The following is a 115343-nucleotide window of genomic DNA, read 5'->3' as shown; positions in this document are numbered from 1 at the left end:
AACCCGTATCGCCAAGTATATGCTTTTTCATGTATTCACATTTACAGCACGATTGGAACCATTTTTTGCGCCCGGGGCAAGGGCGCTGATCAGCCGCGAAGATCGCCCGTGTCGTCCAAGGCGGCGAGCAGCGATTTCAGCGCGGGCTTCAACTGGGCGCCCTCATTGCCCTTCAGCATTTCCATCAAGGCCGCCTCATGGCGGCGCGCTTGCGGCACCAGTTCGGCGGCCAGCGCGCGGCCCGCGTCGGTCAGATACACCCGCACGCGGCGGCCATCGGCAGGGTCGCTGCGGCGAAGCAGCAGGCCGCGTTCCTCCATCTGGGCGATGATCCGCGTAAGGCGGGATTGTTCGGCCAGCGCCCGGCGCGCGAGCTGCGTGATCATCGCGCCATCAGTGTCCGACAGGCAGGCCAACACCCGCCATTCCGGCACCCGCAGCCCCGCCTTGCGCACCTGCGCGTGGAACTGCGCGCTCGCCACATCGCTGGCCGCCGCCAAGAGATACAGCAGGTAATCCGAGACGAATCCCCCCTCCTGACCCGTCTCCTTTTGGGCGGTTGCATCGGTCTTTTGCTGCGTCACACCAGTTAACCCTTTGATGGAAAGAGGGCTCCTTGCGCCTCGGCCTCCCTAAATGGCGGGCAAATTCGCGCTTGGCAAGAAAACCCTTGACCGAAACTATATGAAAAATCATATTGTTTGGCAGGGGAGGACATCACATGTCGAAGATCAACGCCATCGTGCGCAGGGTCACAGCGCTAACCGATCGCATCAGCGAGTTCGAGATTGCAGCCGCCGACAGCAGCCCGTTGCCGCATTGGGACGCCGGGGCGCATGTGCTTTTCGATCTGCCCGATGGCGACAGCCGCGCCTATTCCCTGATCACCTTCGATCCGATTGCCGAAGCCCCAGAAAGCTACCGCATCGCGGTCCAGCGTGAGCCCGATGGCAGGGGCGGCTCGACCCATATGCACGGGCTGAAATCGGGGGCAGAGATCACCTGCGCCGCGCCGAAGAACGATTTCCCCTTGTCCCCGGACGCGCCCGCCGTGCTGCTGGCGGGGGGGATTGGCATCACGCCGATGATCTCGATGGCGGCGACGCTCAAGGCCGCGGGGCAGGACTTCACCTTTCACTATACGGGCCGCAGCGCGCCCGTCATGGCCTACCGCGATGCCCTGCGCGACAGTTTCGGCGATGCGCTGCATCTGCATTGCGATGATGACGCCACGGCGCTGGACCTCGGCGCGGTGATCGACAGCCTCGGAGCCCAAGCGCATCTCTATGTCTGTGGCCCCAAAGGGTTGATCGACGCGGCCAAGGCAAAAGCCGAAGCCGCGGGCATCGCCGCCGAGCGCATCCATTTCGAACTCTTCGACGCGCCGCAGGAGCAAGAGGGCGACAGTGCCTTCGAGGTAGAAGTCGCTTCAAGCGGAGAGGTTTTCACCATCCCCCCCGGCCAGTCGATCATCGACGTGCTGGAGGCGGGCGGTGTCGATGTCATGTACGACTGCCAGCGCGGCGACTGCGGCATCTGCCAATGCGATGTGCTCAGCGGCACGCCCGATCACCGCGACGTGGTCCTGTCCGAGGCCGAGCGCGCGGCAGGCAATGTCATGCAAATCTGCGTCAGCCGCGCGAAATCTCCGCGCCTTGTGCTCGACATCTGAGGGAGGAACTCATGGGACGTTACGACAGCCCGGCGGCCTTGGCCGCCCTCGTGCAGCCACATCAGGTGCACCGCGATATCTACACCGACCCAGAGGTGTTCCAGCAGGAGATGAAGCATCTCTTCGCCAATGCTTGGGTCTTTGTCGGCCATGAAAGCCAGACCCCGAATAAGGGCGATTATTTCAGCACCCATATCGGCACCCAACCCGTCATTCAGGTGCGCCATTCGACGGGGGACATCCATGTCCTGTTGAACCGCTGCCCTCACAAAGGCACCAAGATCGTGATCGACCGACAGGGCAATACCGGCAAATTCTTCCGCTGTCCCTATCACGCATGGAGCTTCAAGACCGATGGCTGCCTTTTGGCGATCCCACTCAAGAAGGGCTACCAGAACACCGGGCTGGAAGAGACCGACAGCGGCAAGGGGATGTGCAGCGTCGGCGATGTGAAAAACTACCGCGGCTTCATCTTTGCGCGGCTGGCCGAAGAGGGCATGAGCTTTGAAGAGTTCTTTGGCGAAAGCCTGTCCTCGCTCGACAATATGGTTGACCGCTCCCCCGCCGGACGGCTCGAAGTGGTCGGCCCGCCGCTGCGCTACATGCATCATTGCAACTGGAAGATGCTGGTCGAAAACCAGACCGACACCTGCCACCCGATGGTGGCGCATGAAAGCTCTGCCGGGACGGCGGTGAAGCTCTACGAAGAGCTGGGCCTGCCTGAGGACGCGCCCAAACCCCCCGCGATGGAGATCATCGCCCCCTTCATGTCGCCTTACGATTTCTTCGAAGGCATGGGCATCCGCACATGGCCCAACGGGCATGGGCACACGGGCGTAAACCATTCGATCCACTCGGACTATTCCGCGATCCCCGGCTATTTCGAAGCGCTCTGTGAGAGCTACGGAGAAGAGAAGGCCAAGGCGATCTTGGACGAAAACCGCCACAACACGGTCTATTTCCCCAACATCATGATCAAGGGGCCGATCCAGCAATTGCGGGTCTTCATCCCCATCGCCGCCGACCGGACCGTGGTGGAAAGCTACATCTACCGCCTTGTCGACGCGCCCAATGAGCTGACCGCCCGCACCGCGATGTACAACCGCATGATCAACGCGCCCACCTCCATCGTCGGCCATGACGATCTGGAAATGTACGAGCGCGCGCAGGAAGGGCTGATGGTCGACGGGCTGGAATGGGTGAACATCCAACGCCTGATCGAAGAGGACGAGGATTTCGAGGTCGAAGCGGTCGAAAACGGCACCACCGAACGCCAGATGCGCAACCAATTCCACGCATGGGTCAAGTTCATGACCATGGGCCAAAAGACGGAGGCGGCGGAATGAGTGTGACGCGCGAAAGCCTGATCGACTTCATCTATGACGAAGTGCGCATGCTGGACGAGGGGCGCTATACCGAATGGCTCGACCTCTGGCTGCCGGACGGGCACTATTGGATGCCGTTGGACTATCAGCAAAAAGACCCGATCAACGAGACCTCGTTGATGTATGAGGATATGTTCATGCTCAAGCTGCGCGTCGAACGTCTGAACGGCGCGCGCACCTTCAGCCAGAAACCCAAAAGCCGCTGCCACCATGTGATCCAGCGCCCTTTCGTGGATGAAATGGATACGGACGCCGGCCGCTTTATCACGACCACCTTCATGCACTACGTCGAGACGCGGCTGGATGAGCAGCAATTGCTCGCCGTCACCGCGCGGCATGAGTTGGCGCTGGTCGAGGGGCGGCTCCGCATTGCCAACAAACGGGTCGATATCGTGAATTGCGACGCGGCCTTCCGCAATATCCAGTTGCTGCCATGATCGGGGCAGAGACTGAGACGGTCTTCGCGGCGTTTGACGACACCGCCGCGCGGCACCCCGAACGGGGTTTCCTGAATGTCCTGCCGGAAACGGCGGACATCTACGGCATCGCGGCGGGGGAGGTGAGTTATGCCGAAGCCGCGCGCGAGGTTGCCGCCCTGCGCAAGCGCATTTCGGCGGCGGGCTATCTGCCCGGGCAGCGCGTGATGCTGCTGATGGAGAACCGCCCGGCCTTCTTCCTCTGGTGGCTGGCGCTGAACGGTCTGGGCCTGTCGGTCGTGCCGGTGAACCCCGATCTGCGTGCGGCGGAGCTGAGCTATATGATCGACCATGCCGAGCCGGTCTTGGCCGTGGCGATACCCGCGCGGGGTGAGGACCTGCGCGCGGCGGCGCGGCGAGCGGGCCGCGACATGCCGGTGATCGCGCCGGAGGAACCCCTGCCCGCACCCGCAACGCTTGAGACCATCGCGGCACGGCATGGCGGGGCGGAGGAGGCCGAGGCCGCATTGCTCTACACCTCTGGCACCACGGGCCAGCCCAAGGGCTGCATCCTGACCAATACCTACTTTCTGGACGCCGGGCGGTGGTACGCCGACACCGGCGGGCTTTGCGCCCTCTCGCAAGACGGCGAGCGCATGATCACGCCCCTGCCGATCTTCCACATGAACGCGATGGCCTATTCCTTCATGGCGATGATCGCAGTGGGCGGCTGCCTGACCGCGCTTGACCGCTTCCACCCCCGCAGTTGGTGGTCCTCGGTCCGGGCCTCGGAGGCGACCTGTCTGCACTACCTCGGCGTGATGCCGTCGATGCTGATGGGGGCCGAGAAAAGCGCCGCCGACCGCGACCATTCCGTGCGCTTTGGCTTCGGCGCGGGGGTGGACCCGAAACTGCACGCCGCCTTCGAGGCGCGTTTCGGTTTTCCATTGGTCGAGGCTTGGGCCATGACCGAAACCGGCGCGGGGGCGGTGATCTGCGCCAACCGCGAACCGCGCCGCGTGGGCGAAAGCTGCCTCGGTACGCCCGAAGGGGGGCTGGAGGTCCGGCTGCTCGACGATGCCGGGCAAGAGGCCGATCAAGGCGAACTGCTGGTGCGCCGCGCCGGTGCCGACCCGCGGCGTGGGTTCTTTGCGGGCTATTGCAAGAACGCCGAAGCCACGGATGAGGCTTGGGCGGGCGGTTGGTTTCACACCGGCGACATCGTGCGCCGCGCGCCGGATGGTGCGATGTATTTCGTTGACCGCAAGAAAAACGTGATCCGCCGCTCGGGCGAGAACATCGCGGCGGTCGAGGTGGAATCGACCCTGATGCGCCACCCCGCCGTGGCCAGCGCCGCCGTCGCCGCCGTGCCGGACGCGGTGCGGGGGGATGAGGTTTTCGCCTGTATCGTGCCGAAGGACGCCGGTGCTGACCCCGCCGTCTTAGCCCGTGAAATCACCGAATGGTGCCTGACCCAGCTTGCTTATTACAAAGCCCCCGGCTTCATCGCCTTTGTCGAGGCGCTGCCGCTGACGGCGACGCAGAAACTCCAACGCGGGGTGCTGAAAACGCTGGCCGCCGACCTGCTGGACGATCCCGCCACGCAAGACCTGCGCGGGCTAAAGAAACGGACGGCAGCATGAGGCGCAGGGGCTATGACGGCGTCGTGCTCGCGGCGCCCACCTCGGTGCCCTATGCCCGCTATAGCAATGAGACCGCCCATTGGTGGATCGCCCGCGCGCTGCGCGCGATGCTGGGCAAGGCTGGGATCGCGCCGGGCGAACTGGACGGGTTCTCGGTCTCCAGCTTCTCGCTTGCGCCGGACACGCCGGTCGGGCTGACCCAGCATTTGGGGCTCAGCCCGCGATGGCTCGATACCGTGCCCACAGGCGGGGCCAGTGGGGTCATCGCGCTGCGCCGCGCGGCGCGGGCGGTGCAGGCGGGCGATGTCGACGTGGGGGCCTGCGTGGCGGGGGACGCGAACCGGATCGACAGCTTTCGCAGCCTGCTCAGCGGCTTCTCGCGCTTTTCGATGGATGCGACCTTTCCCTATGGTTTCGGCGGCCCGAACGCGAGTTTTGCCCTGCTGATGGACCGCTACATGCAGGAACACGGCGCCACGCGAGAGGACTTTGGCCGCATCGCCGTGGCCCAACGCGCTAATGCGCTGCACTATCCCGATGCGCTGATGAAGACCCCACTCACTCTCGACCAATACCTCGATGCGCGGATGATCTCGGACCCCATCGCGCTTTTCGACTGCGTCATGCCCTGCGCCGGGGCCGAGGCGTTTTTGGTGATGCGTGAGGACGAAGCCGCGCGCCGCAATCTACCCTTCGCCCGGATCAGCGGTACAATCGAACGGCACAACGCCTACCCCGAAGACCCGATGCAACTGCGCGGCGGCTGGGGCGTGGACATTGGCGAGCTTTATGACATGGCGGGCTATGGGCCAGAGGGGGTCGATCTGCTGCAAACCTATGACGACTACCCGGTGATCTCGATGATGCAGTTCGAAGACCTCGGGTTCTGCGCCAAAGGGGAGGGGCCTGCCTTTGTCCGGCGGCGAGATCTGACGATCCACGGCGATTTCCCCCACAACACCTCGGGCGGGCAATTGTCGGTCGGCCAAGCCGGGGCCGCGGGCGGCTATCTGGGGCTGGTCGAGGCGATCCGGCAGGTGACCGGGCAGGCCGAGGGCACGCAGGTTGCCAACGCCCGGCGGGCCTTGGTCTCGGGCTTTGGTATGATCAACTATGACCGGGGCGTCTGCTCTGCCGCGGCGATCATCGAAGGGGGCGCGCCATGACCGACCCATTGACCCCGCCCCGAAAGAAGAACCCGCAAAAGCGCAGCAGGGTGCCGACGCTGCCGCCCGCGCAGCGGTCGCGCGCGGCCCTCGGCCTCGCCATCGCCGCCGGGCGCGGCACCTTCGCCTTGCAACACTGCGCCGATTGCGGGGCGGTGCAATACCCCCCGCGCGATGCATGCTGCAAATGCCTGTCCGTCGCGCTGGACTGGCGCGAGACGGACCGCGCGGGCGAGGTCTTGGCCGAAACCACGATCCGCGTCTCGCCCGACCCGTATTTTCGGGAGCGACTGCCTTGGCGCATCGGCACGGTGCAACTGGCCGCAGGGCCGGTGGCCGTGTGCCATCTGCATGGCGAGGTCGAGCGCGGTGATGCCGTGCGGCTGGCGTTGAAACTGGACCGGGCCGGGCAGGGGGTCATGGTGGCCCTGCCGCGAGAGGGAAGCGAATTGATGCAAGACGATCCGATGCTCCGCGAAATGTCGAGCGATCCGAAACATCGGCGGGTGTTGATCACCGATGCCCGCTCGCCCTTGGCCCTGCCGCTGGCCCAAGCGCTCCTGAGCGCAGGTGCGGCGGAGATATTCCTGGGGGAGCCGGAACATTGGCGCCGGTGGGAAGGCCGCGCGGCCTGCGAGGGGATGGAGAAGGTCAGCCTCATGCCGCTTGATGTCACCGATGGGGCCTCCGTCTCGCGCCTCGCGGCAGAGATCGGTGGCAAGGTCGACATCTTGATCAACACCGCCCAATTCATCCGCCCCGGCGGGGTGCTGGGCAGTGACACGGTCTTTGCCCGCGAGGGGATGGAAACCAATGTGCTGGGCCTGATGCGACTGGCGCAGGGCTTCGGCCCCGCGATGGCGTCGCGGACGGCGGATGGGGTTAATGCCGCGGTGGCTTGGGTCAATCTCCTCTCGGTCGGGGCCTTGGCACCCGAGGCGGGGTTCGGCGGCTTCGATGCCTCGCAAGCGGCGGCGCGGTCGCTCAGCCAGACGATGCGGGCGGAATTTGCCGGATCGGGCCTGCGGGTGATGAATGTCTACACCGGCCCGGTTGATGACGAATGGCGCCAACCTCTGCCGCCGCCCAAAGTCGCCCCCCGCGCGCTGGCGCGGACGGTGGTGCGCGGGCTGGTCGACGGGTTGGAAGAGGTCGCCTGCGGTGACGTGGCCAAAGATGCGCGGGCCCGCTGGCTGGACGATCCGGCCTTGATGGAACGCGAAACGCGGGGGGGCGGCGCATGAGCGATGCAATCACGAGACTGGCCGAAGCACTGGCAAGCGGTGCCGCAAAGGTCGTCGATCTGACCCATAGGCTCGACCCGGACTTCCCGGTCATCGTCCTGCCGCCAGAGTTCGGCCAATGTGCGCGGTTTCGGATGGAGGAGGTCTCGGCCTATGATCAACGCGGCCCGGCGTGGAAGTGGCATAACCTCACGCTGAACGAACACACCGGCACCCATTTCGACGCGCCCATTCACTGGGTCTCGGGCAAGGACGTGGCCCATGGCGCGGTGGATGAAATCCCGCCCGAAGCCTTCATCGGCCCGGTCGTGGTGATCGACTGCTCGGTTGGGGCGGCGCAGAACGACGACTTTGAGCTGACGCCCGAGATCATCCGCGATTGGGAGGCCCAGCACGGGCCGATCCCCGCCGACGTTTGGGTGTTGATGCGCACCGATTGGTCGAAACGCAGCGGCGCGGATTACCTCAACATGCGCGAGGATGGCGCCCATTCGCCCGGCCCCACCCCCGCCGCCATCGAACTGCTGCTAGAGCGCGGCATTCGCGGCTTTGGCACGGAAACGGTCGGCACCGACGCGGGGCAGGGGATGCATTACGACCCGCCCTTCCCGGCGCATTACCTGCTACATGGGGCGGGGAAATACGGGCTGCAGTGCCTGTGCAACCTCGACCAACTGCCGCCCACCGGGGCCATGCTGATCGCACCGCCGCTCAAGATCAAAGGCGGCACCGGCAGCCCCTTGCGGGTGCTGGCACTGATACCGGGAGAGAGACAATGACCGAATACACCGCCGTCATCACCGGGGGTAGCAAGGGCATCGGCGCCGATCTGGCGCAGCGGTTGCTGGAGCGCGGCTATCGCGTGATCTCGATCGCGCGGGGCAAGCCGGAATGGGAGGCGGAGGGCTGCGAGCATATCGAAGCCGACCTGCTCGACCCTGCCTCCGTCGCCGCCGTTGCTACGGATATCGCCGCACGCCATGAGGTGACCCATCTGGTGCATAACGCCGGGCTGATCTGGCCCAATCTGGTTGAAGAGGCCAAGCCCGAAGACATCACCGGCCTTGCGCAACTGCATCTCGGCTCGGCCCTGACGCTGCTACAAGCCTTCCTGCCCGCCATGAAGGAACGCGGTTTTGGCCGGGTGATGTTCAACGCCTCTCGCGCCGCCTTGGGCGCGCCGACGCGCACGGCCTATTCGGCCTCGAAAGCGGGGATGATCGGCATGGCGCGCACTTGGGCGCTCGAGCTTGCGCCGCATGGCATCACCGTCAATGTCGTGGCCCCCGGCCCGGTGCAGACGGATAACTTCTGGGGCATCATCCCGAAAGAAAGCGAACGCGAAGCCGCGCTGGCCAAACGCATCCCCGTGGGGCGGTTGGGGCAGGTGGAGGACGTGACCAACGCCTTCCTCTTCTTTTGCGATCCGGCCAGTAGTTTCGTCACCGGCCAGACGCTTTTCGTCTGCGGCGGGTCGAGCATCGGGACGCTGACGCTCTGACCCCTCGGGCTTAGCCCTTGCGGAAATGCTGTACCAATTCAGGGACATAGGCATCGCCCGCGCCCTTTTCGACGACTTTGGAAAGGGCGCGATAGACCCCGTCGGCAATCTCGACCTGCGCGCCCGCTTGGGCGGACATCTGGCGGTAATAGTCGAAATCCTTCAGCGCGTTGCTGATCGCGAAGGGCAGCGCCTCGCGGTCGCCGCTGGTGATGAAGGGCGACAGCCGATCGAGCGCGACACTGGCACCGCCGCCGCCTGCCAAGACATCTACGAAACTCTGCGGATCGATCCCCGCATCCGCCGATTGCGCAGCCGCCTCGGCCAGCAGAGACATGAAGCCGACCGAGACATAGTTGTGTAGCAGCTTCAGCCGATGGCCCGCGCTGACCGTGCCCACATGTTTGACCTCTTCGGTGAAGGCGGCGAGCACCGGAGAGACCTTTTCGACCGTGGCCGCGTCACCGCCGACGAGTAGGTTCAGCTTGCCCTCATGGGCAAACTGCGCCGTGCGGGTCATCGGCGCATCGACGAAATCGCCCCCCGCCGCCTTGACCGCCTCGGCCATCTTCAACGTCGAAGCGGGCAGGGAGGTTGAGCAATCGACGACCACAGCACCGGGCTTCAACCCCGCGATGACGCCGCCCTCTCCGGTCAGGATCCCTTCGACCTGCGGCGAGCCGGTGACGCAGAGGATGATCACATCGGAGGCGGCGGCTAGATCGCTCAGACTGTCGAAGGCCGTGGCCCCCAGCCCGTCCAACTCATCGGTCGGCTGGTTGCCGGGGTGGTCGAAATAGCCAAGCGCAAATCCCCCGCGCCGCATCACGTTGCGGGCAATTCCGTGGCCCATCAGGCCGACACCGATCATACCGATTTTCATGGATTTTCCTTCGCTTGCCACCGCCACCCCTGCGCGCGGTTCCCTTGGGGAAAGTTCTAGCGGTCCACCCAGCACGGTGCAACGCGGCAGGGCCGGATTTTCTTGCCCAAACAGGGCTTTGTATATTTGAAACCGACAATTCGATTGATAGGAATGGCGCGTTAATGGAATGAGGCTGAAATGACTTTGACCCGCGACCCCCACCAGATTGCCGAAACGCTTTACCACGGGCAGTTCTGCCCGATGTTCATCGATGGTCAGGACGTACCCGCCTACTCCGGCGCGGTGATCGAGGTGACCGATCCCGCCTCTGGCCGCAAGCTGGCGGAAGTGCCGCGCGGCGGGGCGCGGGATGTCGATCAGGCCGTGGATGCCGCACGCCGCGCCTTCGAAGGAGTCTGGTCCACCTTCACGCCCTACGACCGGCAGGAGGTGCTGTTGCGCATCGCCGATGTGATGGAGCGGGATTGGGAGAAGCTCTGTGTCTCCGACACCGCCGACATGGGGCTGCCGCTGGCGCGGACGCTCGGGAACAAGCGGCGGGTGATCGGGATGCTGCGCTTCTACGCAGGTCAGGCGGTGGCGCTGCATGGTGACGTGATCGAGAATTCGATCTCGCAGTCGATGCTGTCTTTCACCACCCGCGAACCGGTCGGCGTGGTGGGCGCGATTATCCCGTGGAACGCCCCGACCGCTGCCTCGATCTGGAAGATCGCCCCGGCGCTGGCCACCGGCTGCACCGTGGTTCTGAAACCCTCCGAAGATGCGCCGCTGACGCCCTTGATGATCGCGCGACTGATGCAGGAGGCGGGCGTGCCCGACGGCGTGGTCAACGTGGTCACCGGCACGGGGCGCGAAGCGGGCGCGCGTCTGGCAGAGCATCCTGACGTCAACAAAGTGGTCTTCACCGGTTCGACTGCCACGGGCAAGACCATCGCCCGCGCTGGCGTTGAAAACCTCAAGCGGATCACGTTGGAGTTGGGCGGGAAAAGCCCTTTGATCATCTGCAAGGATGCCGACCTCGACAAGGCGGTGCCGGTGGCGGCGATGGCGGTCTATGCCCACTCGGGGCAGATCTGCATCGCGGGCTCGCGGCTTTTCGTGGCGCGGGAGATTCAGGATGAGTTTATCGAGAAGCTCGCCGCTTTCGCGCGGGGGCTGAAGATCGGGCATGGCCTTGACGAAGGCACCGATCTCGGCCCGCTGATCAATGCCGTGCAGACCGAGAAGGTCGAGGGCTATATCGCCAAGGGCAAGGCCGAGGGCGCGCGGCTGGTCACCGGCGGCGGCCGGCCCGAGGGGGCGGGCTTTGCTGGTGGCAACTTCCTCGAACCGGTGATCTTTGCCGATGTGAAGGACGAGATGACCATCGCGCGGGAGGAGATTTTCGGCCCCGTGATCTCGGTCTTGCCCTTCGACACGATGGAGGAAGTCGTGACCCGCGCCAATGCCACGCCCTATGGGCTGGCGGCGGGGATCTTCACCCGCGATCTCGGGGTGGCGCATCGGACGGTGAAGAAGCTGAAGGCCGGATCGGTCTGGGTGAACATGTACCACGCGATCGACCCGGCGGTGCCCTTTGGCGGGCTGAAGATGTCGGGCTACGGCAAGGAGGGTGGCGTGGAGCACCTGCAGGCGTATCTGGATACCAAGGCGGTTTGGATCCAGACCGAGTAAGGACAAGCTCAGCGCGGCGCCGCCCGGTCTGATGCCGGGCGGTAAATTGCTAAAAACCGCTGACCTTTGGCAGCCATGTCGAAATTGCTGGCACAAACGTCAGCAACATCAACACGACGAAATTCGCCAAAAAGAACGGCGGCATCTCGCGGATCAGCGCGGCGGGCTTCAGGTTCACCGCCGAGGAGACCACGAAGATCAGGCTCCCCACCGGCGGCGTCGTCAGCCCCAGCGTCAGATTCACGATCACCACGATGGCGAAATGATCCGGCGCGATGCCGAGCGCGTGGCTGATGGGTGCCAGGATCGGGACGAGGATCATCACCCCCGGCAGCGGATCCATGAACAGACCAAAGAGCAGCAGCAGCACGTTCACCGCCAAAAGAAACAGGATAGGCGAAAGCTCCCACGCGATGATCGTCTCGGCTAGAAACTGGGGCACGCCTTCGATCACCAAGACCCATGCGAAAGCCCGCGCGGCCCCAAGGATCAGCAACACCGCGGATGAGATCAGCGCCGCGCGTAGGATCAGCCCCGGCAGATCGCGCAGGCGCAGGGCGCGGTAAACGAAGAACCCGCAAAACAGCGCATAGAACACCGCGATGACGGATGCTTCGGTCGGGGTGAAAATGCCACCCCGGATACCGCCGACGATGAGCACGATTAGCCCAAGGGCGGGCAGCGCCATCAGGCTGTTGCGCCACATCTGCGCCCGCTCGGGCCGGGCCTCATCGCTGCGGTAATCGCGTTTCCAACTGACCCAACCGTTGGCCGCAAGGCTCCCTCCGGCGAGCAGCAGCCCCGGAATGACACCCGCCATGAACAGCGACCCGACCGAGACTTCCTGATCCTGCAAGGCATAGATAATCATCACGATCGAAGGCGGGATGATCGGCCCCACCACCGCGGAAGAGATCGTCAGCGCGCCGGCGTAAGAACGGTCATAGCCGCCCTTCTCCATCATGCGGATCATCATTGCGCCGGGGCCCGCGGCATCGGCCAGCGCCGAGCCGGAGATGCCTGCGAACATGGTCGAAGAGATCACATTGGCATAGCCCAGCCCCCCGCGCAGATGGCCCACGAATTGCGCCGCGAAACGCAAAAGCGTGTGGGTGATCGCCCCGCCGGTCATGATCTCGGCGGCGAGGATGAAGAAGGGCACGGCCAGCAGCGGGAAACTGTCGAGGCCCGAGAACATCTCTTTCACCACCACGATCTGCGGGTAGGAACTTCCCAAGCCAATCGCCGCGAAGACAGAAATGGCCATGGCAAAGGCGACGGGCAGCCCCAGCACCATAAGCACGAAAAGCGAGATGAAGAGGATCTCAGCCATTGGCGGCTCCCGGCATGTTCTCGGTCTGACCTTCGGGTTGGTGATAGCGGCCCGCCATGATGAAGGGCCGCGCGATCAGCAACAGATGTACGATCAGCAACGTGAAACCGACCGGCATGGCGGCATAGACATAGCGGAACGACAGGCGCATCGCGGGGGTCATCTGATACTGTGCGCGCTGCATATAGTCCCAGCCGACTTTGACCATGAAGGCAAAGAAGAACAGCAAAATCAAAACGATGACCCCGCGCAGGATGCGCTGCATCCGGGTGCTCATCACATCATGCAGATTGGTGATGGCCACATGGCCGCCCTGCCGCAGGGCAAGGCCAGCCCCCAGAAAGGCCATCCAAATCATCAGGTAACGGGCGGATTCATCGGACCACGACAGCGAATGGTTGGTGCTGAAACGCAGGGCGACATTGGCCCCCACGACCAAGACCATCCCCGTCAAACAGGCGATCACCACGGCGGCGTTCACCTTGACGAATAGCTGTTCCAATCTGCGCATGGTTTCCCTCCCGTGCAAAACGGCCGGAAGCACTGCTCCCGGCCGTCCGTCTTTCCGTCGCGGCGCTTACTCGGTCGCGGCGATCTGGTCGATCAGTTCTTTGCCGTAGGTCTCGTAGTAACCCTCATAAGCGCTTTCAATGGAGGCGCGGAAAGCGGCCTTCTGCTCTTCGCTCAGTTCGTTCACTTCCATGCCGCGCTCTTTCAGCGTCTCGACGCCGCTTTGCTCCACGTCATCGACGAAGGCGCGCATGGCGGAGACGGCCTCGGTCGCGCCCTTCTCAAAGGCGGCTTTGTCCTCATCCGACAGTCCTTCCCAGAAGGGTTTGGAGACCAGCAGCATGGCGGGCGAATAGACGTGGCCCGACAGCGTCAGGTATTTCTGCACCTCGTCGAGCTTCACGGAGACGATCACCGAGAGCGGGTTTTCCTGCCCGTCGATGGTGCCCTGTTGCAGCGAGCTGATCACCTCGGGCCAGGCCATCGGGGTGGGGGCGGCGCCAGCGGCGTTGAACGCTTCGAGGTGCACCGGGTTTTCCATGGTGCGCAGCTTCATGCCCGCGATGTCTTCGGGTGTCTCGATGGTGTTGCGGTTGTTGGTGATGTGGCGGAAACCCTGTTCGCCCCAAGCCAAGGCCACCATGCCCGCGCCGTCGAACTCGGCCAAGATATCCTGACCGATCGGCCCGTCAAGCACGCGGCGCGCGTGGTCGAGGCTGCGGAACAGGAAGGGGATGTCGGTCACACCGGTGGCGGGGACGAAGTTGCTTAGCGTGCCGGTGGAGACGATGGTCGCCTCGACGGTGCCCAGTTGCAGGCCCTCGACGACCTCGCGCTCACCACCCAGACCGGAGGAGGGGAAATGGCGGAAGCTGAACTTGCCGTCAGTCTCGGCCTCGACGACCTCTTGCCACTTCTGCGCCGCGACGCCGTAGTGGCTGTCGGGGGCGAGGGCGTAGCCGATCTTGACTTCGGTCTCGGCGCTCAGAGCTCCCCCGGTGAGCGCGGCCAAAGTGGCGAAAATTGCCGTGGGCTTGGTGATTTTGAACATTTTGTATCCTCCAGCGATCTTATTAACAAGGTCACGAAAACTGCTAGCGGCGGATGTTCAGAATGGCAATGGGGGTGGGGCGCTTTGTGGACAATGAATCCACAGCAAAGCGCCGTTAAATTTCCGTGACGATATGATCGGGCGCGATGCCCGAGCCTTGGATCGCCGCAGCAACCTCTAACCCCAAGAGGGAGCCGTGGCCGGTGACCAGTGCCGTGGCGAAACCCGCCTGCGCGCCGCCGAGGATGTCGGTGTGCAGCGTGTCGCCGACCATCAGCACGCGCGCCGGATCCACGGGCTTTGCCCGGGCAAGGGCCAGATCAAAGATATCGGGGAAGGGCTTGCCACAGAAATGCACCGCCACGCCGGTCGCGTCGATCAGACGATGCGCGAACCAGCCGGGTTCGAGCGAGAGACCATCCTCACGCGGGGCGACAAGATCGGGGTTGCCGACAAAGACAGGCCGGGGCTGGCGTTTCAGACTGGCCTCCAACAGGGCCTGCCGCGCCTCTGTCCACCCATCCGCCCCGACGAGGAGGAAACCTTCGGCCCGGTCATAGACTGCCGGATCATCCGCCAGAACGGTCGCGCCGAGGTCGGCGATCTCTCCCATGTCCTTATCGGGGTTCAGCATCACGCCCCAGCGGCGCGCGGGTTCTGTCGCGACGCGGTGCAGCAGCGCCTCGCGGCTGGTGACCACCTCGTCGGCTGCGAAATCAAAGCCAAGCCGCGCGTAGCGGTCCATCATATGCGCCTTGGGATAGGCGGCGGAATTGCTGACGACCATGACCGATTTGCGCATCTCGCGCAGGGCGGCGATGGTCTGCGCGGCCCCTTTGATCGCGGTTTCGCCGACGTTCAGCACGCCGTAGGCGTCGAACAGGATCAACTCATAGGGCGCGATGATATCAAGAAAACGAGCGGCCTCCACCCCATGGCCGAGCTTGTCGCAGGCGGGCAAGCGGGGACGCAGGCGCTGGTATTCGGCCAGCGCCTGCGCGGGGTCAATGGCGAGACTCACAGGATGCGGCGGCGCAGGAAGGCCGAGATCACCTCACCGATGATCACCAACACGATGATCGCGATGAGGATCGTGGCGACCTCGGGCCAGTTAAAGGTGTCGATGGCCCCTTGCAGGATGATCCCGATGCCGCCCGCGCCGACGAGGCCCAGAACGGTCGACTCGCGCAGGTTGATGTCCCACCGCAGGATCGACACGGCCCAGAAGGTCGGCATGACCTGCGGCACGATGGCATAGGCGATGACCTTGAAGCGCGATGCGCCAGTGGCCTCCAGCGCCTCGACGGGGCGTTTGTCGATCTCCTCGATCGCCTCGCCCAGAAGTTTGCCGATGAAGCCGATGGAGCGGAACATGATGGCGAGGATGCCCGCCACCACGCCGGGGCCGAAGATCGCCACGAAGAGAAGCGCCCAGATGATCGTGTTGACCGACCGCGAAGTCACGAGGATCAACCGCCCAAGCCAGAGCGTGGCCCGGTTGGGCGTGGTGTTCTGCGCGGCAATATAGGCCACCGGCAGGGACAGGAAGACCGCGAAAGTGGTGGCGAATGTCGCGATATTCACCGTATCCCAAAGCACCTTGAGAATGGTCTCAAGGTTGCTGGGGTCAGGCGGATACATGCGGCCAAAAAGGTCGCCGATCTGCTCGGGCGCGCCCCAGACCCAGGCCCAGATGACCTCGATCGAAGTCAGGGCCCAAGCGATGGCGAGGGCGCAGCCCAGAAGCACGCCGTAGCGCGTGAGGCGTTGGCGCAGGGTGAAACGGGTCCAGTCGTCGCGGCCGAATTTCTCTGCAAGGGTCGTCATTGGATGCGCTTTCTGATCACGCCGCTGACGGCTTCGGAGACAAGGATGACACCGACGATGACCATGGTGATCGCCAGCGCGAAGTCATAGTCGTAGCGGCCAAAGGCATTGGCGAGCGTCGCCCCGATGCCGCCCGCGCCCACGATGCCGACCACCGCCGAGGCGCGCAGGTTGCTGTCGAGCTGGTAGATCGTGAGGCCGATCTGGCGCGGCATGATCTGGGGAAAGATCGCGTAGATCAGGGTCGAGAAATAGGGCGCACCGGCGGCGCGCATGGCTTCGACCTGACCGAAGTCGATCTCCTCGATCCGTTCGGCCAGCATCTTGGCGACGAAGCCGATGGAATAGACGATCAGCGTCAGCACGCCCGCGAAGGGGCCGAAGCCCACGGCCTTGACGAAGAGGATCGCCACGATGACCGGGTGAAAGCTGCGCGCCACGATGATGATGGCGCGGCCAAGGTAGAAGATCGGCTTCGGCGCCACGTTGCGCGCGGACATAAAGGCGATGGGGATCGACAAAAGCACCCCGCCCGCGGTGGCGAGGATGGCGATCTTGAGGCTCTCGAGGAAGCCGTCGATCAACAGGCCCGAGCGTTCGAAACTGGGCGGGATGGCCCCGCCAAAAATGCGCCCGGCACGGCCCAGCCCTTCGGCCACGCGGTTCCAGTCAATCGGCATGGTCAGCCCGACCCAGCCGAAATAGGCCACCGCGCCCAAGATCACCGCCCACCGCAGCACCGGGTTGGCGATGAAGGGTGGTTTTTTCCAGGTATCTCGCGGCGCGCTCATGCCGCGGCCCCATCTTTGGCGCGGTCCGCATGGGGGCTGCCGGCGTAGATCTGATCCATCGCCGCTTGGTCGAGCTTTGCGGGCTCGTCGTCGAAAATGATCCGGCCATAGCGCATGCCGACGATACGGTCGGTGTATTCCTTGGCCTCGGTCACGTTGTGGATGTTGATCAGCACCGGAAGTTTTAGCTCACCGGCGAGGTCGCGCAGCAGGCCCATGATCTGCTCTGAGGTCTTGGGGTCGAGCGAGGCGGTGGGCTCATCCGCCAGCAGAATGTCGGGGTCCTGCATCAAGGCGCGGACCACACCGACACGCTGGCGTTCGCCGCCCGACAGCTGGTCGGCGCGGGTGTTGGCATATTGCGCGATGCCGACGCGCTCCATCAGCTCATAGGCGCGGCGGATGTCGGCCTTGGCATAGCGGCGGGTCACGGCGGACCATGTCGAGATGTAGCCCAAGCGACCGGACTGGACGTTCTCCATCACCGTGAGGCGGTCGACAAGGTTAAAGCCCTGAAACACCATGCCGATCTTGCGCCGCGCGGCGCGCAGGTTTTTGCCGCGCAGGTTGGTCAGTTCGGTGCCGTTGAGCATGATCGACCCCGAGGTCGGCTCCACCAGTCGGTTGATGCAGCGCAGCAGCGTCGATTTGCCCGCGCCGGAGGAACCGATGATCGAAACGACGCTTTCGCCCTCGATCGTCAAATCGAGGTTCTTCAGCACCGGATCACCGCTGCCATAGCGTTTCACGAGGTCGGAAATTTTCAGCATTTAATGTACCTTAAACGTGGGGCCGACCGCAAAGCCGGCCCCCGGTGTTGAACGATTATTCAGCCGCGAGGCCCTGCGGCGTGTACTCGACGCCGTTCGCCTTCTGGATCTGACGGATCACCGCCCACTGGTCCTTGTAGGTGATCGGGACGAACTTGCTCACCCCCGCGAATTCCTCACCCAGTGCGGTGCCTTCGAAGTCGAAGGAGAAGAAGGCTTCCTTGATCTTTTCCTTCAGCTCGGGCGCGAGGTCATGCGCGACGCCGTAGGAGGTTGTCGGGAAAGGATCGCTTTCCCAGACGATGCGCACGTCCTCGGGGTCGTAAAGACCGCGCTCGGCCATGCGGTCGACCACTTCGGAGGCCACCGGGGCCGCGTCATAGTCGCCCGCGACAACGCCCAGCATGGATTGGTCGTGGCTGCCCGAATAGGTCACTTCGTAGTCCTCATCCGGCACGACGCCCAGATCGGGGAAAAGCGCGCGCGGCGCTTGGTTGCCGGAGTTGGAGGTCGGCGAGGTATGCGCGATGCGCTTGCCGGCCAGATCCTTCATCTCTTTGATGTCGCTGTCGGCCTGTGTGTAGACCTGCAGCTTGTAGCCGAACTGGCCGTCCTCGGCGCCCATGATGGCAAAGGGCTCGACGCCCGCGAGGTTCACCGCAAACGGCGTCGGACCGGTGGAGAAACCGGCGATATGCAGGCGGCCCGAGCGCATCGCCTCAACCTCGGCGGAGTTCGACTGCACGGCGAAGAACTGCACGTCCTTGCCGGTCACATCCTCAAGGTGGTCAATGAAGGGGGTCCAGATGTCTTCGTAGATCGCGGGGTCTTCGACGGGCGTGTAGGCGAAAACCAGCGTCGACGGGTCTTTCAGCATATCAGGATCGGTCGGTGCATCGGCGACGAGATCGCCATCGGCGTCGCAGAACATCTTGTCCAAGGCGCCGCGCTCGCAGTCTTCTTGTGCGAAGGCAAGGCTGCCCGTCAGTGTGAAGGCCGCGGTGAGACCAGCGGCGAATAGGTATCTATGAGACATTGTGTTCTCCTCCCTGAGAATCCGCGCATCTGGCGCGAAATACAATAATGCGCAGATACGAACATCGAACAGTTTCGTTTGCAAGCAGTTCCGGTGCGTCGGCAGACAATTTTGTCACAAAGCTGTAACACACCCCGCAAGAAAGAGCGGGGCGTCAAAACGTGATTTAATCTATCGAAACGGGGACTTCAGAGATCGAGTTCGATCTTGCGCACCCGGTCGCGCAGCAGGGTTTTGGATACGGTCAGCAAATGCTGCTCCATCGCGGCGGCAGCGCCGAGCGTATCGCGCCGGGCGATGGCGTCGTTCAGGGTCATGTGCTGCTCGCCCAGAACCTGTAGCGTTTCGGGGGCGTGATAGGTGCGGCGGCGCGAGGTCCATGCCACTTCGCGGCGCACCGCGCGAATGGATTCGTAGACCGTGAGGAACAGCGGATTCCGCGCCATCTCGGCGATCTTGTAGTGGAACATGTCATCCGCCGCCTCATAGGCGTCCGGGTCGCTGAGGTTGAGCGTGGCGCGCATCAACTGATCCAACCGCTCGATCTCTTGCGGGCGGGCGCGGTCGGCGGCGAGGGCGGCAAGGGCGGGCTCAACCTCTAGCCGCACTTCCATCACGTCGCTTGGCGTGACTTGTCGTGCAAGGTGGCGCAGACTGTCGGCATTGGTCGCGGGGGGCGGTGTGGCGAATGTGCCTTGGCCGTGGCGGCGGTAGATCGTGCCGTCCTCTTGCAACAGGCCAAGCGCCAGCCGCAGCCGCGCCCGGCTCACGCCGAAATGCTCGGCCAGCGCCCGTTCGGGGGGCATCCGCCCGTCGTTCAGGATGTCCCCTTGGCGGATCGCTCCGCGCAGCCGCTCGGCCAATTCATCTTCACTTGGGGCGGACTGGGGGGGCTGTGTCATGAGTTGGAAAACGCTTCAAATAAATCAATGAACATACGCAGAGAGGTTACCATTAGGAAAATTCCAAAGGCAAACCGAAGCGCCCGGCGCGGAATGCTATGGGCCAGTTTCACACCCACATGGGCAAAGCTGGAAGTGAGCGGAATGATGATGGCCGCCGCGGCAAGGTTCACATAGCCGAGCGAGAAGGGCGGCAGCCCCTCCGCCCCGAGGCCGGTGAGCGCATAGACCACCGCACCCGGCAGCCCGATGATGAAACCAATCGCGGCAGAGGTGCCCACGGCGCGGCGGATGTCATAGCCCAGAAAGTTCAATAGCGGCACGCCGATGGTGCCGCCCCCGATGCCCATCATCGCAGACAGCCCGCCGGTGACGACGCCGAGGATCGCCCAGATCGGTTTGGCAAAGCCGCGCGGCGTGGGGTCGTCCTTGGTTTTGCGAAAGATCATGTCGAGCGCGACGAGTGCGGCCACGGTGGCAAAGACGCCGACAAGGATCAGCCCCGAGACATAGCCCCCCAGAAGCGCGCCGATCACGACGCCGATCAGCAGCGACGGCGCCCAGAGTTTCAAAAGGTCCATATCAATCGCGCCGCGTTTGAAGTGACCATAGCCCGAGGACAGCGAGGTAAAGACGATTGTCGCAAGCGAGGTGCCCACCGCCACCTGCATGGTGATCGCCGGGTCCATCCCCGCCGTCGACAGCGCAAGATAAAGCGCGGGCACGATCACAATGCCACCGCCAACACCAAGCAGCCCCGCAAGGATGCCGCCGAAAACACCGGCGGATACCGCAATGGCAAGAAGGGGCAGAAGCTGGCCGAAATCGAGCGCGTTCATATGGTTAATCTTTCTTTGTCTCTAAATCTGTCGCCAGCGACCGGCTGGGTTTGCCCGCCGCCTTGCGGGCCTCTTCGGCGCGGGTGATCGCCGCATCAATCGGCGCGCGGTCCGAGGTGCCCGAAAAATTGTCGAGGCTCGGCATCGCTTCGGCCACATGGAGATAGCGCTCTCCGGCGACGTCGAGCAGCCGGTCAAGCTCGCTCAGCGGGTCGCCATGGTCATCGACGCGCAGGTCGAGATAGGCATGGTCTTGTCCGCGGTGGATCACCAGCCCCGCTGCTTGGCGCCCGCGCATGTCGCCGCCCGCCTCTTCGCCCGCGCGCATGGCGGCGAGTAGACGTTCGGCCATCGGCAGGTCATGGCGCGCGGCATAGGTCTCGAACGTGGCTTCCACCACCTCCGGCCCGGTCAGCATATTGCCCGCGACGGAATGAATGGTGCCCACACGGTGCCCAGCCCAATCGACACAGGCCGCGCCGGTATGTGCGGCGAAGTTTCCTGTGGCGTCCAGCATATGACACTGGCGGATGTCGCGCCCCGCATCGCGGGCGGCGAATTCCTTCAGCAGTGCTTCGGCGGGGTCGCCGCTTTCCAACATGCGCCGGCCTTCGGTCCCCCAAAGCGGATTGACGAAAGCCTGCGTCGCCACGGCGACCCGCCGCCCGATGTAGGGCACGGCTGCACCGCAGGCGAAAAAGCGGCTGGCCACGGCGATGCCAATCTCTTGGCTGTCGGGATCACGGGCGATGATGGAATAGGTCATGGGTCAGCGTCCTACGGCATAGGCCTGCATCAGGCGGGGGGTCGCGGCGGCGTGAAGGCTGCCATCGGGATTGCGCAGCGCGGCGGTCATTCGGCCCACCGACCACGGCTCGGCCACGGTAACGATATGCCCCCGGGCGCGCAGCGCGTCGATCACTGCGGGGCCGACATTGGGCTCGATCATCATCTCGCCGGGCAGGGCTTGGCGGGGGAAGAAACTGCTTTGGAAGTGCAGCGTGTGGAACAGCGGCGCGTCCATCCCCTCTTGCAGGTCGAGGCCGTGGTGCACGAAACGCAGGAACCAGATCAGCTGCCATTGGTCCTGCTGGTCGCCGCCCGGCGTGCCAAAGACCAACTGCCGCCCATCGGCATGTTGGGCAAAAGAGGGGGTCAGCGTGGTGCGCGGACGCCGTCCGGGGGCGAGGGAGGTGGGCAAACCCCGCTCAAGCCAGAACATCTGCGCGCGGGAGTTCAACGGAAAACCAAGCCCCGGCACCACCGGATTGCTCTGCAACCACCCGCCCGAGGGCGTGGCCGAGACCATATTGCCCCAGCGGTCGATCACATCGAGATGCACGGTATCGCCGCGTTTCTCGGTCAGATGCGCCATCGTCGGCTCTTGCGGGGCGGCGTTCTGAACGCCGAAATCCCGGGCCGCGCGTTCGATATAGCGCTCGGCCAGATGCTCCAACCCCGCGATCACGCCGGGGCGCTGCTCAAGCGATGCCTTGCCGTTCACCAGCTTCGCGCGTTCCGCGTTATAGGCGTCGGAAAGCAGTTCTTCCATCGGGATGATGCTCTGCTCGGGGTCACCGTAATAGGCCTCGCGGTCGGCATAGGCGAGTTTCATCGCCTCGATCACCGTATGGGTAAAGGAGGCGCCCATCGGGTCCATCGCGGCAAGATCGAAATGTTTGAGGATCGCGAGGGTCTGCAAGAACACCGGCCCTTGCGACCATGCGTGGGTCTTATGCACCGTCCAGCCGTGGTATTCGTAGGTCAGCGTGTCCTCATAGCTGGCCTGCCACTTGGCCATGTCCTCGCGCGCCAGAAGGGCGCTGTTCTTTTGCTCGGACACGTCATGCACGCAGGCGTCTTCGAGGTAGTCGAAAATCGCATCTGCCACGAAACCTTCGGACCAGATTTTGCGCGCCGCTTCGATCTGTGCGCTGCGGTTTTCGCCTGTGGCTTCGGCCTCGCTGACCAAGCGCTCATAGGTCGCGGCCAGATCGGGGTTCTTGAAGTTGGCGTTTGGCTCAGGCGCTGCGCCGCCGGGCGTCCAGACCGCGGCGGAGCTGGGCCATTCGGCGGAGAAATATTCGGCCAGCCCCTTGATGGTGTTCGACACGCGCGGCAGCACCGGATGCCCGTCGCGGGCATAGTCGATCGCCGGTTGCATCACCTCGCGCAGACCCATGGTGCCATGGTCGCGCAGCATCAGCATCCAGCCGTCAAAGGCACCGGGCACCACGGTGGAGAGAAGACCCGAACCGGGGATCAGCTTAAGGCCCAATGCCTCGAAATGCTCCAGCTTGGCGGCGGCGGGGCTGACCCCTTGAGCGCAGACAACCTTGGTCGCCTGTTTCTCCGCGTCGTGAAAGATGATCGGCAGGTCGCCCGCCGGGCCGTTCAAATGCGGCTCGACCACTTGCAGGACAAAGCCCGCGGCGACAGCGGCGTCAAAGGCGTTGCCACCTTTTTCAAGGATGCCGAACCCCACGGTCGAGGCGATCCAATGGGTCGAAGTGGTGACACCAAAGGAGCCGCGGATCTCGGGGCGGGTGGTGAAGGGGGTCATGTCGTCTCCGGTCAGTGTTCGCGTGGGTCGAGCGCGTCGCGCAGCCCGTCGCCCAGAAGGTTGAAGCCAAGCACGACCATGAAGATCGCGATGCCGGGCCAAAGCGCCATCCAAGGCGCCTGATTGAGGAAGTTCTTCGCCGTGTTCAGCATCGACCCCCAAGAGGGCGCGGGCGGCTGCTGGCCAAGGCCAAGGAAGGAGAGCGACGCCTCGGCGATGATGGCGGTGGCGACGGTCAGTGTGGCCTGCACCAACACGGGCGGCAGCACGTTGGGGAAGATATAGCGGCGCAGGATGCGTGGCGTGCTCAGGCCAATGGCGCGGGCGCTTTCAACGTAATCCTCGGCGGCAACGCTCAGCACCTGACCGCGGGTCAGGCGGATGAAGATCGGCGTGGCCGAGATGCCGATGGCGATCATCGCATTTGTCAGGCTCGGCCCGAGGAAGGCCGCAAGCGCGATGGCGAGGATCAGGAAGGGCGCGGCCAGAAGCGCCTCGGTGCAACGCGAGATTACCGCGTCGGTCCAGCCCCCGAAATAGCCTGCAACGATGCCCAAAGGCACGCCAAGGCCAAGGGCGATGGCGACCGAGACAACCCCGGCCAGCAGGGAGGCCTGCGCGCCCCAGACCAGACGGCTCAACACATCGCGGCCCAACTCATCGGTGCCCATCCAATGGGCTGCCGAAGGGCCCTTGCGCACCGCGCCCCAATCGGTGGCGGCGGGGTCGGGGATCGGCAGCAGCGGGGCCAAAAGCGCGATGGCGCAGAAGAAGACCACCAGCACGCCGCCCAGCATGGCGCTGCGATGGGTGCGGAACTTCTTCCAAACCCGGTTTTCCGGACGGGCGGAGAGGACCGGATCGGCGGCGCTTTCGGCGTCGATGGTGATGGGGGTGGCAGGTTGAGCCATTATTGCTTCCTCAGGCGGGGGTTCAGCAGCACATAGGCGACATCGGCAAGCAGGTTCATGAAGATGAAGCCAACGGCGGTGACGAGGACGATGCCTTGGACCACGGCGTAATCGCGGTTGAACACGGCATCGACCACCAGCTTGCCAAAGCCGGGGATGGTGAAAATCTGTTCGGTCAGCACCGCGCCCGCGATCAGCTCACCAAAAAGCAGGGCGGTTAGGGTGACGATCGGCGTCAGCGCGTTGCGAAAGGCGTGTTTCAGGATCACCCGCCGCTCGACCAGACCCTTGGCGCGGGCGGTGCGGACGTAGTCGCTGCTGAGCACGCTCAGCATGGCCGACCGGGTATGGCGCATCAACGTCGCGGCCAGCGCCGTACCCAGCACGAAGGCGGGCATGATCATCACGGTGATGGAGCGGATGGGGTCTTCGCTCAGCGGCACATAGCCCGAGGCGGGCAGCAGTTTCCATTTCACCGAGACCAGCAGGATCAGCATGATGCCCAGCCAGAAGTTCGGGATCGACAGGCCCGAGAGCGCCACGACATTGGCCACATAATCGGTCACGGTGCCCTTCTTGACGGCAGAGAAGATGCCCGCAGGCACGCCGATCAACAGGGCAAAAATCATCGCCATCGTGGCCAGTTGGATGGTCACGGGCAGTTTCTCTCCGATGAGTTCCAGCACCGGCTGGTTGGTGCGCAGCGAAATGCCCAAGTCACCGGTCAGCGCATTGCCGATCCAAGTGAAATATTGCACCGGAATAGGATCGTTCAGGCGGTATTTCTCGCGCAGGAACTCCAGCACCTGCGGGTCGCGTTCTTCGCCGGCCATGGCCAGCACCGGGTCGCCCGGCAGCAGCTTTTGCAAGGTGAAGACAAAGACCGAGATCAGGATGATCGTCGGGATCGCGATCACCAGACGGCGCAGGATGAAGGACAGCATTTTGAAACGTCTCGCTCAGGGGAGGGGCACCGCCGGGACCGGCCCGGCGGTGCGGATGCAGAAGGGTTAGCCTTCTTCTTTTTTCATGCCCGCAAGGCGGATCATGCCGTCAGGATATGGGGTGAAACCGGTGATGTCGGAATCCAGCGCCCAGATCCATGTCTGGTGGTAGAGGTACACGATCGGCATCTCTTCGTTCAGGATCGCGCGGGCAGCGGTATAGCTCTCGCGGCGCACGTCTTGGTCGTTGGACTTGCGCGCCTTGTCGAGCAGTTCATCCACTTCCGGGTTCGAATATTTGGAATCGTTGATCCCGCCTTCGGTGGTCATGAACTGGTGGATGTTGCCATCGGGGTCCACACGGCCCGACCAGCCGATCTGGCTCGCCTGATAGTCACCCGCCGACTGGTCGGCCAGCAGCGTCGCGAATTCCTTGGAGGTGATCGAGATGTTGATCCCCGCCTCGGCAGCCATGGACTGCACGACCTGCATCAGTTGCAGCGGGATCGTGGTGTTGGGCACCTGCACCTCAAGGTCGATGCCATCGGCAAAGCCCGCTTCGGCCAGCAGTTCCTTGGCCTTTTCCACGTCACGCTCAGGCACGGGATAGTCGGTGCTGTACCAAGGCGAGTTTGGCGGGAAAGGCTGGTTGCCCGCGGCGAAGGCACCGTTGAAGACGACCTGATTGATCGCTTCGCGGTCGATCGCATAGCTCAGCGCCTGACGCAGACGTTTGTCGTTGCCCCAAGGGTTGTCGCCCTTTTCGCCATTGGCCACGTTGATCGTGATGCCCTGATAGCCAAGCGACACGGCGCTTTCGACATTGATGCTGTCGTCACCTTCGGCCTGCGCAAGGTCGGTCGCAGCCAGACGCTCCAGCATGTCGATGTCACCCGATTGCAGGTTCGCCAGACGCACGGTGGTGTCGGGGATCGGCAGATAGGTGACGGTGTCGAAGTGGTATTCCTCGGCATCGTAATAGTCGGCAAATTTCTCAAGCACGATACGGTCTTGGGCCACACGCTCTTTGAACTGGTAGGGGCCGGAGCAGACCGGGTTCAGGCCAAAGTCATCGCCTGCAGCCTCGGCAGCGGTGGGGGAGACCATCATGCCTGCGCGGTCGGCGAATTGCGCCATCAGCGTGGCATCGGCATCGGCCAGATCAAAGCGGATCTCATGGCTGCCCAGCACTTCGACGCCGGTGATGGAGGAAAGCTCGGACTTGCGGCGCGAAGTCTCCATGTTCTGGCTGCGGTCGATGTTGGCGGCCACGGCCTCGGCATCAAAGGGCGTTCCATCGTGGAAGACCGCATCGTCGCGCAGTTTCATGGTCAGCTGTTTGCCGTCTTCGGAAAAGGACCATTCGGTCGCCAGCTGCGGGATGATTTCGAGGTCTGGCGTAATGTCCACCAGCTTGTCGCAGAGCGACGCGTAGACGATGCGGCCCACGAAGGTGCGCGACTGGTCGGGGTCCAGCACATCGGCATCGGATTGCAGCGCGATGCGCAGGTCAGCCGCCTGCGCGCCGAGGGTTGTGGCCCCCAGCAATGCAGCGGCGAGTGTCATTTTGGTCAGTGTCATGTCGAACTCTCCTGTCGTTTCAATGGGTCTGGTTCAGCCTGTTATTCTTGGTTTTGGCGGGGGCGGAGCGTGGTCCGGTCCCGCATGGCGTCTTGGTAAAGCGCAAAGCGCGCGGCGGCCCCGGGGGCACGTTCGGGCGCATCGGCAAGGCCGAGGTCCGGCGTGGCGGCGGCGATCTCTTCGAAGTAATGGCAGGCGGCGACATGGCCCTCGCCCGCGCGGGTCTCCCGCAATGAGGGCGGCTCGCTCGCGCAGCGTTCTTTGGCAAAGGGGCAGCGGGTGTGGAAGCGACAGCCTGCGGGCGGGTTCGCCGGGCTGGGCATCTCGCCCTCAAGCGCTGTCTGTGGCGTGCGCGCGCCATGGGCGGCCACCGGAATGGCCGATAAGAGCGCGCGGGTATAAGGGTGGCGCGGGTGGTTATAGACCGTGTCGACATCGCCCTGTTCGACAATTTGCCCCAGATACATCACCGCCACGCGGTCGCTCATATGGCGGATCACGGCGAGGTCATGGGCGATGATGACCAAGGTGAGCCCCAACTCATCGCGTAGATCGCCAAGCAGGTTGATCACCTGCGCCTGCACCGAGACGTCGAGGGCCGAGACCGGCTCATCCCCGATCACCAGTCTCGGGGCCGAGGCCAGTGCCCGCGCGATCCCGATCCGCTGACGTTGACCGCCTGAGAATTCATGCGGGTAGCGTTCGGCATGTTCGGGGCGCAAACCGACCTTGGCCAGCAGTTCGGCCACTTTGCCGCGCCGCTCGGCAGCGGACATCTGGGGGAAATGGGTCTCCAGCGGCTCACCGACCAGCTTGCCGACGCTCATACGCGGATTGAGCGATGAGAAAGGGTCTTGAAAGATGAACTGCATGTCCCGGCGCAGGGCGGTCAGATCGCGCCCCGAAAGGCTGCGCACATCCGCGCCGTCGAACTGCACATCGCCCTCGGTCGGGGTCAGCAAGCGCATCAGGAGCCGCGCGAGGGTCGATTTGCCGCAGCCGGATTCGCCGACGATGGCAAAAGTCTCGCCCCGGCGCACGTCAAAGGAAACGTCATCGACCGCCTTGACCGTGGCCCCTTTGGCCAATCCGCCGCCCGAGGTTTTGAAATGTTTCTTCAGCCCGCGCGCTGTTAGGATCGTGTCACTCATGCGCTCTGCTCCAGATGTGTTTCCAGGGGGGCGAAATGACAGGCCACGGCATGGCCCCCCTCCAGCGGTGCAAGCGGTGGCTCCTGCGCGCAGATGGGCTGGGCGAAGGGGCAGCGCGTGGCAAAACGGCAGCCTTGGGGCATGTTCTGCGTTGTCGGCACCATGCCCGGCACGGTCGCCAAGCGTCCGCGCGGACCGCTGAGCTGCGGGATCGAGGACATGAGGCCGATCGTGTAGGGATGCTGTGGGTCGCTAAAGATGCGTTCCGCAGGGCCGGTTTCGACGATCGTGCCCGCGTACATGACGGCGACGGTATCCGCGATTTCGGCCACCACACCAAGGTCATGGGTGATCATGATCGTGCCCATATCGGTCTCGGCCTGAAGGTCGCGGATCAGCTCAAGGATCTGCGCCTGAATGGTCACGTCGAGGGCGGTCGTCGGCTCATCCGCGATCAAGAGTGCCGGGTCGTTGACCAAGGCCATGGCGATCATCACCCGCTGGCGCATGCCGCCGGAAAGTTGATGCGGGTAGTCGCGCATCCGCTTCTCCGCCGCCGGAATGCCGACCCGCTTGAGGATCGCCAGCGCTTTGTCCTCAGCCTCGGATTTGCTGGCGTCGCTATGGGCGAGCACGGCTTCGGTGATCTGGTCGCCGATGCGGAAGGCGGGGTTGAGCGAGGTCATCGGCTCTTGGAAAATCATCGTCATCCGACTGCCGCGCAGCTTGCGCATGGCGGTGTGGTCGGCAAGGTCGAGCTTCTGGCCTTCGAAAACCATCTCGCCCGAGCGGATCGTCGCCGCACCGGCCGGCAGCAGCCCCATCATCGCCAGCGAGGTCACGCTTTTCCCGCAACCGCTTTCCCCGACGACGCAGAGCGTCTTGCCTGGGTGGACGGTGAAATTCACATGGTTGATCTGGTCGCTCGGCGCGCCGCGAAAGCGCAGGCTGAAGTCACGCACTTCGAGCAAAACCTTGTCGGGACCGGTGTCGGGGCTGGGCAATGGACCGCTTTCTTGAACCAATATCAGATTGGTCGAGTATGCGGTTGCAGCTTTCGCGCTGTCAATCCGGGGATTACAGTTTTTGAAAAAGCCTTTCTAGGTCAGTCTTTTGGCGCGAATTGTGCCTGATATATCGGCGGTAATGCCCGTTTTTTAGGCGATCTGTTGGGGCGGTTGGGTGGGCGGTTGGCGCGGGGTGGCGTTTGGGGAGAGTGCGGAAGGTATTTGAGAAAGGATGAAATGAAGGGGGTGGCGCGCTCTAGGGGCGATAGCGCTATTGTAGGGCGGGGGATTTGTTGCTTTATCGAGGGGGAGCCATGAACATCGAAAGGGCGGCATCCCCGCATGACCAGCAAACCTAAAACGGCGGAACGCAAGCGCGGGTCCGGGGCGCAATTTGTCTATTCCATCCTGCGCGATGAGATACTCGATCTGACCCTCTTGCCGGGTAGTCCGATCGACGAGATTCGACTTTCCGAGCGGCTGTCGATGTCGCGTACGCCGATCCGCGAGGCTTTGGTGCGGTTGGCGAGCGAGGGGTTGGTGACCACGTTGCCCAACCGGTCGACCGTGGTGTCGAATATCGATTTCATGAACCTGCACACCTTCTTTGACGCGATGACCTTGATGTACCGTGTCACCACGCGTCTTGCGGCGCAGTTTCATACGCCGGCAGATATGGCCAATATTCGCGCGCGGCAGGTGGAGTTCGCCAAGGCCGTGTCGGCGCAGGACGCGCTGTCGATGATCGCGACGAACCGGGAGTTCCATGCCGAGATCGCCCGGGCGGGGCGCAACCCTTATTACGAATCGCTTTGCCTGCGGCTGTTGGATGAGGGGCGCCGGTTGCTGCGGATGTATTACCAGTCCTTCGACGATCAGCTTCCCAGCGAGTATGTGCAAGAGCATGAGGATCTAATCGCGGCCATTGAGGCGCGCGACATTGCCTTGGCAGATTCTTTGGCCGCGACCCATGCGGATCAGATCGTGCGGCAGATTCAGGCGCTGATTTCACGAGACCGGCGGCAGCATATCGACCTTTAACCATAGGTAAATGCGCCTTTATCGGGCCGTCATAGAGGCTGTGCAGATTTTATGTCGACAAATAAAATACAATAGCTAAGATACAGTCAAGCCCGGCGGTATCGCGGCCGGTTTCTATGATGGAGAGATATATGACCCCTTCGATTTTTTCCGGCTGCATCCCGGCCCTGATGACCCCCTGCACCGAAGACCGGAAACCTGACTTCGACGCTTTGGTGCGTATGGGCAAAAAGCTGATCGCCGATGGGATGAGCGCGGTGGTTTACTGTGGGTCCATGGGTGATTGGCCGCTGCTGACCGATGCAGAGCGGATGGAAGGTGTCGAACGTCTGGTCGAAGCGGGCGTGCCGGTAGTTGTGGGCACGGGGGCCGTGAATACGAAGCTGGCCGCCGAACATGCGGCGCATGCGCAAAAGGTCGGCGCCAAGGGACTGATGTTGATCCCCCGCATCCTGTCGCGCGGCACGTCGGTTGCCGCGCAGAAAGACCACTTCAAAAAGGTTCTCTCGGCGGCGCCTGAGCTTCCCGCCGTGATCTACAACAGCCCCTATTACGGTTTTGCCACCCGGGCCGATCTCTTCTTTGCGCTGCGGGCCGAACATTCCAACCTTGTCGGCTTCAAGGAGTTCGGCGGCGCGGATGATCTGCGCTATGCGGCGGAGAACATCACCAGCCGGGATGATGAGGTCACGCTGATGATCGGCGTGGATACCACCGTCTTCCACGGTTTTGTCAATTGCGGCGCCACCGGCGCGATCACCGGGATCGGCAATGTGCTGCCGCGCGAAGTGTTGCATCTGGTCGCCCTCAGCCAAGCTGCAGCGGCGGGCGATGCCGAGGCGCGTCAGCGCGCGCAGGAGCTTGATGCGGCCCTTGGTGTTTTGTCCTCCTTCGATGAAGGGCCGGACCTCGTGCTTTATTATAAGCATCTGATGGTGCTCGAAGGCCATGCGGAATATGCGTTGCATTTTAATGAGACCGACGCGCTGACCGACAGCCAGCGCGGCTATGCCGAGGCGCAGTATAAGCTTTTCCGCACATGGTATGCCGATTGGAGCCAGCAGGGCGGGGCGGTCGCGAAATACGCCGCTTAATCTCCTTAGCCACCTCTCCCCGGCTGGGCAGGCCCGTCGCATTTGCGGCGGGCCTTTTGCGTTCCGGGCAAGCCTTTCGAAGAAGATAATTGCAAACGCATATAAATGTGACTAGCATCTTTGCAGGGACAACGCATCGGGAGTGGGTGCGCCATTTGAGGGAGATTAATTGAAATGAGTGCTACGGATTTAATGCGGGATTTCGGCGCGATGCTGGCTTCGGGCGGGGTTGAGGTCGTCGATTGCTCGGGCGGCTTGGGGCCGGATACGCCGATCCTGCAGCTGCCTGCTGATTTCGCCAAGCCGACGCCGAAGGTCGAGATTCACAAGATCAGCGAATACGACGAGGACGGCCCCTTCTTTGCTTGGAACTGGATGGTGCTGGGTGAGCATTCGGGCACGCATTTCGACGCGCCGCACCATTGGATCACTGGCAAGGATTACGACGACGGGTTCACTGATACGCTCGACGTGCAGCGTCTGGTGGCCCCGGTCAATGTGATCGATTGTTCGCAGCAGGCGCAGGAAGACCCGGATTTCCTGCTCGATGCCAAGGGCATCAAGGAATGGGAAGCCGAGTATGGCGAGATCGGCGAAGGCGAATGGGTCGTCATGCGCACCGATTGGGACGCGCGCGTCGATGACGAGGCGCGGTTTCTTAACGCCGATGAGACCGGGCCGCACAGCCCCGGGCCGACCCCGGATGCGATCCAGTACCTGATGGAGAAGAAGATCGTCGGCTGGGGCACGCAGTGCATCGGCACCGATGCGGGGCAAGCGGGCGGAATGGAGCCGCCCTATCCGGCGCATAACCTGCTGCATAAGAACAACTGTTTTGGTCTGGCGTCACTGGCCAACCTCGACAAACTGCCGCCGAAGGGGGCGATCCTGATCGCCGCGCCGTTGAAGATCAAGAACGGCACCGGTAGCCCCATTCGGGCGCTGGCACTGGTGCCGAAGGGCTGATCGGTGACAGATACACCACCTTCCGAGGCCGAGAACGCGCCGCTGGATCGGATGGGGCTCGATAATTTCGCGCCCTATCTGATGAACCGGATCATGGGGCGGTACAATGCCGCCCTGTCGGCGGAGATGGCGGCACTTGGCCTGACCACGCCGCAGATGCGCTCGCTCGCGGTGCTGTCGGTGACCGACGGCATCCTGATCCGCGAGTTGGCGGTTTACGCGGTGGTGCAGCAATCGACGCTGAGCCGCGCGCTCGACGCATTGGTGCGCGACGGGCTGGTCCGGCGCGAGACCGATGCCAACGACAGCCGCGCCACGCGGGTCTACTTGACCGATCAGGGGCGCGAGGCCTATGCGCGTCTCTGGCCGCATATGGCGCAGGCCTATGAGACGATGTTCAAGGGCATCGGCCCCGAGGAGAAGGCGGCCTTCGTGGCCACCTTGCAGACCATGCTGCGCAACATCCGAAAACACGATTTTTAAGAGGGTCCAATGGCCGAACGTTCGTTCAAGGCAGAGGTGGAATATCTGCGCAAGGGAGACGGCGACGTCTTCACCGGCGAGGGCATCCTTGCGATCACCAAGGCGCTCTTGGAGAACGGCGTGGGCTATGTCGGCGGCTATCAAGGCGCGCCGATCAGCCACCTGATGGACGTGCTGGCCGACGCCGAGGAACTGATGGGCGAACTGGGCGTGCGCTTTGAGGCCAACGCCTCCGAGGCCGCGGCGGCGGCGATGCTGGCCGCGTCAGTTCACTACCCGATCCGGGGGGCGGTGACCTTCAAGGGTCCGGTGGGGGTGAACGTGGCCTCGGACGCGCTCGCGAACCTCAGCTCCTCGGGCGTGACCGGCGGGGCGCTGGTGATCGTGGGCGAGGACTACGGCGAAGGCTCCTCGATCATGCAGGAGCGCAGCCACGGGTTCGCGATGAAATCGCAGTTCTGGATGCTGGACCCGCGCCCGAACCTGCCGTCGATCACGAAGGCGGTGAAGGACGGGTTCGAACTTTCCGAGGCCAGCAATACGCCGGTGATGCTGATGGTGCGCATCCGGTCCTGCCACGTCACGGGCAGCTTCGAGACCCGCGATAACCAGCGTCCGCCGCTTACCGTGGCCGAGGCGGCGGCGAACCCGCAGTCGGATTTCAACCGCGTGGTGCTGCCGCCGATGTCCTACCTGCACGAGAAGGACAAGATCGAGAACCGCTGGCCGGCCGCGGAGACATTCATCCGCGACAACAAGCTCAACGAATTCTTCGGCCCCGAGAAGGCGCCCTTGGGCATCTTGGTGCAGGGTGGCATGTACAACTCGGTGATCCGCGCGCTGCAGCGGCTCGGGCTCGCGGACATACACGGCCAGACCGAGGTGCCGCTTTACGTATTGAACGTCACCTACCCGCTCTTGCGCGATGAGTTCGACGAATTCTGCGCGGGCAAGGAGCATGTGCTGGTGGTCGAGGAAGGGCAGCCCGACCACATCGAGCAACAACTCGGCGCCTACCTCTACAAGCTCGACCGCCGGGTGAAGCTGCACGGCAAGGATGTGCTGCCGATGGCCGGGGAATATACCGGGCAGGTGCTGCTGGATGGCCTCACGGCCTTCCTCAAGATCGCCGCGCCCGAGATGCTGCCCGGCGCGGTGCGCTCGCCCAACGCCGAGGCGCCCGCGATCCCGAATCTCACGCAGACCGTGCCGATCCGCCCGCCGGGCTTCTGCACCGGCTGCCCCGAACGCCCGATCTTCGCGGCGATGAAACTGACCGAGCAGGAGTTGGGCAAGCACCAGATCACCGGCGACATCGGCTGCCATCTCTTCGGCTGCCTGCCGCCCTTCGAGATCGGCGGCTCGACCATGGGCTATGGCCTCGGCCCCGCCTCCAACGCGGCCTTTGACGGCGGCGGCGACAAGCGGGTGATCTCGATCCTGGGCGACGGGGGCTTTTGGCATAATGGTCTGTCGACCTCGATCGGCAACATGGTGTTCAACAAGTCCGACAGCGTCGCGGTGATCGTAGACAATTACTATTCCGCCGCCACCGGCGGGCAGGACGTGATGTCCTCGCGCGCGCATAACGACACGAAAAGCACGAACAACCCGATTTCCAAGGCGCTCAAGGGCGTCGGCGTGGAATGGGTGCGCCAGATCGACCGGACCTATGACGTGGGCAAGCTGCGCGAGGTTCTGCGCGAGGCGCTGACCACCGATTACAAGGGGCCGAAGGTCATCGTGGCCTCCTCGGAATGCATGCTCAACAAGCAGCGCCGCGAGAAGCCGAAACGCAATCAGGCGATTAGGGACGGCCGCCGCATGGAGGTGCCGCGCTTTGGCGTCGATGCGGATGTCTGCACCGGCGATCACGCCTGTATCCGCCTCTCAGGCTGCCCGTCGCTGTCGCTGAAACGGCTCGACGATCCGCTGCGCGATGACCCGGTGGCGCATATCGACCAGACCTGCGTAGGCTGCGGCAACTGCGGCGAAGTGGCGGATACCGCCGTCCTCTGCCCGTCCTTCTATCAGGCCGACGTGGTGCACAACCCGACGAAGTTCGAGCGTTGGCGGGCCGAGAAGACCGGCCAAATCATTCGCTGGTTGCAAGACCGACGCGATGCGAAACGGCTGCGCAACGAAGGAGTGGCGACATGAACATGGTGCTGCCGCAAAAGACGCCCGATGCGCGCGTCGAGAAGATCATCAAGCTTGCCGTCATGGCCGTGGGCGGGCAGGGGGGCGGCGTGCTCACCGGCTGGATCGAGGCGATGGCCCGGGCCGAGGGCTACGTCTGTCAGGCGACCTCGGTCGCCGGCGTGGCGCAGCGCACCGGGGCCACGATCTACTACGTCGAAATGGCCCCCAAGGGCGCGCTCGACCCCGTCTTCGCGCTGGCCCCGGCGGCGGGCGACGTGGACGTGCTGATCGCCGCCGAGATGATGGAAGTGGGCCGCGCCGTGATGCGCGGTTTCGTGACGCCGGACCGGACGACGCTGATCGGCTCGACCCACCGCGCGCTGGCGGTGAGCGAGAAGATGGCGCCGGGCGACGGCATTGCCGATGCCGATGAGGTCCGCGCGGCGGCCGAGATCGCGGCGCAGAAACTGGTGCTCGAAGATATGGAAGGGCTGGCCGTCGGCGCGGGCTCGGTCATCTCGGCCTCGCTCTTCGGCGCGCTTGCAGGCTCAGGCGCGCTGCCGTTCCCGCGTGAGGCCTATGAGAATGCGATCCGTGCCGGCGGCAAGGGGGTCGAACCCTCGCTGCGCGCCTTCGCTGTGGGCTTTGACGCGGCACAGGGCAAGCTGCCCGAATCACCGCAGGCGCCCGAGGAAGAGATCAAACCGTTCAGCCTTGTCGGGCCGGAGAAGTTGCAGGCCGAATGGGCCGCGCTGGTGGACCGGGCCGACCGTCTGCCTGAGCCGGTGCGTGACCTCGCGCTCGCCGGGCTCGCCAAGGTGGTGAACTTTCAAGACTGCGCCTATGGCGCGCTCTATCTCGACCGGCTCGATACCGTGTTGGCCCGCGATGACGCCGCGCAGGGCTGGGCGCTCTCGGCGGCGGCGGCGAAATACATCGCCAATGCCATGGCCTATGACGACATCATTCGCGTGGCGGACCTCAAGACCCGCGCCCCGCGTCTGTCGCACATCCGTCAAGAGATGCGCGCGGGCGACGAGAACCTGCTGCAACTGACCGAGTACTTCCACCCCCGCGCGGAAGAGATCGCAGGGCTCATGCCCGCGCGGCTCGGCGCCAAGGTGGAGGCGAGCGAGACGTGGATGGCCCGGCTGAACCGCTGGTTCGACAAGGGCCGCCGGTTGCGTACCGACCGGCTGCCCGCCTTCCTGATGTTGCATTTCCTCGGCGGCCTGAAGGGCTACCGGCTGCGCACCCATCGCCATGCCCTTGAGGTCGCGCATCTGGAGGACTGGCTCAGCCGCTGCCTTGCGGAGGTGGAGAGTGACTACGCCCTCGCCGTGGAACTGGTGAAATGCCGCCGCCTGATCAAGGGCTACTCCGACACCCATGCGCGGGGTCTGGGCAAGTTCGACCGCGTGATGGATGCCGCCGACCTGCTGCGCGGGCGCGACGACGCGGCGGAGTGGATCGCGCGGCTGCGCGAGGCGGCGTTGCAGGATGCGGAAGGCAAGGCGCTCGACGGGGCCATCGCCACGGTGCGCTCCTTCGTCTGAGGTGCCCGCTTTTTAAGCGGTCGCAGGGCCGAACACGCACCGAGCGGCCCCGGTCGCCTGCATCCCAGTTGACCATGGGCCAGCACCGCGCCTAGCTGGGCGCAGTCACAGGGGACCGCCGCCATGGAACTATCGCATCTCATTGCCTTCAACATCGCGCTCATCGCGTCAATCCTCAGCCCCGGCCCGGCCTTTCTGATCGCGCTGAAAACAACGCTGAGTTCGGGGCGGCAGGTGGGCGTTGCCGTGGGGGCTGCCTCGGCCTTGTGGCGTCGTTCTGGACCCTCGCCGCGCTCTTGGGGTTGGAGGCTGTCTTCCTCGCCTTCCCATGGGCCTATGCCATCGTGAAAACCGTGGGCGCGGCCTATCTTCTCTATGTGGCCTACGGCATGTGGCGCGGGGCGCGGGCACCGGTGACCAGCACGGTGACACCCGCCCGCCATGCCTTCCGGCAGGGGCTGATGATCAACATCCTGAACCCGAAATCGGTGCTTTTCGCCGCCGCGGTGCTGGTCGTCATCTTCCCCGAGGGGATGCGGCTGAGCGAGAACCTCTTGATCGTCGCCAATCACCTGATCATCGAACTGGCCTTCTACACCGCATTGGCCTTCGGCATGAGCCGCCCCGCCGTCAGCCAAGGCTACCTGCGCGCGAAGGTCTATTTCGACCGCATTGCCTCGGCTGTGCTGGGGCTTTTGGGGCTGCGGCTGCTGCTTGCGCGTTAAAGCTCGGCCTCCCACCGGCGCGACAGGCGCATGGCGCCGTTGATGATGCCCACCATGGAGTAGGTCTGCGGGAAGTTGCCCCAGCCCTCACCAGTGGCAAAGGCAGTGTCTTCGGACATCAGGCCAAGGTGGTTGCGGGCCTCCAGCAACTCTTCGAACAGTTTGCGTGCTTCCTCTTCGCGGCCAATCCGTGCCAGCGCGTCGATGCGCCAGAAGGCGCAGACGTTAAAGCCCACCTCCGGCACGCCGAAATCGTCGGCCTCTTCGTAACGCAGCATGAAGGGGCCGCGGCCCAGCACTTCGGATAGACGTTCGACCGTGGCGATGAATCGCGGGTCTTTCGGCGGCAGAAAGCCGACCTCGCCCATCAGCAAAACGCTCGCGTCGAGGGTGCTGCCGCCAAAGCTTTCGACAAAGGCGCCGCGTTCCTCGGACCATGCGTTGTCGAGGATCTTGTCGCGGATCACCTCGGCCCGCTCGGCCCAAAGAGCGGCGCGCTCGTCCAAGTCCAGATGCCGCGCAATTTTGGCCAGACGGTCGCAGGCGGCCCAGCACATCAGGGACGACGAGGTGTGAATCCGCGCGCGGCTGCGCAATTCCCAAATGCCCGCATCGGGCTGGTCGTGCAGCTCCCACGCCTGTTCGCCGAGGGGCTCCAACTGCTCATAGGCGGTGCGCCCTGTGTTCATCGGCAGCCGGTGATCGAAAAACGCCGGAGCGGCGCCGAGGATGATATTGCCATAGGTGTCATGCTGGAAATGCTCATGCGCCTGATTGCCGATCCGCACCGGCCCCATGCCACGGAACCCCTGTAGACTGGGCGAGATACGTTCGGTCAGCGCCGTCTCTAGCCCCAGCCCCAGCACCGGCTGGATATGCCCGCCCTCGGCATCGGCCACAGCGTTCATCAGCCATTGGAAATAATGCTCCAACGTGCGGGTCGCGGCGAGGCTGTTGAGCGCGCGCACGGTGAAAAACGCATCGCGCACCCAGCAATAGCGGTAATCCCAGTTGCGCCCTGAATCCGGCGCCTCGGGCAGGGAGGTGGTGATCGCGGCGATCACCCCGCCCGTGGCCTCATAGCTGCACAGTTTCAACGTGATCGCGGCGCGGATGACGGCCTCCTGCCACTCGAAAGGGATCGCCAAACGCTGGGTCCAGCGCTGCCAATAGCGGGTCGTCTTGGTGCGAAAGGTGGTGCCGATCTGCTCAGGGCTGTCTGACAGGGTCTCATCGGGGCCAAGGATGAAGGTCATCTCACCTTCGAGGTTGATCATCCGCCCGTCGAGCACATGATCAATCGGCGCGTCGGTGGTCAGGCGCATGTTCTGCTCTGGCCCGACGAAACGCACATGGTTGGAGCCGCGGGTGAGGGTCGGGGCCACTTCCCCCCATTGAAAGCGCGGCTTCAGGCGCATCCGCACACGGGGAGAGCCTTCGATACGCCGCACCTGCCGTACCAGCATCTGCGGGCGAAAGCTGCGGCCATAGGCGGTGAAACGGGGGCAGAAGTCGACAATCTCGACCGCGCCTTTTGGGCTGCGCAACACGGTGCGCAGGATCGCGGTATTGGGCAGATAGCTCTGCGCGCTCTCGGTCATATCTTCGAGTTCGACGGCAAATTCCCCGTCGCCCTCTTCGCCCGCGCCATGGCCCATCAGGCTGTGAAAGACCGGATCGCCGTCGAAACGCGGCAGGCAGAACCAGTTGATCGCCCCTTCGCGGCTGACCAGCGCCGCAACCGCGCAATTCCCGATGACACCCAGATCCATAAGTCCCTCTTTTCTATTCATGATGCGACTGCCGGGCGGGCCCGATCAGCGCAAAATCTCTTCCAACCAATCGGCAAAACCGGCCACGTCTTCGATGCGATGTTGGGCTTCGGTCGGCCCTTGGCCGATCTTGATGCCAAAGCCACCCATGGCCTGCGCCGCGCGAAAGCCGTCTTCGTCCGTTACGTCATCGCCGACCATCACGGGCAGGCGGTCTGCGAAGGCGGGAGAGGCCATGAACCGCGCCACCGCGCCGCCCTTGTCGACACCTTTCAAGGCGACCTCGCTGACCATCTTGCCATGCAAACCGCGCAGGCTGGAGTCTTCGCCGACCAGCGTATCGACGAAGCCGCGACAGGCGTCTTCTTGCTCCGGGGCCTTGCGGTAATGCAGCGCGATCGCGCCGGGCTTGCGCTCGGACGTCACCCCATGCAGTACGGCGAATTCCTCGACCCGGTCGATGACCGGGGTGGGGATGCCCGCGCTCTGCTCCGGCGCGTGATCCTCCGCGGTGCTGAGCCGCAGCTCCAGCCCATGCGACCCCGAGACCGGCAGGCGCAGCGCGTCCAAGATACGGTCCACATCCGCCATGGCCCGGCCAGAGATCACCGCCACCGCCCCATCGGTCTTTGCGACGAGACGGGTCAGCAGATGGCGGGTCGCCTCCGGCAGACAGGCGTCTTCGGGGTTGTCGACGATGGGGGCGAGCGTGCCATCGAGATCGAGGAAGAACGCATGGCGCTCGACCGGGATCACGGGCGGCAGATTGCGGGGCGACAGGGTGGTGCTATCCATAGGGGCCGGTCTATCCGTTTCGTTGCACGGGCGTTCCCCCAGAAACCTATGCGCCAGCGCAGCGAAATCAACGGATTTATGCTGCAACTGCGCAGAGATGCGCGATGTGCGCCGCGGGAACCCAGCCGATGCGCCTGCGTTGATCAAAACGGGGGCAGGCCCCAGACGCCACCCCACCTATCGCAATCGGAAGCCCAGATGACCGCACCGTCGACGCTCAGGTACTACCCCGACAGCAAACCCGGCATCGCTCGGCGGCGCTGCGGGCGGGGGTTTTCCTATCACGCGCCCGATGGCCGCTGCATCAAGGACAAGGCCGAGCGGGCGCGGCTGGTGAAACTGGCGGTGCCCCCGGCCTATGAGCGGGTCTGGATCAGCCCCTATGACAATGGGCACCTTCAGGCGACCGGCTTCGATGCGCGAGGCCGCAAGCAATACCGTTACCATCCGCTCTGGTCCGAGGCGCAGGCGCAGGAGAAATACGCAAGTCTGCCCGAGTTTGCCGAGACCCTGCCGCGCATCCGCCGCCGCGTGCGCCGTGATCTTAAGGAGGAGTTGGGCGAACGTGATTTCGCGCTGGCCGCCGCCGTGGCGATGATCGACCGGCTGTCGTTGCGCGTCGGCAATCAGGTCTATGCCGAAACCAACCGCACCTATGGCACGCTGACCCTGAAACGGCGGCATCTGGTCCTGCGCGACGGCAAGTTGCAGGCGTCCTTCATGGCGAAGGGCGGCAAACGGGTCCGCCGCCAGATCGCCAACCGCACCCTAATGCGCGCGCTTGAGAAAATTCGCGACCTGCCCGGCGCGGACCTGCTGACATGGCTCGACGAAGAGGGGCAGCCGCGCAGTCTGACCTCCACCGCGCTGAACGACTACATCGCCGAGGCCGCTGGCACCGAAGGCTTCTCGGCCAAGACCTTTCGCACTTGGGCCGGGTCCGTCGCCGCCTTCGACGTGGCGCTGAAAGAGGACAAGCCCAGCATCAAAGCCATGGCCGAAGCCGCCGCCGAACGGTTGCACAACACGCCCACCATCGCGCGCAACAGCTATATCCATCCGCAGGTGATCGAACTTTGCCAGACCCCGCAAGACTTGCCGGACCCGCCCGATATAGATGATATGACCCAAGCCGAACGGGGGCTGCTGGCCTTTCTGCGCGCGAAGACGTGAACTTGAACTGACAATTCGGGCGAACTTTCACCGCGCTTACGCATTGTTAACATGAGTAGCGCTATCGCCCGACGTTAGAAGGACTAGAATTTCATGAGCGATACAGGTCGGCCAACCCTCAGCGGCGTCCTAGATGAGATGGAGCATCTTTCCGGCGGCGCGGATCGGCAAATCACCGTGGAAGAGATCATCGATTGTCTGGGCAAACATTCCTTTGCCTCAACCATCCTTGCCTTCAGCCTGATCTCAACCTCACCCGCCAGCGGGATTCCGGGGATCACGGCTTTCATCGGATTGGTGGTGCTGTTTCTGGTGGTGCAGATGATCTTTGGCCGCGACAGCCTCTGGCTGCCCGGTTTCGTCATGCGCCGTGACATCGCCGCGAAGAAACTCCGCGAGGGGGTGCGATGGCTGCGGCGTCCGGTGGGTTTCGTGGACCGCTATCTGCACGAGCGCTCGACCTTCATCCTGCACCGCCCGTGGATTTACCTGCCCCTGTTCATGGTGATGGCCCTGTCGATGTTCATGCCCTTCATGGAGGTCGTACCCACCTCCGGCTCCATCGCGTCGGCGATGATCGCCATCTTCGCGGCGGGCTATCTGATGCGCGACGGGCGGGTGGTCATCCTGTCGATGATCCTCATGTCGCTGCTGCCTGTGGGGGTCGCGTGGTTCTTTCTTGGGCGCTGAGAAAATAATTCCGGCCCTTGGCCATGCTGCACCTGCAAAAGATTTGACCAAAGGCGCTCAAGCTGGGAACCTTTACCGACCTAAACCATTAAACCGTTAGTGGTGGTCGGCGTTCCGCCTAATCAGGCTCGGCGACCGAAAATGATTGTTCCCGAGGCATAAAATGGCTGGCAGATTAATTGTAATCTCAAATCGCATCCCATCGGAGGCCGCCCCTTCCGGTGGGCTGGTCTATGCGCTGCATGAAACCCTGCGCAAGATCGGCGGCATCTGGATCGGGTCGCACCCCGAAACCACGGATGCCCCCGCCAACAGTCTCAGCGAATATGGCGATCAGGGCAATTACACCCGGCTGAGTTTTAGCCTAACCCCAGAAGATTACAAGAATTTCTACCTCGGCTTCTCGAACTCCGTGCTTTGGCCCGTGTGCCACCGCCGCGGCGATCTGGTCAAGCTCGACCGCGGGTTCGAGCGGGGCTATTGCGCCGTCAACGCGCGCCTTGCCCGGCAGGTGATGGAGGTGGCCGAGCCCGACGATATGATCTGGGTTCACGACTATCATTTCTTCCCCCTCGCCACAGAGCTGCGCAAGCTGGGCTTCACCGGCAAGATCGGGTTTTTCCTGCATATTCCTTTCCCCGCCTTAGGCGATATGGGCGCCCTCCCGCGGGAGGCCAATCTGGCGCATTGGCTGGCGGATTATGACCTCGTTGGTCTGCAAACCCGCGCCGATGTGGCCCGCTGTCTTGAGATGTTCCGGGCCGAGACCGATTCCGAATTCCTGATGGATGGCACGATCAAATGCGGCTCCCGCGCGGTGGCGCTGCGGTCTTTCCCTATCGGCATCGACGTGGAGACCTTTGTGAAAGCCGCGCAGGGCGGCAGCGCGCAGGACCGTCTGGCCGACGATATGGCAGGCGACATCGTGATCGGCGTCGACCGGCTGGATTACTCCAAAGGTCTGCCCAACCGCTTTCGCGCCTTTGGCCGCTATCTTGAAACCCGGGATGAGCGAGAGCGCCGGGTGAGCATGGTGCAGATCGCCCCGCCCAGCCGAGAGGAAGTCGCCGCCTATCGCGAGTTGCGCTACGAGTTGGAAGAGCTTGTCGGCCGCGTGAACGGGGAGCATGGAGAGATCGACTGGACCCCGCTGCGCTATATCCACCGCAACCTTGATCGCAACCTTTTGGCCCGCCTCTATCGCCGGGCGCGGGTCGGGATCGTGACGCCCTTCGCCGATGGGATGAACCTTGTGGCCAAGGAATATGTCGCGGCGCAAGACCCCGAAGACCCCGGCGTGCTGATCCTGTCGCATATGGCTGGCGCCGCCGAAGACCTGACGGATGCGATTCAGGTCAACCCCTATGATATCGAAGACATGAGCGAGGCGCTCAAGACCGCGCTCGCCCTGCCGCTGGAAGAGCGCAAGCGCCGCCATGCCAGCTGCATGGCGCAGGTGCGGGCCACGGATGTGAACCTTTGGAGCCAGCATTTTGTCGACGCTTTAAAAGCCTGCAAGCCGACGCTCGTGGTCAAGCCCCGCGCGCGGGAATGGACAGACGCCTAGCGGCGGGGGTCATTCTTCCGGCGCATAGACCACCGCGGTCTCCCAACCGCTGCATTTCTCGGCAAGGCCCGCAGGCAGCGCCAGATCGGTAAAGAACATATTCACTTCCCGCGCCGAGGCGATGCGCGCGGGGGCAGAGCGTTTGAATTTGGAATGATCGGTCACCAAAAAGGTCTTGCGCGACTGCGCGATGATACATTGGCTGACGCCCACTTCTTCGATGTCGAAGTCGAGCAGATCACCATCCGCGTCCATTGCCGAACAGCCGATCACCGCGATGTCGAATTTGAACTGGCGGATCGTCTCGATCGTTAGATTGCCGACCAGACCGCCGTCCATCCGGCGCAGTGCGCCGCCGGTCAGCACGATGCGGCATTCGGGGTTGTCGACCAGAATATTCGCCACGTTCATGTTGTTCGTTACCACCATCAGATCGCGGTGGTGAAGCAGGGCGCGGGCCACCGCCTCGGTACTGGTCCCGATATTTAGAAAGACCGAACAGCCGTCGGGGATATGTTCGGCGCAGGCGCGGGCGATGCGATTCTTGGCCTCTTCATGCAGATTGCGCCGCTCGGCATAGCCGATGTTGCTGGCCCCCGAGGGCAGCACCGCGCCGCCATGGACCCGCTCAAGCTTACCGCTGTCGGCCAGTTCCGTAAGGTCACGGCGAATGGTCTGATGGGTCACGCCGAAATGTTCGGCCAGCCCATCGACGGTGACTTTGCCTTCGCGCCGGGCGATTTCAAGGATGTCGGGATGGCGGAATGTCTGTGAAATGGGCGTCGCTCCTGCCTGCTGTTGGCGCATTATCTCCAGTGTTTTGGCTAACGCAAGCAATCGCGCAGCAGGACACGTTTAACATGTTCGCTATGCTGGTGAAACGAACATAAACGAAAATAATTCTTGTGCAGATGAGAGTCGTTTCGTAACACTGCCCCAAATTGGACAGTCTGAGCTGGGGGGAGGGCCGGATCGTGAACCAACAGCCCGATAGCCATATGGCCGCTGCCCCGGTCGATCTATTCGTCATCGGTGGTGGCATTAACGGCGCCGGGATCGCGCGCGACGCGGCAGGCCGGGGGCTGAGCGTGACCTTGGCTGAGATGAACGATCTGGCCTCGGCGACCTCTTCGGCCTCGACCAAGCTTTTCCACGGCGGGCTGCGCTACCTTGAGTATTTCGAGATCGGCCTCGTGCGCCACGCGCTGACCGAGCGCGAGGTGCTGCTGAAGGCGATGCCGCATATCTCTTGGCCGATGCGTTTCGTGCTGCCCTATCACCGCGACATGCGGTTCGAGGGCGACACGCCGACCTCTAAACTGCTGCGGTTGTTCATGCCGTGGATGCGGGGCCGCCGTCCGGCATGGCTGATCCGTCTGGGCCTGTTCCTCTATGACAACCTCGGCGGGCGAAAAATCCTGCCTGCCACACGCAGCCTGTCCTTGCGCGGCACGCCCGAAGGGGCACCGCTGGAGGATCGGTTCGAGAAGGCTTTTGAATACTCCGATTGCTGGATCGAAGACTCCCGCCTCGTGGTGCTGAACGCCCGCGACGCCGAACTGCGCGGCGCGCGTATCATGACCCGGACCAAAGTCGTCTCTGCCGACCGCAGCGCCGATGGCTGGGCGGTCACCGTGGAGCATGGTGCGGATGGCCAGCGCGAGGTGATCCATGCCAAGATGCTGGTCAACGCGGGCGGCCCGTGGGTCGGCGACATCATCCATAACACCGCGCGGCTGAACTCCTCCGAAGGGGTGCGGCTGGTGCGCGGCAGCCATATCGTGACCAAGCGGCTCTACGATCACGACAAATGCTATTTCTTCCAAGGCACCGATGGGCGGATCATCTTCACGATCCCCTATGAGCAGGATTTCACCCTGATCGGCACCACCGACGCCGATCATCCTGATCCGTCCGTCACCCCGGAATGCACGCCCGAAGAGCAGGACTACCTGATCGACTTCGTGAACGGCTATCTCAAGCAGGACATCACCCGCGCCGATATCGTCTGGACCTATTCCGGCGTGCGTCCGCTTTATGACGACGGGGCCAGCAGCGCCACGGCGGCGACGCGGGACTATACGCTCAAGGTCGACAAGACCGGCGGCGCGCCGATCCTCAATGTCTTTGGCGGCAAGATCACGACCTACCGCAAGCTGGCCGAAGACGCGCTGGAGCTGATCGCACCGCATTTCGACGGGCTGTCAGGCCATTGGACCGCAGGCGTCGCCCTGCCCGGCGGTGATTTCCCGGTGGACGGCGTGGCGCAGTTGATCGCGCGGCTGAAAGCGGATTATGACTTTCTGGATGAAAGCTGGGCAGCACGGCTGATCCGGGCCTATGGTACGGATGCTTGGGCGATGGCGGGCGAGGCCAAGACTCTGGCGGATATGGGCGAGCATTTCGGGGCCACCCTCACCGCGCGCGAGGTCGCTTGGCTGATGAACAAGGAATATGCCCTCAGCGCAGAGGACGTCGTCTGGCGCCGCAGCAAGCTGGGCCTGCGAATGGACGAGACGCAGATCGCGCGTCTTGATGAATGGATGCAGATGCGCGCGGCGAAACAAGCCGCCTCTGCGGCGGAATGAGGGGAGGTCGAACGTGAGTTTGATCCTGAAGAACGTGTCGAAGACGGTAGGCGGCCAAACGCATATCTACCCGACCGACCTGACCTTGGAAAAAGGCACGATGAACGTGCTTTTGGGGCCTACATCCTCGGGCAAGACGTCGCTTATGCGGCTGATGGCGGGGCTCGATGTGCCGGGCACGGGGCAGGTGATCTGGAACGGCGAAGACGTGACCGGCATGCGGGTGCAGGACCGCAAGGTCGCCATGGTCTATCAGCAGTTCATCAACTACCCCTCGATGACGGTTTACGACAACATCGCCTCTCCGATGAAGCTGGTGGGCAAGTCGAAGGATGAGATCGACCGCGCCGTGCGCGAAACCGCCGAGCTGATGCAGCTCACCCCAATGCTTGACCGCAAACCGCTGGAGCTTTCGGGCGGCCAGCAGCAGCGCTGCGCCTTGGCGCGGGCGCTGGTCAAGAATGCCGGGCTGGTGCTCTTGGATGAGCCGCTGGCCAACCTCGACTACAAGCTGCGCGAAGAACTTCGTGCCGAAATCCCGCGTATCTTTGAACGGGCCGGGTCGATCTTCGTCTATGCCACGACCGAGCCGGAAGAGGCGCTGCTTCTGGGCGGCAATACCGCGACGCTCTGGGAAGGCCGCGTTACGCAATTTGGCCCGACCCCGAGTGTCTACCGCCGGCCCGAGAATGCGACCACGGCGCGGGTGTTTTCTGACCCGCCGATGAACTTCCTCAGCATGACCAAATCGGGCGATACGCTGCGGTTCGACGGCGGTAAGATGGCGGCACCCGCCACGATGGCCAGCTTGCGTGACGGCGAATATACCGCCGGTTTCCGCCCCAACCACCTCACGCTGAGCGCGCAGGCGCCGGAGGCCATCGGCTTTGACGCGGTACTGAACGTGACCGAGATCACGGGGTCGGAGACCTTTATCCACCTCGATTACCACGGCGCGAAATGGGTCGGTCTGGTGCATGGCATCCAGCATTTGCAGCCCGGCCAGCCGCTGCCGGTCTATCTAGACCCGGCGCATATCTACCTGTTTGACGCGAACGGGGCGCTCGTCTCGGCCGCGCCCTATGCGGAGGCGGCATAATGGCCAAGATCACGCTTGATAACCTCGCCCATTCCTATCTGCCCAATCCCAGCGGTGAGGATGATTTCGCCCTCAAGGAATTGAACCACGATTGGATCGACGGCGAAGCCTATGCGCTTTTGGGCGCCTCGGGCTGTGGCAAATCCACGTTGCTCAACATCATCTCGGGGCTTTTGCAGCCTTCGCAGGGGCGCATCCTGTTTAACGATGTGGACGTCACCCATGCGCCGACAGCCGAGCGCAACATCGCGCAGGTCTTCCAGTTCCCGGTCGTCTACGACACGATGACCGTACATGACAATCTGGCCTTCCCGCTGCGCAACCGTGGCGCGGATGCCTCCTATGTCGCGTCCCGGGTCCAGCAGATCGCCAAGATGATCGGCATGGAGGATGAGCTGAACCGCAAGGCGCGGGGCCTCACGGCGGATGCCAAACAGAAGATTTCGCTGGGCCGCGGCATGGTGCGCGAGGACGTGAACGCGCTCTTGTTCGACGAGCCGCTCACGGTGATCGACCCCCATATGAAATGGGAACTGCGCACGCAGCTCAAATCGCTGCACCACGAATTCGGCCACACGATGATCTACGTCACCCATGACCAGACCGAGGCGCTGACCTTCGCCGACAAGGTGGTGGTGATGTATGATGGCCGCGTGGTGCAGATCGGCACGCCGCAAGAGCTTTTCGAGCGGCCTGCCCATACTTTCGTGGGCTATTTCATCGGCTCGCCGGGGATGAACCTCTTTGACGCGCAGATCGCGGGCAATGCGGCGCAGGTTGCGGGCACGAGTGTCAATTTGAACAAGACCTACGCCCCCAAGGGCCAGAAAACGCAACTGGGCGTCCGGCCCGAATTCGTTAGGATCAATGGCGAAGGTCTGGGCCTTCCGGCCAAGGTGACCCGTGTCGAGGATGTGGGCCGTCACAAGATCATCCGTCTCGACGTGGCAGGCCAGCAGGTCAGCGCCATCGCCGAGGAGGGCGCGACAGTGCCGAGCGAAAACACCGCGATCAGTTTCGATCCGGCGGGCATCAACGTCTATGACGACGATTGGCGCATCAGCGCAGAGGGAGAGGCCGCATGAACAAGACCGTCAACCAAAAGGCATGGTTCCTTGTCCTGCCGGTGCTGATCCTCGTGGCCTTCTCGGCCGTGATCCCGCTGATGACCGTGGTGAACTACTCGGTACAGGACACCTTCGGGCGCAACGAGTTCTTCTGGGCCGGGCTCGAGTGGTTTTCCGACATGCTCGACAGCGACCGGATGTGGGACGCGCTTGGCCGTCAGTTGATCTTCTCGGGGGTCATTCTGGCGATCGAGATCCCGCTTGGCATTTTCGTCGCGCTGAACATGCCCAAGAACGGGTTCTGGGCCAGCTTCTGCCTTGTCCTCATGTCCCTGCCGCTGCTGATCCCGTGGAACGTGGTCGGCACCATCTGGCAGATCTTTGGTCGCGTCGACATTGGGCTTCTGGGCTATACGCTCGACAAGCTGGGCATCACCTATAACTACACTCAAGACATCACCTCGGCGTGGATCACGGTTGTGGTCATGGATGTCTGGCACTGGACCTCTCTCGTGGCGCTCTTGGCCTATGCCGGTCTGCAATCCATTCCGGACGCCTACTATCAGGCGGCCAAGATCGACCAAGCCAGCCGTTGGGCCGTGTTCCGCTACATCGAACTGCCCAAGATGGCGGGCGTGCTGATGATCGCCATTCTGCTGCGCTTCATGGACAGCTTCATGATCTATACCGAGCCATTCGTCGTGACGGGTGGCGGGCCGGGCAATGCCACGACCTTCCTCTCCATCGACTTGGTGAAAATGGCCATCGGCCAGTTTGACCTCGGCCCCGCAGCGGCGTTCAGCCTGATGTATTTCCTCGTGATCCTGTTGATTTCGTGGGTGTTCTACACCGTGATGGTCAACCTCGACAAAAGGGATGGTGTGTGATGACCGACACAACCGTGCAAGCCCCCGGCGCCGCGCCCATTCCGGGCGACGTGACCACCGCCAAACGCGCCCGACGCGGCCGCTTCCGGCCCAAAGGGTCTGTGGTGGTGATGACGCTCTACCTGCTGTTCCTGATGCTGCCGATCTATTGGCTCATTAATATGAGCCTGAAAACCAACGCCGAAATCCTCGGGTCCTTCTCGCTCTATCCGCGGGACCTGACGCTGGCGAACTATGCCAAGATCCTCACCGATCCGAGCTGGTACATGGGCTATGTGAACAGCCTGATCTATGTGGTGATGAACACGGTGATCTCGCTCGCCGTGGCGCTGCCGGCGGCCTATGCTTTCTCGCGCTACACGTTTCTGGGCGACAAACACCTGTTCTTCTGGCTGCTGACGAACCGCATGTCGCCGCCCGCCGTTTTCGCGCTGCCGTTCTTTCAGCTCTATTCTTCGGTCAACCTCTTTGACACGCATATCGCCGTGGCGCTGGCACACTGCCTGTTCAACGTGCCGCTCGCGGTTTGGATCCTCGAAGGTTTCATGCGCGGCGTGCCGAAAGAAATCGACGAGACGGCCTACCTCGACGGCTATTCCTTCCCGCGTTTCTTCATCCGCATCTTCACCCCGCTGATTGCCAGCGGCATCGGGGTCGCGGCCTTCTTCTGCTTCATGTTCTCATGGGTGGAACTGCTGCTGTCGCGCACGCTGACCTCGGTCGATGCCAAACCCATCGCCGCTACCATGACCCGTACCGTCTCCGCTTCTGGCCTCGACTGGGGGGTCTTGGCCGCGGCGGGTGTGCTGACCATCGTGCCGGGTGCGCTGGTAATCTATTTCGTCCGCAACTACATCGCCAAGGGCTTTGCCCTCGGGCGGGTATAAGAGAGGAGACCGCCCATGTCTTGGATGGCTTGGACCATGCCCACCGCGATCTTCTTCGGTGTCATCGCGCTGTTACTCGTGACCTTCACGATCCTCGCGATCAAATTCCCTGAGACGCCCCGTGTAGGCATTCTCAGGATTGAGACAACCCGTGGTGACCGTCTGTTCATCACGCTTCTCGGCTCGGCCTTTATCAATTTGATCTGGCTGGGTTTCGAGGCGGGTCCGCAGCCCTATGCGCTGCTGGTCTGCCTTGCCTATGCCGCAGCCGTATTTCGCTGGGTCTAGGCGCTATCACGGCGGACCCCGGGCAACCGGGGCCGCCATACGACACGACCAAATGTCTAGGGAGGACATAATGAAACGATCTGTCATGAAATCGAGTACCGCTTTGGCGGTCACGCTCGGTCTGCTCGCCGGGCCAGCATTCGCGGATATGGAAGCCGCGAAGAAGTTCCTCGACGAGGAAATCGAACGCTCCGCGCTGAGCCGCGAAGAGCAGGAAGCGGAGATGCAATTCTTCATCGACGCGGCCGAGCCGTTCAAAGGCATGGATATCAAAGTCGTGTCCGAGACCATCACCACCCATGAATACGAAGCCAACGTGCTGGCCCCGGCCTTCAGCGCGATCACCGGCATCAACATTACCCACGACCTGATCGGCGAAGGTGACGTGGTTGAAAAGCTGCAAACGCAGATGCAGTCGGGCGAGAACATCTATGACGCCTATATCAACGACTCTGACCTGATCGGCACCCACTGGCGCTACAAGCAGGCGCGCAGCCTGACCGACTGGATGGCGAACGAAGGCAAGGACGTGACCAACCCCGGTATCGATCTGGACGATTACATCGGCCTTGATTTCACCACCTCTCCCGATGGCGAGCTGTATCAGCTGCCCGATCAGCAGTTCGCGAACCTTTACTGGTTCCGTCAGGACTGGTTCACCGATCCTGAGTTGATGGCCGAGTTCAAAGAGAAGTACGGCTATGAACTGGGCGTCCCGGTCAACTGGTCCGCTTACGAAGACATCGCCGAATTCTTCACCGGCCGCACCATCGACGGCGTCGAAGTCTATGGCAACATGGACTACGGCAAGAAAGACCCGAGCCTTGGCTGGCGCTACACCGATGCGTGGCTGTCCATGGCCGGCGGCGGCGACGTGGGTGAGCCCAACGGCCTGCCGGTCGACGAATGGGGCATCCGCGTCAACGAGAACTCGCAGCCCGTCGGTTCATGTGTGACCCGTGGTGGTGCCACCAACGATGCGGCGGCGGTCTATGCGATCACCAAATCCATCGAATGGCTTGAGAAGTACACGCCCCCCGCAGCCGCTGGCATGACCTTTGGCGAAGCCGGTCCGGTGCCTGCACAGGGCGCCATCGCCCAGCAGATGTTCTGGTACACCGCCTTCACCGCGGACATGGTCAACGACAACGCCAAAGCCGTGTTGAACGAAGACGGCACGCCCAAGTGGCGCATGGCCCCCAGCCCACATGGCGCCTACTGGAAAGAAGGCCAGAAGGTTGGTTATCAAGACGTGGGCAGTTGGACGCTGATGGAAAGCACGCCCGTCGACCGCGCCAAGGCCGCATGGCTCTATGCGCAGTTCGTGACCTCGAAAACCGTGGACGTGGAAAAGGCCCATGCTGGTCTGACCTTCATCCGCGAGTCGACCATCCAGCACGACAGCTTCACCGAACGTGCGCCGAAACTCGGCGGTCTGGTGGAATTCTACCGTTCGCCCGCGCGCACCGCATGGTCGCCCACTGGGACGAACGTGCCGGATTACCCCAAGCTGGCACAGCTGTGGTGGCAGAACATTGGCGATGCAATGTCCGGTGCGAAGACACCGCAGGAAGCGCTCGACAGCCTCTGCGCCGAGCAGGAAAAGGTCATGGAACGTCTTGAGCGCGCAGGCGTCCAAGGTGATCTGGGTCCGAAAATGAACGAAGAGCGGGAAGCCTCCTACTGGCTTGAGCAGGAAGGTTCGCCCGTTGCCAAGCTCGACAACGAAGACCCCGAGCCCGAGACCATCAGCTACGAAGAGTTGATCAAGTCCTGGCAGTAAGCCAAACTTTCGGGGGCCGGGACGCAGCAGCGTTCCGGCCCCTTTTTCGTTTCATCCAACATCCGGGGGCCGCGCCATGACCCATATCCTCGCCATTGATCAGGGAACCACCTCCTCGCGGGCGATCATCTTTGACGGCAACATGTCGGTGACGGCCACGGCCCAAGAAGAATTTCCGCAGCATTTCCCCCGCTCCGGCTGGGTCGAACATGATCCGGGCGACCTGTGGTCGACCACCGCTGGCACCTGCCGCGCGGTGATCGAAAAGGCCGGTCTGCGCCCCGATGACATCGCCGCCATCGGCATCACCAACCAACGCGAGACGACGCTGGTCTGGGACGCAAAGACCGGCAAACCCGTCCACAACGCCATCGTCTGGCAAGACCGCCGCACCGCTGATTTCTGCCGCGCGCTGCGCGAAAGCGGCGACGACAAGATTATCACCGAACGCACCGGGCTGTTGGCCGATCCCTATTTCTCAGGCACCAAGCTGAAGTGGATCCTCGACAATGTGGAAGGCGCGCGCGAACGGGCGCGGGCGGGCGAGCTGCTTTTCGGCACGGTCGACAGCTATCTAATCTGGAAGCTCACCGGCGGCGCGCGCCATGTGACCGATGCCACTAATGCCGCCCGCACCATGCTCTATGACATCCACAAAGGCCGTTGGAGCACGACGATCTGCAAGATGTTCAACGTGCCGCTCGAAATGCTGCCCGAGGTGCAGGACTGCGCCGCCGATTTCGGCACCACGCGCCCCGACCTCTTTGGCCGCGAAATCCCGATCCTTGGCGTCGCGGGCGACCAGCAGGCGGCGACCATCGGGCAGGCTTGTTTCCAACCCGGCATGATGAAGTCGACCTATGGCACCGGCTGTTTCGCCCTCCTAAATACGGGCGAGACGGCGGTGACCTCGACCAACCGGCTGCTCACCACCATCGCCTACCAGCTTGATGGCAAACCGACCTATGCGCTCGAAGGCTCGATCTTCGTCGCGGGGGCCGTGGTGCAATGGCTGCGCGACGGGCTGAAGATGATCCGCGAGGCGGGCGAGACCCAAGCGCTGGCCGAGCAGGCCGATCCGCATCAGAACGTGGTGCTGGTGCCTGCTTTCGTGGGCCTCGGTGCGCCTTACTGGAACGCCGAATGCCGTGGTGCGATCTATGGGCTGACGCGCAACTCCGGGCCTGCGGAACTGGCGCGGGCGGCGCTCGAAAGCGTGGGCTACCAGACCCGCGACCTCTTGGAAGCCATGCAGGCCGATTGGGCCGCCCAAGGCCAGCCGGGCGAGATTGCGACCCTGCGCGTCGACGGCGGGATGAGCGCCAGTGACTGGGCGATGCAGTTCCTCTCAGACGTGATCGGCGCCTCGGTGGACCGCCCCGACGTGCTGGAAACCACAGCACTTGGCGCTGCGTGGCTCGCCGGGCAGCGGGCGGGTATCTACCCCGATATGGAAGGCTTCGCCCGCGAATGGGCGCTTGATCGGCGGTTTGAAACTGAGATGGACGAGGCCGCGCGCGAAGAGAAATACGGCGCTTGGCAGCGGGCTGTTCAGGCGACGTTGCAGTTCTGATGCAGAGGATTTCCCCTTTCGGTTTCGCCACCGCCGGGCGCATCCGCTTTGGTCGCGGTGTGGCGGGTGAAGCGGCCTTAGCCGCGCGCGCCTATGGGCAGCAGGTGCTTTTGCTCCGCGGCGGCTCGGTCGCTTGGGTCGATGAACTGGCGCGCGATTTGGCGGCGGCGGGCTGCGAGGTGACCCAGTTGCGCGGCAGCGGCGAGCCATCGGTCGACGACGTGCGCGCCGCCGTGGCGGCAGGGCGCGGCGCGGATGTGGTGCTGGGCGTGGGCGGCGGCGCGGTGATCGACCTTGCCAAGGCGGCAGCGGCGCTGATCCCGTCGGAGTGCGACGTGATGGAGCATCTCGAAGTCGTGGGCGCGGGCAAACCCTTGCAGGCCGACCCCCTGCCGATGATTGCGATCCCCACCACCGCAGGCACCGGAGCCGAGGTCACAAAAAACGCCGTCATCGCCGTGCCGGAGGCCGCGCGAAAAGTCAGCCTGCGCGACGACCGTATGCTGCCGCGTCTGGCCTTGGTCGACCCGGCGCTGACCGATGGCGCGCCACGCGGGGTGACCTTGGGCTCCGGTCTCGACGCTTTGGTGCAGGTGATCGAGCCCTATCTGTCCAGCAAGGCCAACCCGCTGACCGATGCGCTCTGCCGTGCCGCGATCCCACAGGGCATCGCTGCGCTTAAACGTCTGGCTGCGGGAGAGGATCAGGACGCGCGGGATGCGCTGGCCTATGTCAGCCTTTCGGGCGGTTTGGCACTGGCCAATGCGGGCCTCGGGGCCGTGCATGGGCTGGCAGGTGTGATCGGTGGACGTTTCGGCGCGCCGCATGGGCTGATCTGCGGGCGGCTGTTGGGGCCGGTTCTGGCCGCGAACGCGGATGTGCTCGGGGGCTCGGCCCGCTTCACGGAAGTGCAGAGGTGGCTCTCCGACGGGTTCGGCCTGCCTGAGGAAGGCACGCTCGACGCGCTAACCGCCATGCTCGATGATTGGGGGCTGGAGCGGTTGAACCAATGGATCCCCGAAGATGCGGATCTGACTGAGACGGCCCGCGAGGCGGCGGCCTCTTCCTCCATGCGTGCGAACCCTTGCGTGCTTGAGGCGGAAACCCTCGAAGCCTGCATCCGCGCGGCAATGTAGCGGGCAGGGGCCACGGCCCCCGCCCGGCAGTTTTACGCGGCGCGCGGCGGCGTGTTGCCTTCGCCCAAATCCCAGAACACGCCCGCCATCACCCGCAGCGCATCGCGGCAGACGGGTTTCAGCACATGTTCGTCCGGCGCGTGCTGCGAACAGCTGCGGTAGGAATGCGGCACCCAGACGGTGGGCAGACCCAAGATATCGCTGAAACTGTCATTGGGCAGTGAGCCTGCGAGGTTGGGCAGGATATGCGGCTCTTTCCCGGCGCTTTTCGTCAGAGAGTCAGCCACGAATTTGACCCAAGGGTGATCCGCATCCAGCCGCGTCGCGCGGAAGAAGCCGCGGTCATGCGGTTCGATCCGGACATTCTCGAACCCCTGTTTATCAAGGTGCCGGCGCAGGGCGGGCAGGATGTCTTCGGGGTCGGTGCCGACGACATAGCGCAATTGGCAGGTGGCCGTCGCATGGGCCGAGATCGCGTTGACCGGCGCTTCGGGCACGCCGCTTTTCATCGCGAGGATGGCAAAGCTGTTCCAGCCATAGGCGCGCTCGACCGGGGTCAGGTCTTCTTCGCCCCAGTCGGTGTCGATGGCGGGGCCATCGTCGCTTTCGATCGGCAGGTCTTTCAACGCGGCGCGGACCGAGGGGGTCAGGCTGTCGGGCCGCCACTCGGGGATCTGGATTTGCCCGCGTTTGTCGGTGATGGTCGACAGGGCCTGCGCCAAGATCATCGCAGGATCGGCCAGCAAGCCACCCCAGTTGCCTGAGTGATGCGCGCCTTCGCGTTTGTCGACGATCAAATCAAACGACACGCCCCCGCGCGAGCCCATGAACATGGTCGGCACTTCAGGTTGCAGCCGCGGCCCGTCGGAGGCGATGAGCACGTCGGCGGTCAGTTCCTCGCGGTGTTCGGCAAAGAACTCGGGCAGGCCCGCGCTGCCGGTCTCCTCGCTCATCTCGATCACGATGCGGCAGTTGAAACCCAGCTTGCCGCGGATTTTCAGCACCGCTTCGATGGCGGCGATGTTGATCAGGTGCTGGCCCTTGTTGTCGGCGGTGCCGCGGCCATAAAGCTTGTCGCCTTCTTCGACCAGTTTGAAAGGATGCAGCCCCTCGCGCCACTGGTCGGTCTGGGCGCGGATCACGTCGCCGTGACCATAGGTCAGCACGGTCGGCAGGTCATCCCCCTCACGGCGCTCGCCCACCAGAAAGGGGCCGCCGCGCGGGTCGGGATTGTCGTGAAAGCTGCAGGCAAAGCCCATCGCCGTCAGCCGCGGCTCCATCGTCTCGACCAGATAGCGTTTCAGTTCGGTGGCTTGGTCGGGGTTCTGGCTTTCGGTCTCGTAGGAGACGAGGTTGGCCAGTTCGGCTTGGAACGTCCCCTCATCGAAATAGGTCGAGATCGCTTCGATCGCTTGATCGCGGGTCATGCTTCAATGTCCTTTGTCATATCTTCGGAAATGGCGTCGCCCCAAGGCGACATGATCTCTGTGCAGCCGGAATTCTGCCCGCCCGCGCGCATTACGCCTGCGGGACAGGCGAAAGCGTAGGGAAAGATCGTGCGTTTGGTCTCGGCGACCTCATTGTTCTCGCGCAGCCGGTCGAGCACATCGCGCGGCAGGCTTTCATCGGCGATGAGCTGGTTGGCGTCCGAGGCGTCAATGCGGGGCGCGTGGAAGCTGTCTTCGAGCGACATGTCGAAATCGGTGACGAAGGAGGACAGTTGCGCCACCGCGCCCAAAATCTTGCGCCCACCGGAGGCGCCGAAGGCGAAGCGTTTGTCGCCCTGTTCGCCGATCACCGGGCAGACATTCATCAGGCAGCGCTTGTTCGGGCCGAGCGAGTTCGGGCGGCCCTGAACCGGGTCGAACCACATGATCCCGTTGTTCATCAAAAAGCCGGTGGAGGGCGAGACGACGCGGGAGCCGAAGATCGACAAGAGCGTCTGGGTCTGCGCCACCATATTCCCGTGACGGTCGACTACCGAGAAATGGGTGGTGCAGCCCGGTGCCTCGGGGCTTTCGCCGGTATCGCCCATGGAGCCCAGACGGCGGGCATAGGCGCCTTTGAGCGCCTCGGCCATGGCGGCATAGCTGTCGGGGCCGGGGGCGTTCCCGAGGTCTTCGGTCGCGAGAGAGGTAAAGGTGTCGCGGAAGGTCGGCCCGGCGGTCAGCCCTGGCACGACATGGAAGCGCGCGTCGCGGTAGGCAAAGTCGAGCGGCGCGCTGAATTCGGCGCGGTAGGCTTGCAGGTCGTCGTGGCTGAGGCAGCCGCCTTTCTCCTGCACATCCCGCGCCATCGCAGCCCCAAGGTCTCCATCATAGAGCGCGCGCGCCCCGTGCCGCGCGATCTGGTCAAGGCTGTCGGCCATGCGCGACTGGTCCAGCCGTTTTTCGGCCAGCGCGGTCCAGCCGCTGATCGTGGGCCATTGCCCGTCTTCCAGAAAGAGGTCCGCCGCATCCACATCCTGCGCAAGGGCGCGCGTGCAAGAGGCGATGACCAGCGCGGCGTACCAGTCCACCAACAGACCCTTGCGGGCATGTTCAACCGCCGGGGAAAGCAGCTCGCCCCAAGGCATCTTGCCGAAACGTTCATGGGCTTGGCCCAGCCCGTCGACCACTCCGGGCACGGCGATAGCAGTGGCGCCTTGAACGTTGCGGTCCCCCTCGACATGCTCCCACGGGAAGAGATCGCCCGCCTTGCCCCGCCCGCTCAGCGGATAATTCGCCGGGTCGAGCGCGCCGGGGCTGCGCATGCCGTGGTTGAGCGCATGGGCTTGGCCTTCTTCGGCGCGCCAGAGCATCATCGCCCCGCCGCCCGCAGGGCCGCTCATCCAAGGTTCCAACACGCCGATGACGAAAGAGGTGGCCACAGCTGCATCCACCGCATCGCCCCCTGCCGCAAGCACCTCGGCCCCCGCGATTGCTGCCAACCGATGCTGCGCGGCGACAACGCCATGTTCGGTTTCGATGACGGTTTTGCGGGTTTGACTGCTGTGCGACAGGTTCGATGACATGGGATTACTCTTGTTCGTACATGGGGGTTTCCGGATCGTGCAGATGGCAGGCGACATGCCCCTGCGGGATCGGGGTGTGACGCGGTGCCTTTTGCTTGCAAAGATCCGTCGCGCGCGGGCAGCGCGGATGGAAATGGCAACCCGGCGGCGGTGCGATGGGGTTGGGGTAGGCCATGCCAAGCTGCGTGTCCGGCACGCCCAAACCGGGCTCGGGCGTCAACACGGATTTCAACAGCGCCTTGGTGTAGGGATGACGCGGCGCGTCAAAGAGCCCGGCGACCGAGTTCTGCTCGACGATCTCGCCCAGATACATCACCGCCACGCGGGTCGCGAGGTGTTCGACCACCGCCAAATCATGGCTGATGAAGAGATAGGTAAGGCCGAACTCCTCGCGCAGCTCGCCCAGCAGGTTGAGGATCTGGCTCTGCACCGACACATCCAGCGCCGAGGTCGGCTCATCGCAGATCACCACCTCGGGCTTCATGATGAGCGCGCGGGCGATGGCGACGCGCTGGCGCTGGCCGCCCGACATCTGGCTGGGGTAGGTGTTGATCACCCGTTGCGGCAGGCCCACCACGTCGAGGATCTCTTTGACCTTTTTCTTGCGGCTTTCCTCGTCACCGATGTTGTGCACCCGCAGCGGCAGAGAGATCACGTCATAAATGCTCTTGCGCGGGTTGAGCGAGGAATAGGGGTCTTGAAAGATCGGCTGGATCCGCCGCGCCAGCGCCAGACGGCCCTGTTCGGTGATCTCTTCGCCGTCGATCTTGACGTGACCGGCGGTCGGCTGCTCCAGCCCCAAGAGGATTTTGGCGAGGGTGGATTTGCCGCAGCCGGATTCACCGACGAGGCCCAGCACCTCCCCCTTGCCCAATTGCAGCGACACGTCATTCACCGCGGTGAGCGGTTTGACCTTGCCGAACATGCCCTGTTTCACCCGGTAGGTCTTGCTGACGCCGGAAAGCTCCAGCACCGGGGGTGTGTTCACGCTGTCCTTCATACGGTCAGCTCCTTCTCGGACTGGCGTTTGCCATCGGGGAAAATGCAGCGGAAGGCATGGTTGCCGTCCTCGCGTTTGGGGATGTCGCCACGGCATTCGGCGACGGCATGGGGGCAGCGGGTACGGAAGACGCAGCCCTCAACCTCGCCCACGAGCGAGGGCACGATGCCCGGAATCGTGCCCAGTTTCGCGCCGCGGTCGGTCTTGCCCGGGAGCGGGATGCAGCGCAGCAGCCCGCGGGTATAGGGGTGCGAGGGCGCGTTAAAGATATCGCCCACCGGGCCCGTCTCGACCAATTCACCCGCATACATCACCGCGACCTTGTCGGCCACGCGGGCCACGACGCCGAGGTCATGGGTGATCAGGATCACGGCCATGTTCATCTCGCGCCCCAGATCGTGGAGCAGTCGCAGGATCTGCGCCTGAATGGTCACGTCGAGCGCGGTGGTCGGCTCGTCCGCGATGATCAGTTCCGGCTCGCACATCAGCGCCATGGCGATCATCACGCGCTGGCGCAGACCGCCTGACAGCTGGTGCGGGTATTGCGACAAGCGGCTCTCGGCGGCGGTGATGCCGACCTTCTCCAAGAGTTCAATCGCCCGGTCCCGCGCCTGCTGGCGGCTGACCTTGCGGTGCAAAAGCAGCGCCTCGGCCAGTTGATCGCCGATCGTGTAGGCCGGGTTGAGCGAGGTCATCGGCTCTTGGAAGATCATCGACATCCGCGCCCCGCGCAGCTTGCGCATCTGGCCTTGGCTCGCGGTGGTCAACTCGGTCCCGTCAAAGGTCATCCGATCCGCGCGGCGTTTGATGGATTTGCCCAAGAGCCCCATCAGGGCCAGCGAGGTGAGCGATTTGCCCGAGCCGCTTTCGCCGACGATGCACAGGGTCTCGCCACGGTTGAGGTCGAAGTCGATCCCGCGCACCGCATGCAGGGTGCCGCCGCCCGTGGGAATATCGAGCCGCAGGTTGCGGACGCTCAGAAGTGGTTCTGTCATGGGTCAGCTCCGGTTTTCGGGGGCGGTGACGTCGCGCAGACCGTCACCCATCAGGTTGATCGCCAGCACCAGCACGAAGAGGACAGCGCCCGGGATCAGCACGAGCCACGGCTCGAACAGCATCATGTTCTTACCTTCGGAGACCATCAGCCCCCAGCTCGGCGTCGGTGGTTGCACCCCAAGGCCGAGGAACGAGAGTGCCGCTTCCAGAAGGATCGCATGGGCCATCTCCAGCGTCACGACGACGATCAGGTTGTTGGCGATGTTGGGCATGATCTCGGACAAGAGGATGCGCGGGGTGGAGGCGCCGATGACCTGTGCCGCGGCCACATATTCGCGCCGCCGCACCTGCATGGTCGAGGCGCGCATGACCACCGCGAAACGGTCCCACAAGAGCAGGCCCAGCACCATGATGACCACTTGCAGCGATCCGCCAAGGATCGCCACCACGGCCAGCGCCACCAGTACCACCGGCATCGCGAGACGCACGTTGATGAGGAAGGTGACGACTGCATCGACCTTGCCACCGAAATAGCCAGCAGCCACGCCCATGGCGGTGCCGATGAGGCCCGAGATCAGCGCCGCCACGGCCCCGATCAGCAGCGAAATCCGCGCGCCGTAGATGAGGCGCGACAGGTAATCGCGGCCCAGATGGTCGGTGCCCAAGGGATGCTCCCATGTGCCGCCCATGAACACGGGGGGCTCCATCCGGGTCATCAGACTTTGGGCATAGGGATCATGCGGGGCAATCCAGGGCGCGAGGATCGCGATGATCGTGAGGATGATCAGAACGACCGCCCCGATCAGCAGACCTTGGTGCCCGAAGATGCGCTTGCGCAGCATCTGGCCGGGGGTCGGGCCGGTGATTTCGTCCAAAAGGCTGTCATGTGTGCTTGCCGTGGCCATGTCAGCTGCTCCTCATGCGGGGGTCGAGCCATGCGTTCAGCACGTCTGCGAGGAAGGTGAAAACGATGTAGAACATCGAGAAGATCAGGATCAGCGCCTGCACCGTGGGCAGGTCGTTGCGCGCGATGCTCTCCCACGCCAGATAGCCCGCGCCATGCAGCGCGAAGATCGACTCGACGACGATGGAGCCGCCCAGCATGAAGCCCATCTGCACGGCGGCGAGGCTGACCACCGGGATGATCGCGTTGCGCAGCGCATGGCGGAACAGCACCCGGCGCTCGTTCGCGCCCTTGGCCCGCGCGGTGCGGATGTAGTCGGAGTTCAACACGTCCAGCATGCCCGCGCGCGTCAGGCGCATGATGGCGGGCATAGCGTAATAGCCCAGCACCACCGTCGGCAGGATGAAATGCCGCCATGTGTCGGTGCCCGAAGGCGGCAGCCAACCCAGTTGGATGGCAAAGACCACGATCAGGATGAGGCCGAACCAGAAGCTCGGCATCGCCTGACCGGCAACCGAGATGAAGAGTGCCACACGGTCGATGATCGAATTGGGGCGGATCGCGGCGACCACGCCCAAGGGAACGGCGGTCAGCAGCGCGAAGGTGATGCCGCAGACGCCGAGCGTCATGGTCACGCTCAATCGGTCGGCGATGAGCGAGGCGACGGGCAGGCGGAAATAGTAGCTTTCGCCGAAATCGCCCTGAAGGGCCGAGAACAGCCATTCGCCATATTGCACCAGCATGGGCCGGTCAAAACCATAGAGACGGCGCAGGGCCTCGATATCTTCGCCACTGGCGGTTTCACCGGCCAGCGCGGCGGCGGGGTCGCCCGACAGGAACAGCAGGCTAAAACTGATAAACGACACGGTGAAGGCCACGAGAAGGGCCAGTCCCAATCGTTTGAGAATGAATTGAAGCACGGGTGCAACTACCTTGAGGCTGCGCCGCAGGCGAGGGCCTGCCGCGTGGGTCTGGGTTGGGTGCGGAAGGGGAGAAGGGCGGGGGCACCGGTCACGGCGCCCCCGCCGGTTGGTTTACTTCCAGCTGGCCGTGGTGAAGCGCAGGACTTCGTCGGCTGTGGGTGTGTATTCCACCTCATTGGTGGTCACATAGTTGGTGTTGTAGGAGAACATCGGCGCCCAATAGGCTTCCTCGGTGATGCGTTCGATCGCCTTGGAGTAGTTCTCTTTGCGGACCTCGGGATCGGTCGAGCTGTCGGCGATGTTGAGGTATTCGAGCGTCTCGTCGTCCATCGCGTAGTCGAGCGAGCCATGTTTGAAGAACTGGCTGACCATGGCGGAGGCGTCGTTAATCGAATAGCTGCCCCATGTCTGGAACGACACGGCGGTTTCGCCCTTCATGTTCTGCTCACGCAGGGCGGAATACTGCAACATCTTGAAGTTGGTATCGATGCCAACAGCGTTAAGATAGCTGGTGATCGCCTCGGCATATTCGCGGTCGCGGTAGGCGTAGAAGTCGATGGTCAGACCGTCTTCGTAGCCCGCCTCGGCCAGCAATTCCTTGGCCTTCTCGGGGTTGTATTCATACTTCACAGCCGCGTCTTCGTCGCAGCCGAACTGGCTGGGGAAGCAAGGGGTGTAGACGACTTTGGATTTGCCTTTAAGCAGCGCATCGACCAGTTCCTGACGGTTGATCGCATAGTTCACGGCTTTGCGCACGCGCACGTCGGTAAAGGGGCTGTCCTCGGAGCGGCCCGCCGCATCCAGCGTCAGATAGCCCACGCGCATGGTGGATTCGTTGGAGACTTGGAACTCATCCCGCTCGGCCAGTTTCTCGGCTTGGTCCGAAGGCACCTGCCAGATCAGATCAAGCGAGCCGCTGAACAGTTCGGCCATCTGCGTGTTCACATCCGGGATGGTGCGGATGTCGATTTTCTTGATGCTGGGCTTGCCCTTGGGGCTGTCGTGGTAGCCCTCATAGGCTTCCAGTTTGAAGTGCTGGCCGGGGACGACTTCGGTCACCTTGTAAGGGCCAGTGCCGACGGGTTTCAGGCCCATGCCTTCGGGGCCGGCTTCTTCGTAGTAGTCGCTGGGATACATCGAAACGGGGCCGGAGAGGAATTCGATCGCCGCCGGGAACTTCTCTTTCAGCATGATGCGCACGGTGTAGTCGTCGACCTTCTCAGCCGATTTCATCCAGTTCACGTTGCGCTGCGTTTTCACGCCATTGGCCTCATCGGCGACGTAGTTCACGGTAAAGACCACGTCATCGGCGGTGAAGTCCGACCCGTCGTGGAATTTCACGCCTTCGCGCAGTTTGAATTCGATGGTCGTGTCGTCGATCCATTCCCATTCGGTGGCGAGGTTGCCCATGTATTCGTTGGTGACCGGATCGCGGTAGATCAGACCATCCCAGACGGCGCGTTGCAACACCACGCCTTCGCGGGACGAGTTGAAGTAGCTGTCGACGTTCTCAAGCTCTTTGGTGAAGGCGACATTCAGCGTGTCATTGGCTTTGTCCGCCCAAGCCGCGCCCGTGGCGGCGGCCAAGACAAGCCCGGTGATGGTTGATTTCAGGACCGTGGATTTCATGGTCAACTCCCCTGCTGGTTAACGAATTCGGTTCCGTATCTTTTTGACTTGCGTCTCGTATCATATAATAATACTTGATATCGCAATACGATTAATAAACGCAATCAGATCGACATACGTCAAGCCCCGGTTTGAACAATTGGGCCAGATTTCGGGGTAGGTGATTGGAAAAGAAGCAAAATACGCTCTACGTCGGGTCGCTTGCCAAGGGGCTGCGGCTGCTCCGCGCCTTCGATGAATCGCATACGGAATTGTCGTTGGTCGAGCTGGCCGCGCGCAGCGGATTGGACAAAAGCGCGGTTCAGCGGCTGGCGAATACGCTGCATATCGAGGGCATGTTGGAAAAGGATCCGGCCACACGGCGCTACCGCCCGTCCCATGCTTGGTTGGAGCTGGCCTATGCCTATTACTGGTCGGATCAATTGGTCGGACAGGCGATTCCCAAGCTGATCGACCTCAGCCAAGAGATTGGGGAGACGGTGAACCTCGCCGAGCTTTCGACCGATCACATCATCTACGTCAGCCGACTGCCCTGCCAGCGGACCTATTTCGCGGCGACGGTGATCGGACGGCGGCTGCCTGCGCTTTCGACGTCGGCGGGGCGGGCGATCATCTCGACCTTCTCGCCCGAAGACCGGGAAGAAGCTATCGAGACTTGGCCGCTCAAACCCTTCACCGCGCGCACCACGATGGACCGCGCCACGATCCGCAACAGCATCGGTGAGGCCGTGCAGCAGGGCTATGCGATCTCCAGCGATCAGATGATTTTGTCCGAGATCGGGGTGGCCTGTCCAATTACCGGCCCCGATGGGCGGGCCTTTGCGGCGGTGCAATGTTCGGTCTCGGCGCATACCTGGACGCGGGAGCGGATTAGGGCCGAGATTCTGCCGCGCCTTCAGGACACGGCGAACGCGATTTCGCCCTCATCACAGGTGCATCGGCGCTAGAAAAAGGGCCGGAGCATTTCTGCCCCGGCCCGATGTTTTCTTATTCCCAGTTCAGCTTTTCTTCGCGCTGCCAGAACCGAAGTTTGCGGCAGGTCTGAAGGAACGTGTCCGCATTATCGGCAGAGACCTCCATCGTGCCCTCGTCCTTCTCCACCCCGGCGGCATTGAGCAGCGGATCGGCGGCGGTGGTCCAAGCGATGAATTTGTTATGCGCAAAGGCGTCCGAGACGAAATCCTGCGCCGGTTTGTTCTTGGCGATCTTGTCGGCTTTCTCATTCCCGAAGACCAAGGCCACCGCGTCAAAGACCACCGAGGGGCCGCCGTCGATCTTCTCATCCGCTTCGCGGGTGCTGCCGTCCGAAAGGGTCACCCCTTGGATATGCGGCGTCACGATGGCGACCATCGCGCCCTCATCGGCGAAGGCTTTTTCCAAGGCTTCCACCACCGAGGCATCCGCGCCTTCGGTCAGGAACAGACCCAACTTGCGGCCCGCGAAGCTGTTCGGCGCGTTCTTTAGAATGCTGAGCGCATCCGACGGCGGCAGATCGGTGATCGGCTCCCGCGCGGGTTTGGCGGGTTCCGGCATCTCGGTCACGCCCAAGCCTTCGGCCACCTGTTTCGCCAGATCGTCATGCACGTTCATCAGATGCGAGAGCATCCGTAGGCGAATGCGCTCTTCCTGACATTTCGACAGCTCGAAGGTATAGGCCGCCGCGATGTGCTGCTGCTCGATCTCGGTCTGGCTGATGTAGAACTGCCGCGCTTGGCTGTAGTGGTCAGCGAATGTCTCGGACCGCACGCGCTGTTTCGTGCCTTCGACTTCGGCCGGGTAGCTCTGAAAACCAATCTCTGGGTTCTCGCGCGGACCACCATCCTCGCCCCAGCTGTTGGGCTCGTAGTTCACGCGACCCTTGGGATTGTGCATCGCCATATGGCCGTCCTGCTGGAAGTGGTGGAACGGGCATTTCGGCGCGTTGATCGGGATATGGGTGAAGTTCGGCCCGCCGAGACGCTTAAGCTGCGTGTCGAGGTATGAGAAGTTCCGGCCCTGTAGCAGCGGGTCATTCGTGTGGTCGATCCCGCGCACGATGTTCTGGGTGCAAAAGGCCACCTGCTCGGTCTCGGCGAAGAAGTTGTCGACATTGGCGTCCAGCGTCAGCGTGCCGATAATGCGCACCGGTACCTGCTCTTCGGGGATGATCTTGGTGGCGTCGAGGATGTCGAACTCGAAATTATCGGCGAATTCGTCGTCGAAGACCTGAATGCCCAGATCCCATTGCGGGAAGTCGCCCGCGTCGATGGCATCCCACATGTCGCGGCGGTGGAAATCCGGGTCCGCGCCGTTGATCTTGAGCGCTTCGTTCCAGACCACCGATTGCAGACCCTGTTTGGGCTTCCAGTGGAACTTGACGTAATGGGATTTTCCCTCGGCATTCACCAACCGGAAGGTATGCACGCCGAAGCCTTCCATGAAGCGGAAGGAGCGCGGGATTGCACGGTCGGACATCTGCCACAGCGTCATATGGATCGCCTCGGGCGAGAGCGAGACGAAATCCCAGAAGTTGTCATGCGCCGACTGTGCCTGCGGGAAGCCACGGTCAGGGGCGGGTTTGACGGAGTGGATGAGATCGGGGAACTTGATCGCGTCTTGGATAAAGAACACGGGGATGTTGTTGCCGACGAGGTCCCAGTTGCCTTCTTGCGTGTAGAACTTCGTCGCGAAACCGCGCACGTCGCGGGCCAGATCGAAAGAGCCCTTGTTGCCTGCCACGGTGGAGAAACGGGTGAAGGTCGGGGTCTTCTCACCGACGCGCTGGAAGATATCGGCGCAGGACAATTCGGGGATCGCTTCCTTCAGCTCGAAATGCCCATGCACGCCGTAGCCGCGGGCGTGAACGACACGCTCTGGAATGCGCTCGTGGTCGAAATGAAACATCTTCTCGCGGAATACGTGGTCTTCCATCAAGACCGGGCCGCGCGGACCTGCTTTGAGTGAGTTCTGATCATCCGCGATCGGGCCGCCCTGCGCGGTCGTCATCGTCTTTTCGCGGTCCGTGGTTTGCTGGCGGGGTTCGCCGCCTTTGCCAAGTTCTTTGTCTGTCATGATCTTTCTCCACAGCGCCCCCGGAATATAATCGGGAGGATTTGTTGCTAATTTGTGGCGGGCCGAGAGGGCCGCTCCAGAGCGGGCGGTCAACGCCCGACCCTATGAGAGTTCAACCACCCCCGCGGCGAGGGGTTCCGACGCTTTTGCGGCACGGGCGGGAAAGTTCTTGCGCGCCCCGCGATTGGGTGCGGCTTGAGGAAGTGTGGTGGCGGCTTCATCACGCGCAGGCATGTCCAAAAAGGCCCGCAGCATCGCGATATGGGCGGGTAGATCTTCGACCGGGATGCGCTGGTCCTGCGACATTTGCGCGGGCCAACACCCCAAGACCCCCCGGCGAGATTGGTCGATTAGGCGCGCCGCATCCGGCAAACAGTCGTCCGCGAAGTATCCCGCCCCACTCAGCCGGTTGCGCAGCGTATCCGCCATGCCCCCCGCTGCCCGCCCGACAAGCCTGCAAGAGGCTTCGACCCAGACATCATCCGCGTGAAGCACCCGGCGGGACGCCGCCCGCAGGGCACGGATGATCGCGCGGTCCTCGCCACAGGGGATCGGGGCGAAACCGCCGACGGCCTCATAGGCATCGCGGGTAAAGCCAAGGCTGGCCCCCGGCGCTTCGCCATGGCTGTTCTGCAAATCGGCGCAGTTCGGGGCGTGCCGCGCGTAGAGTGTGAGTACCAAGCGGCGGTAGGTCATTTCATGGACCTCAAACATGGGGTCTTGCGGCGCCAAAGTGGCGGCCTCTTCGGGGTTCAGCGTGACCCTGCCGCAAAGCGCGTCAAAACGTTGAAGATGGTGAATGCTACGCGCCACCCAATCGGGGCTGACGCGGCAATCGGCATCGGTGGTCAGGATCTGGCGCAGATGAGGCATCTGTTCGAGCGCCACGGCGCAGCCCTTCCGCCTTGCCGCGCCGACCCCCATGCCGGGGGGAAAGGTGAGGTCGAGCACGGTGAGGTCGAGGCCAAGCCGCCCCGCCGCCGCCTTGGCGATCTTGGCGGTGTCGTCATCGGTGTTGTTCACCACGAGGATCACGTGGACACGGTCGTTGCACTGGGGGGCGAGGGCGGTAAGGCAATCGCCGATCCGCTCCGCCTCGTTCCGGGCGGGGACGATGATCGCGGTGTCTTTCCAGCGCTCGAAACTCATCTGTCACCCTCCGGAAAGGCGCGGTCGATGCGGTAGTTCTCGGTCTTGCTGACGCAGGTGAAGGCATGGGTGTCGAGCGCCTTGGCAAAGCCGTTCAACGCCTCCTCCCCTTGCAACGGATTGCCGGTGTCACCGCGCCAAGTCACGCAGATGATCCCGGCCTGCGGCCAGCGGGTCGCGATGTCGGTCGCCAGCTGGGCCAACCCTGCATGATCCAGAAAATAGAGCACTTCGGAGAGGATCAGCAGATCGAAATCCCCCTCGGGCAGGGGGCCGGGATAGAACCCTTGAACGAAGCGCCCCTCCGGCACCGTTTTACGCGCGGCGGTCAGGGCGCTGGCCACGGCGTCCATCCCGGTATAGCGCGCGCAGATGTCGATCAGGTGGCGTGCCAGTTGACCATTGCCGCAGCCGAGTTCAAAGGCCGAGCGGTAGCCATCCTGCGAAAGCGCCGCCCGCGTCGCGGCGAATTTGGCCTGCTCATAGGCGCTATGTTCGAACCCCCAAGGATCGCTCGTCTCGGCATAGAGACCTTGGAGATGATCCAACCCCACACCCATCACGGCATCCTCCAAAAGATTTCGTCTTGCTGTGCGAAGAGGTTGATCATCGCCTCGGGCAGAACGAACCCCTCGGGATCGTCTTGCACGACTTGGCCAAGCTGGCTGCGATGCGTGCGGATCGCGGCACTCTTGGCTTCGCGGTAGGCGGCGGTGTCGAGGGTGAGGGGGGCGTAGCCTGCCGTGTTCTCGGCAAAGTTCGGATCGTCGAAACGGCTCCACACCGGATAGCTATGAAAATGCAGATCGGGGCGCTGCGCGCGCAGGCCGTCGGCCAGTGACGCGGTGGTTTGGTGGTCGCAATGTTTGTCCTCGCTTGCCGGGACGAAGAGGTGGCGTGCCGCTTGCGCGTCGATCACTTGCATCAGCTCAGTCAGGATGGCGTCGGCTGGCACCTCGTGCAAGCGGCTGTCGGGATGGCCGAGCCATGTCAAATCCGCTGCGCCGCCACCAAGGAGATCAAGCGCCTCTGCCAATTCCGCGCGTCGCCTTTCGGCCAATCGGGCCGGGGGCCATGCGCGGGAACCGGGGTGGCTGGCGCCGCCATCGGACAGGCAAATGACATGCGCCCCGGGCCCTGCGAAAGCGCGGGCCAAAAGCCCGCCGCAGCCGAGTGTTTCGTCGTCCGGATGCGGCGCCAGAACCACGATCTTTTCGCGGCCCGAAAGAGCCTCGGCGAGGGGGGCGTTATGGCTCATCCAAAGACACCCCAAACCGTCTGGTCGCTTGAAAGCGCATGGCGGGCGGCGCGTTGCAGGAAGGCGTCGCGCGCGGCTTGGCGCAGATAGACCGAGAGATCGCGTGCCATGCGACCCGTCTCGGAAGTTCCGGTGAAATGGCGCAACCCAAGGCTCTGCTCCACCGCTTTGATCGCGTCGAGGGCGACTTCCTCAGTATAAATCCGCGCGGCGATCGAGGTGCTGACGAGGGTCTCCTCCGCGTGGTCATCCGCGTTGGCGAGAGCGGCGCGTTCGACCAATGCCATTCCGGCCCAGATCCGCATCAGCACCTGCATCAGGCGGCTTAATTGGGCCTCGGCCTCAAGCCGGTCCATGTCCCGCAAGGCAGTGGCTGCCGCATCGATCAACCCCGCGGCCGCGCCCGCCTGAAGCGCCGCGATCCGCCAGACGCCGCCGACGAAATGCGGCTCTTTCAGGTAGTCGCCGGGGCCGCCGATAAGCGCGTCATCCTCAAGAGGTAGGCCGGAAAAATCATAGGTCCCCGAGGCCGTCGCCCGCATCCCCAGCATGTCCCATTGGGAGGCATCACCGCGCGCGGGGTCGGTCACGTCGATCAGCGCAAGCTGCACCTCGGGGCCGGAATTGAGCGAGACGAGCGCATGGGTTACGGTGCCGAGACCAGAGGCAAAAATCTTCTCACCCTTCAAAACAACCTTTTCGAAACGCGCCGGATTGCTGCCATCGGCCCCCCAAACGCCCAGAAGCCCGCCCTGCCGGATCACCTGCTTCGCCCGCTCCGCCTGCGTCGCGCTGCCGTATAGGCGGATCAGGCGCAGCGCGTTGACGTGGCCCTCCCATAAGCGGCCGACGCTGAGGTTGGCGGCACCGATCTGCATCAGCGCATGGGCGGTGCGCAAAGGCGCCGTGGCGCCGTCTTCCAGCATCAGCCCCGCGTCGCGCAGAATGTCGATAGAGCCGCTGATCGGGGCGGCGCCCGCCTCTTCGGCCCGCGCCGCGTGGCGCAGGGCCTTTCGGGCAGATTGCGACAGGATATCCCTTTGCGAATGGGGTGGGAAAGGGTCGAAACGCGGCGCACTGTTCATGGCAGTGCCCGACAGCCGCGCAAGGATACACCTTTGAGATCAAGCGCCACGATACTGCCCCCCATTCGTGAAACGGGCAGCCTGCGCGGACGGCAGCACTGCCTTTGGAAGTGCAACCGTTCAACTTGTCTGTTGGTTCCCGCCTACGTTGCAGTCACGGCGGAGCGGGGCGCTTACCCCTCTGGAATCTCGCCCATCACCTTGGGCACATGGTAGCCCTTTTGCACCGCCTCCCGCGCGCGGAGGCGCTGATACCACGCGCGTACGTTGGGGTAGTCGGCAAGGTCGATCTGCTGCCATTCATAGCGCGACACCCAAGGCCAGCAGGCCATATCCGCGATGGAATATTCGCCGCATATATGGTCCCGCCCCTCAAGCTGTTTGTCGAGCACGCCGTAAAGCCGTTTGACCTCGTCCCCGAAACGTTCTTCGGCATAGGCGGCCTTGCCGGGGTTGAAATGCAAGAAGTGATGCGCCTGCCCGGCCATGGGGCCAAAGCCGCCCATCTGCCACATCAACCATTGCATCACCTCGGCCCGCGCGGTCTGACCCTCAGGCAGGAAGCGGCCATGTTTCTCGGCGAGGTAGACCATGATCGCGCCGGATTCCATCAGGCTTACCCCAGTGTCATGGTCCACGATGGCGGGGATTTTATTGTTGGGGCTGATCTTTAGGAACTCAGGCGCGTGCTGCTCATCCTTGCCGATGTTGATGGCGTGCACATTGTAGTCGATTCCCAATTCTTCGAGCAGGATCGAGACCTTGCGGCCGTTGGGGGTGGTCCATGTGTAGAAATCAATCATCGCTTCGGTCCCATATGCAGAGGTGCGTTTCGGTTTCTTGCAATGTTAAGCAGGCGGTTTGCGGCGGGTCAACGCAAGGAACCACGGCGGCCTGCGGGGGTTTTGCTTAACAAGGCACCAATTTGCGGAGCGAAGATGCAGAACAGTGACCCCCTAGCGCAGCCCGACATCGCAGATCGCGCGAAATCCGTTTTGGAAGTGCTTTGCGACCGCGACATTCACATCGCCACGGCGGAAAGCTGCACCGGCGGGCTGGTCGCCGCGCTGCTCACGGATATCGAAGGGTGCTCCCACGCGTTCGAGCGGGGTTTCGTCACCTATACGGATCAATCCAAGCATGAGCTGTTGGGCGTCGATCGGGCCCTTTTGGACCGCTGCGGCGCGGTTTCGCGCCCCGTGGCGATTGCCATGGCCGAAGGCGCGCAGGACCGCTCGGGCGCGCAGATCGCCGTCTCGACCACCGGGTTCGCCGGGCCGGGCAGCGCCGAGGATGAAGAGGGGCTTGTGCATTTTGCGCTTGCACGCGAGGGGTGTAACACGGTTCATCGGGCCGAGTCCTTTGGTGCCATTGGGCGGGATGCGATCCGGCAGCGATGCCTTGAAACGATTTTGGATATGTTGGAGGAGAGCCTGACGTGAGCAAGAGCCAAGCCGCCGCCTTTACCGCCTACCACCGTCATGGCTTTGTCCGGGTGGCGACCTGCACACCGCATGTGCGGCCCGCTGATGTGGCCTTCAACCGCGACAGCCTGTTGGACGAAATGCGCCGGGCCGATGCGGCGCGGGTGGATTTGCTGGTTTGCCCCGAACTGTCACTCTCGTCCTATGCCATCGACGATCTGCACATGCAGGATGCGCTGCTGACGGCGGTGGAAGAGGCGCTTGGCGACCTCATTGAGGCCAGCGCCCAGATGACCCCCGTGATCCTGCTCGGCGCGCCACTGCGCCGTGAGGGGCGGCTTTATAATTGCGCCATCGCCATTTCACGCGGGCAGGTGCTGGGCGTGGTGCCGAAATCCTACCTGCCCAATTACCGCGAGTTCTATGAGAAACGCTGGTTCGCCCATGGCCGGGACACCGGCGGAGAGATCACCGTCGCGGGCCGGCGAGTGCCCTTTGGCGATGACCTGATTTTTGAGGCGACGGATCTGCCCGGTCTGATCTTCCATGCCGAGATTTGCGAAGACCTCTGGACGCCGGCGCCGCCCTCGGCGGATGCGGCTCTCGGGGGCGCCTTGATCCTCGCCAATCTCTCGGCCTCCAACATCGTGATCGGCAAATCCTCTGACCGTCACCTGCTCTGCCGGTCGCAATCCATGCGCGCCTTCGCGGCCTATGTGTACTCCGCCGCCGGGCCGGGGGAGAGCACGACCGATCTGGCGTGGGATGGGCAGGGGATGATCCATGAGTTGGGCGATCTTCTGGCCGAATCCACCCGTTTCCCGCTGGAGCCGGAACTGACCATCGCCGATGTAGATTGCGGGCGTATCCAGTCCGAGCGGATGCGGACGGGTAGTTTCCATGACGCCGCGCGGCACCGCGCGCCGGAATTCCGCCGGGTGACCTTTGCCCATCAGCCGCATCACGAGAACGCCGGGCTGATCCGCCCCTTGCGTCGTTTCCCCTATGTGCCGAACCGCGAAAGCCATCTTGACCAAGACTGCTACGAGGCGTTCAACATTCAGGTCGAAGGGCTGCGCCGCCGCTTTGAGGCGACCAAGGGCAAGACCATGGTCATCGGCATTTCCGGCGGGTTGGATTCGACCCATGCGCTGATCGTGGCGGCAAAAGCCTGTGACCGTATGGGCATTCCGCGCGACCGGATCCTCGGCTTTACCATGCCGGGCTTCGCCACCTCCGAGGGCACCAAATCCAACGCGTGGAAATTGATGCAGGCCATGGGCATCACCGCGGATGAGATCGACATTCGCCCCGCCGCGCGCCAGATGCTTGAGGATATGGATCACCCCTTCTCAGACGGGGAGCCGGTCTATGACATCACCTTTGAAAACGTCCAAGCCGGGCTGCGCACCGATTATCTCTTCCGGCTCGCCAACCAGCGGCAGGGCTTTGTCATCGGCACCGGTGATCTAAGCGAACTGGCGCTTGGCTGGTGCACCTATGGCGTGGGCGACCAGATGAGCCACTATGCCGTGAACACCGGCGTCCCGAAAACGCTGATCCAATATCTTATCCGTTGGGCCACCCGTTCGGGCCAGTTCGACGCTGAGACGGACAAGGTTCTGCAAGCCATTCTGGACACCGAGATTTCGCCCGAACTGGTGCCCGCGGGCGAAGATGAAGAGATTCAAAGCACGGAGTCGATGATCGGCCCCTATGAGTTGAACGACTTCTTCCTCTTTCACACCATGCGCTACGGGCTCGCCCCGTCAAAGGTGGCCTTTCTGGCGTGGCACGCTTGGCATGATGTCGAGGCGGGGCGCTGGCCTGAGGGCTTTCCGCAGGGCAAACGCAACGCCTATGATCTGAAGACGATCCGCCATTGGCTCGAAAAATTCCTGCATCGCTTCTTTGCCACCAGCCAGTTCAAGCGTTCGGCTCTGCCGAATGGGCCTAAGGTCAGCGCCGGGGGGGCATTGTCGCCGCGCGGGGACTGGCGCGCGCCGTCGGACTCCGTCGCCACCCCGTGGCTGGAAGAGCTGCGCAGCAACGTGCCGAAGAGCTGGCCCCAGAGCTAAGCCGCGCTATTCCTCGCGGCTCAGCTCGCCTTCGACAAAGTTGGGGGTCAGCGGCGGTGCCGCGTGACGCTCTTGGGTTTCGGGATCGCTGCGCAGGGTCATGCGCAGCAGCCCCCATGCCACGATGGTCAACTGAAAACCGCCAAGCGCCAGCGGCAGGCCGCGCGGACCCAGCGTATCCAGCAGCACACCCGCCAGCAGCGGTCCGATTGCGGCGCCAATCCCCTGCATCAGCACCAGCCCGCCCGAGACGGCCACCACCGCCGAGCCGGGGGCGCGGTCGTTGACATGGGCGATGACGATGGATTGCGCAGGCAGAACCAGCCCGCCGATGGCAAAGCCCAGCACCAGCAACATCGACCCCGAAGGGGCGGGGATCGGCAGGGTCAGCATCATCAAAGCACCGCCCGCCACAGCCAGTCCGACGCCCAAGCCCCGGCGGCTCATCCGGTCGGAAACCCAGCCCAACGGGAATTGCAGCATCAGCCCGCCGATGGTGAAGGCCGCGATCAGCAGGGCGATGCGCGCTTGGGTATAGCCCATCTCCTGCGCGAAGAGCGGTGCCAGCCCGTAGAACGTCCCGATAGAGGCCCCGACCAGTCCCGCGCTGACCGCCCCGTAGGGCGACAGCCCCCACAGTCGGCGCAGCGAAGGCGGTTCCTGCGCGCCTTCTGAGCGCGGCCCCTCTACACGGCTAAGCGAAATTGGCACCAGCGACAGCGACATCACGATGGAGACGAGCACGAAGAGGATGAACTCAGCCGGATCCCCGAGGTTCAGCAGAAACTGTCCCGCCGCACCTGAGGCCATGCCGACCATGCCGTAGACCGCGAGCAATTTGCCCCGCTGCGCAGAACTGACGGAGGCGTTGAGCCAGCTTTCCGTCACGATGATCAACCCGGCAAAGGCAAAACCGGTGAGGCAGCGCACCGCGATCCAGACCCACGGGTCGATGAAAGCCAAATGCATCAGCGCCGCGGCGGAGGCGACAGAGGCGAGTGCTGCAAAGGTGCGGATATGGCCCACCCCGCTGATCAGCCGGGGTGCCACGAAGGAGCCTACGCTCAGCCCCGCGAAAAAGCCCGACATGATGAGGCCGGTGGTCGCCCCGCCAAACCCTTCAAGCCCCGCGCGCACGGCCAAAAGCGTGCCCTGCAACCCGTTGCTCATCTGCAAAAGCGAAAAGCCCAGTAGCAGTGTCGCCAGTGGTAGAACCGTCGCGCGCATGATGTCCCCTTGGTCTTTGATCCGGCTTGGGCCAGAATATGTGCGGCGGAAACGGAATTTCTAGTAATCAACCCCATTGCCCTTCCACAGGGCAGGCTTCCGCGCCATAGTGCTAGCAGCCAGCGGCCCCTTCGGGGAATGCCCAGCCATTGATCAAGCAGAATTGACGTGCCTTTTTGGGGCCGATGCTCAATTATGCGCCTCGTAACATATTTTGAAAGCGCATCCCCCGTGAAAGCCCTGCGCCAATTTTTCGTATTTCTGCTGGTTCTCGTTGCGGGTCTCTACGCGATGTTAACCTATGTCCCCGCCTCCCGCCCCTATGTGGCGGAGACCGGCTTGCTCGATTTTCTGAGGATCGAGGAGGTCGCGGAGGCGCCACAATCCTCTGGCAGGGGCTGGGGCGGCGGCGGGCCGTCGCTGGTCGTCACCGCCGGGGTCAGCGAAGAGACTTTGGCCGACCGGATCACCGCCATTGGCGACGGGCGCGCGCGCCGCTCCGTCACATTGCGCTCCAACGCCGTAGGGGTCATCACCGATCTCAACCTGCCCGCCGGGCAGTTGATCGAGGCGGGCACCGTTGTGGCCCTATTGGAGAATGAGGCCGAGCAGATCGCCCTGAAGCAAGCCGAATTGCAGCTCGAAAACGCCCAGACCGAGCAAGACCGGGTGGAGCGGTTGCAAAACACCGGCGCGGTCAGCGAAGTGCGCTTGCGCGAGACGGAATTGGCCCTGCAAAGCGCCGAGCTTGCGCTCAGCCAAGCGCAGTTCGATCTGTCGCAACGCCGCATCCTCGCGCCGATCTCAGGCTGGGTGGGGATCACCGATATCGAAGAAGGCGACCGCGTCAATGCGCAGGATCAACTCGCCACCATCACCGACCGCAGCGAGATCCTGATTGATTTCCGCGTGCCTGAGCGGGTGGTGAGCAAGCTCTCCTTGGGCAAGGAAATCACCGTCACCCCGCTCGGCATGCGCGATTTGACCCTGACGGGCGAAGTCAGCGCCATCGACAGCGTGATCGACCGTGCCAGCCGCACGCTTCTGGTGCAGGGCCGCGTGCCGAACGAAGGCGACCAGCTGCGCGCGGGCATGGCCTTTTCGGTCAGCCTGACCTTTGTGGGCGATCCGTTTCTGGCGATCCCGCCGCTGGCAGTGCAATGGTCTTCGGACGGGCCGTTTGTCTGGACGGTACGGGAGGGCAAGGCGCATCAAGTCGCGGTCGAGATCGCACAGCGCAACAGCAATTCGGTGCTCGTCCTGTCGGATGATCTAACCGCCGATGATGTGGTGGTGACCGAAGGCGTGCAAACCCTGCGCGAAGGCGGCGAGGTGCGCGAGGTCAACCGCGCGGGCAGCGTGCAATCAGATGCCGCCCCGGCTGAGAAGACAACCCTATGAGCGCCGCCCCGACCGAAGACGCCACGCCGCCCGCGAGCACCGCCTCAGGCACCGCGCTTTTTGTGCGCCGCCCGATCCTCGCCTTCGTGCTCAACGCGCTGATCGTGCTGGCGGGCATCGCCGCGCTTTTTGGCGCGGAGGTCCGCGAACTGCCCAATGTCGACCGGCCCGTGGTCACGGTCACCACGACCTTCTCGGGCGCCTCCCCGGAATCCGTCGATCAGGAGCTCACGGGGCGGATCGAAGGGGCCTTGGGCCGGGTCTCGGGCGTGCGGGCGATCTCATCGAACTCGCGGTTTGGCCGCAGCCGGGTCACCTTGGAGTTCAACGACAGCACCGATATTGACGTGGCCGCGACCGATGTGCGCGATGCGGTGGCGCGGATCGTGAACCAATTGCCCGAGGGGGCGGACCAGCCGCAGATTGTCAAGGCCGATGCCAATGCCCAACCGGTCATGCGCATCGCCGTAACCTCCATGGGCCGCTCGCCGGAGGAGTTGACCAAACTGGTGCAGGACCGCGTCGAGGACCGGCTGATCTCGGTCAACGGGGTGGCGGATTTGCAGGTCTACGGGGACCGCGAGCCGTTTTTCCGCGTCGATATCGACCAGTTGGAACTGGCCAGCCGGGGCCTGACCTTGGGCGACATCCAGCGCGCCTTGGCCGATGTGGCCTATGACGCGCCCGCGGGTGATCTGGCGGGCGACCGTCAGTCGATCAACGTGCGCACCACGGCCAGCGTTGTCACCACACAGGCGTTCGAGGCGATGGAGATCAAGCAGAACGTCCGGCTCGGCGATGTCGCCAGCGTCACGCTCGGCCCCGCCGAAGGGGAGACGATTCTGCGCGCCAATGGGCAATTGGGCCTCGGCATTGGCATCATCCGGCAGGCCACGTCGAACACGCTTGAGATCTCGCGCGATGTGCGTGCCGTGGTGGGGGAGTTGAACGAAACCCTGCCCGAAGACGTGCAGATTTTCGTGACCTCGGACGATGCGACCTTTATCTCAGGCTCGATCCGCGAGGTGCTCTCAACGCTGGCCTTTGCCGTGGGCATCGTGGTGGCGGTGATCTTTGTCTTCCTGCGTGATTTCCGCGCCACGCTGATCCCGGCGCTGACCCTGCCCGTGGCGCTGATCGGCACTTTGGCGGCGATCTATCTGGTGGGCTTTTCGATCAACATCCTGACCCTTCTGGCGCTGGTTCTGGCCACCGGGATGGTCGTGGATGACGCGATTGTGGTGCTGGAGAATATCGTGCGCCAACGGGCAGCGGGCATGGGGCCACGCGCCGCGGCGGTGTTGGGCACCTCGCAGGTCTTCTTTGCGGTCGTCACTACCACGGCCACGCTGGCGGCGGTCTTTATCCCGCTGTCGTTCCTGCCCGGACAGGCGGGTGGGCTGTTTCGGGAGTTTGGCTTTACCCTCGCCATCGCGGTGATGCTGTCCTCGGTCGTGGCGCTCAGCCTTTGCCCGGTCTTGGCGAGCCGCCTTTTGACCAAACCCGCGGCCGAGAACCCGCGCGGCCCTGTCGTGTGGCTTGGCAACCTGCTGTACCGCGCCTATGCGGCGACGCTTAGATGGGCGCTGGCGATGCCCTATGTCGTGGTGCTGATCGCGGCCTTCGTCGCGCTGACGGCGGTGCTGGTCTCGGGCGAGATCCGGCAAGAGCTGACCCCGCGCGAAGATCGCGCCGTGGCGCTGCTCAGCGTCTCGGCCCCGCAGGGCGTCTCGCTTGATTATACCCAAAGCAAGATGCGTGAGATCGAAGACCTGATCACCCCGCTGCAAGAGGCCGGAGAGGTGACGAATATCTTCTCCATCACCGGGTTTGGCGCGGACAATCGGGGTTTCATGGTGTTCACGCTCGCCGGTTGGGAAGACCGCGCGCGCAGCCAAGATGAGATTGTGGGCGAGATCAACGGCAAGCTGCGCGGCATCGTGGGCGTGCGGGCCTTTGCAATCCAACCCAATTCCCTCGGTATTCGCGGCGCGGGGCGGGGGCTGTCTTTCGCGATCACCGGGAATAATTACGAACAACTGTCGCTGGTCGCGCAGGCGATGGTGGACCGGCTGAGTACGAACCCCGCGATGGGGCAGGTGCGGCTGGAATATGAACGCACGCAGCCGCAGCTTTTCGTGCAGATCGACCGGACGCTTGCCGCTGACTTGGGCGTCGATATCACTGGGCTGGGGCAGGCTTTGCAGGCCATGCTCGACGGGCGCGAGGTGGCATCGGTCTTTATCGACGACACCAGCTATGGCGTGCAGATGCTGTCGACCTCGGACCCGGTGAACGATCCGCGCGACCTTGAAAACGTCTTTGTCCAATCGGGCAACGGGCAGATGATTTCGCTGGCCAGTTTTGTCACCCTTGAAGAGCGCGCCGTTGCGCCCGAGTTGGACCGGGAAGGGCAGAACCGCTCGGTCGAGATTTCCGCCGGGCTGACGCCGGGCCTGTCACTGGGCGATGCGCTGGAACAGGTGCGCGCGGTGGGGCAAGAGGTGTTGGACGATGAAAACCTGATCGTGCCGCTGGCCGAGGCCGCCGCGTTGGATCAAACCAGTTCGGGGCTTTTCGTGACCTTCGGCTTTGCGATCCTCGTGGTTTTCCTAGTCCTCGCAGCGCAGTTCGAAAGCTTCATCTCTGCCATCGTGGTGATGGCCACGGTGCCTCTGGGCCTTGCCTGCGCGATCTTCGCGCTGCTGATGACGGGGCAGAGCCTGAACGTTTACAGCCAAATCGGGCTGGTCATGTTGATCGGGATCATGGCCAAGAACGGGATTTTGATCGTCGAGTTCGCCAACCAATTGCGCGATCAGGGGGCGGATATCCACGAGGCGATCTTTCGCGCCTCTACCATCCGCCTGCGTCCAGTGATGATGACTATGACCTCGACCGTGCTGGGGGGCGTGCCGCTGATCCTGTCCTCGGGCGCGGGGGCCGAGGCGCGTGAGGCGCTCGGCTGGGTGATCGTCGGGGGGCTGGGCATGGCCACGCTCTCGACCCTCTATCTCACCCCGGTCGCCTATTTCCTGCTGGCGCGGTTCACCACGCCCAAAGCCGCCGAAGAAGCCCGGCTTCAGGCTGAGCTGTCTGAGGCGCAGCCGGTCTGAGCCTGCCCGATATTTACGCATCGATGCAACTTCGCGCTACAATGGGCGTTTAGTCATGTAGGATTGAGTGGAAAGGGGCGAAAACGTGCAGGGCGATTTGGATATGGCAAAGGCGAACCACGCGGAGTCGACCCAAGGGGCGAACAGCCAAAGCCTGTTCAATGACAAGACCACATGGCGCGTCGCCCGGGCCGAGCGGTTTGGCCTTATTGTCGATGCGGCGGATTATTTCCGGGTCCTGCGCGAGATTTTCCTCGGGGCGCGCCAGCAGTTGATGCTGATCGGCTGGGATTTCGATTTCGAGCTTGAGATGCTGCCGGGCGAAAGTGACGAAGACGGCAATGCGCCCGACGGCTATCCCAACCAGCTTGGCGCCTTTGTCGAGGCGGTGGTGGAGCGGACGCCGGATCTGCATGTCTACCTGCTGAAATGGAACGGCGCTGTGCTGGCCGCGCCGGGACGGTTGGTGCCCTCACTGGCGCTCAGCCTATTCGGCGGCGACCGGATTCACTTCGCGTTAGACGGCCATCACCCCTTCGGCGCCTGCCACCACCAAAAGATCGTCGTGGCCGACGATGCTCTGGCCTTTTGCGGCGGGATCGACGCGACCGAAGACCGCTGGGACACGCCCGACCACCTGCCGCACGACCCGCGCCGCCTGCGCAAGGATGGCACGCCCTCTGACCCTTGGCATGACGCGACCTCGGCCATGTCCGGCCCCGCCGCGGCGGCCTTGGGTGAGCTTTCGCGTCGGCGTTGGTTCCGCGCCACGGGGGATGAGATCGCCCGCCCTGATGATGCGCCCATGTCCGAATGGCCCGAAGACCTGCCGATTGATGCCGAAAACGTCGATGTGGGCATCGCCCGGACGGAGCCGCCGTTTGACGAAGAGCCGATGATCAATGAGATCGAACGGCTCTATATCGCAGGGATCCAATCGGCGCGTGACTATATTTATATTGAATCGCAGTACCTCGCTGCCGCCTCGGTCTGTGATGCGCTCAAGGCGCGTTTGGCCGAAGAGGATGGGCCGGAGGTCGTCATCATCAACCCGCGCGATGCGGAATCCCAGTTGGAAGATGACGCCATGCATGTGCTGCGTGAGCGGCTTGTGGAAGACCTGAAACGCGCCGATCACCAAAATCGCTTTCGCATCTATTTCCCCGTCACCGAGGAGGGGGAGCCGATCTATGTTCATGCGAAGATCATGATTATCGACGATCATCTTTTGCGCCTCGGCTCCAGCAACCTCAACAACCGTTCCATGGGGTTTGATACCGAGTGTGACGTGGCGATCGAACACCCGGCGAAGGTGATCGAAGGGTTCAGAACCCGCTTGATTGCCGAACACCTCGGCCTGCCGCTCGAACGTGTGGCCGAGGTGATGGAAGAGAAGAAGTCGATGATTGGGACCATTGAAGCCCTCAACCGCAAGAAGGGCCGTGGCCTGCGTGCGGTGTTCCGGGGCAGCGAGACTGTCATCGGTGGTTTTCTCGCCAATACCCGCTTGCTCGACCCGCGCTACCATCCGGGCGAAAACACCGCCACCGGACGCGGCATTCGCCCGCGGCACATGGCGCTGATCGCGGGCGGGCTGGGGCTTGCATGGCTTGCGTGGCGCAAATGGGGGCGCAGCGACGATCGGCGTTGGTGAAGGCTACGGGGCGGCTTCTACGGTTTGTGCTTTAAGCGAGGCGGGTGCGGGTTCAGCCGGTGCGGCAAGCACCTGCCGCGAGGTCTCTGCAACCCAGGCTATCCCATAGAGCGCCGCCGTTCCGACAACAGGCAGAACCCACGGCATCCACAGCGCTTCGGGCCGCGCCATCATCGCAACCTGACAGATCAGCGCCAGAACGGTGCCGCTGGCAAAGACCAGCAGACCATGCCGACCGAGCAGCCGGATGGGGCTGGCCACGGCATGGGCCGAAAGGCGGGTGACGATCTGCAACTGTGACAGGAAATATCCCAGGGCCAAGATATGAACGAACCGCGGGGCGGAGAGATAGGTCTTGTCATGCGAAGTGATATTGAAGGGCACCCCGGCCTCTCTCAGATGATGCATTTGCAGGTTCAGAAAACGGCCCAAACCCGGCACATAGCGCCATGCGAGGACGCCCAGCAGGACGGCGACGGACAGCCAGAACAGCGCCTGCGAGTTCGGGAAAAAGCGGTAGCCCTGCCGCTGGCTTAGGCCCACCAGCAATCCGCAGACAAAGATCGCTTGCCATGCCAAAGGGTTAAAGAACCAGCCGCCCGGGTTGGGGTAGTTCGGCAGGTTCAGCCGGAAGACACCCGTCAGCAGCCAAAGCAACAGCGACAGCGCGAGAAGCAGGCGCGGCCAGCGCAGCCCCAGCATGATCGCCGCCGGGGCGCAGACCAGCAAGACGGAATAGGCGGGCAGGATGTTCACATAGCCGAACTGATGCGTCAAAAGCGGAATGCCGATCACGCTTTGGGTCGGGTTTTGAAAGACCTGGCGCATGTTGACCTTGGTCAGGAAGGCGGCCTCTGTCGTGATCTGGAAGGCGGCGGCGAAGATGGCTAAGGCCACTGCTGAGAGCAGAAGTTGCACCACATAAAGCGACCACGCCCGTTTCCACAGTGGGGCGATGGCGCGCCAGAGGCCGTGGCGCACCCTGCCTCGCGCGATGAAACGAGGCGTATAGGCCAAGCCCGCGGCGATGCCGGACATGAGGAAGAACGCCTCCGCCGCGTCGGCGAAACCGAGGTTGCGGATGGTCAGGGTCTCATAGGGGTTGCCCGGCACGTGGTTGATGAAAATCATCACCAGCGCCAGCCCGCGAAACAGGTCGATGCGCGGATCGCGGGCGGATTTTGGAGCCGCGCCGGCAGCCAGCGCGGCGGGCGATAGCCCGGTGTTAGGCGGTGGCATGGGTCAGTTCCGCCGCTTTGGGTTCTGGCATAAGATGCTCGTCATTCCACGTCAGCCGCCAGACATCGCATATACTGTCGTATTCCGCGACGACATCGCGCGGCGCGGCATCCTCGGGCACGGCGAAAAGCCTGCGGGGCAGGGGGCGGGAGGTCCAGGCGATGAGCAGCGGCGCCAGCAGCATCGGGACCGCGACGGGCAGCAGCCAGACGGTCAGATCCGGCGCGACCCATTGCACCGCCGCGAGGATCACCGCCCCAACGAACACGATCCACCGGCCCGCCGTCCAGCCATCGGCCAAACTCAACTGGCCCTCGTTCCGTTGGTTGGCGGGCCCGCCGCCGTCTTGGCCCGAGAGGACCTGCATCACCGCGCGGCTGTGATAGAGCAGCATCAAAGGGGCCAGAAGCGTGGTCAGCACAATCTCGGTCAGCACCGAGAGCGCCATCCGCAAAGCGCGGCCAAAGTCGCGCGCGCGGTCGGTCAGAAGCGCATGGATCAGGATCAGCAGCTTTGGCACAACCAACAGCCCCAGCACGCCCAAGGCCAGCAGCGTGATCTCGCGTGCGCTGGTATCGGGGAAGACGGGGAAAAGCTGATAGGGGCCGGGGAAATACTCCGGCGGCGGCGCGTAGAGCGTGCTGATCGCCGAGGTGATGAGAAAGGCCGCCCAGAGAAGCGAGACGACATAGGCAGTCACATTCTGCAGAAAGACGAACCGGCTCCACCCCGCCAAGCCGGGCGCAAAGATCAGCCGCGCATGTTGCAGGTTGCCTTGGCACCAGCGCCGCTCGCGCCGCGCGAAGGAGAGGACGTTTTCCGGCCCCTCCTCAAAGGAGCCGCCCAAGGTCTCATCCACCTCGACCTTCCAACCGGCGCGAGCGAGCAAGGCCGCCTCGACATAATCGTGGCTCAGGATATGCCCGCCCAAGGGTGGCGGGCCTGAGAGTTCGGGCAGGCCACAGCTTTCGGCAAAGGCGCGGACACGAATGATTGCGTTATGGCCCCAAAACGGCCCCGTCGCCCCCTGCATGCGGGCAAGGCCACGGGTGAAGATCGGCCCGTGGAACCACGAGGCGAACTGCAAGGCGCGGCCAAAGAAAGACCGCGCGCCGATGATCTTGGGCAGGGTTTGCAAGAGCCCCAACTGCGGATCGGCCTGCATCCGCGCGATCATGGCGCGGATCGTCTCGCCCTCCATCAGACTGTCGGCGTCAAGGATCACGGCAAAGTCATAGGCCCCGCCGTAGCTGCGGATAAACTCTTCGATATTGCCCGCCTTGCGGCCCGCATTGTCCTGCCGCCTGCGGTAGAAGATGCGGCCTTGGCCCTCGGTCTCGCGCAGCAGGCGGGCGAAGGCGAATTGCTCTTTCCCGGCCAGCGCGTCATCGCGTGTGTCCGACAGAACGACAAAATCCGCCGTAACCCCGGCCCGGGCGACGGAGCGGTCAATCGCGGCGATGCGGGCGAAGGTGGTGAGCGGGTCTTCGTTGCAGATGGGCACCGCGATCACCGTGCGCGGCTGGGGTGCCTCAAGCGCGGGGCGGGGCGGTGTTGATCTGCCGCCGAAGAGCCCGATTAACGCTAGCGACGCGCCCCAAGCCAACCAAGCGGTGGTGGCGAAAACGAGCAGGGCGCGGAGGCCGTCCCAGCCGCTGAACCCATCCCGCGCCGCCGCCTCCGCCAAAAGGGTCGCGGCAAGGGCTGCGGAGCCGAGCGACAACAGCAGGGCGACCGCCCGTGCAAAACGGGTCGGGCCATCCGCCGCGATCTGCCTGTGCTGGGGTGCCATGGAACTCAGGCCTTACGCCGCAGCAGAAATGCCCGCGCAAGGTCGGCCAGCCCGGCCAGATGGCCGCGCCGCTCCAAGCTCTGCCGTGGCATCGCAAGCGGGGCGGCGAGCGGCATCCAGTTCTCGGCCTCGCCAGCCATTGCGGAAGTGGGGGTCGTCGCGTCTTGAAGGGTCATGCGTTGATCCATTGGTACACCCATGTCTCTGTCAGATTGCGGTCATATCCCGATAGAACTGCCTTGATCTCGACGATGGCATCAGGCTCGGCGCGCAGTTCCAGCACCAGCCGCCATTCGTCCCTGCCATCCACCCGGCTTAGGATCGCCTCCACGATCTCGCCGTTTTGTGCGCTGGTGACGGGTTCAAGCTTGGCGTCGCTCGGCATATCGCTGAGCTGTCCGCCTGCGAAGTCGATGACGAATTTGCGGGTCTCGGTGTCTGCCTCAACACCTGCCACCCCGCCATGACCCGAGCGCAGCCGCACCACGCGGCCAAGGGTCTGCGGCGTCGCGCCCGGCGGGGTCATCCCCCAGTGCATGCGGTAGCCGTAGGCCAGTTCATCGCCCGCGCGGGTCTCCCCTTCGGGGATCCAATAGGCCACGATATTGTCATTGCCTTCCAGATCCGAAGGTATCTCGACCAGCCGCAGCGTGCCTTTGCCCCAGTCGCCCATGGGTTCGATCATCAGCGAGGGGCGGCGTTCGTAATGGGCCTGCGCGTCGAGGTAATGCTCAAAGTCCCGGTTGCGCTGCGCCAGCCCGAAAGACCGCGGGTTCTGCGCCCCGAAATAGGAACTCGCCAAACGCGGCGGATTGTTCAGCGGGCGGCAGAGGGTGGTATCCTTGCCTGTGTTCAGCACCAAGACTTCGCTGTCATGCACCGCGGGGCGGAAGTCGTCGAAATTCCCCTTATCCGCGCCATTGTGCAAAAACATCGAAGTCAGCGGCGCGATGCCAAGCTGTTTGATGTCTTCGCGCAGGAAGAGCCGCATGGTGACTTCGACGGTGGTGTCTTCGCCCGGTGTGATCACGAATTGATAGGCCCCGGTCACCGAAGGGCTGTCGAGCGCGGCATAGATCGTGGCGCTATCGTCGCCCGGTTCGGGGCGGCGCAGCCAAACCTCGCTGAAGCGGGGGAATTCCTCACCTTCCGGCAGGCCGGTGTTCACGGCCAATCCCCGCGCGCTCAGCCCATAGAGCGTGTCCTTGCCCAAGACGCGGAAATAGCTCGCCCCTTGGAAGACGATCAATTCATCGAAAATATCGGCCCGGTTAAGCGGGGTGTGCAGGCGGAAACCGGCGACGCCCGGCATCTCGGCATTGGGCGGGATCGACTTGGCGAGTTCTTCGTCGTCATACTCGAAATCGGCGGTGGTAAAGCCCATCGGTTCCACCGCGTCGCCCCGGACCTCGTTGATCTTCACCGCTTCCTTGAACAGCCAGCCGGGGTGGAAGGCGTGCAGCCTGAAGGCCACGCCCTTTTCCTGCCAGCGGGCCTGCTCGGGCCGGAACCGGATGCGTTGGTAGGCGTCGTAATCCAGTTCGGCAAGGAAGCCTTCGACAGGCTTCGGGGCCATATAGGAGGTCTGGGCCAATCGCCGCATATCTTCGACCAGTGCGTCGAAGGTGAAGGAGGCGGCGGGCACCTCCTGCGCCGCGCTGTGCCGCGGCATGAGCGCGGCGGCAAAGGACGCGGCGGAGAGGGTGAGGAACTGGCGGCGTTCTAGGGTTTCGGACCGCTGTTCAATCGGTCGTGCAGTCGGGAAATTCGGCAAAACAATACCTCAGAAGACACGTTAGGAGTGTGCAATTTTTTCCCTATCTAATCTTTTTGCGGAGGCTGGAAACTTGTTATTGCAACTATCAGCGGAATGCCGCAGGGCAGCGCGGAAAACCGCCGATCCGCCTGCTGCGCGGCGGGGGCTGCAAAAAATTTCGCCTTGATTTCCGTAGGATCGCCGCTTTTTTGTGATAATCGCCCTGCGGTGGCGGCAAGATTTTGCGGCGCTTTGAAGCGGGTTTGGGGCGGGACCGCGCCCCACCCCCGCGGGAGGGTGGCACGCGGAGGGGGTCAGACGGCGTCGAGCCCTTCGGCCAGCAAGCGCTCAAGGCTGCGCATCTCGGCATCCGTCAGGGGAATCCCCTCGGCCCGCGTCTCGGCACGCGCCTTAAAGCGGCGCTGCGAGGGCAACCGCGCGCCTTGGCCAGTGATCGCATTAAAGAGGGTTTCCGCCCGCGCGAAGGGATCGCCGGGGCGGCGTGCGGCAAACGTTTTGGGGTCGAAGGCGATGATCAATTCGCCATGCGCGGGCGCAAGGGTGAGGGAGCCCAAGGCGTGGCGCGCCTCGGGGCTGGTCAGGTCACCGATCATCACCCCGGCAAGCAATTCGATCATGGTCGAGATGGCAGAGCCTTTGTGTCCGCCGAAGGGCAACATAGCCCCGGCGAGGGCGGCTTCGGGGTCGGTCGTCGGGCTGCCATCGGGGGCGATGGCCCAGCCTTCGGGCAGGGGCGTGCCCGCGCGGCGGTGCAATTCGATCTCCCCCCGCGCGGCGACGCTGGTGGCGAAGTCAAAAACGTAAGGGTCGCCCCCTTCCCGGGGCCAGCCAAAGGCGAAAGGGTTGGTCCCCATCAAGGGGTCGGTTCCGCCCGAGGGGGCGACGCTGGCATAGCTGGGGCACATGGCCATGGCCGCGAGGCCCATCTCGGTCAGCGCCTCGATCTCGGGCCAGAGCGCGGCGAAATGGGTGCAATCGTTGATCACCATGGCGGCGATCCCGGTGGTGCGGCAACGCTCTGCCAGCACCGGCGCGCCTGCTTCGAAAGCAGCGTTGGAGAACCCGCCGCCCGCGTCCACGCGCACCACGGCGCTGTCGTCATGATGCACCCGTGGCACCGCGTCGGGCACCACCTTGCCCGCCTTGATCGTGCGCAGGCAGCCTTCGATCCGGTAGATGCCGTGGGATTTACAGGCATCGCCTTCGCCCGCGACGATCACCCGCGCGAGGGCTGCGGCATTCAGGGGCGACAGGCCCGCGCCTTGGAAAATCCGAATGACCATCGCGGTCAGGTCATCGTGGGAGAGGGTTGTGTCGGCCATCTGGATCCTTGCAGGGCTTGGGTTGCAATCATGCATACATCATGTATGCAGATGCGGAGAGACGCAAGCTGACACCGGGCCGCGGCCCGCATGAAAGGATAGACGATGGCCTTTACCCCCCACGGCAAACACCTGATCGCTGGCGAATGGATCGCCACGGATGACCGCTTTAGCTCTAGCCCCGCCCATGGGCCGGCGCATGACTTCTCGGTCGGCACGGTGGAACTGGTCGACCAAGCCTGCGAAGCCGCCGAAGCGGCGTTTTGGGGCTATGGCTATTCCAGCCGCGCGACCCGTGCCAAATTCCTCAACGCCATCGCCGATGAGATCGACGCCCGCGGGGCCGAGATCACCGAGATCGGCAGCCAAGAAAGCGGTCTGCCCGAAGCGCGGCTGGAAGGGGAGCGGGGCCGGACCGTGGGCCAGCTCCGCCTGTTCGCGGCGCATATCGAAAAGGGTGACTACCTCGACCGCCGCTTCGATGCCGCCATGCCCGAACGCCAGCCCGCCCCTCGGCCCGCGATCAGCATGGTGCAGCGCCCCATCGGCCCCGTGGCCGTCTTTGGCGCGTCGAACTTCCCGCTGGCCTTTTCGGTGGCGGGCGGTGACACTGCAGCGGCGCTGGCGGCGGGCTGCCCGGTCGTGGTCAAAGGCCACTCCGCCCATCCCGGCACCGGAGAGATCGTGGCCGAAGCGATCCATGCGGCCGTGGAAAGCTGCGGCATGCCGCGCGGGGTCTTCTCGCTGATCCAAGGTGGCAACCGCGCCGTGGGGCAGGCCGTGGTGCAGCATCCGCTGATCAAGGCCGTGGGCTTCACCGGCTCGCTCGCCGGGGGGCGGGCGCTCTTCGATCTTTGCGCCGCGCGGCCAGAGCCGATCCCCTTCTTCGGCGAGTTGGGCTCGGTCAACCCGATGTTCATGCTGCCCGCCGCGATGGCGGCACGGGCCGAGGAGCTTGGCAAGGGCTGGGCGGCATCGCTGACCATGGGCGCGGGCCAGTTCTGCACCAATCCCGGCATCGCCGTGGTGATTGACGGGCAGGGCGCCGACGCCTTCGTGCACAACGCGGCCACAGCGCTGCAAGACGTGGCTCCGCAGGTCATGCTGACGGACGGTATCGCGGAGGCCTATTGCGCAGGGCGGGACAAGTTCAAATCCGCGCCAAGCCTGCGCCAGGTGCATCTGGCCGACAGCGAAGGCCGCACCGCCGCGCCTGCGCTCTTCGAAACCACGGGCGAAGAGTTCAAGGCCAATCCGGCGCTGCATGAAGAGGTCTTTGGCCCTCTCGGATTGGTGGTGCGGGTCTCTTCGCTGGAAGAGATGCGCGCGCTGGCGTTGGAACTGGACGGGCAATTGACCATCACCCTGCATATGGATGACGCGGATGTCGACGCCGCGTGCGACCTCATGCCGGTGCTAGAGCGCAAGGCGGGTCGCCTGTTGGCCAACGGTTTCCCGACAGGTGTCGAGGTGGTGGATTCCATGGTGCATGGCGGGCCGTATCCGGCCAGCACCAACTTCGGCGCGACCAGCGTGGGCACCCTGTCGATCCGCCGTTTCCTGCGGCCCGTGTCCTATCAGAACCTGCCCGAGGCGCTGCTGCCGGAAGACGCAGCGGAATAAATTTAGATCGCAAAAGCCGGGCCGCGCGCCCGGCTTTTCGCATTTGCTACGCCGTGGGGGAGCCGCCCAACCGGCTGCTTTTTCACGACCATGCTGGCAAGGCAGGAATGTATCAAAAATATGTCGACATGCCGGTAAAAGTTAAAAATACATATTGTATTTTTAATGAAGACATTGTTCCTTCATACTACCCCGCACCCCGTCCAGAGAGAGTCGGGGGCGACCAACCCAAGAGGGAGATACCTATGAAATTCACGCAACTCGCCGGGAGCCTTGTGGCTGCGACCGTGATCGGCACCGCCGCTCAGGCCGACAAACTGGACGACATCATTTCTTCGGGCACGCTGCGCTGCGCGGTGGTGCTGGACTTCCCGCCCATGGGCTCGCGCGATGACAGCAACACACCCGTCGGCTTCGACGTGGACTATTGCAACGATCTGGCCGCCGCCCTTGGCGTCGAAGCCGAGATCGTGGAGACGCCCTTCCCCGACCGTATCCCCGCCCTCGTCTCGGGCCGCGCGGATGTGGGTGTCGCCTCCACCTCCGACACGCTGGAGCGCGCCAAGACCGTTGGCTTCTCGGTCCCCTATTTCGCCTTCACCAACGTCGTGCTGACCCGCGAAGACGCGGGCGTCGACAGTTTTGAAAGCCTCAAGGGCAAGACCGTGGGCTCCGTCGCGGGCACTTTCGAGGCCATCGCGCTGGAAGAGCAGGTCGACGCATGGGACGAAGGCAGCTTCCGTTCCTACCAGAGCCAAGCGGACGTCTTCCTGTCGCTGGCCCAAGGCCAGATCGACGCGACTGTCGTAACCTCCACCGTGGCTTCCTCCATCGTGGCGAGCGGCAAGTTCGACGGTCTGACCATCGCGGGCGATGCGCCCTTTGACGTGGACTATGTCGGTCTGATCGGCCTGCGTCAGGAATACGGTCTGCTGAACTACCTCGATCTCTTCGTGAACCAGCAGGTGCGCTCGGGCCGTTATCAGGAACTGTTCGACAAATGGGTCGGCGGCGAGGCGCCGGATCTGACCATCGCCAAAGCCTATCGCTGATGAATGCGGGGGCCGCGACCTGCGGCCCCCCTGCCGATAACCGCTGATCGGAGCAAGAGATGGGCAACTATACCTTTCAATGGCGACAGGCTTTTCGCGCCTTACCAGAGATGCTGGAAGGCGCGCTGGTCACGCTGCAAATATCGATCCTGTCGATGCTCATCGGCATTGCCATCGCCGTGCTGCTGGCCGTGGGCCGGGATGCCAAATCGGCCTGGCTGCGGGCGCCTGCGACCGCATGGGTCGAAGTGGCGCGCAACACGCCGGCGCTGTTTCAGATTTACATGGCGCATTTCGGGCTCGGGTCTTTCGGGATCTATCTCAGCCCCTACGCCGCGCTGCTGGCCGGGATCGCGTTTAACAACGCGGGCTACCTTTGCGAGACGTTCCGCGGCGCGATGCGCGCCATTCCGGGCACGCAGCTGCGCGCCGGGCGGTCACTGGGCATGGGGCAGGCAAAGGCGTTTCGCTTGATCATCCTGCCGCAGATGTTCCGCATCTCGTTCCTGCCGACGACGAACCAGATGATCTGGGCGATCTTGATGACCTCTCTGGGTGTCACGGTGGGGCTGAATTCGGATCTCGCCGGGGTGACGCAAGACCTCAACGCGCGCAGCTTCCGAACCTTTGAATTCTTCGCATTGGCGGCGGTGATCTACTACGTGATCGCCAAGACCGTGATGCTTGGCGCACGGCTGCTTGCGGCCCGCCTGTTTCGCTACTGAAGGAAGAGAATAGATGTTTGATACGGCTCTGACCTTCAACGACCTGTTGTTCATGCTCAAAGGCGCAGGGGTGACGCTTTCGGTCACCGCCTTCGCGGTGGTGGGCGGCACGCTGCTGGGGGTGTTCTTCGGGGTGCTGCGCAGCCAGATCAGCCCATGGGCGGCGCTGCCGCTGACCTTCGTGCTGGATATCTTCCGCTCGGTCCCGCTGCTGATCCAATTGATCCTTGCCAACGCCTTTCAGGCCATCGCGGGCTGGGGGATTTCGCCCTTCGTGACCTCCTGCATCGTGCTGGCGCTCTATACCTCGGCCTATTGCACCGAGATCGTGCGCGGCGCGATTGAGGCGGTGCCTTCGGTCACCCGCCGTGCGGCGCGCTCGCTCGGCATGACATGGGGCCAAGACCTCACGCAGATCGTCTTTCCCATGGCGCTGCGTGTTGGCCTGCCCAGTTGGATCGGCCTGACGCTCGGCGTGATGAAAGACAGCGCGCTGGTGATGTGGCTCGGCATCATCGAATTGCTGCGCGCCTCGCAAATTCTGGTGACACGCCTGCAAGAGCCGATGTTCATCCTGCTCGTGACCGGCGCGATTTACTTCGCGCTCAGTTTCCCCATTGCCCGGCTTGGCAGCCGCTTGGAAAAAAGGTGGCAAGAAAATGATTGAGATTGAAAACGTCCACAAATCCTTTGGTGCGCTTCAGGTGCTCAAGGGCATCGACCTGACCGTGCAAAAAGGCGAGGTCGTCTCGGTGATCGGCGGGTCGGGTTCGGGCAAATCGACGCTCTTGACCTGCATCAACGGGCTAGAGCCGATCGACAGTGGCCGCATCGTCGTCGACGGGACCGAGGTTCACGCCCGCGACACCGACCTGAACAAGCTGCGCCGCAAGATCGGCATCGTGTTCCAGCAGTTCAACGCCTTCCCGCATCTGACGGTGCTGGAAAACGTCACGCTGGCCCCGCGCAAGGTCAAGGGCATGGCCCGCAAGGAAGCTGAAGAGATCGCGGTGCAGCAACTCTCGCATGTGGGTCTGGCCGACAAGCTCGATGTCTATCCCAGCCGCCTGTCGGGCGGGCAGCAGCAGCGGATGGCGATTGCGCGTGCATTGGCCATGTCGCCCGATTACATTCTCTTCGACGAGGTGACCTCGGCCCTCGACCCGCAATTGGTGGGCGAGGTGCTGGACACGCTCAAATTGCTGGCAGATGAGGGGATGACGATGATCTGTGTCACCCATGAGATGAGTTTCGCACGCGATGTGTCGGATCGTGTGGCCTTCTTCCACAAGGGCATCATGGCCGAGATCGGCGCGCCGGATCAGATCTTTGGCGATCCGCAGCAAGAAGAGACCCGTCAATTCCTGTCGAGCGTGCGGTAATGAACCAAACCCCGGTGACGGTCGTCGGCGCGGGCGTGGTGGGCCTGTCCATCGCGCTGGCGCTTCAGGCGCGCGGGTTGACCGTGCGGGTGATTGACCGCGAAGGCCCGGCAGCGGGCGCGTCGGCGGGCAATGCGGGCGCTTTCGCATTCACCGAGATTCTGCCGCTGGCCTCGCCCCGGATGATCCGGCAGGCACCCAGGTGGTTGCTGGATCCGCTGGGGCCGCTGTCAGTCCCGCCGCGCTATGCCGGGCGGATCGCCCCGTGGATGTGGCGGTTTTGGAAGGCAAGCTGGCCTGCGCAGGTGCGGGCTTCGACCGTGGCGCAAACGGCGCTGATGAAACTGTCGCAAGCCGCACTCGATCCGCATCTGGAGTTAAGCGGCCTTGCCCATATGCTGCGGCACGATGGGCAGTTGCAGGTCTATGAAAGCGAAGCCGAGTTCCGCGCGTCGCTTCCCGGTTGGCAGGCTCGCGAAGAGGCGGGTATCGCCTTCACCCACCTCAAGGACGAAGAGATCGCGGCCTATCAACCCGGCCTTGCGCCCAGCTTCACCCATGCGACCTTTACCCCCGAGTGGCAGTCGATCTCGGACCCGCGCGACTATGTGCTGGCCATGGCCGAACGCTTCCGCGCAAGCGGTGGTGAGATCACCGTAGCCCGCGCCGAACGTTTGGTTGCGGGCGGGGTCGAGACCTCTGACGGCTTGATACCGGGCCGCGTGGTGCTGGCCGCTGGCGCGCATTCGCATCATCTGGCGCGAACCGCTGGCGTAAAAATTCCGCTGGAAACCGAGCGCGGATATAACACCACACTGACCACCGATGCCTTCAACCTCAAACGCCAGATCACTTTCGGCGGCCATGGCTTTGTCATCAGCAAAGTTGGCAACGGGCTGCGCGTCGGCGGCGCGGTGGAGCTGGGCGGGCTCGATCTGCCGCCGAACTTTGCCCGCGCCGATGCGATGCTGAAAAAAGCCAAGCGCTTCCTGCCGGAGCTCGACACGTCTGGCGGCACGCAGTGGATGGGTTTCCGTCCCTCGCTGCCTGATAGCCTGCCTGCCATCGGCGCGCTGCCGAACCGCCCAGATGTCTTCTGCGCCTTCGGCCACGGGCATCTGGGTCTTACTCAATCGGCGGGCACCGCCGCCATCATTGCTGACCTGATGACCGGCCAAGACCCCGGCATCGACCTGACCCCCTTTTCCCCCGCGCGCTTTTAGAGGCTGACATGACGCAACACACATTTCCTTGTATCGACGGCCACACCTGCGGCAATCCCGTGCGGCTCGTCACCGGCGGCGCGCCTCTGCTCAAGGGCGCGAACATGCTAGAAAAACGTGCGCATTTTCTGGCCGAATACGACTGGATCCGCACCGGTCTGATGTTCGAGCCGCGTGGGCACGACCAGATGTCAGGCGCAATCCTTTACCCGCCGACGCGGGATGATTGCGACATTGCAGTGCTGTTCATCGAAACCTCGGGCTGCCTGCCGATGTGCGGCCACGGCACCATCGGCACCGTCACCATCGCGCTTGAGAACGGGCTGGTCACCCCCGCCACCCCCGGGCAATTGCGCCTTGAAACCCCCGCCGGGCGGGTCGATGTGACCTACCGGCAAGAGGGGCGTTTCGTCGAAGAGGTGCGCCTGACCAACGTGCCCGCCTTCCTCTACGCCGAAGGGCTGACGGCGGAGGTCGAGGGTTTGGGCGAAGTGGTGGTCGATGTGGCCTATGGCGGCAATTTCTACGCTATCGTCGAGCCGCAGAAGAACTTCCGCGATATGGCGGATTTCTCGGTCTCCGAACTGGTCGGTCTCAGCCCGAAACTCCGCGCCGCGCTCAATGCGAAATATGAGTTCATCCACCCCGAACATCCCGCGATCAACGGGCTGAGCCATATCCTCTGGACCGGCGCCCCCCGCGCGGGAGAGGCGCAAGCCCGCAACGCGGTTTTCTACGGTGACAAGGCGATCGATCGTTCGCCCTGCGGCACTGGCACCTCGGCGCGGATGGCGCAGTTGGCGGCCAAGGGCAAGCTGAATGTCGGCGATGATTTCGTGCATGAATCCATCATCGGCTCCATGTTCAAAGGCCGTGTCGAAGCGGCGGCAGAGGTGGCGGGCAGGCCCGCGATCATCCCCTCCATCGCCGGTTGGGCGCGGGTGACGGGCTTTAACACCATTTTCATCGACGAGCGTGACCCCTTCGCGCACGGATTTGTCGTCACCTGATTTAAAGAGGCTCCCCATGGCGCATATCATCGTTCCCGCCGCAGCCCAAGGCGCGGTGCTGGCTTCCTCTGAGGGGCTGAGTTTCTGGGGCGGCGTCGATCCGGCCACGGGCAAGGTCATCGACGCGCATCATCCGCTTTGCGGTCAGTCGCTGGCGGGGAAGATCCTGCTCATGCCCACCAGCCGCGGCTCCTGCACCGGCAGCGGCGTGCTGCTGGAACTGGCGTTGAACGGTCATGCCCCTGCTGCCCTCGTGTTTCGCGAGGCCGAAGACATCCTGACCTTGGGCGCGCTGATCGCGGGCAAGATGTTCGACAAGCCGCTCGCGGTGCTGCGCCTCGGGACCGAGGATTACGACCTGCTCGCCAAATCCCGCAGCGCGCGGATCACGCCTGAGATGCTCAGCACCGATGACTGGGATCTGCCCCTGTCGGACAGGCCCGCCCGCGCCCTGCATCTCACTGCCGAGGATCAAGCGATGCTCGACGGGGCCGAGGGCAAGGCCGTGCAACTGGCGATGGAGATCACCTGCACCATGGCGCGGGGGCAGGGGGCCGAGCGGCTGGTCGATGTGACGCGCGTGCATATCGACGGCTGCATCTACGCCAGCCCCGCCAACCTGCTCTTTGCCCAGACCATGGCCGATATGGGCTCGAAGGTGCGTGTGCCGACGACGATGAATGCGATTTCGGTCGATCACGGCAATTGGCGCGATCAAGGCGTGCCGCCGGACTTCGGCCTGCCCGCCAGCCGTTTGGCCGACGCCTATGTCACCATGGGTGCCCGGCCCAGTTTCACCTGCGCGCCCTACCAATTGCCCGCCCCGCCCGAACGCGGCGAGTTCATCGCGTGGTCGGAGTCCAACGCGGTGATCTATGCCAATAGCGTGCTTGGCGCGCGGACGGTGAAACATCCCGATTTCCTCGACCTGTGCATCGCGCTCACGGCGCGCGCGCCGCTCTCAGGGGTCTATCTGGAGGAACATCGCGCCCCGCGCCGGGTGATCGAAGTGGAACTGCCCGCGCAGTATGACGAGGCGATCTGGCCGATGCTGGGCTGGCTTGCGGGGCAGGCCGCCCCGGACCGGATCCCGCTTTTGCGCGGGTTGGAGGGGGCTGCCCCGAATGAGGATGACCTCAAAGCGCTCTGCGCGGCCTTTGGCACCACCTCCGCAGCCCCAATGCTGCATGTGGCTGGGATCACACCCGAGGCCGATCTGCCCCCTGTTGCAGAGGCCGATACGGTTCGCCTCACAGCCGACGACCTGCGCCGCGTTTGGCGGCAGTTCAACGCCGGGGCCGCGACGGTTGACCTCGTGGCCTTTGGCAGCCCGCATTTCTCGCACGCCGAATGCCGCGCGCTCGACACCGCCCTCGCCGGGCGCAAGCGCCATGCCGACACGGCGGTCATCGTGACGCTTGGCCAAGACACGTTACAAGCGGCGCGCGATGACGGCACCGTGGCGCGGCTCGAAGCGGCGGGCGTGCAAGTCGTGCCTGATATCTGCTGGTGTTCGATCTCCGAGCCGGTCTTCCCGCCATCGGCCAAGGTGCTGATGACCAACTCGGGCAAATACGCCCATTACGCCCCCGGTCTGTCGGGCCGGGCCGTGCGCTTTGGCAGTATCGCCGATTGTGTGGAGGCCGCCGTGACGGGGCAGGCGGGGGAGGCATTGCCGAGATGGCTGACCGAGGAGGAGACAAAGGATGCGTAGCAGCAAGACGGTTCATGTGATCTCGGCCCATGCCGAGGGTGAGGTGGGCGATGTGATCGTGGGCGGTGTCGCCCCGCCGCCGGGGGAGACGCTGTGGGAGCAGAGCCGCTGGATCGCGCGGGATGAGACCCTGCGCAACTTCGTGTTGAACGAGCCGCGCGGCGGGGTGTTTCGCCATGTGAACCTGCTGGTCCCGCCGAAAGACCTCCGCGCCGATGCGGCCTTCATCATCATGGAGCCGGAGGACACGCCGCCGATGTCTGGTTCCAATTCGATCTGCGTCTCGACCGTGCTGCTCGACGGGGGCATCCTGCCGATGACGGAGCCTGTGACGGAGCTAACCCTCGAAGCGCCGGGCGGGCTGGTGAAGGTTCGCACCGAATGTCGCAATGGCAAGGCGGAGCGTATTTTCGTGCAGAACCTGCCAAGCTTCGCGGCGCGTCTGGATGTGCCGCTTGAGGTCGAAGGGCTGGGCACGCTCACTGTCGATACCGCCTATGGGGGCGACAGTTTCGTCGTCGTCGATGCCGCCGCCATGGGGTTTTCGCTAGAGGCGCATGAGGCCCATGACATCGCGCGGCTCGGCGTGCGGATCACCGATGCGGCCAATGCGGCGATGCGGTTCGACCACCCTGAGAACCCTGATTGGCAGCATTTCTCTTTCTGCCTGTTCGCCGGTCCGGTGACCCGCGATGAGACCGGCCTGCGCGCCGGGGCGGCGGTCGCGATCCAGCCCGGCAAGGTGGACCGCTCCCCCACTGGCACCGCCCTTTGCGCGCGGATGGCCCTGCTGCACGCGCGGGGGGAAATGGGGCTGGAGGACAGTCTGACCACCGTGTCGCTGATCGGGTCGACCTTCACGGGGCGTATCTTGGGCGAGACGCGGGTGGGCGAACATATGGCCATCCTGCCGGAACTGTCAGGCCGGGGCTGGGTCACGGGCATCCATCAACATATGCTCGACCCCGATGACCCTTGGCCGGGCGGCTACCGCTTGTCCGACACATGGGGCGCGCGCGGCTAGCCGCGCCCGTTGCCACGTTGAACCCCGCCGCCCGGGGCAGACCGGGCACCGATCTTTACAACCTCGCGCCGCCTCGGCGCGAAGCCGCCGTGTTTGGCTGACGCGAGGCAACGTCTTGCATGTGCTCTTCGTTTTCGATTGATTACTTTTCAATCAGAACACGAACTTTCAAACAACGGAGAGTCACCATGAAGCTACGCACCACACTCGCCTCCTCCGCATTGGCGCTGAGCCTTGCGTTTCAGGCCCATGCCGCCGATGTGCCCGAGGGCGTGAATCTTGCCGAAGATCAGACCTATACCTTCTGGCTGCTCGACGCGATCAAGTCGATGGACCCGCAGATCAACACCGACGTTGAAGGCTCAGACGTGCTGCGCAACCTTTTCGAGGGGCTCTACAACGAAGATGGCAACGGTGAGCTGGTCCCCGGTGTGGCGCTCGATCACGAAGTCTCGGAAGACGGCAAGACCTATACGTTCAACCTGCGCGACGACGCCAAGTGGTCCAACGGCGAGCCGGTCACCGCGAATGACTTCGTCTATTCATGGCGCCGTCTGGCCGACCCGGCGACCGCCTCGGAATACGCTTGGTACATGGAGTTGATGCAGGTCGAAAACGCGCCCGAGATCATCGCCGGGGACAAGTCCCCCGAGGAGCTGGGCATCCGCGCCATCGACGACCACACGCTTGAGGTCAAGATCACCACGCCGCTGCCCTATTTCCCGCAGATGCTGGTGCACGGCTCGACCTTCCCCGTGCTGCAAAGCGTGGTTGAGGAACATGGCGACGACTGGACCGATGCAGGCACGCTTGTCGGCAACGGCGCCTATACGCTGGTCGAACACCAGCTGGGCGAGCGTGTCGTGATGGAGAAGAACGACACCTATTGGGACGCCGAGAACGTGGTGATGGAAGAGATCATCGCGCTGACGATCAACGACGTGAACCAAGCCCTGACCCGCTATCTGGCCGGTGAGCTGGACCGCGTGGACATCCCCGCCGGGCAGTATCCGCGCCTGAAGAAAGAGTACCCCGAACAGGCGGTCTCGACCCCCTATAACTGCTCCTACATCTACATGCTAAACGTGGGCGACAAGGGGCCGGAGGCGCTGAAAAACGTCAATGTGCGCAAGGCGCTGGCCTATGCCATCGACCGCGACATCATCGTCGACCGCATCCTGCAAGGCGGCCAGAAACCTTCGTACAACTGGACCCACTGGGCGATCGCCGATTTCGAGCGTCCCGAACTGGACTGGGCCGACAACATGGATCAGGCGCAGCGCGTGGAGAAAGCCAAGGAGCTGCTGGCCGAGGCAGGCTACGGGCCCGACAACCCGCTGGATCTGACGCTGCAGTACAACACCTCGGAAGATCACAAGAAGATCGCCATCGCGGCCTCGCAGATGCTCAAGCAGATCGGCGTGAACCTCACGCTCGACAACTATGAGTGGAAGGTCCACACCGACCGGATGCAGAACCAAGACTACGACATGGCGCGTTATGCTTGGTGCGGTGACTACAACGAGGCGTCGACCTATCTCGACCTCATGACTTCCTATTCGGGCCACAACAACGGCGAGTTCTATAACGACGCCTATGACAAGCTCATGAAGGACAGCAAGACCGCCGAAGATCCGCAGCCGCTTTATCAAGAAGCGGAGAAGATTTTGGCCGAGGAAATGCCGATCATCCCGATCTACCACTACGCGAACGTCGACATGATCGCGGAAGACATCGAAGGTCTGCCTGAGAACAACGTGAACAACACTTGGTACGGCAAAGACCTCTACCGTACCGCAGAGTAACCTCTCGACATTCGGGCAGCCCGGCGGTTATGGCACGGGCTGCCCGATTCTATTCTACACCCCCACAAACCCCGTATTCGGAGCGCGCGCCTCTTGCTCAGTTACATCCTCAAGCGCCTTGCCATCGCTATTCCGACGCTTCTGGTCTTGATCGTCATCTCCTTCCTGCTGATGCATTCCGCCCCCGGCGGCCCCTTCACCTCCGAGCGCGAGTTGCCGCCGCAGGTGCTGGCGAACCTCAATGCGAAATACGGGCTGGACGATCCGCTCTGGAAGCAGATCACCTCTTACGTTTGGGGCATCGTCACTGAGTTCGATTTCGGGCCGAGCTTCGTCTACAAGGACCGTTCGGTGAACGAGATCATCGCCCAAGGTTTCCCGATCACGCTGACCTACGGCCTTTTGTCCTTCGCCGTGGCGGTCATCGTCGGCGTGAGCCTCGGCGTCGCCGCCGCCGTGCGGCACAACTCGGCGCTGGACTATGCCGCCGTCGGCGTCTCCATCGGGGCGCAGGTGCTGCCGAACTTCGTGATGGCGCCGATCCTCGTGCTGGTCTTCACGCTCTGGCTCGGCTGGCTGCCGGGCGGCGGCTGGCAGGGGCCGGAATATTGGATCATGCCGGTGATCGCGCTGTCCACGTCCTTCATGGCCTCGATCGCGCGGATCACGCGCTCCTCGATGCTGGAAGTGCTGACCTCGAACCACATCCGCACCGCCCGCGCGAAGGGTCTGCCCGAGCGCCGGGTGATCCTCCGCCACGCGCTGAAACCGGCGATGCTGCCGGTGATTTCCTACCTCGGGCCGGCCTTTGTTGCGATGATCACCGGCTCCGTGGTGGTCGACATTTATTTCTCCACCGGCGGCATCGGCAAGGCCTTCGTCGATTCGGCGCTGAACCGCGACTACGCGGTGATGATGGGGGTGACGATCCTCGTCGGCGCGCTGACCATCTTCTTCAACCTCGTGGTCGACATCCTTTACGGGTGGATCGACCCCAAGATCCGGTACTGACATGGTGATGACATCCGAACAACGGGTCGAGGCCAGCGAGCTTGCAGGCAAGGGCCGTTCGCCCTGGGCCGATGCGCGGCGGCGGTTCTTCCGCAACAAGGCGGCGCTGATGGGGCTGGTGATCCTCGGCTTCGTCGTGGCCTTCGCGCTTTTTGGCAACAGCCTCGCGCAATGGTCGAACGAGGAACTCGACTACAATGTCATGGGCCAGATCGTCGAACTGGGCGGCCCGTCGTTTGAGAGCGGCCATTACTTCGGCACCGATGATCTGGGCCGCGACCTCTTTGCCCGCACCGTGCAGGGCACCCAGATCAGCCTCGCCGTGGGCCTCGTCGGCGCGTTGATCGCCTGTGTGGTCGGCACGCTCTACGGCGCGGTCGCGGGCTATTTCGGCGGGCGGACCGACAGCATCATGATGCGGCTTGTCGATATCTTCATGGCCGTGCCTTACATGTTCGTGCTGATCCTGCTCTTGGTCATGTATGGCCGGTCGATCACCATCCTCTTCGCCGGCGTCGGCCTGATCTCCTGGATGGAGATGGCCCGCATTGTGCGCGGCCAGACCCTGACCATCAAGGGCCGCGAGTTCGTCGAGGCCGCCCGCGCCACCGGCGTTTCCGCCCCGGTCATCATCCTGCGCCATATCGTGCCCAATCTTCTGGGTGTTATCGCCGTCTATGCCACGCTGCTGGTGCCGCTGATGATCCTTACGGAAAGCTTCATCTCCTTCCTCGGCCTCGGCGTGCAGGAGCCGCTGACCTCCCTCGGGGCGCTGATCTCCGAAGGCGCGGGCACCATCGCCTATGGCACCACCTGGCAGTTGGGATTCCCGCTGCTGTTCTTCTGTCTCACGCTCTTCGGCCTGTTCTTCATCGGTGACGGGCTTCGTGACGCGCTCGACCCCAAGGATCGCTGATGTCTCTGCTGGAAATCGACAAGCTTAACGTCACCTTCGAGGGCGACGACGGCCCCGTTCACGCGGTCAACGACCTGTCGCTCTCGATCAACCGGGGCGAGACCCTCGGCATCGTCGGCGAAAGCGGCTCGGGCAAGTCGCAGACCGCCTTTTCGATCATGGGGCTGCTGGCGCCGAACGGGCGCACCGGCGGATCGATCCGCTTCGACGGACAGGAGATCCTCGGCGCCAAACCGAAAGTTCTGAACAAGATCCGGGCCGAGCGGATCGCGATGATCTTCCAAGACCCGATGACCTCGCTCAATCCCTACATGCGGATTTCCGAGCAGATGGCCGAAGTGCTGACCCTGCACCAAGGGCTGTCCAAGCGCGACGCGCTGGCGGAATCGGTGCGGATGCTGGACGCGGTGAAAATCCCGGCAGCCAAGGAGCGCATTCGCCTTTTCCCCCACGAGTTTTCGGGCGGCATGCGCCAGCGGGTGATGATCGCCATGTCGCTCTTGTGCAAGCCGGACCTCTTGATCGCAGACGAGCCGACCACCGCGCTCGATGTCACCGTGCAAGCGCAGATCATGGACCTCTTGGGCGATCTGCAAAAGGATTTCGGCATGGCCACGATCCTCATCACCCACGACCTCGGCGTCGTGGCGGGCTTCTGCGAGCGGGTGCTGGCCATGTACGGCGGCCGGGTGATGGAGCAAGGTCCGACCGAGCCGCTCTTTGCCGAGCCGACGCATCCCTACACCCGCGGCCTTCTGGCCGCCGTGCCGCGCGTCGATGGCGAGGACGCCATCATGAAGGCAATCCCCGGCAACCCGCCCAACATGGCCGCCCCGCCCGCGGGCTGCCCCTTCCGCCCGCGCTGCGATTACGCAGGTGACGATTGCCGCGTGATGCCGCCGCTCGCCCCCTTCGACGGCGCCCGCGCCCGCGCCTGCCACCGTCCCATCGCGGAGGTCACCTCATGAGCCCGCTGCTTTCCGTCCGCGACCTTCACGTCAAATTCCCGATCACCCGCGCCGGTGACATGCCCTGGACCAAACCGCGCATCCTGCATGCGGTCAACGGCGTCAGCTTCGATCTGGAGCCCGGCAAGACCCTCGGCGTCGTGGGTGAATCCGGCTGCGGCAAATCCACCCTCGCGCGCGGGTTGATCCAGATGGTCCCGTCCGAAGGTCAGGTCATGTGGCAGGGCGAGACCGACCTTTTGTCGCTCTCTCCGCGCCGGATGAAACCCTACCGGTCCGAAATCCAGATGGTGTTTCAGGACCCGCTTGCCTCGCTCAACCCGCGTATGACGCTGGGCCAGATCATCGCCGAGCCGCTGAAGACCCACCGCCCCGACGTGCCTGCCCGCGAGCGCCGCGCCCGGGTGGCGCAGATGATGGAACGCGTGGGCCTGCTGCCGCAGATGATCAACCGCTACCCGCATGAGTTCTCTGGCGGCCAGTGCCAGCGCATCGGCATCGCCCGCGCGCTGATCGTCGAGCCGAAGCTCCTGATCTGCGATGAGCCGGTCTCGGCGCTCGACGTCTCAATTCAGGCGCAGGTGATTGAACTTCTGAAAGAGTTGCAGCGCGATCTGGGGCTGGCGATGACCTTCATCGCCCATGATCTCAGCGTGGTGAAGAACATCTCGGACGAGGTCATGGTGCTCTACCTTGGCCGCGTGATGGAGAAGGCGCCGAAGGCACAGCTCTACGACGAGCCGCAGCATCCCTACACGCAGGCCCTGCTCTCGGCGGTGCCGATCCCCGATCCGATTGCCGAACGCGCGAAGCAGATCGTGCCGATGTCGGGCGACATGCCCTCGCCGATGAACCCGCCCTCGGGCTGTGTCTTCCGCGGTCGCTGCCCGCGGGCGCAGGCTGATTGCGCGCAGGTGGTGCCGCAGCCGGGCGAGTCGCTGCATCAGGTCGCCTGCATTCACCCCGGCCCACTGCAAGCCAGCGAGACCGCGGCGCAGTGAAACTTCAGTCGGTTTTTGCGTAAAATCCACAGATAATCAGTCTGTTAGGGGCGGTGAGCGTTCCACGCTGCCCCGCCCAATTCCCGAAAAATGATATACGTCTATCAAAAATGATTGACGTATATCAAAATATCCCCCTAGATAGGCCCCGAGATGCGCAGGCTGGGAGGGCCAGCGCGCGGGGGAGGGGCCATGACAAGTCCGACGTTAAGCGATGTCGCACGCGTTGCCGGGGTGAGCTATGCCACCGCGGACCGGGTGATCAACAACCGCGGCAACGTGGCGGAAAAGTCCATCGCCAAGGTGCGCGAAGCGGTCGCGGCGCTTGGCTATGTGCGCAATGTCGCGGCGGCGAACCTGTCACGCGGGCGGGTCTACCGGCTCGCTTTCCTGATCCCCCGCGGCTCCAACGCCTTTTTCAACCGCATCCGTCAACATATCGACCATACCGCTGCCCATCAGGCCACCGAACGCGTCACCGCCGAGGTGATCGAGGTCGCGGCCTTTGCGGTCGAAGGGCTGCAAGACAGCATTTCGGACCTGCTGGAGCGGGATTTCGACGGTGTCGCCATCGTCGGTTTGCAAAGCGCGGCGCTTGAGGCACCTTTGGCCGCCCTGCGGGACAAGGGGGTGGCCGTGGTGGGCCTCGTCTCCGACCTGCCGCAGGCCGCCCGCGCCGCCTATATCGGGATCGACAACATCGCCGCCGGGCGCACGGCGGGCCGCATGGTGGGGCTTGCCCATGGCGGGCAGGGCGGACGGGTGCAGACCTTTGCAGGCTCGCTGGACGCGCGCGACCACGCGGAGCGTCTGACCGGCTTTCGCGAAGTGTTGCAGGCCGATTTCCCGCAGGTCGAATTGCTTGATCCGATCATGACAAAAGACGACGCGCAGGTCCTGAACGCGCAGATGCGTCAGGCGCTCGGCCAGACGGAGCTGACCGCGTTTTACAACGTGGGCGCGGGCAACAGTGGGTTGATCGCCGCCCTGCAAGAGGTGCAAGGCAAGCGCCCCTTCTGCGTGGTGCACGAACTTGTCGCCCATTCGCGTCAGGCGCTGTTTGACGGGCATATCGATCTGGTGATCGACCAGCGTCCGGATGTCGAGATCAACCGCGCCTTCACCGTCTTGCGCGCGCTGATCGATCACAAGGAACTGCCGCCGATGCCGGACCTCGTGCCGACGATTTATGTGCGGGACAATCTGCCCGCCGACACATTGACCGATAAGATGAAGGCCCAAGATACATGAGTGATTTTTTCAAGGATATCAAACCCCTCGCCTATGATCCCGAGGGCGCCGATCTGGCCTTTCGCCACTATAACCCCGACGAAGTTGTCATGGGCAAACGGATGGAAGATCACCTGCGTTTCGCCGTGGCCTATTGGCATTCCTTCGCATGGCCGGGCGGCGATCCCTTTGGCGGGCAGACCTTCGATCGCCCGTGGTTCGGTGACACGATGGATCTGGCAAAGCTCAAGGCCGATGTGGCCTTTGAGATGTTCGATCTGCTGAACGCGCCTTTCTTCTGCTGGCACGATGCCGACATCCGCCCCGAGGGGGATACATTCGCCGAAAGTCTGCGCAATTTCGAAGAGATCATTGATTATCTCGGCGCCAAGATGGAAGGCTCCAAAACCAAGCTGCTTTGGGGCACGGCGAACCTTTTTGGTCACCGGCGCTTCATGTCGGGCGCGGCCACCAACCCCGACCCCGAGATTTTCGCTTGGTCCGCCGCCACGGTCAAAGCCTGCATGGACGCGACCCATAAGCTGGGCGGTCAGAACTACGTTCTCTGGGGCGGGCGGGAAGGTTATGAGACGCTGCTCAACACTGACTTGAAACGCGAACGCCAGCAGGCCGGGCGCTTCTTGCAGATGGCGGTGGAGTACAAACACAAGATCGGCTTCGAAGGCGCCATTCTGGTGGAGCCCAAGCCGCAGGAGCCGACCAAACATCAGTATGATTTCGACGTGGCCACGGTCTATGGTTTCCTCAAGGAGTTTGGGCTGGAGAACGAAGTTCAGATGAACATCGAACAGGGCCATGCGATCCTTGCAGGCCATTCGTTCGAACATGAGCTGGCGCTGGCCGCGTCCTTGGGGATTTTCGGCTCGATCGACATGAACCGAAACGACTATCAATCGGGCTGGGACACGGATCAATTCCCCAACAACGTGCCCGAAGTGGTGCTGGCCTATTACGAGGTGCTGAAGGCGGGCGGTTTCACCACCGGCGGCACCAATTTCGACGCCAAGCTGCGGCGGCAATCGCTTGACCCCATCGATCTGGTCGCGGCCCATGCGGGCGCGATGGATGTCTGCGCGCGGGGCTTCAAAGCCGCCGCAGCCATGCTGGAGGATGGCACGATTGAGGCCATGCGCGCCGAGCGCTACGCGGGGTGGGAGACGCCCAAGGCCAAGGCGATGCTGGAGGGGGATCTGGCCTCGATCGCCGCACAGGTCGTCCAAGACGGCATCAATCCGCAGCCCCGCTCGGGCCGGCAGGAAATTCTGGAGAACATCGTGAACCGGTTCGTTTGAGCTGGGGAAAGGGAGGAACATTATGAAGACGATCAAGGGACCGGCGCTGTTTCTGGCGCAATTCGCGGGCGATGAGGCGCCCTTCAACTCTTGGGACAGCATCACCAAATGGGCTGCCGATTGTGGCTACAAAGGCGTGCAGGTGCCCAGTTGGGACGCGCGGTTGATCGACTTGGCCAAGGCCGCGTCGAGCAAGGATTACTGCGATGAGTTCAAGGGCAAGGCGGTCGAAAACGGCGTGGAGGTGACCGAGCTTTCGACCCACCTTCAGGGCCAGTTGGTCGCCGTGCATCCGGCCTATGACACGGCCTTTGACGGCTTCGCCGTCGAAGAAGTGCGCGGCAATCCCAAGGCGCGGCAGGAATGGGCGGTCGAGCAGGTCAAACTGGCGCTTTCCGCCTCCAAGAACATGGGGATCGGCGCGCATGCGACCTTCTCGGGCGCTTTGGCTTGGCCCTATGTCTACCCTTGGCCGCAGCGCCCGGCGGGGCTGATTGAGACGGCCTTTGACGAACTCGCCGCGCGTTGGCTGCCGATCCTGAACCACGCCGAAGATTGCGGCGTCGACGTCTGCTATGAGATCCACCCCGGCGAAGACCTGCATGACGGCATCACCTATGAGATGTTTTTGGAGCGTACGGGCAATCACGCACGCGCCAACATGCTCTATGACCCCAGCCACTACGTCCTGCAATGTCTTGATTACATTGATAACATCGACATCTACAAAGACCGGATCAAGATGTTCCACGTCAAGGATGCGGAGTTCAATCCGACGGGCCGTCAGGGGGTCTATTCCGGCTATCAAAGCTGGACAGACCGCGCCGGGCGGTTCCGGTCGCTGGGCGACGGGCAGGTTGATTTCGGCGCTGTCTTTTCCAAAATGGCGGCGAATGATTTCGATGGCTGGGCCGTGGTGGAATGGGAATGCTGCCTCAAACACCCCGAAGACGGGGCGCGTGAGGGGGCGCAATTCGTCTCAGATCACATCATTCGCGTGACCGACAAAGCCTTTGACGACTTCGCCGATGGCGGCACCGATGAGGCGGCAAACCGCAAAATGCTGGGGATCGACTGATGGCACGTATTCGACTTGGCATGGTGGGCGGCGGCAATGACGCCTTTATCGGCGGGGTGCACCGCATCGCCTCGCGCATCGACGACCGGTTTGATCTGGTGGCAGGCGCGCTGTCTTCGACCCCCGAGAAATCCGCCGCCAGTGCGGAGGCTTTGGGCATCCCGCGCTCCTACGGCAGTTTCGAGGAGATGGCCGAGGCCGAAGCCGCCCGCGAGGACGGGATCGAGGCGGTCTCGATTGTCACGCCCAACCACGTCCATGCTGCTGCCGCGAAGGCGTTCTTGGCCAAGGGCATCCATGTGATCTGCGACAAGCCCCTGACCTCCACGCTGGAGGATGCGGAGGCGTTGGCGGCCAGCGTCGCGGAGGCCGAGGCACTTTTCATCCTCACCCATAATTACACCGGCTATCCGATGATCCGCCAAGCGCGGGCCATGGTGGCGGCAGGCGATCTGGGCGAGATCCGGATCGTTCAGGCGGAATACCCGCAGGACTGGCTGACCGCGCCGATGGAGAACGAAGGCGTCAAACAGGCCGAATGGCGCACCGATCCCGCACGCTCGGGCGCGGGCGGTTCGGTGGGCGATATCGGCACCCATGCCCATAACCTCGCCTGTTTTGTCAGCGGTCTGGAGGTCGAAAGCCTTGCCGCCGATCTGCAAAGCTGGGGCGCGGGGCGCAAGCTGGATGACAACGCCCATATGATGCTGCGCTTCGCCGGTGGCGCGCGCGGCATGCTGTGGTCAAGCCAAGTGGCCCCGGGCAATGAGAATGCGCTGAAACTGCGTATCTATGGCGACAAGGGCGGTTTGGAATGGTCGCAAGAGGACCCCAATTACCTGTGGTTCACGCCCTTGGGAGAGCCGAAGCGCCTGATCACCCGCAACGGGGCAGGGGCGTCTGAGGCGTCGCAATCGGTAAGCCGCATTCCCGGCGGCCACCCCGAAGGGTACCTCGAAGGGTTTGCCACGATCTATAACGAGGCCGCCGATGCGATCCGCGCGGTGCAGGGCGGGGCGAGCCGCGAAAGCGCCATGGGCGTGCTGCCGGACATCACGGCGGGCATGGCGGGGATGCGTTTCATCAATGCCTGTGTCACCTCCTCGGCCAATGATGCGGCGTGGACCAAGCTATGAGTGCCACCCCCGTTCTTGCCCTGCGCGACGTGAGCAAGAGCTTCGGCTCGATCGAAGTGCTGCACGGCGTGACCCTCGCACTAGAGCCGGGGACCGTTCATGCGCTGATCGGTGAGAACGGGGCGGGCAAATCGACGACGATGAAGATCATGGCGGGCTATCAACTGCCCTCGAAAGGTGCTGTCGAACTTGACGGTGCGGCGATCCGTTTCGACAGTCTGCACGAGGGCGAGATGGCCGGGATCGTGATGATCCACCAAGAGTTCAACTTGGCCGAACAGCTCACCGTTGAGCAGAACATCTTTCTGGGCCGCGAGTTGAAACGCGGGCCGCTGCTCGACAAGGCCGAGATGCGGCGGCGCACGCGGGACTATCTTGATCGGGTGGCCTGCAACGTCTCTCCGGATGCGCTGGTCTCGCGCCTGTCGAATTCCGACAAACAGATGGTCGAGATCGCCAAGGCCCTGTCGCGCGATGCGCGGGTGCTGATCATGGACGAGCCGACGGCGGTGCTTACCAAACGCGAGACCGATGTGCTGTTCAAACAGGTCGCGGCCCTGCGCGCGGCGGGGACGGCGGTCTTGTTCACCTCGCATAAGCTGGACGAAGTGGCCGAGATCTCGGACCATGTCACCATCATGCGCGATGGCGCGGTGGTGCAATCCAGCCCGACCTCTGAGATCACCGAAGACGAAATGGCCACCGCCATGGTGGGCCGCGATGTGTCTGACCTCTACCCCGCCAAACCCGGTGTGGAGCGGGGCGCGCCAGAGGTGCTTTCGGTCGAAAACCTCAGCGTGCCAGGCTTTGCCAGCAATGTGTCTTTTTCACTGCGACAGGGGGAGATCCTCGGGCTGGGTGGGCTTATCGGCTCTGGCCGGACCGAGGTGATGGAGGGCCTGGCCGCGCTGCGCCCGGCAAGCGCCGAGCGTGTCACCCTTTTTGGGGAGCCGGTGCAGTTCAAGCGGCCAAGCGACGCGCAACAGGCCGGGCTGTGCTATCTGACCGAAGACCGCAAGCTGCGCGGTCTGCTGCTGGAACGCGGCATGCGTGAGAACCTGACCCTGCAAAACCTGCATAAATTCGGCGGCTTCCTGATCGACCGCAACGCAGAGGAAACCGCCCTGACAGAGGCCATTGGCGAGTTCGACATTCGCGCGGGCAGCCGTGATGTGCGGGTCGGCAATATGTCGGGCGGCAACCAGCAGAAACTGCTGCTGGCCAAGATCATGCTCTCCGAGCCGCGCATCCTGATCGTCGATGAACCCACCCGCGGCATCGACATCGGTACCAAGCAGCAAATCTATGCCTTCCTGCGCAAATTGGCCGATCAGGGCCACGCCATTATCGTGATCACCTCCGAGATGCCCGAACTCATCGGCCTTGCCGACCGCGTGATGGTTATGCGTTTGGGCGAGGTCAGCGGCACGCTGAACGCGGGCGAGATCACGGAAGACGCGATTGTCCGCCTCTCCATGGGGCTGAGCGCCGAACAAATGCCGATGACGGCCTAAGGAAACCGAAGATGACAGATGTAACCACACCTCAAACCAAAAGCTTCCGGATGCCGTCGATGTCTGTCCTCGGGCCGATCATCGCGCTGATCGTTTTGCTGTTGATCGGCACGGCACTGAATTCCAACTTCCTGAGTGCGGCGAATATCACCAACGTCCTTGCCCGCTCGGCCTTTATCGGGATCATCGCGGTGGGCATGACCTTTGTCATCACCGCGGGCGGGCTTGACCTGTCGGTGGGGTCGATGGCGGCCTTTATCGCGGGGTTGATGATCTTGGTGATGAACGCCGCTTTACCGAGCCTCGGCGTCGGCGTGCCGATCATCCTCTTGGGCATGTTCACGGCCATCGTCGCGGGGCTGCTGGCGGGGCTGTTGAACGGCTTTTTGATCACCGCCCTCGGCATCGAAGCCTTCATCGTCACGCTCGGCTCCATGGGCATTTACCGCTCGCTGGTGACCTGGCTGGCGGATGGCGGCACCCTGTCGCTCGATTTCGGTCTGCGCAGCTTTTACCGGCCCGTCTATTTCGACGGCATCCTCGGGATCAGCTGGCCAATCATCGTTTTCGCGCTGGTGGTCATTATCGGTGAGATCATCATGTCGCGCAGCGTCTATGGCCGCCACTGCGCCGCCACCGGGTCGAACGAACATGTGGCGCATTATTCCAACGTGAACGTCAATCGCACGCGGCTGATCTCCTACGCCGCCTTGGGCATCTTGGTGGGCATCGCGACGATCATGTATGTCCCCCGCCTCGGCTCGGCCTCGGCCTCCACCGGGGTGCTGTGGGAGTTGGAGGCGATTGCCGCCGTTATCATCGGCGGCACTGTGCTCAAGGGTGGTTTCGGTCGGGTCTGGGGCACCGTCATCGGCGTGCTGATCCTCAGCCTGATCGGCAATATCCTGAACCTCACCGATTTCGTGTCGCCCTATCTGAACGGTGCGATCCAAGGGATTATCATCATTCTCGCTGTGATCCTACAGCGCGAAAGGAAGACGGCGCTTTAAGCCGTAGTTGAACGCTTCATGGGAGGAGCAAATATGACATTTACCAAAACATTCATTGCCACCGCGCTGGCCACGGCTGTTGGCACCGCCGCCTTTGCCCAAGAGACCAAAGTCATCGGCGTGTCGATCCCGGCGGCGACCCACGGCTGGGCGGGGGGCATGAACTTTCACGCCAAAGAAACCGTCGAACGTCTGGAAGAGGTCTATTCCGATCTCGACTTCGTCCTCGCCACCGCGTCGGACCCCGGCAAACAGGTGAACGACATCGAAGACATGGTCGCCACGCGCAACATCGACGCGCTGGTGGTGCTGCCCTTTGAATCCGACCCGCTGACCCCGCCGGTGCAAGCCGTTGCCGACAGCGGTGCATGGGTCACCGTGGTGGACCGTGGCCTTTCCGTGGAAGGCATCCAAGACCTTTACGTTGCGGGCGACAACAGCGGCTTTGGCAAGGTGTCGGGTGAGTTCATGGCCCAGCAAATGCCCGATGGCGGCGACATCGTCGTGCTGCGCGGCATCCCCACCACCATCGACAACGAGCGTGTCGAGGGTTTCAACGCGGCGATCGAAGGCTCCGGCATCAATGTGCTCGACATGGAGCATGGCAACTGGAACCGCGACGACAGCTTTACCGTGATGCAGGATTTCCTGTCGAAATACCCCAATATCGACGCGGTCTGGGCCTCGGACGACGATATGGCGATTGGCGTGCTGGCCGCGATCGAAGCGGCAGGGCGTGACGACGTGAAATTCGTGCTCGGCGGCGCCGGCATGAAAGAGATGATCAAGCGCACCGCCGATGGCGATGAGATGATCCCGGCCAATGTGACCTACCCGCCGTCGATGATCGCCACCGCGATTGAACTGACCGCCGTGGGCCTCACCTCCAACGCGCCGGTCTCGGGCACTTTCGTGATCGGCTCGGTGCTGGTGACGCAAGAGAACGCGATGGATTTCTACTATCCCGACAGCCCGTTCTAATGGCCAAGGCCACCGGCAGCCTGCCGGTGGCTCCCTCTTATTTGTGAAGTAACGAGTACCGCATGACCTATCTCGGCTTGGACCTTGGCACCTCTGGCGTCAAAGCGCTTTTGATCGACGAAGGCCAACGGCCCTTGGCCGAGGGTCATGCCCCCTTGGAGGTTCAGCGCCCGCACCCGATGTGGAGCGAGCAAGACCCCCATTCATGGATCACCGCCTGCGAGATTGCCATCGCCGAGGTCCGCGCCGCGGCCCCGGAGGCATTCGCGGCCCTGCGCGGCATTGCCGTCTCGGGCCAGATGCACGGCGCCACGCTGCTGGATGTCAATGACCAGCCCCTGCGCCTGGCGATCCTGTGGAACGATGGCCGCGCCCATGCCGAATGCGCGGAACTTGAAGAGCGCGCCGATTTTCGCGGGCTGGGTGGCAATATCGTCATGGCGGGCTTCACTGCGCCCAAGCTGCGGTGGGTGCAAAAGCATGAGCCTGAGATTTTCGCGCAGGTCCGCAAGGTCCTGCTGCCCAAGGACTATGTCGGTCTTTGGCTGACGGGGGAGCATGTGTCGGAAATGTCCGACGCGGCGGGGACACTCTGGCTCGACGTGGAAAAACGCGTTTGGTCGGATGAACTGCTCGCCGCAACGGAGCTTAGCCGCGATCACATGCCGCGACTGGTCGAAGGCAGCGCGCGGGCGGGCGGGCTTCGGGCTGAGCTTGCCGCGGAGTGGGGTGTCGGCAACGTCAGCGTCGCGGGCGGCGCGGGGGACAATGCCGCCACCGCCGTGGGGCTGGGGCTGGTGCAGCCGGGTCAGGGGTTTCTGTCGCTCGGCACCTCTGGCGTGCTATTCACCGTGACCGACCGTTTCGCCAGCAACACCGAAAGCGCGGTGCATAGTTTCTGCCACGCGGTGCCGAAGACCTGGCACCAGATGGGGGTCATCCTATCGGCCACCGACGCTTTGGCATGGCTCGGGCAGATCACGGGGCAGAGCCCCGCAGCGCTGGCGGGCATGGTTCAAGGCCTGCAACAGCCCTCCGCGATCACCTTCCTGCCTTACCTCTCGGGCGAGAGGACGCCGCATAACGCCCCCGATGCCGCCGGGGCCTTTCACGGGCTGCGCCGCGCGCATGGGTTGCCGGATATGGTGCAGGCGGTGATGGAGGGGGTAGGCTTCGCCTTTGCCGACTGCTGTCGCGCCCTCGATCACTGTGGTTCTTTGCCCGAACGGGTCTGCGTGGCGGGCGGCGGCAGCCAGTCGGAGACATGGTTGCAGATGATCGCCAACATCACCGGGCTGACCCTCGATGTGCCAGAAAGCGGTGCGCAGGGCGCAGCGCTCGGTGCGGCGCGGCTGGCGATGCTGGGCTGTGGCGGGGCGGCGGAGGCCGAGGTGATCCGCCCCCCGAAGATACGCAAAAGCATCGCGCCCAACCCCGCGCTCACCTCAGCCTATGCGGAACGCTATGCCGACTTCCGTGCGGCTTGGGAACAGCGGCTGGCGCAGTAGGTATCAAGCGTAAAGCAGGCAAAAAGTGGGGCGGCCGTCACGCCGCCCCCTCTCATCACATCCCGGCAATCACCTTGTCCAAGGTGGCGGGATAGTCGCGCACCCGGACGCCGGTGGCATTGTAGATGGCATTAACGATCGCTGCCGCCGCGCCACAGATGCCCAATTCGCCGATCCCTTTGGCCTGTAGCGGGTTGGCCCAATCGTCCCGCTCTTCCAGCAGATCGACGGTCAGCTGCGGCACATCCGCGTTCACCGGGATGTGGTATTCCGCGAGGTTGTGGTTGGCCACATGGCCGTCACGTGGGTCAAAGGCCAGCTCCTCGGTCAGTGCGATGCCGATGCCAAAGGTCATGCCCCCCAGACATTGTGACCGTGCCGTCTTGGCGTTCAGGATCCGCCCGGCAGCAAAGGTGCCATGCATCCGCCGCACCCGCGTCTCGCCCGACGCGGCATGCACCGCGACCTCGGCGAAATAGGCCCCGAATGTGGCCTGCCGCACCGCCTCAGAAGTATCGCCGGGCTGGACGTGACCCACTTTGGCAATCTCATCACCGTTCAGGATATCACTCAAGCTGCGGGTCTGGTTATCAAAGGTCGCCATGCCGTCTTTTAGCGTGAGGTCGTCTTCCTCCACTTCAAGCCGCGCGGCGAGCTGTTTGCGGATCGCCTCGGAGGCCAGATAGACCGAGGTGCCGCTCGACGAGGCGCCCCATGACCCGCCGGAACCAGATGCCGGGGGCAGGGTGGTATCGCCCAAGACCACATCGACCGCATCGCGGGGCAGACCCATCATATCGCCTGCGATTTGGCCCAAGATCGCATAGGTGCCGGTGCCGATATCGGTCATATCCGTTTCGACCCGCAGGCGGCCATCGGGCATCAGCGTCACGCGGGCTTGGCTCTCCATCAACACGTTGACGCGCGCGGCGGAGGCCATGCCATAGCCGATCAGCCATTCACCCTCGCGCCGTTCCTTGACGCCGGGGCGGTCGGCCCAGCCAAATGTCTCGGCCCCGCTGTCGAGGGCCTCTCGGAAACGGCGAGAGGAGAATTCCTTGCCGCTTTCGGGGTCCTTCTCGGGGATGTTGCGGCGGCGAAGCTCGACAGGGTCCATGCCGATCTTATCGGCCAGTTCATCCATCGCGCCTTCGAAAACGGTGACGCCCACCGCCTCGCCCGGCGCGCGGACGGAGCCTGCGCAAAGCCGGTGCACCCGCGCCAAATCCATCGACATCTTGCGGTTCGCCCCAGCATAGAGGAAATGCGACGCCTGCAAGACCGGCTCGGCAAAGCTCTCTCCGGGCAGGTTGGACACCCGCGCGTCATGGCCCAGCCCGGTCAGCCGACCTTCGGCGTCGGCGGCAAGGCGCACCCGCTGCGTGGTCTCGGACCGGCGCATCGTCGCCTCATAGACCTGCTGGCGGTGCAGCGCGACAGAGACCGGGCGGCCCACCTCTTTCGCGGCAATCGCCGCCGCGACCGCCTCGGGCGCGATGCCGAGTTTTGACCCGAAGCCGCCGCCGACATAGGGCGACAGGATGCGCAGCCGGTCAGGGTGGATGCCCAAGGCATCGGACAGCTCATTGCGGTTGTATTTCAGCATCTGATAGCTGCCGCGCAGGGTCAGGTTTTCCCCGTCCCATGAGGCGATGGAGGCATGCGGCTCCATCGGCGTGCTGGAATGCGACGGGGTGGTATAGGTTACATCGACTGAGAAAGCGGCCTGCGCCATAGCACGCTCCAGATCGCCCTGATCCAGCGTCTTCGCCTCCTGCGGCTCGACCGCCGCCGTGGCGGGATCGACCGGCATGACCTCGCCGTTTTCCAATTCCACCTTCAGCGATTGCGCCGCATGGCGGGCCTGTTCGAATTCCTCGGCGACGACCACTGCGATCAACTGGCCGAGATAGGCGGCCTGTTCCGGCCCCTGTATGGGTGCTTGGTTCGCGGTGCCTTGCGCGGGGTTGCGCAGCAGGCGCGGGTCTTGGATCACGGCCAATACCCCCGGCATTTGCGCCACCGCGTCGCGGTTGGCCAAGACCACCCGGCCACTGTTGCCCGGCGCGCGGACCATGACGCCATGCACCATGCCCTCGACCTGCCATTCATTGGCATAGGTCGCCGTGCCGCTCACCTTCAGCGGCCCCTCGGGGCGGTCCAGCGGCGCGCCGACAAGCCCCTGCGCCATATCGTCCAGCCTGCGGGCGGTGGCAGGCGCGTCCATCTTGAATTGCTCGGTCATTGCTGGGCCTCCGCGGTAAGTTCGTTTAGCACCGACACCAACGTGCGGCGGGCGAGGGGGATTTTGAAATCATTCGCGCCATAGCCTTTGGCCTCGGCCAGCAGCAGATCGGCGGCTTTGTTGAAAAGGTCTTCCGAAGGCACGTTGCCGGTCAGCAGATCCTCCACCTCGGCATTGCGCCAAGGTTTCGGCGCCAGCCCGCCAAAGGCCAGATCGGCGCGGGTGATCCGTCCGTCTTCCATCTCGATGATCCCGGCGACCGAGACGAGGGCAAAGGCATAAGAAGCCCGGTCCCGCACCTTGCGATAGGTCTGGTTGCCCGTTACCGGCGCAGGCAGCACCACGGCGGTGATCAATTCGCCCGGCTCAAGAACGGTTTCTTGGTCTGGCCGCTCTCCGGGCAGCAGGTAAAGTTCATCCAGCGTCAGCCGACGTGTGCTGCCGTCTTCTTTCAGCGTCTCCACCTCGGCCCCGAGCGCCCGCATGGCCACGGCCATGTCGCTGGGATGGGTGGCGATGCAATGCTCCGAGGTGCCCAAGACGGCGAGGATGCGGTTGAACCCCTCCTTCGCCGAACAGCCCGTGCCCGGCTCGCGTTTGTTGCAGGGCATGGCGCGGTCGTAGAAATACAGGCAACGCGTGCGTTGCAGCAGATTGCCGCCCGTCGTCGCCTTGTTGCGCAACTGCCCACTGGCCCCGGCCAGCAACGCGCGGCTTAGCACCGGCCAACCCTTGCGCAGGCGGGCGTCATTGGCCAGATCGCTGTTGGTCACCAAGGCCCCGATGCGCAGCCCGCCGTCTTCGGTCTCTTCGATCTCGCCAAGGTCGAGCCGGTTGATGTCGATCAGCGCCTCGGGGGTCATGACCTCCAGCTTCATCAGGTCCAGAAGGTTGGTGCCCCCGGCGATGAAGGTGCCACCGCTGGCTGCTTGCCGCGCGGCGGCTTCGGTATTTTCGGCGCGGGTATAGTCGAATGGTCTCATGCGCTTTCTCCCGCCGCTTTTCGGATCGCCTCGACGATGTTGGGATAGGCCGAACACCGGCAGAGATTACCGCTCATCCGTTCCGAGATCTCTTCCGTCGTCAGCGCGGGCTTGCCGCTCAGATCATCGGTCACATGGCTGGGCCAGCCCTCTGCGATCTCTTCCAGCATCGCGGTGGCCGAGCAGATTTGCCCTGGCGTGCAATAGCCGCATTGGAACCCGTCTTCGCTGACAAAAGCTTCTTGCAGCGGGCTGAGGTTGCCGGGCGCTCCGATGCCTTCGATGGTGGTCACCTCATCGCCGTCATGCATACAGGCCAATGTCAGACAGGCGTTGATCCGGCGGCCATTCACCATGACCGTGCAGGCGCCGCATTGCCCGTGATCGCAGCCCTTCTTGCTGCCGGTCAGTCCAAGATGGTGGCGCAGCGCATCCAGCAGCGTCGTGCGGGGATCGAGATCCAGCCGCTGCTTCGTGCCATTGATGGTCAGATTCGTTTCCACGGCAATTTCCTTTGGCTAAATTGGGGCGGAGGAGCGGACCCCTCCGGCTATCGGCTGCCTCGGGACGTAGGGCGGCGCGGATGAGCGGCAAGCGGGTGTGGCTGGTGGAACTCGGGCAGCGTACTTTAGTTACATAACCATGATTACGGGGCTTTAAGCTGTAGCCGCAAAGCAGTAATGTCACCCATCGGCAAAGCAGAAGTGTCACTCTCCTTGCATACGGTAGCGAGGATTA

At 63.5% G+C, this 115343-nt stretch carries 100 protein-coding genes; 56 read left to right on the top strand and 44 right to left on the bottom strand.

Annotation, left to right across the window (positions count from 1 at the left end; genetic code table 11):
- Positions 1 to 89: 89 nt before the first annotated feature.
- A complete protein-coding gene (locus ACGYKA_RS13680; protein ID WP_067266533.1) occupies positions 90 to 584 on the bottom strand; it encodes a MarR family winged helix-turn-helix transcriptional regulator in 495 nt (164 codons plus the stop codon).
- A gap of 137 nt (positions 585 to 721) precedes the next feature.
- Here ACGYKA_RS13680 and ACGYKA_RS13675 point away from each other — a divergent pair, with 137 nt between their 5' ends.
- Genes ACGYKA_RS13675 through ACGYKA_RS13640 form a run of 8 tightly spaced genes read left to right on the top strand, consistent with a single transcriptional unit; the run spans position 722 to position 9027 of the window.
- Positions 722 to 1672: a PDR/VanB family oxidoreductase gene (locus ACGYKA_RS13675; RefSeq protein WP_394413025.1), complete on the top strand. Its 951-nt coding sequence runs from the start codon at positions 722 to 724 to the stop codon at positions 1670 to 1672.
- 11 nt (positions 1673 to 1683) lie between these two features.
- Positions 1684 to 3018 (top strand): Rieske 2Fe-2S domain-containing protein, encoded by a 1335-nt coding sequence (locus ACGYKA_RS13670; protein ID WP_394413022.1) that lies wholly within the window; start codon positions 1684 to 1686, stop codon positions 3016 to 3018.
- Positions 3015 to 3494 carry an aromatic-ring-hydroxylating dioxygenase subunit beta gene (locus ACGYKA_RS13665; RefSeq protein ID WP_271690270.1) on the top strand — a complete coding sequence of 160 codons (480 nt, stop codon included), beginning with the start codon at positions 3015 to 3017 and terminating at the stop codon, positions 3492 to 3494. The genes ACGYKA_RS13670 and ACGYKA_RS13665 overlap by 4 nt, the downstream gene beginning before the upstream one ends.
- Entirely contained in the window at positions 3491 to 5116 is a 1626-nt protein-coding gene (locus ACGYKA_RS13660; RefSeq protein WP_394413019.1) for an AMP-binding protein, read from the top strand. The genes ACGYKA_RS13665 and ACGYKA_RS13660 overlap by 4 nt, the downstream gene beginning before the upstream one ends.
- The gene (locus tag ACGYKA_RS13655) at positions 5113 to 6282 is read left to right on the top strand and encodes a thiolase family protein (protein WP_394439041.1); all 1170 of its coding nucleotides are present in this window, start codon (positions 5113 to 5115) and stop codon (positions 6280 to 6282) included. The genes ACGYKA_RS13660 and ACGYKA_RS13655 overlap by 4 nt, the downstream gene beginning before the upstream one ends.
- The gene (locus tag ACGYKA_RS13650) at positions 6279 to 7526 is read left to right on the top strand and encodes an SDR family NAD(P)-dependent oxidoreductase (protein ID WP_394413014.1); all 1248 of its coding nucleotides are present in this window, start codon (positions 6279 to 6281) and stop codon (positions 7524 to 7526) included. The genes ACGYKA_RS13655 and ACGYKA_RS13650 overlap by 4 nt, the downstream gene beginning before the upstream one ends.
- The gene (locus tag ACGYKA_RS13645; RefSeq protein WP_394413012.1) at positions 7523 to 8305 is read left to right on the top strand and encodes a cyclase family protein; all 783 of its coding nucleotides are present in this window, start codon (positions 7523 to 7525) and stop codon (positions 8303 to 8305) included. The genes ACGYKA_RS13650 and ACGYKA_RS13645 overlap by 4 nt, the downstream gene beginning before the upstream one ends.
- A complete protein-coding gene (locus ACGYKA_RS13640; protein ID WP_394402818.1) occupies positions 8302 to 9027 on the top strand; it encodes an SDR family NAD(P)-dependent oxidoreductase in 726 nt (241 codons plus the stop codon). The genes ACGYKA_RS13645 and ACGYKA_RS13640 overlap by 4 nt, the downstream gene beginning before the upstream one ends.
- 10 nt (positions 9028 to 9037) lie before the next feature.
- On the opposite strand, the gene ACGYKA_RS13635 is transcribed toward ACGYKA_RS13640, so the two are convergent.
- Positions 9038 to 9910 (bottom strand): NAD(P)-dependent oxidoreductase, encoded by an 873-nt coding sequence (locus ACGYKA_RS13635; RefSeq protein WP_394413009.1) that lies wholly within the window; start codon positions 9908 to 9910, stop codon positions 9038 to 9040.
- Between the two features lie 180 nt (positions 9911 to 10090).
- Here ACGYKA_RS13635 and ACGYKA_RS13630 point away from each other — a divergent pair, with 180 nt between their 5' ends.
- Positions 10091 to 11587 carry an aldehyde dehydrogenase family protein gene (locus ACGYKA_RS13630; protein ID WP_394413006.1) on the top strand — a complete coding sequence of 499 codons (1497 nt, stop codon included), beginning with the start codon at positions 10091 to 10093 and terminating at the stop codon, positions 11585 to 11587.
- Positions 11588 to 11636: 49 nt separating this feature from the next.
- Here the strand turns inward: ACGYKA_RS13630 and ACGYKA_RS13625 are convergent, their stop codons facing one another.
- The 17 genes from ACGYKA_RS13625 to ACGYKA_RS13545 form a co-directional block, all read right to left on the bottom strand.
- Entirely contained in the window at positions 11637 to 12920 is a 1284-nt protein-coding gene (locus ACGYKA_RS13625; RefSeq protein WP_394413003.1) for a TRAP transporter large permease, read from the bottom strand.
- Positions 12913 to 13431, bottom strand: coding sequence for a TRAP transporter small permease (locus tag ACGYKA_RS13620; RefSeq protein ID WP_322329754.1), 519 nt, complete (start codon positions 13429 to 13431; stop codon positions 12913 to 12915). Before ACGYKA_RS13620 ends, ACGYKA_RS13625 begins: the two co-directional genes overlap by 8 nt.
- A gap of 66 nt (positions 13432 to 13497) precedes the next feature.
- A complete protein-coding gene (locus tag ACGYKA_RS13615; protein ID WP_394413000.1) occupies positions 13498 to 14481 on the bottom strand; it encodes a TRAP transporter substrate-binding protein in 984 nt (327 codons plus the stop codon).
- 115 nt (positions 14482 to 14596) lie between these two features.
- Entirely contained in the window at positions 14597 to 15502 is a 906-nt protein-coding gene (locus ACGYKA_RS13610) for an HAD-IIA family hydrolase (protein ID WP_394412997.1), read from the bottom strand.
- Positions 15499 to 16308, bottom strand: a complete 810-nt coding sequence (gene phnE / locus ACGYKA_RS13605) for a phosphonate ABC transporter, permease protein PhnE (protein ID WP_394412994.1) — start codon at positions 16306 to 16308, stop codon at positions 15499 to 15501. The genes ACGYKA_RS13610 and phnE (ACGYKA_RS13605) overlap by 4 nt, the downstream gene beginning before the upstream one ends.
- A complete protein-coding gene (gene phnE / locus ACGYKA_RS13600) occupies positions 16305 to 17099 on the bottom strand; it encodes a phosphonate ABC transporter, permease protein PhnE (RefSeq protein WP_394412991.1) in 795 nt (264 codons plus the stop codon). The genes phnE (ACGYKA_RS13605) and phnE (ACGYKA_RS13600) overlap by 4 nt, the downstream gene beginning before the upstream one ends.
- Positions 17096 to 17869 carry a phosphonate ABC transporter ATP-binding protein gene (gene phnC, locus ACGYKA_RS13595; protein WP_271690256.1) on the bottom strand — a complete coding sequence of 258 codons (774 nt, stop codon included), beginning with the start codon at positions 17867 to 17869 and terminating at the stop codon, positions 17096 to 17098. The genes phnE (ACGYKA_RS13600) and phnC overlap by 4 nt, the downstream gene beginning before the upstream one ends.
- Before the next feature lie 55 nt (positions 17870 to 17924).
- The gene (gene phnD, locus ACGYKA_RS13590) at positions 17925 to 18905 is read right to left on the bottom strand and encodes a phosphate/phosphite/phosphonate ABC transporter substrate-binding protein (protein ID WP_394412988.1); all 981 of its coding nucleotides are present in this window, start codon (positions 18903 to 18905) and stop codon (positions 17925 to 17927) included.
- Between the two features lie 188 nt (positions 18906 to 19093).
- Positions 19094 to 19807, bottom strand: coding sequence for a FadR/GntR family transcriptional regulator (locus ACGYKA_RS13585; RefSeq protein WP_209219188.1), 714 nt, complete (start codon positions 19805 to 19807; stop codon positions 19094 to 19096).
- Positions 19804 to 20646, bottom strand: a complete 843-nt coding sequence (locus ACGYKA_RS13580; protein WP_394412985.1) for a sulfite exporter TauE/SafE family protein — start codon at positions 20644 to 20646, stop codon at positions 19804 to 19806. The genes ACGYKA_RS13585 and ACGYKA_RS13580 overlap by 4 nt, the downstream gene beginning before the upstream one ends.
- Positions 20647 to 20650: 4 nt before the next feature.
- Positions 20651 to 21412 carry a DUF1028 domain-containing protein gene (locus ACGYKA_RS13575; protein WP_394412982.1) on the bottom strand — a complete coding sequence of 254 codons (762 nt, stop codon included), beginning with the start codon at positions 21410 to 21412 and terminating at the stop codon, positions 20651 to 20653.
- Positions 21413 to 21415: 3 nt separating this feature from the next.
- On the bottom strand, positions 21416 to 23209 hold the full coding sequence (locus ACGYKA_RS13570; RefSeq protein ID WP_394412979.1) for a gamma-glutamyltransferase family protein: 1794 nt from the start codon (positions 23207 to 23209) through the stop codon (positions 21416 to 21418).
- Positions 23210 to 23220: 11 nt separating this feature from the next.
- Entirely contained in the window at positions 23221 to 24120 is a 900-nt protein-coding gene (locus ACGYKA_RS13565; protein WP_209219184.1) for an ABC transporter permease, read from the bottom strand.
- Positions 24120 to 25064 carry an ABC transporter permease gene (locus ACGYKA_RS13560; RefSeq protein ID WP_067264018.1) on the bottom strand — a complete coding sequence of 315 codons (945 nt, stop codon included), beginning with the start codon at positions 25062 to 25064 and terminating at the stop codon, positions 24120 to 24122. The genes ACGYKA_RS13565 and ACGYKA_RS13560 overlap by 1 nt, the downstream gene beginning before the upstream one ends.
- 66 nt (positions 25065 to 25130) lie before the next feature.
- A complete protein-coding gene (locus ACGYKA_RS13555; protein ID WP_271693902.1) occupies positions 25131 to 26645 on the bottom strand; it encodes an ABC transporter substrate-binding protein in 1515 nt (504 codons plus the stop codon).
- A 41-nt stretch (positions 26646 to 26686) separates the two neighbouring features.
- On the bottom strand, positions 26687 to 27796 hold the full coding sequence (locus ACGYKA_RS13550; RefSeq protein WP_394412976.1) for an ABC transporter ATP-binding protein: 1110 nt from the start codon (positions 27794 to 27796) through the stop codon (positions 26687 to 26689).
- Positions 27793 to 28800, bottom strand: coding sequence for an ABC transporter ATP-binding protein (locus ACGYKA_RS13545; protein WP_394412973.1), 1008 nt, complete (start codon positions 28798 to 28800; stop codon positions 27793 to 27795). The genes ACGYKA_RS13550 and ACGYKA_RS13545 overlap by 4 nt, the downstream gene beginning before the upstream one ends.
- A 345-nt stretch (positions 28801 to 29145) precedes the next feature.
- Here ACGYKA_RS13545 and ACGYKA_RS13540 point away from each other — a divergent pair, with 345 nt between their 5' ends.
- The 7 genes from ACGYKA_RS13540 to ACGYKA_RS13510 all read left to right on the top strand — a co-directional run bounded on the left by ACGYKA_RS13540 (position 29146) and on the right by ACGYKA_RS13510 (position 36810).
- Positions 29146 to 29844 (top strand): GntR family transcriptional regulator, encoded by a 699-nt coding sequence (locus ACGYKA_RS13540; protein ID WP_271690248.1) that lies wholly within the window; start codon positions 29146 to 29148, stop codon positions 29842 to 29844.
- A 131-nt stretch (positions 29845 to 29975) separates the two neighbouring features.
- Positions 29976 to 30938: a dihydrodipicolinate synthase family protein gene (locus ACGYKA_RS13535; protein WP_209219179.1), complete on the top strand. Its 963-nt coding sequence runs from the start codon at positions 29976 to 29978 to the stop codon at positions 30936 to 30938.
- A 174-nt stretch (positions 30939 to 31112) separates the two neighbouring features.
- Positions 31113 to 31904, top strand: a complete 792-nt coding sequence (locus ACGYKA_RS13530; RefSeq protein ID WP_394412970.1) for a cyclase family protein — start codon at positions 31113 to 31115, stop codon at positions 31902 to 31904.
- Positions 31905 to 31907: 3 nt separating this feature from the next.
- Entirely contained in the window at positions 31908 to 32387 is a 480-nt protein-coding gene (locus tag ACGYKA_RS13525) for a MarR family winged helix-turn-helix transcriptional regulator (RefSeq protein WP_394412968.1), read from the top strand.
- A 9-nt stretch (positions 32388 to 32396) separates the two neighbouring features.
- Positions 32397 to 34547, top strand: a complete 2151-nt coding sequence (locus tag ACGYKA_RS13520; protein WP_394412965.1) for a thiamine pyrophosphate-dependent enzyme — start codon at positions 32397 to 32399, stop codon at positions 34545 to 34547.
- The gene (locus ACGYKA_RS13515) at positions 34544 to 36085 is read left to right on the top strand and encodes an indolepyruvate oxidoreductase subunit beta family protein (protein WP_271690244.1); all 1542 of its coding nucleotides are present in this window, start codon (positions 34544 to 34546) and stop codon (positions 36083 to 36085) included. Before ACGYKA_RS13520 ends, ACGYKA_RS13515 begins: the two co-directional genes overlap by 4 nt.
- 266 nt (positions 36086 to 36351) lie before the next feature.
- Positions 36352 to 36810 (top strand): LysE family translocator, encoded by a 459-nt coding sequence (locus ACGYKA_RS13510; RefSeq protein ID WP_394412962.1) that lies wholly within the window; start codon positions 36352 to 36354, stop codon positions 36808 to 36810.
- Here the strand turns inward: ACGYKA_RS13510 and ACGYKA_RS13505 are convergent.
- Together ACGYKA_RS13505 and otsB are read right to left on the bottom strand one after the other, a co-directional pair.
- Positions 36807 to 38582, bottom strand: coding sequence for a glycoside hydrolase family 15 protein (locus ACGYKA_RS13505; RefSeq protein WP_394412960.1), 1776 nt, complete (start codon positions 38580 to 38582; stop codon positions 36807 to 36809). The two genes, ACGYKA_RS13510 and ACGYKA_RS13505, sit on opposite strands and share 4 nt — an antisense overlap.
- Positions 38583 to 38627: 45 nt before the next feature.
- Positions 38628 to 39377, bottom strand: coding sequence for a trehalose-phosphatase (gene otsB / locus ACGYKA_RS13500; RefSeq protein ID WP_394412957.1), 750 nt, complete (start codon positions 39375 to 39377; stop codon positions 38628 to 38630).
- Positions 39378 to 39575: 198 nt separating this feature from the next.
- Between otsB and ACGYKA_RS13495 the strand changes: the two genes are divergently transcribed.
- The 3 genes from ACGYKA_RS13495 to ACGYKA_RS13485 all read left to right on the top strand — a co-directional run bounded on the left by ACGYKA_RS13495 (position 39576) and on the right by ACGYKA_RS13485 (position 42807).
- Entirely contained in the window at positions 39576 to 40550 is a 975-nt protein-coding gene (locus tag ACGYKA_RS13495) for a DNA topoisomerase IB (protein WP_067268471.1), read from the top strand.
- Positions 40551 to 40643: 93 nt separating this feature from the next.
- Positions 40644 to 41240 carry an exopolysaccharide biosynthesis protein gene (locus ACGYKA_RS13490; protein ID WP_394412954.1) on the top strand — a complete coding sequence of 199 codons (597 nt, stop codon included), beginning with the start codon at positions 40644 to 40646 and terminating at the stop codon, positions 41238 to 41240.
- A 163-nt stretch (positions 41241 to 41403) separates the two neighbouring features.
- Positions 41404 to 42807 carry a trehalose-6-phosphate synthase gene (locus ACGYKA_RS13485; protein ID WP_394412951.1) on the top strand — a complete coding sequence of 468 codons (1404 nt, stop codon included), beginning with the start codon at positions 41404 to 41406 and terminating at the stop codon, positions 42805 to 42807.
- Positions 42808 to 42816: 9 nt separating this feature from the next.
- Here the strand turns inward: ACGYKA_RS13485 and ACGYKA_RS13480 are convergent, their stop codons facing one another.
- Positions 42817 to 43584, bottom strand: coding sequence for a DeoR/GlpR family DNA-binding transcription regulator (locus tag ACGYKA_RS13480; protein WP_394413219.1), 768 nt, complete (start codon positions 43582 to 43584; stop codon positions 42817 to 42819).
- Between the two features lie 221 nt (positions 43585 to 43805).
- Between ACGYKA_RS13480 and glpD the strand changes: the two genes are divergently transcribed.
- The 9 genes from glpD to ACGYKA_RS13435 all read left to right on the top strand — a co-directional run bounded on the left by glpD (position 43806) and on the right by ACGYKA_RS13435 (position 54115).
- The gene (glpD, locus tag ACGYKA_RS13475; RefSeq protein WP_394413218.1) at positions 43806 to 45395 is read left to right on the top strand and encodes a glycerol-3-phosphate dehydrogenase; all 1590 of its coding nucleotides are present in this window, start codon (positions 43806 to 43808) and stop codon (positions 45393 to 45395) included.
- 13 nt (positions 45396 to 45408) lie between these two features.
- On the top strand, positions 45409 to 46494 hold the full coding sequence (locus ACGYKA_RS13470; protein WP_394412948.1) for an ABC transporter ATP-binding protein: 1086 nt from the start codon (positions 45409 to 45411) through the stop codon (positions 46492 to 46494).
- The gene (locus tag ACGYKA_RS13465; protein WP_209219169.1) at positions 46494 to 47579 is read left to right on the top strand and encodes an ABC transporter ATP-binding protein; all 1086 of its coding nucleotides are present in this window, start codon (positions 46494 to 46496) and stop codon (positions 47577 to 47579) included. The genes ACGYKA_RS13470 and ACGYKA_RS13465 overlap by 1 nt, the downstream gene beginning before the upstream one ends.
- Complete coding sequence (locus ACGYKA_RS13460) at positions 47576 to 48448, top strand: carbohydrate ABC transporter permease (protein WP_067268460.1); 873 nt, start codon at positions 47576 to 47578, stop codon at positions 48446 to 48448. The genes ACGYKA_RS13465 and ACGYKA_RS13460 overlap by 4 nt, the downstream gene beginning before the upstream one ends.
- The gene (locus tag ACGYKA_RS13455) at positions 48448 to 49335 is read left to right on the top strand and encodes a carbohydrate ABC transporter permease (RefSeq protein ID WP_271690235.1); all 888 of its coding nucleotides are present in this window, start codon (positions 48448 to 48450) and stop codon (positions 49333 to 49335) included. Before ACGYKA_RS13460 ends, ACGYKA_RS13455 begins: the two co-directional genes overlap by 1 nt.
- Before the next feature lie 15 nt (positions 49336 to 49350).
- Complete coding sequence (locus ACGYKA_RS13450) at positions 49351 to 49623, top strand: DUF2160 domain-containing protein (RefSeq protein WP_067268456.1); 273 nt, start codon at positions 49351 to 49353, stop codon at positions 49621 to 49623.
- Between the two features lie 85 nt (positions 49624 to 49708).
- Positions 49709 to 51406 carry an extracellular solute-binding protein gene (locus ACGYKA_RS13445; protein ID WP_394412944.1) on the top strand — a complete coding sequence of 566 codons (1698 nt, stop codon included), beginning with the start codon at positions 49709 to 49711 and terminating at the stop codon, positions 51404 to 51406.
- A 76-nt stretch (positions 51407 to 51482) separates the two neighbouring features.
- Positions 51483 to 52979 (top strand): glycerol kinase GlpK, encoded by a 1497-nt coding sequence (gene glpK, locus ACGYKA_RS13440; protein WP_394412941.1) that lies wholly within the window; start codon positions 51483 to 51485, stop codon positions 52977 to 52979.
- Between the two features lie 8 nt (positions 52980 to 52987).
- The gene (locus tag ACGYKA_RS13435) at positions 52988 to 54115 is read left to right on the top strand and encodes an iron-containing alcohol dehydrogenase (protein WP_394413216.1); all 1128 of its coding nucleotides are present in this window, start codon (positions 52988 to 52990) and stop codon (positions 54113 to 54115) included.
- Positions 54116 to 54147: 32 nt separating this feature from the next.
- Here the strand turns inward: ACGYKA_RS13435 and ACGYKA_RS13430 are convergent, their stop codons facing one another.
- From ACGYKA_RS13430 to ACGYKA_RS13400, 7 genes are all read right to left on the bottom strand, one after another.
- Positions 54148 to 55542, bottom strand: a complete 1395-nt coding sequence (locus ACGYKA_RS13430) for a M20 family metallopeptidase (RefSeq protein WP_394412938.1) — start codon at positions 55540 to 55542, stop codon at positions 54148 to 54150.
- The gene (locus ACGYKA_RS13425) at positions 55539 to 57128 is read right to left on the bottom strand and encodes a gamma-glutamyltransferase (RefSeq protein WP_394412935.1); all 1590 of its coding nucleotides are present in this window, start codon (positions 57126 to 57128) and stop codon (positions 55539 to 55541) included. Before ACGYKA_RS13425 ends, ACGYKA_RS13430 begins: the two co-directional genes overlap by 4 nt.
- Positions 57129 to 57132: 4 nt before the next feature.
- Positions 57133 to 58128 (bottom strand): ABC transporter ATP-binding protein, encoded by a 996-nt coding sequence (locus ACGYKA_RS13420; RefSeq protein WP_271690229.1) that lies wholly within the window; start codon positions 58126 to 58128, stop codon positions 57133 to 57135.
- On the bottom strand, positions 58125 to 59123 hold the full coding sequence (locus ACGYKA_RS13415; RefSeq protein WP_067268446.1) for an ABC transporter ATP-binding protein: 999 nt from the start codon (positions 59121 to 59123) through the stop codon (positions 58125 to 58127). The genes ACGYKA_RS13420 and ACGYKA_RS13415 overlap by 4 nt, the downstream gene beginning before the upstream one ends.
- Positions 59124 to 59126: 3 nt before the next feature.
- Positions 59127 to 60029 (bottom strand): ABC transporter permease, encoded by a 903-nt coding sequence (locus ACGYKA_RS13410; RefSeq protein WP_271690227.1) that lies wholly within the window; start codon positions 60027 to 60029, stop codon positions 59127 to 59129.
- Position 60030: 1 nt separating this feature from the next.
- Positions 60031 to 60948, bottom strand: coding sequence for an ABC transporter permease (locus ACGYKA_RS13405; RefSeq protein WP_136720362.1), 918 nt, complete (start codon positions 60946 to 60948; stop codon positions 60031 to 60033).
- 114 nt (positions 60949 to 61062) lie between these two features.
- Positions 61063 to 62580, bottom strand: coding sequence for an ABC transporter substrate-binding protein (locus ACGYKA_RS13400; protein ID WP_394412932.1), 1518 nt, complete (start codon positions 62578 to 62580; stop codon positions 61063 to 61065).
- Between the two features lie 164 nt (positions 62581 to 62744).
- Here ACGYKA_RS13400 and ACGYKA_RS13395 point away from each other — a divergent pair, with 164 nt between their 5' ends.
- Positions 62745 to 63527 carry an IclR family transcriptional regulator gene (locus ACGYKA_RS13395; protein ID WP_271694044.1) on the top strand — a complete coding sequence of 261 codons (783 nt, stop codon included), beginning with the start codon at positions 62745 to 62747 and terminating at the stop codon, positions 63525 to 63527.
- 40 nt (positions 63528 to 63567) lie between these two features.
- Here ACGYKA_RS13395 and ACGYKA_RS13390 read toward each other — a convergent pair whose 3' ends face one another.
- The 6 genes from ACGYKA_RS13390 to ACGYKA_RS13365 all read right to left on the bottom strand — a co-directional run bounded on the left by ACGYKA_RS13390 (position 63568) and on the right by ACGYKA_RS13365 (position 69926).
- On the bottom strand, positions 63568 to 65631 hold the full coding sequence (locus ACGYKA_RS13390; protein ID WP_394412929.1) for a catalase: 2064 nt from the start codon (positions 65629 to 65631) through the stop codon (positions 63568 to 63570).
- A gap of 102 nt (positions 65632 to 65733) precedes the next feature.
- Positions 65734 to 66780 carry a glycosyltransferase gene (locus tag ACGYKA_RS13385; RefSeq protein WP_394418080.1) on the bottom strand — a complete coding sequence of 349 codons (1047 nt, stop codon included), beginning with the start codon at positions 66778 to 66780 and terminating at the stop codon, positions 65734 to 65736.
- Complete coding sequence (locus ACGYKA_RS13380) at positions 66777 to 67340, bottom strand: class I SAM-dependent methyltransferase (RefSeq protein ID WP_394412923.1); 564 nt, start codon at positions 67338 to 67340, stop codon at positions 66777 to 66779. Before ACGYKA_RS13380 ends, ACGYKA_RS13385 begins: the two co-directional genes overlap by 4 nt.
- Entirely contained in the window at positions 67340 to 68038 is a 699-nt protein-coding gene (locus ACGYKA_RS13375) for a PIG-L deacetylase family protein (RefSeq protein WP_394412920.1), read from the bottom strand. The genes ACGYKA_RS13380 and ACGYKA_RS13375 overlap by 1 nt, the downstream gene beginning before the upstream one ends.
- Positions 68035 to 69123 (bottom strand): acyl-CoA dehydrogenase, encoded by a 1089-nt coding sequence (locus tag ACGYKA_RS13370; RefSeq protein ID WP_394412917.1) that lies wholly within the window; start codon positions 69121 to 69123, stop codon positions 68035 to 68037. The genes ACGYKA_RS13375 and ACGYKA_RS13370 overlap by 4 nt, the downstream gene beginning before the upstream one ends.
- Positions 69124 to 69296: 173 nt before the next feature.
- Entirely contained in the window at positions 69297 to 69926 is a 630-nt protein-coding gene (locus tag ACGYKA_RS13365; RefSeq protein WP_394412914.1) for a glutathione S-transferase family protein, read from the bottom strand.
- Positions 69927 to 70061: 135 nt separating this feature from the next.
- Between ACGYKA_RS13365 and ACGYKA_RS13360 the strand changes: the two genes are divergently transcribed.
- Together ACGYKA_RS13360 and ACGYKA_RS13355 are read left to right on the top strand one after the other, a co-directional pair.
- Complete coding sequence (locus tag ACGYKA_RS13360) at positions 70062 to 70565, top strand: CinA family protein (RefSeq protein WP_067265105.1); 504 nt, start codon at positions 70062 to 70064, stop codon at positions 70563 to 70565.
- Positions 70562 to 72625 carry an NAD(+) synthase gene (locus ACGYKA_RS13355; RefSeq protein ID WP_394412911.1) on the top strand — a complete coding sequence of 688 codons (2064 nt, stop codon included), beginning with the start codon at positions 70562 to 70564 and terminating at the stop codon, positions 72623 to 72625. Before ACGYKA_RS13360 ends, ACGYKA_RS13355 begins: the two co-directional genes overlap by 4 nt.
- Positions 72626 to 72631: 6 nt before the next feature.
- Here the strand turns inward: ACGYKA_RS13355 and ACGYKA_RS13350 are convergent, their stop codons facing one another.
- A complete protein-coding gene (locus ACGYKA_RS13350) occupies positions 72632 to 73852 on the bottom strand; it encodes an MFS transporter (RefSeq protein WP_394412908.1) in 1221 nt (406 codons plus the stop codon).
- A 231-nt stretch (positions 73853 to 74083) separates the two neighbouring features.
- On the opposite strand from ACGYKA_RS13350, the gene ACGYKA_RS13345 reads away from it, so the two are divergent.
- From ACGYKA_RS13345 to ACGYKA_RS13335, 3 genes are all read left to right on the top strand, one after another.
- A complete protein-coding gene (locus ACGYKA_RS13345; RefSeq protein WP_394412906.1) occupies positions 74084 to 75253 on the top strand; it encodes an efflux RND transporter periplasmic adaptor subunit in 1170 nt (389 codons plus the stop codon).
- Complete coding sequence (locus tag ACGYKA_RS13340; RefSeq protein WP_394412903.1) at positions 75250 to 78369, top strand: efflux RND transporter permease subunit; 3120 nt, start codon at positions 75250 to 75252, stop codon at positions 78367 to 78369. The genes ACGYKA_RS13345 and ACGYKA_RS13340 overlap by 4 nt, the downstream gene beginning before the upstream one ends.
- Before the next feature lie 85 nt (positions 78370 to 78454).
- On the top strand, positions 78455 to 80023 hold the full coding sequence (locus ACGYKA_RS13335) for a phospholipase D-like domain-containing protein (protein ID WP_394412900.1): 1569 nt from the start codon (positions 78455 to 78457) through the stop codon (positions 80021 to 80023).
- A 3-nt stretch (positions 80024 to 80026) separates the two neighbouring features.
- On the opposite strand, the gene ACGYKA_RS13330 is transcribed toward ACGYKA_RS13335, so the two are convergent.
- The 5 genes from ACGYKA_RS13330 to ACGYKA_RS13310 form a co-directional block, all read right to left on the bottom strand.
- The gene (locus ACGYKA_RS13330; RefSeq protein ID WP_394412898.1) at positions 80027 to 81262 is read right to left on the bottom strand and encodes an OpgC family protein; all 1236 of its coding nucleotides are present in this window, start codon (positions 81260 to 81262) and stop codon (positions 80027 to 80029) included.
- Complete coding sequence (mdoH, locus tag ACGYKA_RS13325) at positions 81249 to 83054, bottom strand: glucans biosynthesis glucosyltransferase MdoH (protein ID WP_394412895.1); 1806 nt, start codon at positions 83052 to 83054, stop codon at positions 81249 to 81251. Before mdoH ends, ACGYKA_RS13330 begins: the two co-directional genes overlap by 14 nt.
- A gap of 5 nt (positions 83055 to 83059) precedes the next feature.
- Positions 83060 to 83230 (bottom strand): hypothetical protein, encoded by a 171-nt coding sequence (locus tag ACGYKA_RS13320; RefSeq protein WP_394412892.1) that lies wholly within the window; start codon positions 83228 to 83230, stop codon positions 83060 to 83062.
- Positions 83227 to 84726, bottom strand: coding sequence for a glucan biosynthesis protein (locus ACGYKA_RS13315; protein WP_394413214.1), 1500 nt, complete (start codon positions 84724 to 84726; stop codon positions 83227 to 83229). The genes ACGYKA_RS13320 and ACGYKA_RS13315 overlap by 4 nt, the downstream gene beginning before the upstream one ends.
- Positions 84727 to 85124: 398 nt before the next feature.
- Complete coding sequence (locus ACGYKA_RS13310; protein WP_394412889.1) at positions 85125 to 86153, bottom strand: Ldh family oxidoreductase; 1029 nt, start codon at positions 86151 to 86153, stop codon at positions 85125 to 85127.
- A 105-nt stretch (positions 86154 to 86258) separates the two neighbouring features.
- On the opposite strand from ACGYKA_RS13310, the gene ACGYKA_RS13305 reads away from it, so the two are divergent.
- The 22 genes from ACGYKA_RS13305 (at position 86259) to xylB (ending at position 111377) form a co-directional block, all read left to right on the top strand.
- On the top strand, positions 86259 to 87776 hold the full coding sequence (locus tag ACGYKA_RS13305; protein WP_394412886.1) for an aldehyde dehydrogenase (NADP(+)): 1518 nt from the start codon (positions 86259 to 86261) through the stop codon (positions 87774 to 87776).
- Positions 87777 to 88021: 245 nt separating this feature from the next.
- Positions 88022 to 88828, top strand: a complete 807-nt coding sequence (locus tag ACGYKA_RS13300) for a transporter substrate-binding domain-containing protein (protein ID WP_067260893.1) — start codon at positions 88022 to 88024, stop codon at positions 88826 to 88828.
- A 59-nt stretch (positions 88829 to 88887) separates the two neighbouring features.
- The gene (locus tag ACGYKA_RS13295; protein ID WP_067260891.1) at positions 88888 to 89553 is read left to right on the top strand and encodes an amino acid ABC transporter permease; all 666 of its coding nucleotides are present in this window, start codon (positions 88888 to 88890) and stop codon (positions 89551 to 89553) included.
- 13 nt (positions 89554 to 89566) lie between these two features.
- Positions 89567 to 90220 carry an amino acid ABC transporter permease gene (locus ACGYKA_RS13290; protein ID WP_067260889.1) on the top strand — a complete coding sequence of 218 codons (654 nt, stop codon included), beginning with the start codon at positions 89567 to 89569 and terminating at the stop codon, positions 90218 to 90220.
- The gene (locus tag ACGYKA_RS13285; protein ID WP_394412880.1) at positions 90213 to 90935 is read left to right on the top strand and encodes an amino acid ABC transporter ATP-binding protein; all 723 of its coding nucleotides are present in this window, start codon (positions 90213 to 90215) and stop codon (positions 90933 to 90935) included. The genes ACGYKA_RS13290 and ACGYKA_RS13285 overlap by 8 nt, the downstream gene beginning before the upstream one ends.
- Entirely contained in the window at positions 90935 to 92158 is a 1224-nt protein-coding gene (locus tag ACGYKA_RS13280; protein WP_394412877.1) for an NAD(P)/FAD-dependent oxidoreductase, read from the top strand. The genes ACGYKA_RS13285 and ACGYKA_RS13280 overlap by 1 nt, the downstream gene beginning before the upstream one ends.
- A gap of 8 nt (positions 92159 to 92166) precedes the next feature.
- Entirely contained in the window at positions 92167 to 93168 is a 1002-nt protein-coding gene (locus ACGYKA_RS13275) for a 4-hydroxyproline epimerase (RefSeq protein ID WP_394412874.1), read from the top strand.
- 16 nt (positions 93169 to 93184) lie between these two features.
- The gene (locus tag ACGYKA_RS13270; RefSeq protein WP_394418097.1) at positions 93185 to 94882 is read left to right on the top strand and encodes an aconitase X; all 1698 of its coding nucleotides are present in this window, start codon (positions 93185 to 93187) and stop codon (positions 94880 to 94882) included.
- The gene (locus tag ACGYKA_RS13265; protein WP_394439022.1) at positions 94875 to 95906 is read left to right on the top strand and encodes a proline racemase family protein; all 1032 of its coding nucleotides are present in this window, start codon (positions 94875 to 94877) and stop codon (positions 95904 to 95906) included. The genes ACGYKA_RS13270 and ACGYKA_RS13265 overlap by 8 nt, the downstream gene beginning before the upstream one ends.
- Before the next feature lie 188 nt (positions 95907 to 96094).
- The gene (locus tag ACGYKA_RS13260) at positions 96095 to 97711 is read left to right on the top strand and encodes a peptide ABC transporter substrate-binding protein (protein ID WP_394412864.1); all 1617 of its coding nucleotides are present in this window, start codon (positions 96095 to 96097) and stop codon (positions 97709 to 97711) included.
- A 93-nt stretch (positions 97712 to 97804) separates the two neighbouring features.
- Positions 97805 to 98722, top strand: coding sequence for an oligopeptide ABC transporter permease OppB (gene oppB, locus ACGYKA_RS13255; protein WP_067260875.1), 918 nt, complete (start codon positions 97805 to 97807; stop codon positions 98720 to 98722).
- 1 nt (position 98723) lies between these two features.
- Positions 98724 to 99638: an ABC transporter permease subunit gene (locus ACGYKA_RS13250; RefSeq protein WP_394412861.1), complete on the top strand. Its 915-nt coding sequence runs from the start codon at positions 98724 to 98726 to the stop codon at positions 99636 to 99638.
- Positions 99638 to 100606, top strand: a complete 969-nt coding sequence (locus ACGYKA_RS13245; RefSeq protein WP_394412858.1) for an oligopeptide/dipeptide ABC transporter ATP-binding protein — start codon at positions 99638 to 99640, stop codon at positions 100604 to 100606. The genes ACGYKA_RS13250 and ACGYKA_RS13245 overlap by 1 nt, the downstream gene beginning before the upstream one ends.
- Positions 100603 to 101607 carry an ABC transporter ATP-binding protein gene (locus ACGYKA_RS13240; protein ID WP_394412855.1) on the top strand — a complete coding sequence of 335 codons (1005 nt, stop codon included), beginning with the start codon at positions 100603 to 100605 and terminating at the stop codon, positions 101605 to 101607. The genes ACGYKA_RS13245 and ACGYKA_RS13240 overlap by 4 nt, the downstream gene beginning before the upstream one ends.
- 192 nt (positions 101608 to 101799) lie before the next feature.
- Positions 101800 to 102858, top strand: a complete 1059-nt coding sequence (locus ACGYKA_RS13235) for a LacI family DNA-binding transcriptional regulator (protein ID WP_394412852.1) — start codon at positions 101800 to 101802, stop codon at positions 102856 to 102858.
- Positions 102855 to 104150 carry a xylose isomerase gene (gene xylA / locus ACGYKA_RS13230; protein WP_394412849.1) on the top strand — a complete coding sequence of 432 codons (1296 nt, stop codon included), beginning with the start codon at positions 102855 to 102857 and terminating at the stop codon, positions 104148 to 104150. Before ACGYKA_RS13235 ends, xylA begins: the two co-directional genes overlap by 4 nt.
- Before the next feature lie 22 nt (positions 104151 to 104172).
- Complete coding sequence (locus ACGYKA_RS13225; RefSeq protein ID WP_067261237.1) at positions 104173 to 105228, top strand: sugar phosphate isomerase/epimerase; 1056 nt, start codon at positions 104173 to 104175, stop codon at positions 105226 to 105228.
- Positions 105228 to 106364 carry a Gfo/Idh/MocA family protein gene (locus ACGYKA_RS13220; RefSeq protein ID WP_394412846.1) on the top strand — a complete coding sequence of 379 codons (1137 nt, stop codon included), beginning with the start codon at positions 105228 to 105230 and terminating at the stop codon, positions 106362 to 106364. The genes ACGYKA_RS13225 and ACGYKA_RS13220 overlap by 1 nt, the downstream gene beginning before the upstream one ends.
- Positions 106361 to 107878, top strand: a complete 1518-nt coding sequence (locus ACGYKA_RS13215) for a sugar ABC transporter ATP-binding protein (RefSeq protein ID WP_394412844.1) — start codon at positions 106361 to 106363, stop codon at positions 107876 to 107878. Before ACGYKA_RS13220 ends, ACGYKA_RS13215 begins: the two co-directional genes overlap by 4 nt.
- 11 nt (positions 107879 to 107889) lie before the next feature.
- Positions 107890 to 108888: an ABC transporter permease gene (locus ACGYKA_RS13210; RefSeq protein WP_067263827.1), complete on the top strand. Its 999-nt coding sequence runs from the start codon at positions 107890 to 107892 to the stop codon at positions 108886 to 108888.
- Between the two features lie 33 nt (positions 108889 to 108921).
- Entirely contained in the window at positions 108922 to 109869 is a 948-nt protein-coding gene (locus tag ACGYKA_RS13205; RefSeq protein ID WP_394412841.1) for an ABC transporter substrate-binding protein, read from the top strand.
- A 62-nt stretch (positions 109870 to 109931) separates the two neighbouring features.
- On the top strand, positions 109932 to 111377 hold the full coding sequence (gene xylB / locus ACGYKA_RS13200; protein WP_394412838.1) for a xylulokinase: 1446 nt from the start codon (positions 109932 to 109934) through the stop codon (positions 111375 to 111377).
- A 55-nt stretch (positions 111378 to 111432) separates the two neighbouring features.
- Here xylB and ACGYKA_RS13195 read toward each other — a convergent pair whose 3' ends face one another.
- The 3 genes from ACGYKA_RS13195 to ACGYKA_RS13185 are packed head-to-tail and all read right to left on the bottom strand — an operon-like array spanning position 111433 to position 115108.
- The gene (locus ACGYKA_RS13195; RefSeq protein WP_394412835.1) at positions 111433 to 113622 is read right to left on the bottom strand and encodes a molybdopterin cofactor-binding domain-containing protein; all 2190 of its coding nucleotides are present in this window, start codon (positions 113620 to 113622) and stop codon (positions 111433 to 111435) included.
- Positions 113619 to 114605, bottom strand: a complete 987-nt coding sequence (locus ACGYKA_RS13190) for an FAD binding domain-containing protein (RefSeq protein WP_394412832.1) — start codon at positions 114603 to 114605, stop codon at positions 113619 to 113621. The genes ACGYKA_RS13195 and ACGYKA_RS13190 overlap by 4 nt, the downstream gene beginning before the upstream one ends.
- Positions 114602 to 115108: a 2Fe-2S iron-sulfur cluster-binding protein gene (locus ACGYKA_RS13185; protein WP_082852032.1), complete on the bottom strand. Its 507-nt coding sequence runs from the start codon at positions 115106 to 115108 to the stop codon at positions 114602 to 114604. The genes ACGYKA_RS13190 and ACGYKA_RS13185 overlap by 4 nt, the downstream gene beginning before the upstream one ends.
- Between the last annotated feature and the right edge of the window lie 235 nt (positions 115109 to 115343).

The sequence above is a fragment of the Sulfitobacter sp. 1A15106 genome (assembly GCF_043556995.1).
GTDB lineage: Bacteria > Pseudomonadota > Alphaproteobacteria > Rhodobacterales > Rhodobacteraceae > Sulfitobacter > Sulfitobacter faviae.
Note: the sequence above shows the minus strand (reverse complement) of the source record. Positions and strands in the feature narration are given on the sequence as shown.

Excerpts from the sequence above, each read along its gene's own strand:
- ACGYKA_RS13490 (WP_394412954.1), top strand. The coding sequence starts at position 40,644 with ATGAGCGATACAGGTCGGCCAACCCTCAGCGGCGTCCTAGATGAGATG.
- ACGYKA_RS13645 (WP_394413012.1), top strand. The coding sequence starts at position 7,523 with ATGAGCGATGCAATCACGAGACTGGCCGAAGCACTGGCAAGCGGTGCC.
- ACGYKA_RS13290 (WP_067260889.1), top strand. The coding sequence starts at position 89,567 with ATGTTTGATACGGCTCTGACCTTCAACGACCTGTTGTTCATGCTCAAA.
- ACGYKA_RS13450 (WP_067268456.1), top strand. The coding sequence starts at position 49,351 with ATGTCTTGGATGGCTTGGACCATGCCCACCGCGATCTTCTTCGGTGTC.
- ACGYKA_RS13215 (WP_394412844.1), top strand. The coding sequence starts at position 106,361 with ATGAGTGCCACCCCCGTTCTTGCCCTGCGCGACGTGAGCAAGAGCTTC.
- xylA (WP_394412849.1), top strand. The coding sequence starts at position 102,855 with ATGAGTGATTTTTTCAAGGATATCAAACCCCTCGCCTATGATCCCGAG.
- ACGYKA_RS13555 (WP_271693902.1), bottom strand. The coding sequence starts at position 26,645 with ATGACACTGACCAAAATGACACTCGCCGCTGCATTGCTGGGGGCCACA.
- ACGYKA_RS13635 (WP_394413009.1), bottom strand. The coding sequence starts at position 9,910 with ATGAAAATCGGTATGATCGGTGTCGGCCTGATGGGCCACGGAATTGCC.
- ACGYKA_RS13260 (WP_394412864.1), top strand. The coding sequence starts at position 96,095 with ATGAAGCTACGCACCACACTCGCCTCCTCCGCATTGGCGCTGAGCCTT.
- ACGYKA_RS13575 (WP_394412982.1), bottom strand. The coding sequence starts at position 21,412 with ATGACCTATTCCATCATCGCCCGTGATCCCGACAGCCAAGAGATTGGC.
- ACGYKA_RS13650 (WP_394413014.1), top strand. The coding sequence starts at position 6,279 with ATGACCGACCCATTGACCCCGCCCCGAAAGAAGAACCCGCAAAAGCGC.
- ACGYKA_RS13565 (WP_209219184.1), bottom strand. The coding sequence starts at position 24,120 with ATGGCTCAACCTGCCACCCCCATCACCATCGACGCCGAAAGCGCCGCC.
- ACGYKA_RS13495 (WP_067268471.1), top strand. The coding sequence starts at position 39,576 with ATGACCGCACCGTCGACGCTCAGGTACTACCCCGACAGCAAACCCGGC.
- ACGYKA_RS13220 (WP_394412846.1), top strand. The coding sequence starts at position 105,228 with ATGGCACGTATTCGACTTGGCATGGTGGGCGGCGGCAATGACGCCTTT.
- ACGYKA_RS13400 (WP_394412932.1), bottom strand. The coding sequence starts at position 62,580 with ATGAAATCCACGGTCCTGAAATCAACCATCACCGGGCTTGTCTTGGCC.
- ACGYKA_RS13460 (WP_067268460.1), top strand. The coding sequence starts at position 47,576 with ATGAACAAGACCGTCAACCAAAAGGCATGGTTCCTTGTCCTGCCGGTG.
- ACGYKA_RS13380 (WP_394412923.1), bottom strand. The coding sequence starts at position 67,340 with ATGGGTGTGGGGTTGGATCATCTCCAAGGTCTCTATGCCGAGACGAGC.
- ACGYKA_RS13310 (WP_394412889.1), bottom strand. The coding sequence starts at position 86,153 with ATGGCCGACACAACCCTCTCCCACGATGACCTGACCGCGATGGTCATT.
- phnC (WP_271690256.1), bottom strand. The coding sequence starts at position 17,869 with ATGCTGAAAATTTCCGACCTCGTGAAACGCTATGGCAGCGGTGATCCG.
- ACGYKA_RS13560 (WP_067264018.1), bottom strand. The coding sequence starts at position 25,064 with ATGCTGTCCTTCATCCTGCGCCGTCTGGTGATCGCGATCCCGACGATC.
- ACGYKA_RS13245 (WP_394412858.1), top strand. The coding sequence starts at position 99,638 with ATGTCTCTGCTGGAAATCGACAAGCTTAACGTCACCTTCGAGGGCGAC.
- ACGYKA_RS13295 (WP_067260891.1), top strand. The coding sequence starts at position 88,888 with ATGGGCAACTATACCTTTCAATGGCGACAGGCTTTTCGCGCCTTACCA.
- ACGYKA_RS13240 (WP_394412855.1), top strand. The coding sequence starts at position 100,603 with ATGAGCCCGCTGCTTTCCGTCCGCGACCTTCACGTCAAATTCCCGATC.
- ACGYKA_RS13665 (WP_271690270.1), top strand. The coding sequence starts at position 3,015 with ATGAGTGTGACGCGCGAAAGCCTGATCGACTTCATCTATGACGAAGTG.
- ACGYKA_RS13195 (WP_394412835.1), bottom strand. The coding sequence starts at position 113,622 with ATGACCGAGCAATTCAAGATGGACGCGCCTGCCACCGCCCGCAGGCTG.
- ACGYKA_RS13315 (WP_394413214.1), bottom strand. The coding sequence starts at position 84,726 with ATGCCGCGGCACAGCGCGGCGCAGGAGGTGCCCGCCGCCTCCTTCACC.
- ACGYKA_RS13535 (WP_209219179.1), top strand. The coding sequence starts at position 29,976 with ATGACCCCTTCGATTTTTTCCGGCTGCATCCCGGCCCTGATGACCCCC.
- ACGYKA_RS13465 (WP_209219169.1), top strand. The coding sequence starts at position 46,494 with ATGGCCAAGATCACGCTTGATAACCTCGCCCATTCCTATCTGCCCAAT.
- ACGYKA_RS13675 (WP_394413025.1), top strand. The coding sequence starts at position 722 with ATGTCGAAGATCAACGCCATCGTGCGCAGGGTCACAGCGCTAACCGAT.
- mdoH (WP_394412895.1), bottom strand. The coding sequence starts at position 83,054 with ATGGCACCCCAGCACAGGCAGATCGCGGCGGATGGCCCGACCCGTTTT.
- ACGYKA_RS13455 (WP_271690235.1), top strand. The coding sequence starts at position 48,448 with ATGACCGACACAACCGTGCAAGCCCCCGGCGCCGCGCCCATTCCGGGC.
- ACGYKA_RS13365 (WP_394412914.1), bottom strand. The coding sequence starts at position 69,926 with ATGATTGATTTCTACACATGGACCACCCCCAACGGCCGCAAGGTCTCG.
- ACGYKA_RS13570 (WP_394412979.1), bottom strand. The coding sequence starts at position 23,209 with ATGACCCCCTTCACCACCCGCCCCGAGATCCGCGGCTCCTTTGGTGTC.
- ACGYKA_RS13370 (WP_394412917.1), bottom strand. The coding sequence starts at position 69,123 with ATGAACAGTGCGCCGCGTTTCGACCCTTTCCCACCCCATTCGCAAAGG.
- ACGYKA_RS13620 (WP_322329754.1), bottom strand. The coding sequence starts at position 13,431 with ATGCGCAGATTGGAACAGCTATTCGTCAAGGTGAACGCCGCCGTGGTG.
- ACGYKA_RS13670 (WP_394413022.1), top strand. The coding sequence starts at position 1,684 with ATGGGACGTTACGACAGCCCGGCGGCCTTGGCCGCCCTCGTGCAGCCA.
- ACGYKA_RS13190 (WP_394412832.1), bottom strand. The coding sequence starts at position 114,605 with ATGAGACCATTCGACTATACCCGCGCCGAAAATACCGAAGCCGCCGCG.
- ACGYKA_RS13235 (WP_394412852.1), top strand. The coding sequence starts at position 101,800 with ATGACAAGTCCGACGTTAAGCGATGTCGCACGCGTTGCCGGGGTGAGC.
- ACGYKA_RS13350 (WP_394412908.1), bottom strand. The coding sequence starts at position 73,852 with ATGCGCGCGACGGTTCTACCACTGGCGACACTGCTACTGGGCTTTTCG.
- ACGYKA_RS13660 (WP_394413019.1), top strand. The coding sequence starts at position 3,491 with ATGATCGGGGCAGAGACTGAGACGGTCTTCGCGGCGTTTGACGACACC.
- ACGYKA_RS13330 (WP_394412898.1), bottom strand. The coding sequence starts at position 81,262 with ATGCCACCGCCTAACACCGGGCTATCGCCCGCCGCGCTGGCTGCCGGC.
- phnE (WP_394412994.1), bottom strand. The coding sequence starts at position 16,308 with ATGACGACCCTTGCAGAGAAATTCGGCCGCGACGACTGGACCCGTTTC.
- ACGYKA_RS13320 (WP_394412892.1), bottom strand. The coding sequence starts at position 83,230 with ATGACCCTTCAAGACGCGACGACCCCCACTTCCGCAATGGCTGGCGAG.
- ACGYKA_RS13285 (WP_394412880.1), top strand. The coding sequence starts at position 90,213 with ATGATTGAGATTGAAAACGTCCACAAATCCTTTGGTGCGCTTCAGGTG.
- ACGYKA_RS13385 (WP_394418080.1), bottom strand. The coding sequence starts at position 66,780 with ATGAGTTTCGAGCGCTGGAAAGACACCGCGATCATCGTCCCCGCCCGG.
- xylB (WP_394412838.1), top strand. The coding sequence starts at position 109,932 with ATGACCTATCTCGGCTTGGACCTTGGCACCTCTGGCGTCAAAGCGCTT.
- ACGYKA_RS13225 (WP_067261237.1), top strand. The coding sequence starts at position 104,173 with ATGAAGACGATCAAGGGACCGGCGCTGTTTCTGGCGCAATTCGCGGGC.
- ACGYKA_RS13505 (WP_394412960.1), bottom strand. The coding sequence starts at position 38,582 with ATGGATCTGGGTGTCATCGGGAATTGCGCGGTTGCGGCGCTGGTCAGC.
- ACGYKA_RS13425 (WP_394412935.1), bottom strand. The coding sequence starts at position 57,128 with ATGTCATCGAACCTGTCGCACAGCAGTCAAACCCGCAAAACCGTCATC.
- ACGYKA_RS13280 (WP_394412877.1), top strand. The coding sequence starts at position 90,935 with ATGAACCAAACCCCGGTGACGGTCGTCGGCGCGGGCGTGGTGGGCCTG.
- ACGYKA_RS13625 (WP_394413003.1), bottom strand. The coding sequence starts at position 12,920 with ATGGCTGAGATCCTCTTCATCTCGCTTTTCGTGCTTATGGTGCTGGGG.
- ACGYKA_RS13655 (WP_394439041.1), top strand. The coding sequence starts at position 5,113 with ATGAGGCGCAGGGGCTATGACGGCGTCGTGCTCGCGGCGCCCACCTCG.
- ACGYKA_RS13340 (WP_394412903.1), top strand. The coding sequence starts at position 75,250 with ATGAGCGCCGCCCCGACCGAAGACGCCACGCCGCCCGCGAGCACCGCC.
- ACGYKA_RS13390 (WP_394412929.1), bottom strand. The coding sequence starts at position 65,631 with ATGACAGACAAAGAACTTGGCAAAGGCGGCGAACCCCGCCAGCAAACC.
- ACGYKA_RS13375 (WP_394412920.1), bottom strand. The coding sequence starts at position 68,038 with ATGAGCCATAACGCCCCCCTCGCCGAGGCTCTTTCGGGCCGCGAAAAG.
- ACGYKA_RS13585 (WP_209219188.1), bottom strand. The coding sequence starts at position 19,807 with ATGACACAGCCCCCCCAGTCCGCCCCAAGTGAAGATGAATTGGCCGAG.
- ACGYKA_RS13205 (WP_394412841.1), top strand. The coding sequence starts at position 108,922 with ATGACATTTACCAAAACATTCATTGCCACCGCGCTGGCCACGGCTGTT.
- ACGYKA_RS13445 (WP_394412944.1), top strand. The coding sequence starts at position 49,709 with ATGAAATCGAGTACCGCTTTGGCGGTCACGCTCGGTCTGCTCGCCGGG.
- ACGYKA_RS13250 (WP_394412861.1), top strand. The coding sequence starts at position 98,724 with ATGGTGATGACATCCGAACAACGGGTCGAGGCCAGCGAGCTTGCAGGC.
- ACGYKA_RS13420 (WP_271690229.1), bottom strand. The coding sequence starts at position 58,128 with ATGAAGGACAGCGTGAACACACCCCCGGTGCTGGAGCTTTCCGGCGTC.
- ACGYKA_RS13210 (WP_067263827.1), top strand. The coding sequence starts at position 107,890 with ATGACAGATGTAACCACACCTCAAACCAAAAGCTTCCGGATGCCGTCG.
- ACGYKA_RS13640 (WP_394402818.1), top strand. The coding sequence starts at position 8,302 with ATGACCGAATACACCGCCGTCATCACCGGGGGTAGCAAGGGCATCGGC.
- ACGYKA_RS13515 (WP_271690244.1), top strand. The coding sequence starts at position 34,544 with ATGAACATGGTGCTGCCGCAAAAGACGCCCGATGCGCGCGTCGAGAAG.
- ACGYKA_RS13550 (WP_394412976.1), bottom strand. The coding sequence starts at position 27,796 with ATGAGTGACACGATCCTAACAGCGCGCGGGCTGAAGAAACATTTCAAA.
- ACGYKA_RS13415 (WP_067268446.1), bottom strand. The coding sequence starts at position 59,123 with ATGACAGAACCACTTCTGAGCGTCCGCAACCTGCGGCTCGATATTCCC.
- ACGYKA_RS13580 (WP_394412985.1), bottom strand. The coding sequence starts at position 20,646 with ATGAACGCGCTCGATTTCGGCCAGCTTCTGCCCCTTCTTGCCATTGCG.
- ACGYKA_RS13305 (WP_394412886.1), top strand. The coding sequence starts at position 86,259 with ATGGCCTTTACCCCCCACGGCAAACACCTGATCGCTGGCGAATGGATC.
- ACGYKA_RS13530 (WP_394412970.1), top strand. The coding sequence starts at position 31,113 with ATGAGTGCTACGGATTTAATGCGGGATTTCGGCGCGATGCTGGCTTCG.
- otsB (WP_394412957.1), bottom strand. The coding sequence starts at position 39,377 with ATGGATAGCACCACCCTGTCGCCCCGCAATCTGCCGCCCGTGATCCCG.
- ACGYKA_RS13300 (WP_067260893.1), top strand. The coding sequence starts at position 88,022 with ATGAAATTCACGCAACTCGCCGGGAGCCTTGTGGCTGCGACCGTGATC.
- ACGYKA_RS13520 (WP_394412965.1), top strand. The coding sequence starts at position 32,397 with ATGGCCGAACGTTCGTTCAAGGCAGAGGTGGAATATCTGCGCAAGGGA.
- glpD (WP_394413218.1), top strand. The coding sequence starts at position 43,806 with ATGGCCGCTGCCCCGGTCGATCTATTCGTCATCGGTGGTGGCATTAAC.
- ACGYKA_RS13615 (WP_394413000.1), bottom strand. The coding sequence starts at position 14,481 with ATGTTCAAAATCACCAAGCCCACGGCAATTTTCGCCACTTTGGCCGCG.
- ACGYKA_RS13265 (WP_394439022.1), top strand. The coding sequence starts at position 94,875 with ATGCGTAGCAGCAAGACGGTTCATGTGATCTCGGCCCATGCCGAGGGT.
- ACGYKA_RS13630 (WP_394413006.1), top strand. The coding sequence starts at position 10,091 with ATGACTTTGACCCGCGACCCCCACCAGATTGCCGAAACGCTTTACCAC.
- phnD (WP_394412988.1), bottom strand. The coding sequence starts at position 18,905 with ATGTCTCATAGATACCTATTCGCCGCTGGTCTCACCGCGGCCTTCACA.
- ACGYKA_RS13410 (WP_271690227.1), bottom strand. The coding sequence starts at position 60,029 with ATGGCCACGGCAAGCACACATGACAGCCTTTTGGACGAAATCACCGGC.
- glpK (WP_394412941.1), top strand. The coding sequence starts at position 51,483 with ATGACCCATATCCTCGCCATTGATCAGGGAACCACCTCCTCGCGGGCG.
- ACGYKA_RS13540 (WP_271690248.1), top strand. The coding sequence starts at position 29,146 with ATGACCAGCAAACCTAAAACGGCGGAACGCAAGCGCGGGTCCGGGGCG.
- ACGYKA_RS13485 (WP_394412951.1), top strand. The coding sequence starts at position 41,404 with ATGGCTGGCAGATTAATTGTAATCTCAAATCGCATCCCATCGGAGGCC.
- ACGYKA_RS13360 (WP_067265105.1), top strand. The coding sequence starts at position 70,062 with ATGCAGAACAGTGACCCCCTAGCGCAGCCCGACATCGCAGATCGCGCG.
- phnE (WP_394412991.1), bottom strand. The coding sequence starts at position 17,099 with ATGAGCGCGCCGCGAGATACCTGGAAAAAACCACCCTTCATCGCCAAC.
- ACGYKA_RS13430 (WP_394412938.1), bottom strand. The coding sequence starts at position 55,542 with ATGACCCGCGATCAAGCGATCGAAGCGATCTCGACCTATTTCGATGAG.
- ACGYKA_RS13270 (WP_394418097.1), top strand. The coding sequence starts at position 93,185 with ATGGCGCATATCATCGTTCCCGCCGCAGCCCAAGGCGCGGTGCTGGCT.
- ACGYKA_RS13275 (WP_394412874.1), top strand. The coding sequence starts at position 92,167 with ATGACGCAACACACATTTCCTTGTATCGACGGCCACACCTGCGGCAAT.